Here is a 115,343-nt window from a genome sequence, read left to right as displayed (position 1 = left end):
CAGGCCGGTCCGGACGTATTCGCCGTGCACCGCATCGACGAACAGCTGGCCAAGGCGCTGGACCGCAAGGTCTGGTTGCCCTCGGGAGGCACGCTGGTGATCGACCGGACCGAGGCGATGACGGTGGTCGACGTCAACACCGGCAAGTTCACCGGCTCCGGGGGCAACCTCGAGGAGACGGTGACCAAGAACAACTTGGAGGCCGCCGAGGAGATCGTGCGGCAGCTGCGCCTTCGCGACATCGGCGGCATCATCGTCATCGACTTCATCGACATGGTGCTGGAGTCCAACCGGGACCTGGTGCTGCGCCGACTGACCGAGGCGCTGGGCCGCGACCGAACCCGCCACCAGGTTTCGGAGGTGACCTCGCTGGGGCTGGTGCAGCTGACCCGCAAGCGCTTGGGCACGGGGCTGATCGAGGCGTTCTCGACATCATGTCAGCACTGCGCCGGACGCGGAATCGTGCTGCACGCCGACCCGGTGGACTCCGCTGCGCCGGGGCGAAAGTCCGAATCGGGCGGCAGCAGCACCAGCAGCAGCCGCCGCAGCAAGCGCGCGAAGAAGCCGAAGGTCGACGAACCGCCGGTCACCAAGGTTCCGGTGCATACGCCAGGCGACCACCCGATGTTCAAGGCGATGGCCGCGGCCAGCGATCGTCACGAGGATGAGTCCGACGACGAGCACGAGACCGCGCCCGACACCGATGAGCTGTTGGTGAACCTCGCCGAGCAGGGCACCGAAGGTGTCGACGAGGTCGAGGGCGCCGACGAGGTCGCTCAGGACGACCTGGAGTCAGGCGTGGCCGACGAGGACCTCGCTGAGGCTGAAGACGACGACGCCGACGAAGACGCCGACGATGACGACGAAGACGCCGAAGACGACGCCGACGACGAAGACGCCGACGATGACGACGAAGACGCCGACGAAGTCGATCTCGACGACGATGACGACGAGGACTTCGACGACGACCTCGATGTCATCGATGAGTCGGACGAGTCGGACGAGTCTGATGAGGACGAAGACTCCGAGGATTCCGAGGACTTTGACGAGCCGGAGGTGCCGGTTGTGGTGGTCGAGCGTCCGCGTCGTCGGCGTGCGGCGGCCCGACCTGCCGGACCTCCGATCTAAGGTCGTGCCGGTTTGACCCCTTAGCCGCTGGTCACGTACCCTTGACCAGTTGTCGCCAGGCGGGAATAACCACAGCTCGGCGGACAGAACCCCAGACACCTGCGCAAGTCCCGATGGCGTGCGCGCCCGAGAAGCAGAGGTAGAAACCAACGATGGCGACGTACGCAATCGTCAAAACCGGCGGCAAGCAGTACAAGGTTGCCGTTGGTGACGTGCTCAAGGTTGAGAAGATCGAGTCCGAGCCGGGATCGTCGGTCTCGCTGCCGGTCGCGCTGGTCGTGGACGGTGCCACCGTCACCACCGACGCCGCCAAGCTGGCGAAGGTCGCGGTCACCGGCGAGATCCTGGAGCACACTAAGGGCCCCAAGATCCGCATCCACAAGTTCAAGAACAAGACCGGCTACCACAAGCGGCAGGGTCACCGTCAGCAGCTGACCGTGCTCAAGGTCACCGGAATCAAGTAGCAGCAGGAGGCAGCGAGATGGCACACAAAAAGGGCGCTTCCAGCTCACGTAACGGGCGCGACTCAAACGCCCAGCGACTCGGCGTCAAGCGGTTCGGCGGCCAGGTTGTCAAGGCCGGCGAGATCCTGGTCCGCCAGCGCGGCACTCACTTCCACCCCGGCGTCAACGTCGGGCGCGGCGGCGACGACACCCTGTTCGCCACGGCACCCGGTGCCGTCGAATTCGGCGTGAAGCGTGGCCGCAAGTTGATCAACATCGTGCCTGTCGCCCGCGACTAGTCGCTGGCGTAACTGGGCGCCTTCGGGCGCCGGATAGGTAGTAACGCCATGTCCCGGTTCGTCGACCGCGTTGTCATCCATGTGCGGGCCGGCGACGGGGGCAACGGCTGCGCCTCGATTCACCGGGAGAAGTTCAAGCCGCTCGGTGGTCCCGACGGTGGTAACGGCGGCCGCGGCGGCAGCGTCGTGCTGGTCGTCGACCCCCAGGTGCACACCCTGCTGGACTTTCACTTTCGGCCGCACATCGACGCGGCGTCCGGCAAGCAGGGCCAGGGCAACAACAAGGACGGCGCTTTCGGCGCGGACCTGGAGATCAAAGTTCCCGACGGCACTGTCGTGCTCGACGAGCATGGGCGGTTGCTGGCCGACCTGGTGGGCACGGGTGCCCGCTTCGAGGCAGCCGCCGGCGGGCGAGGCGGGCTGGGCAACGCGGCCCTGGTGTCGCGCGCCCGAAAGGCGCCCGGCTTCGCGTTGCTGGGGGAGAAGGGCGAGTCCCGCGACCTCACGCTGGAACTCAAGACCGTTGCCGACGTCGGGCTGATCGGATTCCCGTCCGCGGGCAAATCCGCTCTGGTGTCGGTGATCTCGGCAGCCAAACCCAAGATCGCCGACTATCCGTTCACCACGCTGGCGCCGAACCTGGGCGTGGTCTCGGCCGGCGAGCACACCTTCACCGCGGCAGATGTGCCCGGCCTCATCCCGGGCGCCTCGGCCGGGCGTGGACTGGGTCTGGACTTTCTGCGGCACATCGAACGCTGCGCGGTGCTGGTTCACATCGTGGACTGTGCGACCGCCGAACCGGGTCGTGACCCGCTCTCCGACATCGAAGCGATCGAAGCCGAACTGGCCGCCTATACCCCCACCATGCAAGGGGATTCGACGCTGGGCGACCTGGTCGACCGGCCGCGGGCCGTGGTGCTCAACAAGATCGACGTGCCCGAGGCGCTGGAGATGGCCGAATTCGTCCGTGACGACATCGCGGCCGAGCGCGGCTGGCCGGTGTTCATGGTCTCGACGGTCAGCCGTGCCGGCTTGCGGCCCTTGACATTCGCGCTCGCCGAGATGGTCTCGGCGTACCGCGCGGCGCAGCCGGAGCCGGTCGCGCGCCGCCCGGTGATCCGGCCCGTGCGTGCGGGCGATACCGGGTTCACCGTGGAATCCGACGGCGAGGGCGGTTTTCTGGTGCGCGGTACCCAGCCCGAGCGCTGGGTGCATCAGACCAACTTCGACAACGACGAGGCGGTTGGCTACCTGGGCGACCGGCTGGCCCGACTCGGGGTCGAGGACGAGCTGCTGAAGCGGGGCGCCAAACCGGGTTGCGCGGTGACCATCGGGGAGATGACCTTCGACTGGGAGCCGGCTACACAGGCCGGGGTGGACATGGGAGCAGCCCGGCCCTTAACAAGAAGGGGCACCGACACCCGGCTGGAGCGCAGCGACCGAGTGGGTGCCGCCGAGCGCAAGGTGGCACGCAAGCAGCGCCGAGAGCATTCGGAGGACGAGTGACCGGCAGTGGTGCGCGCGAAGCGATTCGCACCGCGCGCACCGTCGTGGTCAAGATCGGCACCACCGCACTGACCACCGAGTCCGGCATGTTCGACGCGGCGCGGCTGGCCGGGCTGGCCGAGGCGATCGAGGCCCGAATGAAGGCCGGCTCGGACGTGACGATCGTGTCCTCGGGGGCCATCGCCGCGGGCCTGGAGCCGCTCGGATTGTCCAAGCGGCCAAGCGATCTAGCCACCAAACAAGCCGCCGCCAGTGTGGGCCAGGTGGCGCTGGTCAACGCGTGGAGTGCCGCCTTCGGCCGGTTCGGCCGCACAGTGGGGCAGGTGTTGCTGACCGCCCAGGACGTATCGATGCGGGTATCGCATACCAACGCCGCCCGTACCCTGGACCGGCTGCGCGCGTTACACGCGGTGGCGATCGTCAACGAGAACGACACGGTGGCCACCAGCGAGATCCGGTTCGGCGACAACGACCGGCTCTCGGCGTTGGTGGCGCATCTGGTGGGCGCCGACGCGCTGGTGCTGCTCTCCGACATCGACGGCCTCTACGATTCCGATCCGCGCAAGGGCCCGGCCCGTCTGGTCCCCGAGGTATCCGGACCGGATGACCTCGCCGATGTGGTTGCCAGCGAGGGCAGTCACCTGGGCACCGGCGGCATGGTGTCCAAGCTGTCGTCGGCACTGCTGGCCGCCGATGCGGGAGTGCCGGTGTTGTTGGCCGCCGCCAGTTCGGCCGCATCCGCCCTCTCGGATGCATCGGTAGGCACCGTCTTCGCGCCCCGGGCGCAACGGTTGTCGGCGCGCAAATTCTGGGTGCGCCACGCCGCCGACGCGGCCGGGATGCTGACGCTGGACGCCGGGGCCGTCCAGGCGGTGCTGGCTCGCCGTCGCTCCCTGCTGCCGGCCGGGATCACCGCGGTCTCGGGCAGGTTCTACGGCGGCGATGTGGTCGAACTTTGTGGCCCGGATGGATCGGTGGTGGCCCGCGGCGTGGTCGGCTACGACGCCGCGGAGCTGGACGCCATGATCGGTCATTCCACCGCTGAGCTGGCCCCGGATGCGCGTCGGCCGGTCGTGCACGCCGACGACCTGGTCGCGGTGTAGTCCCTTCCCACCCCGGTCCTTCCCGCGAGTCCTTCCCGCGAGCGTGCGTGTTTGGCCAGCGACACGCCGGTCAGGGGCGTACAACTACGCACGTTCGGTTGTCGATACCAGCGATAGGGGGTTGACAGATGACCACGGTGTTCACCATCGACGGGGCGGGATGGAGTGGGTTTCTGCGGTTCATGTGCCGCGGCGCGGTCACCAAGGGCAAGACCGTCGAAAACGTCAAGTACCCCAACACCTACTTCGACGGACTGCGCTATGTCCCAGCGGTCGCCGCGGTGCAGCGCGGTGCGCAAGCCCTCGACGACATGCTGACCGCCCACTTCAACGCCTCACCCAATGCCGACGACGTACTCGTCTACGCCGTGAGCATGGGGGCGCAGGTCGCCTGCAAGTGGTTGCGCGAGAGGGGGCCGACCTCATCGGTCCCCACCGACAGAGTGTCGTTTCTGCTACTGGCCAACCCCGAACAGCCGTTCCACGGCATCTATCGGGCCGACCCGAAGCTGGTCACGTTCACGAAGCTGCCCGACTACGGCGGCGTCGGCGTACCGGCGGACACCCGGTTCGCGGTGACGGACCTGTGTCGCCAATACGACGGCATGGCCGACTTTCCCAACCTGCCCGCGGCAGACGTCGACTCGCTGGCCGTCAGAAACGCCCTGCTGGGCCTGGTCCTGGTCCACAACAACTACTTTCGGCTCGACATCAACAGTGCCGAGAACGTCCGCGTCCGCCGCGGCAACATCACTTACGTCTTGTCCCCAACCCGAGTTCCGCCGGCCTGTGGCCTGACCGCGCTGTTTCCCAACCGGCTGAAGCGGCGGCGTCAGAAGATCGAGAGCTCCTATGATCGCTCGGCGTGGACCGGCCCTACTTCTCCGTTGGCTTGAGATATAGGGCACCCCAAACGATTTCAGTCAGTGCAGTGGCGAGCTCGGAATCGTAGTCCGCGTCGCGGACCGGCAGGTTCTGCTGGCATACCCGCTCCACCATCCAGGTGAGCGCACTCGCGGTGGCGGCCACGGGCAACTCGCGGCGAATGGAGCCGTCGGCCTGGCCGTCTTCGATGACCTGGGCCACCCGGCCCGAGATTCCGGTCAGCAGATCCCGGTAGGTGGCGCCCACCAGCGGGTCGTAGCCGGCCATCTCACTGAGTGCGATCAGCAGCGGTTGATGCCGTCGATAGTTGGCGATGATCGAGGCCATCGCGGCGCGGACATCGTCGGGATCGCGGCGCTGCGCCACGCCCCACCAACGCTCGGCCCCCGAAGCCAGATCGCCGAACACCTGGCCGGCGAGCCGGCGCAGCAGATGGCCTTTGTCCTCGAAGTAGATGTAGAAGCTGGCGCGTGAGATGCCGGCCTCGGTGGCGAGTCGGTCCACGCTGAGCTCGGTGAAGCTGGCGCCGGCGCTCATCAGCCGCTCGGTGGCGTCCAGGAGGCGGCGTTCGATCTCCTCGCGCCGCTCCTGGCGGCTGGTGGGGGGCTTGCGGGTCACAGAAGCCACGGTGGTCAGCGTAACGGCAAGCCCGACGTCTTGACTAGACACTGTGTCTAGACCTAGTGTCGGCTCGAGCCCGGTGTGACCGGGGCCATACGCCGAGGAGGTCTCGTGACCGCACCATCCGCCGCGCTGCGCAGCTATGACCCGGTCGACCTGTCCTCCCGTGCGTTCTGGTCCGGCACCGCCGCGGAGCGGGAGCGCTCGTTCGCAATGCTGCGCGTCGAGCGTCCGGTGAGCTGGCACCCGCCGGTGCAAGACGCCATGCTCAACGATCCCGACGACCCGGGATATTGGGCAGTCACCCGCCACGCCGACATCGTCGAGGTCAGCCGCACCAACGAGGTGTTCCTATCCGGAAAGGGCGTGCAGTTCGAGAACATCCCCGCGGAGATGCTGGAGACCACGCAGTCCTTCTTGGCCATGGATCCGCCCCGGCATACCAAACTGCGCAAGCTGGCTACCGCGGCGTTCACTCCCCGGCAGATTCGGCGCATCGAGGACTCGATCAAGGCCAGCGCCAAGGCAATCGTCGACGAACTCAAGGCGGCCGGCAGTGGAGCCGACTTTGTCGAGTACTGCTCCAAGGAACTGCCGCTGCGCACGCTGGCCGACATGGTGGGCGTGCCGGATTCCGAGCGCGCACAGGTGGCTCATGCCGCCGATGCGCTGGTGTCGACTAACGACCCGGTGTTCCTCGCCGGGCGCGACCCACTGGCGGTGATGGGCGAGAACATCATGTACCTGCATCAGGTCGCCGGCGCGCTGGCGGCGCAGCGCCGCGACACTCCCGGTGATGACCTGTTCAGCAGCCTGGTCAACGCCGAGGTCGACGGTGACCGGCTCACGGATGCCGAGGTGTCCGCCTACTTCGTGCTGCTCGCGGTGGCGGGCAACGACACCACCCGCCAGACCGCCAGTCATGCCCTGCGAGCGCTCACCGACTTCCCCGACCAGCGCGCTTGGCTATTGGAGGATTTCGACCGCCGCATCGGGACCGCGGTAGAGGAGTTCATTCGCTACGCCACACCGGTGATGACCTTCCGGCGCACCGCCGCGACCGATTACGAACTCGGCGGCCAGACCATTCGCGCCGGCGACAAGGTGGCGATGTTCTACGCATCCGGCAACTGGGATGACACCGTATTCAACGATCCGGACCGCTTGGACCTGAGCCGCGATCCGAATCCGCACCTGGGCTTCGGCGGCGGTGGGCAGCACTACTGCCTGGGAACCCATGTGGCCCGGGCACAGTTGCGCGCCCTCTTCGGTGAGTTACTCCATCGGTTGCCGCGCATCGAGGCCGGCGAACCGGAGTACCTGGCGGGCAGCTTCATTCACGGCATCCGCGCCATGTCTTGCACGTTCTGACGGTGGTGCCGGGCTCTCCCGGCCCCTACAGGCTCGGAGTGATGCCCGCGAGATCTGCCAGCAATTGCGCGAATCCGTCGCCCGATTCCAATGCCGTCCCGCCGGCGTCAACGGCGGGGAATTCGAACAAGGTCAGCGGCGGCAGGCCATAAATGCTCAGCACGTCTTTCACGCCCGCCGAGTCGCTGAGGTAGGTGTTGGTCAATCCGTTCAGCAGGGTGAATGCGTCAGCGAACCCTAGGACGGGATCGTTCAGGGAATAATTCGTGATCACCGGAGCCCCTGCGAGTCCGCCGACCGCGGGAATGATCGGCAACAAGATAAACGCATCTGCAACGGTTCCGACGTGCGGATACGCCGGGCCGTCGAGGGTGGCGGTGACGACGTCATGAAAATCGCTGTACAGGTACGGGACACTGGAAGATGTGTGGTCGACTGTGTACCACAGATCAGTCCCGGGGATGGTCGGAAGTCCCGGCGCCGCGTAGTAGTACGGGAACACCGGCGACACCGGGTCAAGATAGGGCCAGGCATCGTCGATGGCGTCTGCGGATGCGGCCGGGCCGGCGGCAAACGCGGCACCCAGTGCGACTCCCAAGCCGGCTCCGAGAAATCCCCCGCGAAGGATGCTTGTCCGACGACGACGCATCATTAGCCCCCCGGCCAATTAAATACGGCTAATTTTTACGAAAAATACCTCTTATTGAAAATGTTGTCAAGCAGGCTCCGCCGCTTCACGAAGGGATGCCGTCGCGCCTGGACCGAAGTGCCGGCCGGTGGCGTCCTTGCCGATCGCGGTCAGCACGATGACCGCGATCAGCGTCGGCACCAGCGTCACGACCAGGGCGTACGGGTATCCGTGGGCGGCCGCCAAGTGCTCCTGGATCGGAAGGTTGAACGCGGCGAAGAGATTGCCCAGCTGATAGGTCACGCCCGGATAGAAGCCGCGGATCGCATCCGGTGACATCTCGGTCAGGTGGGCCGGGATCACGCCCCAGGCACCCTGCACACAGATCTGAATCAGGAACGAGCCCAGGCACAGCATGCCCGCGGTGTGTGACAACGCGAACAGGGGCACGATCGGCAAACCCATCACCGCGGCCCAGATGATCGCGTAGCGCCGGCCCAGCCGCTGTGACAGCGAACCGAAGATCAGCCCGCCGATGATCCCGCCGATGTTGTAGATCACCGCGATCCACTTGGCCGTGACATGGGACAGGCCCGCGCCGTCGGGAGAGGTCAGAAATGTCGGGTAGATGTCGTGGGTGCCGTGGCTCATCCAGTTGAACGCCGTCATCAGCAGCACCAGGTAGCAGAATCGGCGGATCACCTTGGCGTCGGTGAAGACATCGCGGATCCTGGTGCGGGTCAGCTGCATCCGATCCTGGGTGGCCTGCCAAACTTCGGACTCTGTCACCCGGTAGCGGATCAACAGGCTGACCATGGCCGGCAGTATCGAAAGCCCGAACAGCCAGCGCCAGGACAACCCCAGTAAGTCGTTCACCAGTAGCGAGGCCACGGTGGCGGCCAGGTAGCCGAACAGATAGCCCTCCTGCAGCAGGCCGGAGAAGAACCCGCGCCGCTCGGCTGGAATCTTCTCCATGGCCAGCGCCGCGCCCAACCCCCATTCGCCACCCATCCCGATCCCGTACAGCAGACGCAGAATCACCAGCACGGTGAAGGTGGGGGCGAAAGCGCACAGGAACCCCACCGTCGAGTAGAACACCACGTTCACCATGAGTGGTATTCGTCTGCCGACCCGGTCGGCCCACAGGCCGAACAGCAGCGCCCCGAGCGGGCGCATCACCAGCGTGGCCGTGGTCAGGAACGCGACTTCGGTCTTGGTATGGCCGAAGGTCTTGGCGATGTCGGCATAGACGAACACCACGATGAAGTAGTCGAAGGCATCCATCGACCAGCCCAACACGGCGGCGAGGAACGAGTTGCGCTGGTCGGGCGTGAGCCGCTGCTTTGTCACCGGAGCATCGTGCAGGATTCGCGGCGATTGCGTGCCGCTACTGATGGATTACCGCGACGAAATTTCGCAGGCTAGCTCCGAAGCCAGCAACGCCAGCGTCGGCGAACAACCGCCGTCGATCCTGACGTCGGCCAACTCATCGCCGCGGGTGGGCCCGCGGTTGACGATCCCGACCGGGACACCGCGTGCGGCGGCGTGGCGAACGAACCGGTAGCCGGAGAACACCGTCAGCGACGAACCCGCCACCAGCAACGCCTCTGCGTCATCGACCATCGAATAGGCTTGAGCGACGCGTTCTTTGGGGACGCTTTCGCCGAAATAGACGATGTCGGGCTTGAGGATTCCGCCGCAATGCCGGCAGTCGACGAAGCGGAATGACGCGGTATCGGTGACGACGGCGTCCGCATCGGGCGCCACGGCGATGCCGCCGAGCTTTCCAGCCCGGTCGGTGAACCCCGGGTTGAGCTCCTCCAACTGCTCGGCGAGCGACGCTCGGCTCATCGTCTGCCCGCAGGACAAGCAGATCACCGTCGCGTAGCTACCGTGCAGATCCACCACGCGCCGGCTCCCTGCTTTGGTGTGCAGCAGATCGACGTTCTGGGTGATCACCCCGGTCACCACGCCGGATTCTTCCAACGCGGCCAGTGCCACGTGCCCGAGGTTGGGCGCGGTGGCGGCCATGTGGCGCCAGCCGATGTGGTTGCGAGCCCAGTACCGCTGCCGAAACACCCGGTCGCCGGTGAACTGGGCGATGGTCATCGGGTTGCTCGGTGGGGAGTCCGGGCCGCGATAGTCCGGAATGCCCGAATCGGTAGAGATACCGGCGCCGGTGAGCACCGCGACCCGTCGGCCCGCCAGCAGCGTCAGCAGGTCGCAGACCGTCGGCTCGGTTCCGCCCATCCGGCTAGCGTAGGCACTTCTCGGCCGTCGACTGCTCAGCAGCCATGTTGCGGGACATCATCTCCAGCGCGGCGGCGCCCAGTTCCGGGTCGATGTGGGCGACGGCGTCGATCGGTATCACCACCGGTAGGTGCCGAACGTAGGCGTCCAGCGCGGTGTAGAGGATGCATTGCTCGGTGACCTGCCCGGTCAGGATCAACCGGCGGGTCCCGAGCCGGCCGAGCAGATATTCCAGCGGAGTCGCGTAGAAGGCGCTGTGTCGCACCTTGGTCATCAACCGATCGCCGGCTACCGGGACGATCGGCTGAACCAGCTCGGGTCTGGCACCCTCCAGTGCCGAGGCGACGATCTGGGCGAATCCAGCGGTGAAGTCGCCGTAGTTGTCGTTGACGTAGATCAGGTCGACATCTTCGGCGTCCCGGCTGCGTTCGACCAGGTCGGCGAGTGGTTCGACGATCTGCGCGACGTTGCCGGCCAGTTGTTTCGCGTCGGCGTGGCGGTAGGCGTTGAGCATGTCGACGACGACCACCGCGGTATCGGTCATGCCCTGGTGATACCCGAAAGCTGCACGTTGACACAGTCCAGGCGACAATGGGGGCAATGGAGCATTCTGGGGACTTCTACAACGCTTACCGGCATGGGTTCGCACGGGTTGCCGCCTGCACGCACCGTACGACGCTCGCCGACCCGGACGCCAACGCCGAGTCGGTGCTGCAGCTGGCGCGCGAATGCCACCACGACGGTGTCGTGCTGGCCGTCTTTCCCGAACTCACCCTGTCGGGATACTCCATTGACGACATCGTCCAGCAGGACAGCCTGCTCGGTGCCGTCGAAGCGGCCCTGCTCGACGTGGTCGCGGCGTCGACGGAACTGTTGCCGGTCTTGGTGGTGGGGGCGCCACTGCGCTACGGGCACCGCGTCTACAACACCGCGGTGGTCATCCACCGCGGGCGCATCCTCGGGGTCGCGCCGAAGTCCTACCTGCCCACCTACCGGGAGTTCTACGAGGGCCGCCAGCTGGCTGCCGGCGCCGGCGAACACGGACTCATTCGGCTGGGCGGGGTAGAGATCCCGTTCGGGCCAGACCTGCTGTTCGCCGCGACCGATCTGCCCGGGTTTGTGCTGCACGCCGAGGTGTGCGAGGACATGTTCGTGCCGGTGCCGCCCAGTGCCCAGGCCGCCCTGGCCGGTGCGACGGTGCTGGCGAACCTGTCCGGCAGTCCGATCACCGTGGGACGCGCCGAGGACCGCTGCCTGTTGGCCCGGTCGGCCTCGGCGCGCTGCCTGGCCGCTTACGTCTATGCCGCCGCGGGAGAGGGGGAGTCGACCACCGACCTCGCCTGGGACGGCCAGACCATGATCTGGGAGAACGGCACCCTGCTCGCCGAAAGCGAACGGTTCCCCAACGGCCCCCGCCGATCGGTCGCCGACGTCGACCTCGGGCTGCTGCGCTCGGAGCGCTTGCGCATGGGCACCTTCGACGACAACCGTCGCCACCACCGGGATGCAGTGCAGGCGTTCCGGCGGGTGGAGTTCGCTCTGGACCCCCCGGCCGGGGACATCGGACTGCGGCGGGTGGTCGAACGATTCCCGTTCGTGCCGTCGAATCCGCAGCGACTGCAACAGGACTGCTACGAGGCCTACAACATTCAGGTCTCTGGTCTGGAGCAGCGACTGCGCGCGTTGAACTGTCCCAAGGTGGTCATCGGGGTATCGGGCGGACTGGATTCGACGCACGCCCTGATCGTCGCCGCTCGGGCGATGGACCGGGAGAGCCGACCGCGCAGTGACATTCTGGCGTTCACCATGCCCGGTTTTGCCACCGGTGAGCGCACCAAGGCCAATGCCGCTGCACTGAGCAAGGCGCTGGGGGTGACGTTCGCCGAGATCGACATCCGCGAGACCGCGAAACTGATGCTGTCCGAGCTCGGGCACCCGTTCGCCCGCGGTGAAGCCGTCTACGACGTCACATTCGAGAACGTGCAGGCCGGTCTGCGCACCGACTATCTGTTCCGGATCGCCAACCAGAACGGCGGGATCGTGCTGGGCACCGGTGACCTGTCCGAGCTGGCGCTGGGCTGGTCCACCTACGGGGTGGGCGACCAGATGTCGCACTACAACGTCAACGGTGGCGTGCCCAAAACCCTGATCCAGCACCTGATCCGGTGGGTGATCAACTCCGGGGAGTTCGATTCCGACGTGTGCGCGGTACTGGCCTCAGTGCTCAACACCGAGATCAGCCCGGAACTGGTGCCGGCGGCTGACGGCGAAGAGATTCAGCGCAGCGAGGACAAGGTGGGCCCGTACTCGCTGCAGGACTTCGCGCTGTTTCAGGCGTTGCGGTACGGATTCACCCCCGCCAAGACCGCATTCTTGGCCTGGCACGCCTGGCATGACGTGGAAGCGGGTTCCTGGCCTCCCGGATATCCGGCGGACAAACGGCAGGCCTATTCGCTGGCAGACATCCGGCACTGGCTGAAAGTCTTTGTGCAGCGGTTCTATTCGTTCAGTCAATTCAAGCGTTCAGCGTTGCCGAACGGACCGAAGGTATCCCACGGCGGTTCGCTGTCGCCGCGGGGTGAATGGCGGGCCCCGTCGGACATGTCGGCGCGGATCTGGCTCGACGAGATCGAACGGGAGATTCCGCAAGAGTAGGGAGGGGCACGGAGGATGGCCGAGATTCGAAGGGTTCCGTTGTCACCGGCGTTGCAACGGGCCATTACCCTGCTCAGCGATCCACCGTCGGACCCGCAGGTGAGCCGCGGCTACCTCGATCTGCTCGATGGGGCAGGGCAGGTGGGCGCGCAGCAGAACACCGGTGCCATTCAACGGCTGTGGGCCTCGTCGTTCGGGTCGATGTTCTACGACAATGCCCAAGCGGTGGCCCGCCGACTGCTCGAAGCCTGGCAGCACCCGATCGACTGGCTGAAGATCCCGGCCGGCGCGGTGGCGCTGGATGTCGGCTGCGGGCCGGGCAGCATCACCCCCTCGCTGGCCCAGGGCGTCGGCCCCGACGGATTGGCGTTGGGCATCGATGTCTCAGAACCCATGCTCGCCCGGGCGGCACGGGTGCAGGCCGGTTCCCAGACCGGCTTCCTGCGCGCCGATGCACAACGACTCCCGCTACGCGACCAGACGGTTGACGCGGTGGTCTCGATCGCTGTCTTGCAGCTCATCCCCGATCCGGTGGCGGCGCTGGGCGAGATGGCGCGGGTGCTGAAGTCAGGCGGGCGCATCGCACTGATGGTGCCCACCGCAGGGTCGGCCTCCCGGCTGTGGCGGGTCCTGCCCAAGGCCGGTGCCCGGGTGTTTGACGACGACGAGATCGCCGACACCCTTGAACGTCAAGGTCTGACCAGCCTGCGGGTCAAGAACTACGGCGCCATCCAATGGGTGCGGGCCAAACGGGACTGATCATCTGGCAGGGTGTGAAACATGCCCACCGTCCTGATCGAGGTCCGCCGCCACTACGAGCCGGCCGAGGAAGTCGAGATCATCGATGCCGTCCACGGCGCGCTCGTGACCGCATTCCAGATTCCGGCCAAGGACAAGAACGTGCGGCTGGTCGTCCACGAGCCGCACCGGTTTGCGGTTCCGGCGCAGCTCGCGAAGCCCGAGTACCGCACCCTGGTTTCGATTGACTGCTTCTCGGGCCGGTCACTTGAAGCCAAGCGGCTGCTCTATGCCGGGATTGTCGAAAACCTTGCCGCGCTGGATATTCCCGCTGACCATGTGATGATCACCCTGCACGAGGTGGATCGGGACAACTGGGGTATCCGGGGCGGGCAGGCCGCATCCGACGTCGACCTGGGTTTCAACGTCGGGGTCTGAGTCGAGCTCCGCTGACTGATCGTCCGCCGTTTTTGTAGAACTTGGGCGAAGCAATCAGAAACTTGACCGCTTGTGCGCAGCTACGCGCAAAGCGGTTCGGCTAGCGTTGTCATCGTGTGGGGCACTGAAACAGTGGACTCGACCGACCTCGACATGCTCGACCATGCGACGCAGTCGTTCTCGCTAGTCCTCGGGTCGATCGACACCGAGGACTTTGGCCGGCCAACCGCCTGCGGAGACTGGACGATCAAGGAGATCGCTAGTCATGTCTGCGGCGGGGCGCTGCGCTACGCCCACTACCTGCGCGGCGGTCTGCCGGACGAGATCGCCTGGACCCGAGCAGCCGATCACGTCGGCAACGATCCACGCACCGTTCATGACAAACTATCCGCCGAGCTGCGAACTCTGTTTGCGCAACCTGGGGCTGGTTCGGTCGGTGCACACCACCCGATGCAGACAGTCAGTGGTGCGGTCCTGCTGCGAATGCGGGTTGCGGAACTTGCGGTGCATGCGTGGGACATGGAGAGCACCCTTGATGCCGCATCAACGCTCGACGATGATCTCGCCGCCTACCTTCTCGATCGTGCGATCTCGATTCTGCGGGCACAGCGCGAACACGGATACTTCGCGGACGTCGAACCGGCGAATCCGGATGCTCCAGCCCCGGCCCGGCTGCTCGCTCTGACAGGGAGATCCATGCCCTGACGTCCAAGCTGCGATACCGATGGCGAAAGAGGCGACAGTGAAGATCAGGGACGTTCTCTCCGCGATGGTCGCCACTGCTCTAGCGGTGGTAGGCGCGGGCTGCATGCCACCGGGCCGCAGTGCCGCGGCTAGCAACTTGGAGCGCGAGATCGCCGCGATGCCCGGTGTCGAAAGCGCCACCGCGCGGTATTCGAACGACTTCGAGAACGGTGCCGAACTCAGGCTGGACGTGGTCATGAGCCAGGCCGGCGATGACCAGATCACCGCGGTGGTCACACGGATCAACGATCTGAAGAATGACGACTTCAAGCATCATCGCCAGTACGAGACGTTCTTCGTCGGACGTGGCTTGGCGATCAAGTGCGAAGCTGAACTCACCGCGGGCCAGATTGTTGCCGACGCTCGTGCGCTACGCCGGATTCGCGCCGACGTTCCCCCTGGCTGGATCGAGTGGTCGCGCTACGGAAATCGCTCGAGGCTTGCGATCAGATCGGTCACCGAGACGATGGAGCCGCTGGTCGCGGCATTGGAGGCTCTTGGCAATGACGCGGGGACCACGGTCTACGTCAGGTCGGACAACCCAGCTGCGGCACCCACGTGGGAAGTCGAAGTGCCGACCAGCATGCGGCGCAAGGATTTCGAAGGTCTGCTGACGGGATTGCCGCTAGTCGCATATTACGTTCGCCTCGACCACGAGTCGGTGGTCGGTCTGGACGTATATGTCGCAGAAAAGGACTCGGCCTTCCGCGACCTGTCCGCGGTGATTCACGCCGTGGGCCCGACCGAAGAACACCCGCTGGAGCTGAGGTGGGCCCAGGTCAAAGACACCGACAATCAGCACCGCTTCGTGGGATCGCTCCGGGTGCCCGGGTGCTCGCCGGCAGAGGGGTCCGCCGCTGAGGAGCTCAGCGTGCACGGGCTCAGCCCCGAGGCCGTGCTGTTACAGCGGCAGTTGCGCAAACAGGTCGCCTCTTGCTGATAGTCCTGCATCAACTCGGCATGTCGTTCAATGCCGCCCTGATCGCCTCCGCGCTGGGGGCGCAGTCCCCAGCGCCGGCTACCAGCGTTGCCAGCGCCCCTGCCACACAGGCTCGTAGCAGTGCGTGTTCGACGCCGCCGGCCCATCCGGTCGCCAGCACACCGGCGAAGACGTCGCCCGCGCCCGTGCTGTCCAGGGCCTGCACCACCGGTGCCGGCACGCTAAGGGTGCTACCGGCACCGTGATAGCGGGCACCACCGGCACCAAGGGTGACCACCCGGTGCGGCACCTCGTGATCGAACCGCGCGGCTTCGGATTCGTTGACCACTGCCACGTCTATCAGTTCGATGAGCCCGGCCAGTTCGGACAGGTCGGTGGCGGGCGGCGACACGTTGAGGATCACCGTCGCCCCGCTCGCGTGGGCCAGCCGCGCCGCCGCGGTGGCCACCGGGATCGGAATCTCCAACTGCATCAGCAGCACGTCGCAGTCGGCGATCAGGTCGCGTTGGCCGGAATCCGGCGCCCAGCCGCCGTTGGCGCCCGGTGCCACCACGATGGTGTTCTCCCCGGAGGAGTCCACGGTGATGACCGCCGAACCGCTGGGGCCGGGCACCGTCGTCAGGCCGTCGGTTCCCACACCGTTGCTCTGCAGGTGCCTGCGCAGCCGCAGCCCGGCGTCGTCGTCACCGACCGCGCCGACGAACTGCACGTGCGCCCCCGCCCGTGCCGCGGCCACCGCCTGGTTTGCGCCCTTTCCGCCGGGGTGGGTTCCGCGCGCCGCGGCCAGCACCGTCTCGCCCGGGGCGGGCAAGGTGGCGACGTTGAACACGGTGTCGAGGTTCACGCTGCCCACTACGCACACCCGCGTCGCCATGCGATCCAGCTTCGCATTCACGACCGCGGAATGTCGTGCATCCCCTAGGGTGATGAACCATCCGGTATTCGGGGAAGGGAGCGGCCGGGTGGACTCGGCACCGTCGACAGTGGCCACGGCGAGTGATGAGCGCCGGCGCTGGCGGCTGCTGTCTCGGCTCAGTATTCAGACCAAGCTGATGTTCATTCTGTTGCTCACCAGCGTCGCCTCGGTCGCAGTCGTCGGATTCGTCGAGTTCCAGTATGGCGCACAGGAATTGCAGCATGCGGCCACCAATAAACTGGTGCAGGCACGGGAGGCGCAGCGCCGTGCGGTCACCGGATTGTTTGCCGAGATGACCAACTCCCTGGTCGTTTTCAGCGGGGGAGTGACCGCGGCCACCGCACTCAAGGCATTTACCGCCGGATTCGACGAGCTCGCAACTGCCGCAGTCACGCCCGAACAACAGCGGGCGATAGAGGCCTATTACCAAGACCACTTCACCAAGGCGCTGGGCGAACGGAGCGGCGAGCAGCCGGACATCGCCGCGTTGCTGCCCACGGCGAACGCGCAGCGTTACCTGCAGGCCCGCTACACCGCGGGCATTGTCGCGGAGCCGAAAAAGTCCGGCGACGCCGGGGACGGCAGCGCCTGGTCGGCGGCAAATGCCCAGTTCAACAACATCTTCGCTGAAATCGTCCGGCTCAATGAGTACCTGGATGCGTTGCTTCTGGACACCCGGGGCAACGTGGTCTACTCGGTGAACAAGGGCGTGGACTTGGGCACCAACGTGCTCACCGGTCCCTACCGTGAATCCGGTCTGCGCGACGCCTATCGCAAGGCGTTGGCGGCCAACGCAGTCAATTTTGTCTGGATCACCGATTACCAGCCATACCAACCCAACTTGGACACACCCACCGCCTGGCTGGTGTCTCCGGTCGGCACCAAGGGCACGGTCGAGGGCGTGTTGGCCTTGCCGCTGCCCAGCGCCAAAGTCAATCGGATCATGACCGCCGACCGTGAGTGGGAGGCCGCCGGGCTAAGTCACACCACCGAGACCTATCTGGCAGGTCCGGACCACCTGATGCGCTCCGATTCGCGACTGTTCCTGGAGGATCCGGAGCGGTATCGCCGGGAGGCGGTGGCCGCGGGGACCTCGGAGGCGACAGTGGAACGCGCGCTGCGGCTGGGAACCACCACCTTGGTGCAGCCGGTCGGCGGACCGGGACTGGAGGCCGCGCAGCGTGGCCAGACCGGCACGCTGACCAACGGGTATGCCTATCTGGGAAACCGCGAGCTGGCTGCGTACGCGCCGCTGACCGTACCCAACTCGGACCTACAGTGGTCGATTCTGGCGACCAGGGACTACTCCGACGCCTATGCCGCGGTCACTTCGTTCAGCAAGCGGGTGGTGCTTGCCACCACCGGCGTCATCTTCGCCATCTGCGTGCTGGCCATGCTGCTGGCGCGACTCTTCCTGCAGCCGATCCGCCGCCTGCAGGTCGCAGCCCAGCGCATCAGCGCCGGCGACTACAGCGCCGCGGTGCCGGCCCGGACGGCTGACGAGATCGGCGAACTGACCAAGGCATTCAACGAGATGAGCTACAGCCTTCGCACGAAGGAGGAGCTGCTCGATCAGCAGCGCAAACAGAACGATGAGCTCCTGTTGTCACTGATGCCGGAGTCGGTGGTACGGCGTTACCGCGGGGGCGAGCAGGCCATAGCGGAAGAGCACCACAACGTCAGCGTTGTCTACGCCGAACTGCATGGAATCGACCAGCTGTCCTCCGAGGTCTCCGCAAGCGAATTGGTGACAACCGTTGACGATCTGGTCAGACAGTTCGACGCAGCGGCCGAAGCCGTTGGGGTCGAACGGATTCGCACCATGTACAACGGCTATCTCGCGGGTTGTGGCTTGACCACCCCGAGGCTGGATGGGGTGCACCGTATCGTCGAATTCGCCTGCGAGATGCAGCGCATCGTTGATCGGTTCGACGTCAAAACCGGTTACCGGCTGAGCTTGTGGGCCGGGGTGGACACCGGCGAAGTCGTCAGCGGTCTGGTGGGCCGGTCCGGGGTCACCTATGACCTGTGGGGCTCTGCCGTCAACCTGGCCTATCAGTTGCGCAGAGTCACACCGGAATCCGGCATCTACGTCACCGCCAGGGTGCGCGACATGCTGGACGGCACCGCGGAATTCTCACTGGCCGGCACCCTCACGATGGGTGACGCCGAGGAGCAGGCCTGGCGATTGTCCGAGGCGCCGTGAACATTTTCGGGGCATGGCTGTACTGGGCGGCAGGTGTCGCGATCGGCCTCCCGGTGGGCCTGGTACTGCTCACCGAAGGGCATGTGGCGCTGGCACGCAGAGGCAGCCATCTCGCCCGACCGGTGGCTCTGGCGCGCAATTACCTGTTGCCGCTGGGCGCATTGCTGGTGTTACTGGCGCATGTCGCCGGCGTACCGGGACACGATCCGACGCTGCGGATCATCTACACCGCTTTCGGCTTCGTGGTTCTGGTGGTGCTGCTGTCGGGGCTGAACGTGACCTTTTTCCAGAGCGCGCCGAAAGGCTCCTGGCGCAGCCGGATACCGACCATCTTCGTCGATGTCGCACGATTCCTGCTGATCGGTGTGGGCCTGGCGCTGATCCTGTCCCACGTCTGGGGTGCCAGAATCGGAGGCCTGTTCACCGCGCTGGGTGTCACGTCGGTGGTCATCGGCCTGATGTTGCAGAATTCGGTCGGCCAGATCGTGTCGGGCCTGTTCATGCTGTTCGAGCAGCCATTTCGGATCGGCGACTGGCTTTCCACCCCCACCGCGCGCGGCCGGGTCGTCGAAGTGAACTGGCGGGCGGTGCACATCAGCACCGCCGACGGGCTACAGGTCACGCCGAACTCGGTGCTGGCCGGTACCTCGTTCACCAACATCAGTCGATCCGGCGGTGCCCACCGGGTATCGATCACGACCACATTCGCCGTCATCGATCCGCCGGATCAGGTGTGCGCCTTGTTGTCGCGGGTTGCGACCGCTCTGCCGATGCGAACCACCGGCGAGGCGCCGGATTCGGCGGCGCTCGGTGGTGGCCAGTACCGCACCACGGTTGCGTTGGGCTCACCGGCCGACGACGGTGCGGCGCAGACCACCTTCCTGCGATGGCTTTGGTATGCCGCCCGAAGGGAGGGACTACACCTTGACGAAGCCGAGGACGTGTTCTCGACACCGGAACGGGTGGCTGAGGCACTGCGGTCAGTAGTGGCACCCGCGCTCCGGTTGACCGACGACGACCAGCGCGCTTTGGAGTCATACGCCACGGTGGTCCGCTACGGCAGGGATGAGGCCCTGCAACGGGCCGGCAAGGTGCCGACCGCGATGACATTTCTGACCGAGGGCAGTGTCCGGCTCACCAGTGCGGATCCGGCCTGGTCGGACGCCACGCTGCGGCACGGTGCGTTTCTCGGAGTCACCACGCTGACCCGGCAACCCAGTCTGTTCGACGCGCACGCCCTGGAGGAAGTGACCGCGGTAGTCATCGACCGCGAGAACATCGAAGAACTGGTGATGACCAAGCCGCTGTTGCTGCAAGAGCTGGGCCGCATCATTGATCAGCGGCGTCCCGCGGCATCTTCGTAGCGGGTCGCCGCACGTCAACACAGTGGGGCCGTTTTACCTGATCGGGCGTTCGCCGATACTCTGGCACGATGAGCGTCCCCGTGCTTCCCGACCTGCGCCAAGAGGTCCACGACGCCGCCCGCCGCGCGAGAGTCGCCTCGCGTTCCCTGACGGCGTTGTCCACCGCAGCCAAGAACAGTGCGTTGAACGCCGCAGCCGACGCGCTGCTGGCCCACGCCGACGACATCCTGGCGGCCAACGAGCGCGACGTCGCGAACGCCCGTGACGCCGGGACGCCCGAGGCCATCCTGGACCGGTTGGCGCTGTCGAAGGCCCGGGTCGACGGGATCGCCGCCGGACTGCGGCAGGTCGCCGGCCTACCCGACCCGGTCGGCGAGGTACTGCGCGGCTACACCCTGCCCAACGGACTGTTGCTGCGGCAGCAGCGCGTCCCACTCGGCGTGGTGGGCATGGTCTACGAGGGCCGGCCCAACGTCACTGTGGACGCATTCGGGTTGACGCTGAAGTCCGGCAACGCCGCACTGCTGCGCGGCAGTTCGTCGGCGGCCCACTCCAACCAGGCCCTGGTCGACGTGCTGCGTGGCGCCCTGGGGGGCGAGGACCTGCCCGCCGACGCGGTGCAGCTGCTGTCGTCCGTCGATCGCGCCACCGTCACCCACCTGATCCAGGCCCGCGGACTGGTCGACGTGGTGATCCCGCGCGGCGGGGCCGGGTTGATCGAAGCCGTGGTGCGCGACGCGTTGGTACCCACCATCGAGACCGGCGTCGGCAACTGTCACGTCTACGTCCATGAGGCCGCCGACCTCGACATCGCCGAGCAGGTGCTGCTGAACTCCAAGACCCGTCGGCCCAGCGTCTGCAACGCCGCCGAGACCCTGCTGATCGACAAGTCCATCGCCGCATCCGCAGTGCCTCGGCTGGTGGACGCGTTGACCGCGGCCGGGGTCGCGGTGCATGGCGATGCCGACGACGCCGCTGCCGAGGACCACCTGCGCCGTGAATATCTGGCGATGGACATCGCGCTGTCCGTGGTCGATGGGCTCGAGGACGCGATCGACCACATCAACGAATACGGCACCGGCCACACCGAGGCCATCGTCACCACCAACATGGCGGCTGCCCAGCGATTCAGCGAGCAGGTCGACGCCGCAGCGGTGATGGTCAACGCCTCCACGGCCTTCACCGACGGCGAGCAGTTCGGCTTCGGCGCCGAGATCGGCATCTCCACTCAGAAGCTGCACGCCCGTGGCCCGATGGGGCTGCCGGAGCTGACATCGACCAAATGGATCGTGTGGGGTGACGGCCACACTCGTCCCGTCTAAGGCGCCTCGAAGGAGTTACATCCGCATGGAAAAACCCGCCAGCCCCGCCACCCCGGCCCGCCAGGCGCCGCTGTTCTCCGACATCGACGACGTCGCGCGCCGGCTGGCCGAGACCGGCTACCTGGCAGACACCGCCACCACCACCGCGGTGTTCCTGGCCGACCGGCTCGGCAAACCTCTGCTGGTGGAGGGACCGGCCGGGGTCGGCAAGACCGAACTGGCCCGCGCGGTCGCCGCGGCCACCGGCTCCGGGCTGGTGCGGCTGCAGTGTTATGAGGGTGTCGACGAGGCCCGGGCGCTCTATGAGTGGAATCACGCCAAGCAGATCCTCCGTATTCAGTCCGGCAACACTGCCGGTCAGGGCGAGGACTGGGACGCCACCAAGATGGACGTGTTCTCCGAGGAGTTCCTGCTGACGCGTCCGCTGCTGACCGCGATCCGGCGCACCGATCCGACCGTGTTGCTGATCGACGAGACCGACAAGGCCGACATCGAGATCGAGGGCCTGCTGCTGGAGGTGCTCTCCGACTTCGCGGTCACGGTCCCGGAACTGGGCACGATCACCGCAACGCGGACCCCGTTCACGGTGTTGACCTCCAACGCGACCCGGGAACTGTCCGAAGCGCTCAAACGCCGCTGCCTGTTCCTGCACATCGACTTCCCCGATCCGGACCTGGAACGCCGCATTCTGCTGTCGCGGGTGCCCGAGTTGCCCGAACATCTGGCCGCCGAGTTGGTTCGCATCATCGCGGTGCTGCGCGGTATGCAGCTCAAGAAGCTCCCGTCGGTGGCCGAGACCATCGACTGGGGCCGCACCATTCTGGCCTTGGGTATGGACACCATCGACGACGCCACCGTCGCGGCCACCCTGGGGGTAGTGCTCAAGCACCAATCCGATCAGGTGCGGGCGTCCGGAGAGCTGCGACTGAACTGATGGCCGTCTGATGGTGCGCCGTACCCGCCCGCCGCAACCCCTTGCCCCGCATGGAATTCCGGGGCATCTGGTGGGGTTCGTAGAAGCGCTGCGCGGGCAGGGGATTTCGGTGGGCCCCTCTGAGACAGTCGACGCCGGGCGGGTGCTGACCGTGATCGGGCTCGACGACCGGGAGGTGCTGCGGGAAGGACTGGCCTGCGCGGTGCTGCGCCGCCCCGACCACCGCGACACCTACGACGCCATGTTCGATCTGTGGTTCCCGGCCGCGCTGGGCGGGCGCACGGTCGTGGTCGATGGCGACGAGCAGCCGGCCGAGGATGTGCCGCTGCCGGAGGACGCCGAAGACATGCGGGCCATGCTGCTCGATCTGTTGACCGAGAACCCCGACCTCGCCGACACCGATCCCCGGTTGTCCGCGATGATCGCGGCGATCGTCGGTGCCTTTGGGCAATACCGCTCCAGCCGGGGCCCGTCCTACTCGGCCTACCAGGCGCTCAAAGCGCTGGCGCTCGATGAGTTGGAAGGCAAGCTGCTGGCCGGGCTGCTCGCGCCCTACGGTGACGAACCAAGCCCCTCCCAGGAGCAGATCGCCAAGGCGATGGCCGCGCAGCGGATCGCTGCGCTGCGCAAGCTCGTGGACGCCGAGACCAAGCGGCGCACCGCCGAACAGTTGGGCCGCGAGCATGTGCAGATGTACGGAATCCCGCAGCTGAGCGAGAATGTCGAGTTCCTGCGTGCGTCCGGCGAACAGCTGCGCCAGATGCGCCGGGTGGTGGCGCCGCTGGCCCGCACCCTGGCAACCCGGCTGGCCGCGCGCCGGCGACGTTCCCGTGCCGGCACCATCGACCTGCGCAAGACCCTGCGCAAGTCGATGTCTACCGGCGGGGTGCCGATCGACGTGGTGCTGCGCAAGCCGCGTCCCGCCCGGCCCGAGCTGGTGGTGTTGTGCGATGTCTCCGGGTCGGTCGCCGGGTTCAGTCACTTCACTCTGCTGCTGGTTCATGCACTGCGCCAACAGTTTTCGAGGGTCCGCGTTTTTGCGTTCATCGACACCACCGACGAGGTGACGCATCTGTTCGGGCCGGAGGCCGACCTGGCGGTGGCCATCCAGCGGATCACCCGGGAGTCCGGGGTCTATACCCGCGACGGCCATTCCGATTACGGCAATGCGTTCGTTTCGTTCGCCGAGAACTACCCGAACGTGGTGTCGCCGCGCAGCGCGTTGCTGGTGCTCGGTGACGGTCGTACCAACTACCGAAACCCCGGGGTGGAAGTGCTGTCGCATCTGGTGACCGCCAGCCGGCACGCGCATTGGCTCAACCCCGAGCCCCGGCACCTGTGGGGCAGTGGGGATTCCGCGGTACCGCGCTACGCCGACGTCATCCCGATGCACGAATGCCGCTCGGCCAAGCAGCTGGCCGGGGTCATCGACGCTCTGCTGCCGGTCTAGCCCCACGCCGAGTTCGCGCGCTGCCGGCGTACCCGGACAACGATCAGAGAGGGTGGTTCATGACGACCATCGATTCCAGTGCACCCGTGCTGGTTACCGGCGGCAGCGGCTACATCGCCAGCTGGATCGTGCGCCACCTCCTCGAGGACGGGCACCAAGTCCGGGCCACCGTCCGTGATCCTGACAAGCCCCGCGGCCTGGAACATCTGCACGCGCTTGCCGAGCGGCACCCGGGGCAGCTGAGCCTGCACCGGGCGGACCTGCTCGAACCGGGCAGTTTCACCGAGGCTATGCAGGGCTGCCAACTGGTCATCCACACCGCCTCACCGTTCCTGCTCGGCACCATCCGCGACGCCGACCGGCAACTGGTACGGCCCGCGCTCGAAGGCACGCGCAACGTGTTGTCCGCCGTGGATGCCACCCCTTCGGTGGCCCGGGTGGTGCTGACCAGCAGCGTGGCGGCCATCTACGGCGACAACGCGGATATGCAGGGCAAGGCGTGCTTCACCGAGGCGGATTGGAACACCACCAGCACACCCGAGCACCAGCCCTATCCCTACTCCAAGACGGTCGCCGAGCGGGCGGCCTGGCAGATTCAGCAGGCCCAGCAGCGCTGGGACCTGGTCACCATTCACCCCTCCCTGGTGCTGGGCCCATCGCTGACCACGGCCAGCGCCTCGGGAAGCATGGACACCATGCAGCACTTCATCGACATGTCGATGGCACTGGGTGCTCCCGCGCTGCAGATGGGCTGCGTCGATGTGCGCGACGTGGCCCGCGCGCACATCACGGCCGGCTACACGCCCGGGGCGCAGGGGCGCTACGTGGTGAACTCCGAGGTCGTCAGCATGCTGGAACTCAGCCGAATGTTGCGGCGACACTTCGGCGCCCGACTGTCCTTCCCGACCTGCGAGCTGCCCAAGTTCATGGTCAAGCTGGTGGCGCCGGTGGCGGGGCTGACGCGCCCGTTTGTCGAGCACAATGTCGGCTGGCCACTATGCCTGGACAGTTCGCGTGCGCGTACTGAGCTGGCCATCGATTTCCGGCCGGTTGCCGACTCCGTCGTGGAGCACTTCCAGCAGATGATCGACGACGGCCTGGCCCGGCGCTAGTAGGCCCGGACGCTCAATGCGTCCGCTGGAAGATCATCCAGCGCAACTCCATCGGGCTTTCTTCACGCGTGGTTCGGAACGCGTCTTGCCCGCTGACCCATTCGATGTACCAGCTGGTGGGCGGCCAGGAACCGTCGGGCAGGTTCGCCTTCTCGTAGTCATGGACGGATTCGTCGGAGAGCAGCTGCAAGGGCAGTCCGGCCGTCGCTGCCGCCATTTCATTGCGGGTGTACAGACCCGAGTACACCTGCTGGCAGAATTCCCGAGCCGCGCTGTCGGGTTCGTAGCCGTCGTGCGCCAGGAAGCTGTTGAACACCAGCCGTCCACCGGGAGCCAGGCAGCGGGCGGCCAGCTCAAACAGGCTGCGTAGCTCCTCGGTGGACCGGAAATCGGTCAAGACCTCAGAAAGCACCATCAGCTGATAGTCGTCGCGCAGGTCGTCGGCGTCGGCGAACACGTCCCGCACGATGACGCGCACGTCCAAGGATTCCGCCTCGGCATCGGTCCTGAGCATCTCGGCGAACTTCGGGGTCATCTCGACGACGTCGACCGGATGCCCGCGACGCGCCAGCGCCAGGGCGTTACGCCCGGTGCCCCCACCGATCTCGAGCACCCGATGGGCTGCCGGATTGTCGGCCTCGCAAGCGAGGTGCCAAACCCGTGCGTCGGGTTCGGTGCCGAACAACGGTGGTTTCCGCGTTGCCAGCCAGGCCTCGTATGCCTCCGCGACACTGCTCCACTGGGCGCGGACCGTGTAGTTCAGGCTGGGGCCGATCGGGGCGTTGTAGGAGATGATGATGTTCGAGCGCAGCGAGTGCGAGTAGGCCTCGGCCAGTTGGCCTTCCAGCACTTCTCTGAGGCGGTTGAGTTCGAGGTCGCTGAAGGGCTTGCCCAGGCCCGCGAACACGCTCGCGCACATCGACACGTATTCATCGAGCATGCTCGGCACGGCCGGCAGCCTGATCTCGCCGGTGATCTGCGCCCGAGTGTGAAAGCGCCTGAGCATGGCGTCTTTGGTCGCCTGGGCGCGATCAATTGAACTCAACGGAAAATCTTCCACAGACATCTTCTACACGATTGGCATCCGCTTCGCGGCAGCAACGGGGGGTTGCGCCTGCGATGAGCGTACGCCGAAGCGGAAAGTAGCTCGCCGCGTCCGCCGACCGCGCCGCACCCCAGCGGTGCCACCAGTGCGCTCGTGCCGTCGAGGACCCCAAGTAAGCTGGCCTATCGTGCGAAAACGGCGGCTTGGAGTCATGGGTGGGACGTTCGATCCCATCCATCATGGCCACCTGGTCGCCGCCAGCGAAGTGGCCGATCTATTCGGGCTCGATGAGGTGGTGTTCGTGCCGACGGGGCAACCGTGGCTCAAGGAACGCCGCGTCACCGCCGCAGAGGACCGTTACCTGATGACGGTGATCGCCACCGCGTCGAACCCGCGGTTCTCGGTGAGCCGCGCCGACATCGATCGCGGCGGTCCCACCTACACCAAGGACACCTTGCGTGACCTGCGAGAACAGAACCCCGATGCCGAGCTCTACTTCATCACCGGTGCAGACGCGCTGGCCACGATTCTGTCCTGGCAGGATTGGCCGGAGATGTTCGAGATGGCGCGGTTTGTGGGGGTGAGCCGGCCCGGCTACGAGCTCAACGGCGACCATCTCGCTGATGCGCTCGGCTCCCTGCCTCCGCACGCGTTGACACTGGTCGAGGTGCCGGCGTTGGCGATCTCGTCCACCGATTGCCGCCGGCGCGCGGCAGAATCCCGCCCGATCTGGTACCTGGTACCAGACGGGGTGGTCCAGTACGTGTCAAAGCGCCGCCTCTACCAACCGACCCCCGGAGACCAACAATGACCGCGACACCCGAGGCCGTGCTGATGGCCACCGTGGCGGCCGGCGCCGCCTCGAACAAGCTGGCCGACGACGTCGTCGTCATCGACGTCTCAGCGCAACTGGTCATCACCGACTGCTTCGTCATCGCCTCGGCGTCCAACGAGCGACAGGTCAACGCGATCGTCGACGAGGTCGAGGACAAGATGCGCCTAGCCGGCTACAAGCCGGCGCGCCGCGAGGGCACTCGGGAGGGGCGCTGGACCCTGCTGGATTACGTCGACATCGTCGTGCACATCCAGCACCAGGATGAGCGCGACTTCTATGCGCTGGACCGGCTGTGGAAGGACTGCCCGCTGGTGCCGGTGGACCTCGAGGGCCCAGCCGGTGAGCAGGCGCCCGAGGACGCGTCGTGAGGATCCGCAGGCTGATCCTGCTGCGACACGGACAGACCGAGTTCAACGCCGGCAGCCGGATGCAGGGCCAGTTGGACACGGTTCTGAGCGACCTTGGCCGTGCGCAGGCGGAGGCGGCGGCGGAGGTACTGCGCAAGCGGCACCCACTGCTGATCGTGTCTTCGGACCTGTGGCGGGCTTACGACACGGCCACCGTGCTGGCCGAACACAACGGGTTGCAGGTCCGGGTGGACACCCGGCTGCGGGAAACCCATCTCGGTGACTGGCAGGGACTGACCCACGAAGAGGTCGACGCCGCCGCACCGGGAGCCCGGTTGGCCTGGCGCGACGACGCCCGATGGGCACCCCACGGTGGGGAGAGCCGAATCGACGTGGCCGAGCGCAGCGTTCCGCTGGTGCGCGAGCTGGTGGCCGGGGAACCGGACTGGGGGAGAGCCGATCACGCCGATCAGCCTGTGGTGCTGGTCGCCCATGGCGGCTTGATCGCCGCGCTGACCGCGGCCTTGCTGCGGTTGCCGGTTGAGAACTGGCCGGTGCTGGGCGGGATGGCCAACGCCAGCTGGACCCAGCTCAGCGGATACTCCGACGGTCCAGATGCCGGCTCGGATCCGGGCCAGGACGACTTCGCGGACGTGCGATGGCGTCTCGACGTCTGGAATGCCTCAGCACAGGTGGCCGACTGTGAACTCTAAGTCCTCTGACGGCTGGAAGCCCGCACCGGCCCGTCCCACGCTGCTGGTCTTCGCCGATTCGCTGTCCTACTACGGGCCCACCGGTGGCCTGCCGGCCGACGATCCGCGGATCTGGCCGAACATCGTTGCCAGCCAGCTGGACTGGGATGTCGAACTGATCGGCCGGATCGGCTGGACCAGCCGCGACGTCTGGTGGGCGTCCACCCAGGACCCGAGGGCGTGGGCGGCACTGCCCCGGGCTGGGGCAGTCATCTTCGCCACCAGCGGGATGGACTCATTGCCGTCGGTGTGGCCGACGGCGTTGCGTGAGTTGATTCGCTACGTGCGGCCGACCTGGTTGCGGCGTTGGGTCCGAGACGGCTACGGCTGGCTGCAGCCCCGGTTCTCGCCGGTGGCGCGGGCGGCGCTGCCGCCGCATCTCACCGTGGAGTATCTTGAGATGACCAGGGGTGCAATCGATTTCAACCGTCCTGGCATTCCGATTGTGGCTTCGCTGCCGTCGGTGCACATTGCTGACACGTACGGCCGCGCCCACCAGGGGCGCGAACCCACCGTGCGTGCCATTACGGCCTGGTCGCGGGAACACGATGTTCCCCTGGTGGACCTGAAAGCCGCAGTGGGCGAAGAGGTCATGAGCGGGCGTGCAAATCCCGACGGCATCCATTGGAACTTCGAAGCGCACCGGGCGGTCGCCGACCTGATGCTCAAAGCCCTGAGTGAGGCCGGCGTGCCCGGCCCGTTGGTGTGACCATCCGATGAGCGTTGTCGTCGTGACCGATTCGTCGGCCTGCCTGCCTCTTGAGGCGCGTGACCGTTGGGGAATACGCACGGTGCCGCTGCACATCCTGCTCGACGGAGCCGATCTGCGCGACGGCGTCGACGACGTGCCCGCGGACATCTATGCGCGCGAGCGTGTCACCACCTCCGGGGCTGGTCCGGAGGAACTGGCTGAGGTCTACCGGAATGCGCTTTCCTACAGCGCGGGCTCCGGTGTGGTGGCGGTGCACATCTCCTCGGCGCTGTCCGGGACGTTCGGCACTGCCGAGCGGGTAGCCGGTCAGGTCGGCTCCGGCGTACGGGTGATCGACTCGAAGTCGGCAGCGATGGGCACCGGATTCGCGGCCTTGGCCGCTGCCAGAGCGGCGGCCGGCGGCGCCGACCTGCAGACAGTTGCGGCGGCGGCCGACGCCGCCGTGCAACGCGGTCACGCCTACATGGTGGTGCAGCGGCTGGACAACCTGCGGCGCAGCGGCCGGATCGGCAGCGCGGCGGCCTGGCTGGGCACCGCCCTGTCCCTGAAACCGCTGTTGGCGGTCGAGGACGGAAAGCTCGTTCTGGCGCAGCGCATCCGCACCGTCAGCAAGGCTGTCGCGTCGATGATCGACCGGGTCTGTGATGTGGTGGGAGACCGCTCTGCGGCGCTGGCGGTGCATCACGTCGCCAATCCGCAGGGGGCCCAAGACGTGGCCGGTGCGCTGGCGGAGCGGTTGCCGATCTGCGAGCCCGCTGTCATCACCAGCCTGTGCCCGACGTTGGCCCTGCATGTCGGGGCCGGTGCCGTCGCGGTGTGTGTCGACGTCGACCCGGGTGGGGTCTGAACGCGCCGACCCCCGGGTTGCTCACTGCGCGGGCGCTGCGAACCTGTCTGTGTCGGTGGACTCTTCACGCGGGGTGTGCGCGGCGATCCCGCGAATGTTCTTGTTGGGGCCCCACGGCCGGACCACCTGCGGCCACCAGAACCACTTGCCCAGCAACGTCGCGATCGACGGCATGAAGAACGCCCGGACCACAAAGGTGTCCAGCAGCAACCCGATCGCCACCGTGGTGCCATACATCCCGATGGCCTTGAGGTCACTGAAGAACATGATGCCCATGGTGGCGGCGAACACCATTCCGGCCGAGGTCACCACGCCGCCGCTGCCGGCCATCGCCCGGATATAGCCGGTCTTGAGCCCGGCGTGTATCTCCTCTTCGAAACGGGAGACCAGCAACAGGTTGTAGTCCGAGCCGACCGCCAGCAACACGATGACCGCCAGTACCAGTGTCACCCAATAGATGTGCTGGCCGAAGATGTGCTGCCAGATCAACACTGAGATGCCGAACGACGCGGCGATCGAACTGGATGCGGTGCCGAGGATGACCGCGGCGGCCACCAGGCTGCGGGTGATCATCATCATGATCAAGAAGATCAACGTCAGCGACGCCACGACCGCGATCATCAGGTCGTACTTCGCGCCGTTCTGCATGTCTTCGTAGAGCGCAGCCATGCCGCCGATGTAGACCTTGGCATCTGACAAGGACGACTGCTTCAGGGCTTCCTGCGCAGCGATCCGCTCCGGCTCAACCCGCTTGATACCCTCCGCGGTCGCCGGATAGGTCTGGTGGGTGACGAAGAATCGCGCCGATTTGCCGTCCGGCGACATGAACAGTCGAAGGCCGGTTTGAAAGTCCTTGTTGTCGAATGCTTCTGCGGGCAGATAGAAGAAATCGTCGTTCTTGGAGTCGTCGAAACTCTGACCCATCATGATCTGGGTGTTGCTCAAGTCCTCCATCTGATCGATGAACGCCGAGAACGTCGAGTGCACGGTCAGCACCAGCCCGCGCATGATTCGCATGGTGTCGACTACCGCGGGCAGCAGTTCGACCGCCTGCGGCAGCAGGTGCGCCGTCTTGGTGATGTCGTTGGACAGGTAGTGCAGTTGCTCTGCGAGCTGGTCGATCCCGTCGGTGGCGTCGAAGGTGTTACGCAGCGCGTTACACATCGGGATGTCGAAGCAGTGCGGCTCCCAGTAGAAGTAGCTGCGCAGCGGACGGAACTGGTCGTCGAATTCGGCGATGTGGTCGCGGATCCGGTCGGAGACGTCCACGGTGCGCTGGGTGACCTCGGCTGTGTCGTCGAATGTTCGGTCGACCTCCTGGAGGTATCCATACATCTGGATCAGCAGCTCGATGTCCTTGTCGAGTTGCTGGGAGATGGTGTCGATGTCCTTGATCCGGTCCTTGAGCGTCTTCATGTTTTGGATCATCAGCTGGTTGGAGACGCTGAGTTGGAACGGTATCGAGCTGTGCTGCAGCGGAATTCCCAGCGGGCGGGTGATGTCCTGGATCATCCCGATGCCGACCACGCGCATGATGTTCTTGGCGACCCGGTCCAGCACCAGCATGTCGGCGGGATTGCGCATGTCGTGGTCGGATTCGACCATGGTGATGTCCGGCGCCATTCGGGCCGCCGAGAAGTGCTTCTCCGCGGCGGCATAGGCCACGTTGACCGGGGTGTCGGCAGGCAGGTACTTGCGGTCGTCGTAACCCGGTCTGAATCCCGGCAGGGCGACCAGGCCGATCATGATGATCGCCAGGCTGGCCACCGCGATAGGTCCGGGCCAGCGCACCACCGAGACACCGGCCTGGCGCCAGAACCCGCCCCGCGTGGCCTTTTTGGGCTCGAGCAGGCCGAAGCTGGTGGCCACCACCAGCATGGCCGGTCCCAGGGTCAGCGCGGCGCCGACCACCACGAGCATGCCCACCGAGACCGGAATGCCCATGGTGTGGAAGTAGGGCAGCCTGGTGAAGTACAGCATCGCCGACGCCCCGGCGATGGTCAGTCCCGAACCCAGCACCACCGGGGTGACACTGCGCACAGTGGTGTAGTAGGCGTCGACCCGGTCCTCGCCGGCAAGCCGGGCTTCCCGATACCGGCCGATGAGAAAGATGCCGTAGTCGGTGCCGGCGGCGATCGCGAGCATCACCATGATGTTGACCGCGAACGTCGTCAGACCCATGACGTTGTTGAAGCCGAGGACGGCGACCACGCCGCGGGCGCAGATCAGCTCGAGCAGGGTCAGGAACAGCTGGGTCAACATCGCCGACACCGACCTGAAGACGATCAGCAGCATGATCGCGATCGCGGCGATGGTGAACAGGGTGATCTTGACCAGACTGGAATCGCCGATCTCGCGCAGGTCCGCTGTCAGGGCAGCAGGTCCGGCGACGTAAGCCTGGACCCCGGGCGGCGCGGGAGTGTCGTCGATGGCCTGGCGGACCGCGACGACCGAGTCATTGGCCTCGGTCATGCCCTGGTTGCCCACCAGGTTCAGCATGATGTAGGCGGCCTTGGCGTCAGAGCTCTGAACGCCTGCCGCGGTCAGTCGGTCACGCCAGAAGTCCTGGGCATGCTCGACATGGTCTTTGTCGGCGACCAGCTTCGCGACGATCTCGTCGTAGTAGTGGTGGGCGGCCTCGCCCAGTTCCTCCTCGCCGACCACCACCATCATCACGGTGCTGTTGGACTTGTACTCCTGAAAGTTCTCGCCGACCAGCTTGCTGGCGATCATCGACGGCGCATCGACCGGTGCCAGTGGCGCGGAATGTTCCTCGGAGATGACTTCCAGTTGGGGGACAAGGACATTCACCAGCACGGTGAGCACGATCCAGGCAATGATGATCGGCACCGCGAAAATGCGCAGCATGTGCGCGAAGAAGGGCCGCTTGACGTGCGGATCCTGGTGGCGGTCCAGCTGCTCTTTGATCCGCCTGATCATCCGGATTTCACCAGGCAGAAGGTCTGGGCGTTGAGGCCGGTGGCACGGCGTTCGTCGAGCAGCCGGTCGTCGATCTTGATTCGGCAGCCGATCTCACCGGTGTTGCCCTGCACGATCATGTTGGCCATGACGGCGGGTAGCACCGTGACCACGGTGTAGGTCCAGGGCAGCGGCACGCCTACCAGCTGATGGACGTTGGCCTCGGCGTCCCAGTAGTTGATGTCGGCGGTGGTGCCGGGTGGCCCAAAGGCTTCGTAGGCGACGGATTTCGGGTTGAACTGAACGATTTCGATGCCGGTACCAGCGTGAGGATTGAGGTCTTCGGAGGCGAACACCTTGTGCAGTCGACTGACGATCACACTCGAGATCGCGATGACCACGATGAAGACCAGCGGAATCCAATGCCGCTTGAGTATGCCGGCGACCGAGACTTTCCCCATCTCACCGCCTTCCGCCTACCGATAGTGCGGTTGAACGTCGGCGCTGGACGGTCTGCTCTCCGGCTTCGTCGGAAGCATCGATGATTCCGCGAATCGCGCCCTTCGGCAGCATAACCCTTCGCTTAGCTAAGGACCGCAAACGGTGCAATTCTGGCCGCGGCCCCGCGAACGGGCGGCGGTCGCGGCGCCTGACTTCAGCGCCGGCGCCCCGACTTCAGTAGCATGGCCGCTGATGCGCGCTCTGGGAAATGTCATCCGCTTCGGTGCGGTGGTCATCGTGGCAACGCTGGCGCTGGCCGGATGCAGCGGTAAGGGCACGTCCGGCACGTCGTCGCAGGATTCGGCGGCCCCCGAGGCGTCTTGGACTCGCCCCGACGCGCCGCCAGACCCACAGACACTGCTTCGCGCCGGTGCCCTCGCGACCTCGCAGGTACCCGACAGTGTGCTGATCTTCATCGAGAGCCAGACCAGCGACGCCGGTACCTGGAAGGCCGGCGTGGTCACGGCCGACGGCACCGAACATCAGGTCAAAATCGATTCCGACGGGGTGTCTGTCCTGGTCGGCCCCACCGTGACCGAGGACAGTGACGCCGACAAGGCCAAGCGGCGCGCCAATGTCGACGGCACCCATCTGGACTACCGCAGTGCCGTGGAACGTGTACTGCGGGCAGTGCCCAACAGTTCGATCACCGAGCTGAGCCTGCTCGACATGAACGGCACCGTCGTCTGGGAAGCCGACGTGTGGGACGACCAGCTGACCGAACGCGACGTCACCGTCGATGCGGCGTCGGGAGCCGTCACCGCCAACCGGCAGGTTTGATTCGGCGGTCCAGCTTCGCCTCTCCTGCGTCGAGCCTCGCTAACCGCCGGTCCGGCCCGTGATCGGCGGCAGATCGGCCAGCGTGACGATGCCCGGTTCGGCCGCGACCACCGATGGCACCGCGTTGGTCACCGGCATCGCCGTGTAGATCGAGCCCAGACCGTTGAAGTTCGGCTCGTTCCAGTCCTTGGGCGGCAGGCAGTTGATGACGGTGCGCATGTTGGGCAGTCCGAACACCTGGATGACGTGGCCGTGTGCCACCGGCTTAGGTGGGGTGACCTGGTTGCCCATGATCCAGTTGAAACCAACGCTGACCACGTTGCGCGTCCCCACCCAGCCGCGGTGATAGCCGAAGACACTGCCCACCGTGCCGGCCGGGATCTTCATGAAGCCCAGGTCGCTGTCCCCGGTCGCGGCGGTGAACTGCACGTCGAAGGTGATGCGGTCCAATTGTGCGCCGATCGCGTCGGCCATCATCGCCGCGGACTCGGCGAAAACCTCGCTCTCGAGGCGGACGCTTTCAGCCAGCCCGGGGGTGTCGGGGTCCTGGGCGAATCCCATCGCCGCCATGGTGGCCGCCGACTCGTACGTCGAGCAGTCCACTGACTCGGTGATCCGGATCTCGTCGACGCGCTCGCAGGCCCCGGACAGCACCATGCCGACCATGTTGGTCAGCCCGGGGTGCGCGCCGCTACCGAACATGGTGGAGTTCCCGGCCCGGCAGGCGTCCTCGATGCGCTTGCGGTCTTGCACGCTCTGCTTGCCCCCGGTGATCCAGGCCGCGGTTGAGCACACGTTCACCCCGGCCTCGAGCAGTGCGACCAACTCATCGATGCTGGGCCACAGCGGGTTGTAACAGCACGCATCTGGCTTCAGCGCGATCAGCGCGTCGATGTCATTGGTTGCGGTGATCCCGGTCGGTTCCGCCCAACCGGCCAACTCGGCGGCGTCCAACCCGACCTTGTCCTTGCCGTGGGCGTAGACCCCGACGAGCTCCATGTCGGGACGGCCGATGATGGCGTGCAGCGAGCGCTGACCGATGTTTCCGGTGGTCCATTGGATGACGCGAAGCGGGCGGTCGAAAGTGGGCATCATGCTCCTCGGTGACGGGTGTACCCAACATTATTGGGGTGCGGTCCAAGAGCGTTTGTGGCAGCCTCGGACGACGTGACCGGCACCGTATCCCAAACCCTGACCCTGCGTACCGCTACCGATGACGATTGGTCGGCGATGTCCGTGCTGGCCGCCGTGGGCTTCGGAGAGGACTGGGACGCCGAGTCGATGGTCGCCTGGCGGACCCTGACGACCCCCGACAGCTCCATCGTGGTCTGCGACGGCGATGAGGTGGTCGGCATGTCGGGCTACCTGGATCTGGAGCTGACGGTGCCCGGCGGGGCAGTGTTGCCGACGGCCGGGGTCAGCTTCGTCGTGGTGGCCCCGACCCATCGGCGCCGGGGTGTGCTCCGGATGATGTACACCGAATTGCACCGGCGCATTGCCGATTCGGGCTATCCGATCGCGGCGTTGACCGCCAGCGAGGGCGGCATCTACGGGCGGTTCGGCTACGGCCCGGCGACGGTGGACCACGAGCTGACCATCGACCGGCGGTTCGCCCAGTTGCACGCCGACGCACCCGACCCCGGTGGGGTGCGGCTGGTCAAAGCGGGTGGGTGCCGTGACGAATTCGCCGCGGTCTACGAGCGGTGGCGCCAGCGTGTCCCGGGCGGTTTGGCGCGCCCCCGGCCGCTCTGGGATGACCTGCTCGCCGACCGGGAGAACACTCGTGACGGCGGCACCGAATGGTTTGGGCTGCTGCATCCTGACGGTTATGTGCTCTACCGGGTGCACGGTGAGCATCCAAAGTCGGTGCGGGTCGGCGAGTTCCGCGCCGTCACCCCGGCCGCGCACGCCGCATTGTGGCGGGCGCTGCTCGGGCTGGACTTGATGGGCAAGATCGTCATCGAGACCGACCCAGACGACCCGATGCCGTATCTGCTGACCGATACCCGGCTGGCCACCACCACCGGGAGCTCGGACGCGCTGTGGCTGCGGATGATGGACATCCCCGCGGTGCTCAAGGCTCGCCGCTACTCCTTGGCGGTGCCCGAGCTATCCGTCGTGGTGGCGGTGCGCGACGGATTCCGCGGCGACGGTGGACGATTCGCCTTGACCATCCGTGAGGGAGTGGCCGACTGCGTCCCGACCGAGGCCGAAGCCGATGTGGAGCTGGACCTCGACGTCCTGGGCAGCCTGTATCTGGGTGCGCACCGGGCGTCGGCGCTTGCCGCAGCGGGCAGACTGCGCTGTGGCGATGACGCCCTGGTTCGCCGACTGGACGCGGCGTTCGTCAGCGACGCCGGCGCCCAGATCGGCTACCACTTCTAGGGGCTACAGTTTGGCCAGGTCGTAGTCGCCCAGGTTGTCGATCAGCACGTGCAGCTGATCCTGCGACGAACCCAGGGTGTGGTCGATGGCGGTGAGCCGGGCGGCCAGGTGGCCGACCGGATACTCCCAAGTCACCCCGATCCCGCCGTGCAACTGGATGGCTTCCTGCGCGATGTGGCGCCCGGAGCGGCCGACCTGCAGCTTGGCGCGCGCCGCGATCACCGGGTCGTAGTTGTCGTCGGCGAGCGACATCGCCGCGTACATGCTCATGCTGCGGGCCAACTCCAGCGACACGTACATGTCGGCGGCACGCTGGGTCAGGGTCTGGAAGGTGTTGAGCGTGACCCCGAACTGCTTGCGTGTCTTGAGGTAGTCGGTGGTCAGCCGCAAAGCCTCTTCCATCGCGCCGACGGCCTCGGCGCACAGGGCCGAAGAAGCGCGGATGACGGCGCGCTCGATGGCGGCCGAGGCGTCGGTTGCCTCACCCAGTGCGGTAGCCGGCGTGTCGGCGAAGTCGATCTGGGCGCCGCGCTGGCCGTCGAAGGTCCGGTAGGGCGCCCGCGTCACACCGTCAGCGCTTGCGTCGACCAGGAACAGCCCGGTCCCGCCGTCCGGCAACGCGGCGCTGACCACCAGCGTGTCGGCGCGATCGCCGGTCAGCACCGGGTTCTTACGTCCGCTCAGCCGCCACGAATCGCCTTGCGGCACAGCCGTGGTGGCCACCTTGCCTGCGGTTCCCCGCATGCCCGGCTCGGTGTGGGCGAACGCCAGGATCTGCTCGCCCTCGGCGACAGAGTCGAGCAGCGCGCGCTGCTCGGTGGTGCCGCGCTCGGCGATCAGGGCGCCCGGCCCGAGTGCTCCGTGTATGACGGGCTCCGGCGCCACCCGCCGGCCGACCTCGGTGAGCACCACCATGATCTCCAGCGGGCCGGATTCCTGCGGGTCGAAACCCAGACCGAGAATCCCGATGTCCGCCAGTTGTTTCCACACCTCGGGGTTGAAACCGGGGTCGGTCTCGATGACCTTGTTGCGGGTCTCGGTGTCATAGCCCGACAACATCGAACGGGTGGTGTCGCGCAGCAGAACCTGCTCGTCGCTGAGTTGGAAGTCCATAGCTGTCATGCCTCCTAAAGGCCGAGAATGGTCGACGCGATGATGGTGCGCTGTACCTCGTTGCTGCCGCCGTAGATCGAGGTCTTGCGGTAGTTCAGATACGTCGGCGCCGCGTCCTGCGCCCAGGTGGGCGTTGCGATGCCGTCGCCTGCCTCGAAGGGCAGGGCATCGGGACCGGCTAGCTCAACGAACAGCTCGGTGGCGGCCTGCTGCAGCTGGCTGCCCTGCAGCTTGAGCACCGATGACGCCGGGTTCGGCTTGCCGTCGGCGGAGTCGCTCGACACTCGCATCTGGGTGAGCTCCAGTGCCAGCAGATCGTTTTCGAGTTCGGCGACCCGCGCCGCGAACAGCGGATCGTCGAGGGCCCCCAACGCCTTGGCGCGCTGCTTGAGTTCGGCGACACGCACCTTGGTGCGGGTCACCCCGGCGATGCCGGTCCGCTCGTTGCCCAGCAGGAACTTCGCATAGGTCCAACCGTGGTTCTCCTCACCGACCAACTGATCGGCGGGCACCCGTACGTCGGAGAAGAACACCTCGTTGACCTCGTAGCCACCATCGATCAGCTTGATCGGCCGCATGGTGACACCCGGTGTGTCGACCCGGAACAGCAGGAAAGAGATACCAGCCTGCTTCTTGGGTGCCTGCGGGTCGGTGCGCACCAGGCAGAAGATCCAGTCCGCGTACTGGCCGAGCGTGGTCCAGGTCTTCTGCCCGTTGACGATGTAGCTGTCGCCGTCACGCACCGCCGTGGTGCGCAGGCTTGCCAGGTCGGAGCCGGCTTCAGGCTCGGAAAAACCTTGGCACCACCAGATGTCCAGGTTGGCGGTGGCGGGCAGGAAGCGCTCCTTGATCGCCTGGGAGCCGAATTCCGCGATCACCGGGCCGACCATCTTGGCGTTGAAGGTCAGCGGTTCGGGCACCGAGGCGAGCTGCATCTCGTCGTGCCAGATCTGGTGCTGGGTCAGCGTCCAGTCCTTGCCGCCCCACTCGACCGGCCAGTTGGGTACCGCCAGGCCATTGGCGTTGAGGATCCGCTGGGTGGTGACGATGTCGTCGGGAAAGTCCGAATGGCCCAACCGGCTGCGTTCGCGAATGTCAGCGGGGATCTCGGTGGTGAAGAAGGTCCGCATCTCGTCGCGGAATGCGGCCTCCTCCGCGCTCAGTGCCAGTCTCACGTCGACCTCCCGGTTGGTTGGGTGAACTCACGGTTGGTATGCACCCTAATCGCCACTTCCGCGGCCGTTCGGGGGAGGGCTTACCGTGCGCTTTTGTAGGCTGGACCTCATGAGACGGTGGGTCGTCGCGCTCGGTGTTCTGGTCTTGTCTCTCGTGTCGTGTTCGGCGGAACCAGCGGAGCAGGCCACGCCGGACTCGTCGCCTGGGGCCCGGCAAACGCCGGCCCCGCGACCGGCCGCGCACATCGGCCAGACGCTGGACCTGATGCGCATCGGCGGGCAGAAGATCGCCGTGACGTTGACAGAGGTCATCGCCCCGGCGACGGTCCCGAACGGCTGGGGCGCGGCCGGCAAGACCTACCTGGCCACCAAGGTGCGGATCGAGAACGCCGGAACTACGACCATCGTCGGCAACAGCAACAGCGACGTGACTGTGGTGGGTTCCGATGATCAGAGCTACCGGGCCGACTTCGCCACCGTGACCGAATGCAAGGACTTCGCCTACGGCTGGTTTCTGATCCCGGCCGGCTCGTCGAACACCGGTTGCGTGGTCTTCGCGCTGCCCACCGGGGTCACGGCGTCAAAGGTGCGCTACGCGCCGTCGTCGGGCATCTCGCAAGACGTCGGGGAGTGGCTGAACCCGTAGCGGCGTCGCGGCAGGTTGCGCACAGTCCCGGGTTGATCCACAGATCGGCTGGGATCGTGCGGTGAGCGAACCGGTCTGACGGTGCCGGCACCTACCGTCGGGCGCATGGCATCAGAACTGCCCGGCGAGCGGCTGCAGCGTCGACTCGGCCTGCTGCCGGAATCCGACCATGGTGAGCACACCTGCGAAGCCGACGACGAGGCTGACCCGAATTCGTTGCTGCCGCGGTGGTTGCCTGACGGCGCCGCCGACGCGGGCTGGCTTGCCAAAGTACGGGCCGACCCGGGCCGAGCCGGTGCTATTGCCTTGGCGGTGATCGCCGCGGTCGCGGTGCTCATCACTGTGTTCACCGTGCTGCGTGATCAGCCTGCGCCGGTGCTCAGCGCCAAACTGCCACCGGTGGAGATGGTTTCGACTGCCAGCCCGCGCACCGACGAATCGGCCGCCAGTGGCGCGGCGCCGCCCGCCGAGCAGGTTGTGGTCAGTGTGGTCGGCCTGGTGCACAAGCCGGGTTTGGCGACGTTGTCGCCTGGCTCCCGCATCGCAGATGCGCTGACCGCCGCCGGCGGTGCGCTCGACGGTGCCGATACGGTCGGCCTGAACCTGGCCAGGATTTTGGTGGACGGCGAACAGATCGTGGTCGGTCTGGCGCCGCCGGCCGGGCTGCCGGTACTGGGCAGTTCGGTCGGGGCCGCCTCGCAGGTTCCGGAAGCTCCCCGCACCAGCACCGCGCCGACCGGTCCTGAGCCCAAATCCGGCGAGTCGGTCAACCTCAACACCGCGACGGTCGAGCAGCTCGACGCCCTGCCCGGGGTGGGTCCGGTGACGGCGGCCGCCATCGTGGCCTGGCGCGACGCCCATGGCAAGTTCACCCGCGTCGATCAGCTCGGCGACGTCGACGGGATCGGCCCGGCGCGCCTGGAGAAGCTGCGTGCCCTGGTTCGTGTCTGAGCGTGACACCGCCCGCGGCCGTACCGACACCAGCGGCTCGGCTCGACGTTCGGCTGGTGCCTGCGGCGGTGGTGGGCTGGCTGGTCACGGCGGCGGGCATCCAGTGGCAGATCGGGGGCGTGCTGGCCGTGCTGTGTGCCCTGCTGGGCGTGACGGCCGGCGTGCTGTGCGGCTATGCCGGGCGGCTCCGGCGGCCCGGCTGGCGGCTCGTGGGTGCGGCGGTTGCCGCGGCATCGATGGCGGGCGCGGGCTTCGGATGGGCTGTCGCGCTGCGTACCGCCTCCGTCGAGCACCACCCGATCACCGCGGTGTTCGGCACGGCAGCGGCGGTGACGGTCACCCCGAGCGAGAGTCCGCTGCCGGCCGGCGCACGGCGGGTGATGTTCCGGGCCACCCTGCAGCGCGTCGATAACGTGGCCGCGTCCGGCCGGGTGCTGGTATTCGCCTCCGGCGTCGACTTCGGCGAGGTGATGGTCGGTCAGCCGACGGCGTTCCGCGCCAAGATCGCCCGCCCGGCCCGGCGGGACCTGTCGGTGGCGGTGCTCACGGCCACCGGCGCTGCGGTGCGCGGCCAGCCCGGGCCGGTCGCGCGAGTAGCGCATCGGGTCCGGGCCCGGTTCGCGGCCGCCGCCGCGCGAGTGCTGCCCGACGAACAGGCTCGGATGTTGCCCGCGTTGGTGCTCGGTGACACGTCGGCGATAACCGTCCCCACCGGTCGGGACTTTCGGGCCGCCGGCCTGACCCACCTGATGGCCGTCTCCGGTGCCAACGTGACGATCGTCTGCGGCGCGGTGTTGTTCTCGGCGAGGCTGGTCGGTCCACGGACGGCGGCCGTGCTGGCCGCGGGGGCATTGGTGGCGTTCGTGATCGTCGTGCAGCCCACGGCCAGTGTGCTGCGGGCGGCGGTGATGGGGGCCATCGCGCTGTTGGGCGTGCTTTCGGCGCGCAGTCGCCAGGCCGTGCCGAGCCTGGCCGCCAGTGTGCTGGTGCTGCTGGCGTTGGCCCCACACCTGGCGGTCGATGTCGGGTTCGCCCTGTCGGTGGTGGCCACCGCGGCGTTGGTGCTCGTCGCGCCGGTGTGGACGGCCCGGCTGGTGGCGCGCGGCTGGCCTCGATCGCTGGCCGCCGCGGTCTGTGTGGCGTGGGCCGCCAACCTGGTCACCGCGCCGTTGATCGCCGGCATCTCCGGGCGGCTCAGTCTGGTCAGTACCGCGGCCAACCTGGCGGTGGCGGCGCTGGTCGCGCCGATCACCGTGTTGGGCAGCGCCGCGGCGGTGTTGTGCGGGTGGTGGCCGGCAGGCGCCTATCTATTGATCCGTTTCACCGGACCGGAGTTGTGGTGGGTGTGCCGTATCGCGCACTGGGCCGGCGCAATGCCCGCCGCCACCGTGCCGGTGCCGGGGGGAGTGGCCGGGGTCGCCGGGGTCGGCGCCGCTGCCGTCCTGATGGTGGTGTGCTGGCGATGGCGGTGGTGCCGGCGGGCGTTGGCCGTGTTGGCACTGTGCCTGTTGACGTGGTCGGCCACGCAGGTGTTGACCGCCTGGGCGGGTGTCGGCGCAGCGTGACACGATTGGCGGGTGAGCCAATCGGTTTCGCCGCTGCATCTGATCCTCGGGGATGAGGAACTGTTGGTCGAGCGGGCCGTTGCCCAGGTGTTGGCCGGGGTGCGGGCCCAGGCCGGCAGCACCGACATCCCGGTGGACCGGTTGCGAGCCGGTGAGGTGGCGGCGGGTGAACTCGCGGAGCTGTTGAGCCCGTCGCTGTTCGCCGACGAACGGGTGGTGGTGCTCGAGGCAGCCGCCGAAGCCGGTAAGGACGCCGTGACGCTGATCGAAGCGACGGCCGCCGACATTCCGCTGGGCACCGTGCTGGTGGTGGTGCACTCCGGTGCGGGGCGGGCCAAGGCGCTGGCGGGCAAGCTGCGGGAACTCGGCGCCGAGGTGCACGCCTGCGCCCGGATCACCAAGGCCTCCGAGCGGACCGACTTTGTTCGCGCTGAGTTCCGCGGGCTCAAAGTCCGCGTCGACGACGACACTGTGACGGCGTTGCTCGACGCGGTGGGCTCCGATATCCGCGAACTGGCCTCGGCGTGTTCGCAGCTGGTCGCCGATACCGGCGGGCATGTTGACGCCATCGCAGTGCGCCGCTACCACAGCGGCAAAGCCGAGGTGAAAGGATTCGACGTCGCCGATCGGGCGGTCGTCGGCGACGTCGCCGGTGCCACCGAGGCGCTCCGCTGGGCGATGATTCGTGGCGAACCGCATGTGGTGCTGGCCGATGCCCTGGCAGAGGCGATTCACACCATCGCCCGGGTGCGGTCCAAGTCCGGTGATCCCTACCGGCTGGCCGGTGAATTGGGTATGCCGCCCTGGCGGGTGCAGAAGGCGCAGAAGCAGGCCCGGTTCTGGTCGCCGGGGACGATGGCGGCCGCGGTGCGGCTAGTGGCCGCCCTCAACGCCGACGTCAAAGGCGCCGCTGCCGACGCCGACTACGCGCTGGAGGCCGCGGTCCGTGGGGTCGCCGAGCTGGCCGACCGCTGACCCAGACAACACGAAGGCCCCTGTTCCAATGTGGAATCAGGGGCCGCCGCTTGCGGACAATCCGCTAGGTCAGAGCTGGTTGAGCGCCTTCGCCAGGGCCGACTTCTTGTTGGCAGCCTGGTTCTTGTGGATGACGCCCTTGGTAGCGGCCTTGTCCAGCTTGCGGCTGGTCGAGACCAGCAGCTCGCCGGCCTTGTCCTTGTCGCCGGCTGCGGCGGCCTCGCGGAAGGCGCGGATCGCGGTGCGCACCGCCGACTTCACCGACTGGTTGCGCAGCCGGGCTTGCTCGTTGGTCCGGTTGCGCTTCACCTGCGACTTGATGTTGGCCACGGAGTAATTCCTTCGCAAAAGCTTGAGTTGGGTTTGCCTCCCGAGGCGGGAGCAACAGCTGTTCAGGGTACCAGCTGGTTCGGCAACTCCCCAACTCGACTCAGCTGCGGGCGGTCACCTCGACTCGATGCAGGTCGTCGCCGAGTTCGATCGGCCCGTCGAACTCCGCGGCAGCCAACGCCCGCCACTGCTCCTCCTGTCCGGGCGCGATAGCGGGCACATAGTGGGTCAGCACCAGGGTGCCCACGCCGGCCCGTCGGGCGGTCGCAGCCGCCTGGGGCACCGAGGAGTGGTAGTCGCAGATGTCGCGGATGCGCTGCTGGGGCAGCAACTCGATCAGGTCGCTGCGGATGACGGTGTGCACCAGCGCATCGGCTCCGGCCGCCAGCTCGTCGAGGCTGTCGCAGGGCACGGTGTCGCCGGCCATCACCACCGAGGCGGTCCCGTTGTCATCGGAGTGCTCGATCCGGAAACCGATGGTCGGCGTCACCGGCCGATGGTCGGTGGGTGCCACGGTGATCTGCACCTGGTCGCGATCCCAGACCAGGCCCGAGGTGTGTTCCTGCACGTCGACAGGGGGCGGGGCGGTCAGATCGTCGTGATGGGCAATGCGGTAGCCGATGTCGTGACCGAAAGCTCGCAGGGTCGCCTCCACCACCTCCGCGGTGCCCGGTGGCCCGATGATCGGCAGCGGCGGGGTGTCGGGGGTGAAAGTGGTGACCCATCGGGTGATCAGCAGATCCCCCAGATCGGCGATGTGGTCGCTGTGCAGGTGGGTGAGCAGAAGTGCCGACAGGGTGTTGGCCGAGCCGCCCGCCGCTGCCAGGCGCTGCAGCACCCCCCGTCCGCAGTCGACCAGTAGTTGCTGGCCCCCGGCTCGGACCAGGGTCGACGGTCCGGCGCGGTTCGGGTCGGGGATCGGGCTTCCGGTGCCCAGCAGAGTGATCTCGATCGTCATGCGTCACATATGCCACAGATTTCGGCTGCGCGCTATGCGATCGACGGAGTTTCGTTATCGCCACCCCGGTCCGGCCGAAATGGCCTAGCCTGGTGTGAAGCAGATCACTGCGGCGGGAGGCTTCAATGCGGATCGCGGATGTATTGCGGAACAAGGGTGCGGCGGTGGTGACGATCCATCCGGATGCCACGGTCATGGAGTTGCTGGCTGGCTTGGCCGAGCACAATATCGGCGCCATGGTGGTGATCGGACGTGAGGGTTTGGAGGGGGTGGCCTCCGAGCGCGACGTGGTCCGCCAGTTGCACGTCCACGGCGCCAGTCTGCTGGCCCGGCCGGTGTCGGCCATCATGACCCGACTGGTGGCGACCTGCGCCAAGGCCGACTCCGCCGACGACGTCAGCATGTTGATGACCGAGCACCGCGCGCGTCACATACCGGTGCTCGAAAACGGCCGATTGGCAGGGATCGTCAGCATCGGCGACATCGTCAAGTCCCGGATGGAAGAGCTGCAGGCCGAACACGAGCAACTGCGCGACTACATCGCCCAGGGTTAACTCAACTCCACGAGTATTCGGTGCGCAGTCGGGCGGCCACCACCTCGAACACCGAACGCTCCAGGATGGCGCCTTCGCGCCGGATCGATTCCTCGGGCACGTCGAGCACCCGGTCGAGGCGCACCCAGCTGACCCGGTGAGCGTCATCCCAGCTGCCCGCACCGATGCCGACCCAGTTCGCGTCCTCGGCATGCCGTTGCCTGCTGGACAGCATCAGGCCCAGCAGCACGTTGCGGTCGCGGCCGACGACCAGCACCGGTCGGTCCTTACCGCGGTCCGGCTCGTCCTCATAGGCCACCCAGGTCCAGACGATCTCGCCCGGGTCGGCGCGACCGTTGAGATCGGGGGAGTAGACCAGCCGGCGTGCGCGGTGCGCGGTGGGAACACTGCTGTCGGTCACCGGGCGGCCGGAGGCGATTTCGGTAGCCGGCTCCGATGTCGCGCCGCTGAGCATCTCCAGACCGATTTTGATGCCCTGCTCGATACCGCGCTGGATGCGCTGCTGTACCTGCGGTGCCTGCTCGAGTTGGCGGATGAACCGTGGCGCCTCGTTGAACACCAGGTTTTCCGCGAATCGCTGCACCGACTCCCATGGGGTCTTCCGCGGGGAAGCCATGCTCGCAGCATAGGCGAAACCCGTTTCGGGCACTGCTCTCCGCGCTTCCGTGGCGGCGCCGCGACGACACCGATTCCTTGACGTGAACGTAAACAAAGTGCACAGGAATCTGTACGAAAACTGAAGTGCCACTTGTGTTGTCCGTAGAGATGCATCGGCTTACGGTACGGGAATATTCATTAACAGGGGGCTTCATTTCAACGGGGCGGGCGCCGGCGTCAGCTAGGCGGAAGATTTCTAGCGGTGAGTGGAAGTCGCCGAAAAACTGCAGTCTGGGGGTTTTAGCTTTTCCTCCGGGGGTGCTTGAAATGGGGCAAGCCACCGTCCGGAACGACATCTACGACATGGCGTTCGCCGGAAACTGATGTCTTGGTTGAGTCCGGTGTGTGTTCGCCCGGGCTCGTCTGCGCACCGACGGGCTGTCAGGAGGTATATGGATTTGGGCACCTATCTCGCAAGGTTCCAATCGAACCAAGACTAGTGAAACTGACAGAGCCCCTGCGGATTTCAGAGGCGGTGCTGGGGGGCTCCTGGGCGGACTACCGCCAAAAGAAGGACATTCGCGAAAGGCATTGAACATGAGCATGCGCAAATTCGTCGTCATTGGTGGCTTCGCTGCCGGCGCTGCGTTCGTATTGGCGCCGTTGGCATCTGCCGACACCGATCCCTTGGCGCCCATCGTAAGCAGCGAGATCGGGTCGATGAACTTCCTCTTCGGCACCGACACGTTGCTGGCGGGTGTGCCATCGACGGACGTCACCACGGGCCCGCAGGGCTTTGACATCATCAAGCCGGCGGACGTATCGACGGTTCAGGACGATGGCTCGACCCTGTTCGACCACCTGGTCTACGGACTGAACCCGACCATGGCGGGACTGGCTTCCGATCCCGGCGCGTACAGCGTCTTCAATGGCGCGATGGTCCCGCTCGACGACAGCATCAACTCGCTGTTGTACGCGCTGATGAACAACGGCGATGTGCTCGACTGGAGCAGCGGCGACCTGTTCGGCGGCGACAGCGCGATGGACATCGCCAGCAACGCCGACACCGGCTGGGCAGAGGCCGCTAACTACCTCAGCTTCGCTTGGGGTGACTTGATGGGCTACTTCGGCATCTTCGACTCCTGATCGCAGCCCGAAGCGAAACCCCCGGAGGGATCCTCTCCGGGGGTTTCGTCTTGCCGTGGATGCCGTCGGTTCGGGCGTTCACTTGGGGGTGTCCAGGGCATCGGATGCTGTGCATGGGCGGGCGGCGAAGTGATCCTGAGCACATGTTGACCTGCGCAAACACCGGGACGCCTGGGAGAATTTGGGGGAAGAGCTCGAAGAAACCAAGACGAAAGTGAACATTAACTTGTATTGATCACAGGTCCTTGTTAGATTTTATCCGGCTTACAGCAACGGTGCTGGGGGGAGCTTCCGGCGGGGGTTGGGGAAACCGGCCGCCGGGCAGCAATAGTGAAGGGCATTTGGGGGGAATGGACATGCGGAAAATCGGCGTGCTCGGCAGCTTCGTCGCTGGTACGGCACTTGCGTTGGCGCCGCTGGCGGCTGCCGACACCGACTCGACCGGCTTCGACTTCAGCGCTGTGCTGGCGGGCGAGATCCAGTCGATGAACTTCCTCTTCGAGTCGCAGGCCACCATGGCCGGCGTCGGGGACAAGGTTATCGACGCCTCCGAGGCCAACCCGTTCCTGACCATCGACAAAGACGACGTGAACGCCGCCTTCGGCACGCTGCTCTACGGCGTGAACTGGGAGAACGAGATCTCCTCCGACCCGGGCGCCTACAGCCTGCTCAACGGCGCGTTGACGCAGTTCATCGACGGCAACAACGTGCTGTTGTTCGCGATCCTCAACGGCGGCGACCAGATCGACTTCGAAAACGCCGCCGACTACCTGTTCGGGACCGACGCCGCGATCGCCGCCGGTTTGGCCGGCGAAAGTGCCTGGGAAGATGCCGCGCTCTTCTTCCAGGCGGGCATGGCCGACATCGGCGGTTACTTCGCAATTGACCTGTAATTGGCGATCGGAAGCGCAAACCCCCGGAGATGGGTCTCCGGGGGTTTCGTTTTGAAGCCACCGTCTCGCTACCCTGACTAGGCAGTAGGCACCACCGCCCCCCGTTCACCAGGAGATTCCCATCAGTAGTTTCGCCGACCAGACCTTCACCGCGCCGGCGCAGATACGGAACTTCTGCATCATCGCCCACATCGACCACGGCAAATCCACCTTGGCCGACCGAATGCTGCAGCTCACCGGCGTCGTCGACGACCGATCGATGCGGGCCCAGTACCTGGACCGGATGGATATCGAGCGTGAACGCGGCATCACCATCAAGGCGCAGAACGTTCGGCTGCCCTGGACGGTCAAGGAACCGCGTAACGGTGCTGCGGCCGGCGACTACGTGCTGCACCTGATCGACACGCCCGGACACGTCGACTTCACCTACGAGGTGTCGCGTGCGCTGGAGGCCTGCGAGGGCGCCATCCTGCTGGTCGACGCCGCACAGGGCATCGAGGCGCAGACCCTGGCCAACCTGTACCTGGCGCTGGACCGTGATCTGACCATCATTCCGGTGCTCAACAAGATCGACCTGCCCGCTGCCGACCCCGAGCGCTACGCCGCCGAACTGGCCCACATCATCGGGTGCGAGCCCGAAGACGTGCTGAAGGTGTCGGGCAAGACAGGCGAAGGCGTGGCCGAACTGCTCGACGAAGTGGTCAAGCAGGTTCCGGCACCCACCGGCGACGCCGACGCGCCCGCACGGGCGATGATCTTCGACTCGGTCTACGACATCTACCGCGGAGTGGTCACCTACGTCCGCGTCGTCGACGGCAAGATCACTCCCCGCGAGAAGATCGCCATGATGTCCACCGGCGCCACCCACGAGCTGCTGGAAGTCGGCATCGTCTCCCCGGAACCCAAGGCCACCAAGGGGCTTGGCGTCGGCGAGGTGGGTTACCTGATCACCGGCGTGAAGGACGTGCGCCAATCCAAGGTGGGTGACACCGTCACCTCCGCACGCAATGGCGCCACGGAGGCGCTGACCGGATACCGCGAGCCCAAGCCGATGGTTTATTCCGGGCTGTACCCGGTTGACGGGTCGGACTATCCGAACCTGCGCGAGGCACTGGACAAGCTGCAGCTCAACGACGCTGCCCTGACCTACGAGCCGGAAACGTCGGTGGCGCTGGGCTTCGGCTTCCGGTGCGGATTCCTGGGCTTGCTGCACATGGAGATCACCCGAGAGCGGCTGGAACGCGAGTTCAACCTCGACCTGATCTCCACGGCACCCAACGTCGTCTACCGGGTGATCAAAGAGGGCAAGGGCGGCGAGTCCGACGAGATCGTGGTGACCAACCCGTCGGACTGGCCGGAAGGCAAGATCCGCACCGTCTACGAGCCGGTCGTCAAGACCACCGTGATCGCGCCGAGTGAGTTCGTGGGCACCATCATGGAGCTCTGCCAGTCTCGGCGTGGGGAGCTCGGCGGCATGGACTACCTCTCCGAGGAGCGGGTCGAACTGCGCTACACGTTGCCGTTGGGCGAGATCATCTTCGACTTCTTCGATTCGCTGAAGTCGCGTACCCGGGGCTATGCCAGTCTGGACTACGAGGAGGCCGGCGAGCAGGAGGCCGAATTGGTCAAGGTCGACATCCTGCTGCAGGGCGAGGCGGTGGACGCGTTCAGCGCGATCGTCCACAAGGACTCGGCTTCGGCCTACGGCAACAAGATGACCACCAAGCTCAAGGAGCTGATACCGCGCCAGCAGTTCGAAGTGCCGGTACAGGCCGCGATTGGCTCGAGAATCATTGCCCGAGAAAACATCCGGGCTATCCGCAAGGACGTGCTGTCCAAGTGCTACGGCGGTGACATCACCCGTAAGCGCAAGCTGCTGGAGAAGCAGAAAGAGGGCAAGAAGCGGATGAAGACCATTGGCCGGGTCGACGTGCCGCAGGAGGCATTCGTCGCGGCACTGTCCACCGACAGCGGGGGCGGCGCCGGAGACAAGGCCAAGAAGTAGTGGCCGTCCGGGCAGGCACAATCGCGGCGGGCGCGGTGGCGGTCGTGCTGCTGTCCAGCGGGTGCACCACGGTGGTCGCCGGGACCGTCCGGCCCGCAGCGGGATTGGCGCCCACCCCGGTGAGTGGGATGGCGGTCCGGCAGGTGTTGCTCGACGATTCCGAGCTGTCGAAGCTGACCGGCCAGCCCTTCCGCAGTGACCCCTCCCTGCCGCCGCGGTTCGGCGGTCTCGATGAACTGCCCGACGCGTGGGAGTCCGCGGCGCCGGAAGACTGCGTCGGCGCAGCGGTGGGCGGTCAGCGCAGCGTGTACAGCTCCGCCCAGGTACGCGACGTCGCCCATGAGTTCTGGGACAGCTCGAGCGATGGCGACTCGCCGCTGACCGGGGTGGGTGAGGCGGTGATCGCACTGGACAATGCCGCAGACGCCGGCGCGCTCTTCGAGAAGTTCGCCCAGCAGTGGGGCAGCTGCGACGGCGTGGTGGTGACCCGCGACAGTGGGGGTGACAGCGAGGCCAGCGGCGAGATCACCGAGGTCTCCAACCAGGATGCGGTGCTGGTGGCCACTGTGCGCACCACGGTGGACGGCGAAGCGGGACTGCGGGTCTCGCGGGCGCTCGCGGCGCGGGTGAACTGTGTCGTCGATGTCGACGTGTTCTGGTTCGTCGATGAGGAGGACCACTCCGGTGCTCCGCCGGCCGGCGACACCACAGCCGCCGACCTGGCTCGTGCGATGCTGGACAAGGTCCGCAACCTCAGCGGCTGACCGCCCGGGCCGAGCGCTACATCGGCGCGTTCGCGGGCTGGAAGCCCCCGGTGGAGTCGGCCTCCTCCTCGGCGCGGATCACGTGGACGACCGCGTTGATCAGCGCCAGGTGCGTGAACGCCTGCGGGAAGTTGCCCAGGTGCCGGCCGGTGCGGGGCTCGATCTCCTCGGCGTAGAGGTGCAGCGGGCTGGCGAACGACAGCAGCCGCTCACACAGATGCTTGGCCCGGCTGACCTCGCCGATCTCCACCAATGCCGAGACCAGCCAGAACGAGCAGATGGTGAAGGTGCCCTCGGCGCCGGACAGCCCGTCGTCGGTCTCCTCGGTGCGATAGCGCAGCACCAGGCCGTCCTCGGTGAGCTCTTCGGCGATCGCCATGACGGTGGCGCGGACCCGCGGGTCGTCGGCCGGCAGGAATCGGGTGAGCACCACCAGCAGCAACGATGCGTCCAGCGCCGGGTTGCCGTAGGTCTGGGTCAGCACGCCGCGGGAATCGACCCCGTTGGCCAGCACGTCCGCCTTGATCTCCTCGGCGATCGCGCGCCACTGCTTGGCGTAGGAGACCGCGCCCTGTAGCTCGGCCAGCTTCGATCCGCGGTCGAGCGCCACCCAGCACATCACCTTCGATGAGGTGAAGTGCTGCGGTTCGCCGCGCACTTCCCAGATGCCCCGGTCGGGTTCGCGCCAGTGTTTGATCGCCTCTTCCACCTGGCGTTTCAGTACCGGCCACAGGGTTTCCGGGATTTGCTCGCGGGATTTGGCGTGCAGGTAGACCGAATCGAGCATGGTGCCCCAGATGTCGTGCTGCTGCTGGTTGTAGGCACCATTGCCGATCCGTACCGGACGGGCGTTGTCGTAGCCGGACAGGTGGTCCAGCTCCTGCTCGACCAGTTCGTGCTCCCCGCCGACGCCGTACATCACCTGCAACGGGTGTTGCTGCCCGTTGTTGACGCCGGACACGTCGGCGATGAACGAGAAGAAGTCGTCGGCCTCGCGGTCCAGCCCCAGCGTGTACAGGCCCCACAGGGTGAACGCCGAGTCACGTACCCAGCTGTATCGGTAGTCCCAATTCCGTTCGCCCTGAGGTGTTTCCGGCAGCGACGTGGTGGGCGCGGCCAATAGGGCTCCGGTCGGTGAATAGGTCAGGCCCTTCAGCGTCAGCGCGCTGCGCTGCAGATAGGAGCGCCACGGATGGTCGGGGAAGTTTCCGATGTTGATCCATTGCCGCCAGCACTCGGTGGTGTTCCACATCTTGTCGGCGGCTTCGGCATAGCTTTGCGGCGCAGGGTGTTTCGACCAGCTCAAGGCCACGAAGACGTCATCGCCCTCGGTCAGTCGGGTGCGGGCCCGGGCCTCGCGGCCCTCCAGCCCCAACCGCAGGTTCGTGGTCAATCGCAGCGTCGGGTGGGCGTCCGGGTTCTGCCGGGCCCGCGCGATCGCCTCGCCATAGGCGTTGGCCGAGTATTCCCAGGTGGCGCTGGTGCGGTGATAGTCGAAGGCCGGCTCGCAGCTCATGGTCAGCTCGACGGTGCCACTGACGCAACGCACCGTGCGCAGCAGGATGTGTTCGGCGTCCCAGTCGGTGGGTGTGCGCCGGTGGGTCTGGGACCGAGCTTCGATGTCGTGCCATTTACCCATCACCAGCGCGTCCCGCACGATCAGCCAGCCGGTGTGGGTCTGCCAGGTGGTTTCCATGATCGGACTGCCGGGCAGGTAGCGCCGTGCCGCGGGCACCGAGACCCCGTACGGCCCGAGCCGAAAGTGTCCGGCGCTGCGGTCCAGGATGGCGCCGAAGACGCTGGGGGAATCGGGGCGCGGCAGGCACATCCACTCCACCGATCCTGCCGCCGAGATCAGGCAGGTGTTCTCGCAGTCCGACAGGAATGCGTAGTCGGCGATCGGCGGAAACGGGTTGCGGACCTGACTCGGTGTCGCCGCATAGGGCACCGGGGCGGTCGCTGACAGAGGAGGCGTCGGAGCGGCGGTGTAGCCACCGACGGGGGCGATGATCTCCGGGGCGGTCTTGGCGGGTGCATCGCCCGGCGGGGTGTGCAGATCCATTCCGCCATCATCTCTGGCCTCATGCCGCGCGTCTACCCGGATCGGCCGATCGTGGCTTCGACTGCGGCCCGCCAAGATAACAGCGGTGACCGGCTTCGCCGTGCTGCGCCGCGTTTGCGATCGTCGCGCTGGGACGATGGCGGCGACCCGCTTCGCCCGGCTCCGCCGCGCTTGCGATCGCCGCTACAGTAGGCAGGGTGGTGGGCTTCCTGAGCTGGTGGGACGGTGTTGAGCTGTGGCTGTCCGGCCTCGGCTTCGTGGTGCAGACCGCGGTGGTGATGCCCGTGGTGTTGTTGCTGGCCTACGGTCTGGCCTCAGTACTGGACGCGGCTTTAGGGGAGGGAATCCGGGTGCAGGAGCGTGTGCGGCACGGTCGCGACGGTGGGGCCCGCTGATGCCGCGTTCGCAGGTCACGTTGGTGCTGGTCGGCCTGATTGTGCTGGTGATCGTCAGTTGGCTGCTGACGCGCTGAGCCCTTCGGACGCGCTGAACCGGGCCGGGCGCTGCCCGCACCGCGCTCTGTTATGCTTCCCCGCATGTTCGCAGCGACCGGTGACCGGCGGCGCCAGTTTTTGGCGTTCCCGAAGCTCGCCGTGATCACTTCCGCTGTGGCCGACCTGCACTGTTGTCGCTGATACCGCACCCGTCGGCGTACCGGTGTCGTCCTTGTTGACGCACGATCTTTAGAAATCGAACGCCTTTCGCGATCCGACGGACAAGCATTCTTGCCGACGTCTATACGGATTCGCCCGGAAAGGTCATCAATGCCCAACACCATCGCGCGCAACATCGCGCTGGCACTGGCCGCCGCCATGGCAGTCACCACGCTCGCAGGATGCGGCGGCGGACCCAGCGATGTCGTTGGAGGCGGTGAGCGCTCCGACGCGCACACCACCCTGACGCTGGTGGCCTACGCGGTTCCCGAACCCGGTTGGAGCAAGGTGATCCCGGCCTTCTACAACACCGAGGAGGGCGCCGATGTCCAGATCGTCACTTCCTATGGCGCATCGGGCGACCAGTCCCGCGGGGTCGCCAGCGGCAAACCCGCCGACATCGTGAACTTTTCGGTAGAACCCGACGTCACCCGCCTGGTCAAGGCGGGCAAGGTCGCAGAGGACTGGAACGCCGATGTCACCAGGGGAATCCCGTTCGGTTCGGTGGTGACCTTGGTGGTCCGGCAGGGCAATCCCAAGCACATCACCGGCTGGGACGACCTGTTGCGGCCCGGGGTCGAGGTGATCAGCCCCAGCCCGCTGAGCTCTGGCTCGGCCAAGTGGAATCTGCTGGCCCCGTACGCCGTCAAGAGCGAGGGTGGCAAGAATCCGCAGGCCGGCCTGGACTTCATCGAGAAGCTCGTCAGTGACCATTTCAAGCTGCGCCCGGGCTCCGGTCGCGAGGCCACCGACGTGTTCCTGCAGGGCAGTGGCGACGTGCTGATCAGCTATGAGAACGAGGCGATCGCAGTCGAGCGCAAGGGAAAGCCGGTGGAGCACGTCAACCCGTCGCAGACCTTCAAGATCGAAAACCCGTTGGCGGTGGTGACCTCCAGTCGGCACCTTGACACCGTCACCGCGTTCAAGAACTTCCAGTACACGGCGGCGGCGCAACGCCTCTGGGCCGAAGCCGGCTTCCGCCCGGCCGACCCGAGCATCGCCGACGAATTCCGCCACGCGTTCCCGGATCCCGACAAGCTGTGGACGATCGCCGACCTCGGCGGGTGGGACGTCGTCGACAGCTCCCTCTTCGACAAGTCGAACGGCGCCATCACCAAGATCTATACCCGGGTCACCGGATGAGCGCGACAGTGGTCGCCGAGGCGACTCGGCCCGGCGAGGGCGGCACTCATTCGAGATTCCGCCGCGAAGGGGTGTCGCTGCGCGTCGGTGCTGCCACGGTGTGGCTGTCGCTGATTGTGCTGGCGCCGCTGGCCGCGATCGCCTGGCAGGCCGGCGGCGGCGGATGGCGTGCGTTCCAGTTGGCGGTCAGCTCGCACGCCGCACTGCAGTCGTTTCGGGTGACGCTGACGATCGCGGCCGGCGTCACCGTGCTCAACCTGGTTTTCGGCCTGTTGATCGCGTGGGTCCTGGTGCGCGACGACTTCATCGGCAAGCGCTTCATCGATGTGATCATCGACCTGCCGTTCGCGCTGCCCACCATCGTCGCGAGCCTGGTGATGCTGGCGCTCTACGGTCCCGCCAGCCCGGTGCACGTGCATCTGCAGCACACCGCCTGGGGCGTCGGTCTGGCGCTGGCGTTCGTCACGCTGCCCTTCGTGGTGCGGTCCGTGCAGCCCGTGCTGCTGGAGATCGACCGGGAGGTCGAGGAAGCTGCCGCGTCGTTGGGCGCCTCCGGGCTGACCATCTTCCGCGTGGTGGTGCTGCCGGCCCTGACCCCGGCGCTGTTGACGGGGGCGGGGCTGGCGTTCTCCCGAGCGATCGGTGAGTTCGGTTCGGTGGTGTTGATCGGTGGCGCGGTGCCCGGCAAGACCGAGGTGTCCTCGCAGTGGATCCGCACGCTGATCGAGAACGACGATCGCACCGGCGCGGCGGCGATCTCGTTGGTGCTGCTCGCGATTTCTTTCCTGGTGCTGCTCGCGTTGCGGGTGCTGGGGTCGCGAGTGAGCAAGCGGCAGGAGAGGTCCTGACATGACGTCGTCACGCAAGATCCGCTATCTGTTCCGCTTCCTGGCGGTGGCCTACATCGGGCTGCTGCTGATCGTCCCGGTGTCGCTGATTCTGTGGCGCAGCTTCGAACCCGGCTTGGGACAGTTCTACGACTACATCTCCACGCCGGCGGCCATCTCGGCGCTGCAACTGTCGGTGCTGGTGGTGGCGATCGTGGTTCCGCTGAACGTCATCTTCGGTATTCCGACAGCATTAGTACTGGCGCGCAATAAGTTCCGAGGCAAGGGCGTGCTCCAGGCGGTCATCGACCTGCCGTTCGCGGTCTCGCCGGTGATTGTCGGTGTGGCGCTGGTCGTGCTGTGGGGATCTGCGGGATTGCTGGGCTTCGTTGAGAACGACTGGGGCCTCAAGATCATCTTCGGCCTTCCCGGCATCGTGCTGGCCAGCATCTTCGTCACGCTGCCGTTCGTGATCCGAGAAGTCGAACCGGTGCTGCATGAACTGGGCACCGATATGGAGGAAGCGTCGGCCACGCTGGGTTCGAGCTGGTGGCAGACGTTCTGGCGGATCACGCTGCCCTCGATCCGCTGGGGGCTGACCTACGGGATCGTGCTGACGGTGGCGCGCACCCTCGGCGAGTACGGTGCGGTGCTGATCGTGTCGTCGAACCTGCCCGGTAAGTCGCAGACCCTGACATTGCTGGTGTCCGACCGTTACAACCGCGGCGCCGAATACGGCGCCTACGCCTTGTCCACGCTGCTGATGACAGTGTCGGTGTTGGTTTTGATCGTCCAGGTGGTGCTCGACGTGCGGGCCGGAAAGGGAAACAAATGAGCAACGCAATCACGGTGCGCGGGGCGAACAAGCGCTACGGCGACTTCGTCGCATTGGACAACGTCGACTTCGCGGTCCCGTCCGGCTCGCTCACGGCGCTGCTCGGCCCCAGCGGCTCGGGCAAGTCGACCCTGTTGCGGGCCATCGCCGGCCTGGATCACCCGGACAGCGGAACAGTCACCATCAATGGAGTCGATGTCACCGGTGTGCCGCCGCAGCGGCGCGGGATCGGATTCGTCTTCCAGCACTACGCGGCGTTCAAGCACATGACGGTGCGCGACAACGTGGCGTTCGGGCTCAAGATCCGCAAGCGGCCCAAGTCTGAAATCAAAGAAAAGGTCGACAACCTGCTGGAAGTGGTGGGGCTCAGCGGTTTTCAGACCCGCTACCCCAACCAGCTGTCCGGTGGCCAGCGCCAGCGGATGGCCCTGGCACGGGCGCTGGCGGTGGACCCGCAGGTGCTGCTGCTCGACGAACCGTTCGGGGCACTGGATGCCAAGGTTCGCGAAGACCTGCGGGCCTGGCTGCGCCGGCTGCACGACGAGGTGCACGTCACCACGGTGCTGGTCACACACGATCAGGCCGAGGCGCTGGACGTCGCGGACCGCATCGCCGTGCTGAATCAGGGGCGTATCGAGCAGCTCGGCACCCCGACCGAGGTTTACGACGCTCCGGCGAACGCGTTCGTCATGTCGTTCTTGGGCGCGGTGTCCTCGCTCAACGGAGCGTTGGTTCGTCCGCACGACATCCGGGTCGGTCGCACCCCCGACATGGCGGTGTCCGCGGCAGCGGTCGACGGCACCAACGGGGTCGGGGTGCTGCGCGCCGTCGTCGACCGGGTGGTGGCTCTGGGCTTCGAGGTGCGGGTCGAGCTCACCAACGCCGCCACGCAGGTGCCGTTCACCGCGCAGATCACCCGCGGGGACGCCGAAGCGCTCGCGCTGGCCGAGGGGGACACCGTCTACGTGCGGGCCACCCGGGTGCCGCCGTTGACCGATGTGGCGGCAGACGCACCGGTGTCGGCCTAACAGCTCGGTAGGCCTTCCCCGCGCCGGACCGCGCGGGGAAGGCCTAGTAGACGTCCCGCAGATAGCGGTGAGTCTTGATGAGCTGGTTGACATACGCGTGCGCCGCAGCGGTGTCCATGTTGCCGGCGGTGGCCACGATGGCATGCAGCGCGGCGTCGACGTCCTTGGCCATGCGTTCGGCATCGCCGCACACGTAGAGCAGCGCGCCCTCCTCCAACCAGCTGAAGAGCTCGGTCGAGTTCTCCCACATGCGTTGCTGGACATACCGGTTCGGTGCGTCGGCGGCGCCGTCGCGGGAGAACGCAAGGTCGAGCCTGGACAGCACCCCTGACCGGAGATGGTCCTCGAACTCGGCTTGGTAGAGGAAGTCGCCGGCCCGGCGCCGATTCCCGAAGAACAGCCACGAACGTCCCTTCGCCCCGACGGCGCGGCGTTCTTGCAGGAATGCTCGAAACGGCGCCACTCCGGTCCCAGGCCCGATCATGATGACCGGGACATCGGGCCCGGGCAGTCGGAACGAATGAGTGGGCCGCAGATGTATTCGCACCGTTTCGGCGCGATCGGCCAGAAACGTGGTGGCCACGCCGCCATAGTGGCGGTCCGCGAGGGCATAACGGACGGTCGCGACGGTCAGGTGCACGTGGTCGGGGCTGACCAGCGGGCTAGACGCGATCGAGTAGTCGCGGTACTGAAGCGGGCGCAAGGTGTCGATCACCTCGTCCGCAGTCAGCGTACCCAGTCTGATCAGGTCGAGAACGTCCCGGCCGTAGAGCCAAGAGTCCTGTGTCGCAGCGGCATTCTCGCCGAGGGCGGCCGCGGCATGCTCATCGCGGCTGCGTGCCGCCGCCAGCTCCCGCAGTGCCCGCGACGGCGTCCGTATCTCGAGGTGGTGTGTGAGCAGCGTTCCGAGCGGTTCGTCGTGGCCGGGAACCGTGTGTTCGGGCCCCAGGCCGAACTCGGCCAGGATGGCGTCGACCAGGGCGGGATCGTTCACTGGGTGCACGGCCAGGGAATCGCCTGCGGCATAAGCGATGCCAGAGCCGCTGAGGTCCAGTTCGAAGTGGCGGACCTCCTTGTCGGATCCAGGCGCCGTGAGCAGCCGGTTGACCACGACGCGGGCTTCGAAGGGGTGATCCCGGTCGGGGTTGGCCGGTGCGGTCTCCTCGGGCGGTTGTGCTGCGCGGCCGGACACGACGGCGCCGGCAGTGGCCGTGGTGTGCTCTGCTGCCAGGAGCTTGACGACGTCCGTCGTCCACGCCGCGGCCGGCTTGGCGTAGGAGCCGTCGATCTCGACCCGTTCGGCCAACCGGGTGGCGCCCAACTGTTCCAGACGTGCATCGAGCAGTCGACCAGCGTTGCAGAACAGGTCGTAGCCGGTGTCACCGAGGGCGAGCACCGCGAAACTCAGGTGTTCCAGACGGTCGGCGGCTTCGGCGCTCAGTGCCTCCCAGAACAGCGTGGCGTTGTCGGGAAACTCGCCGTCGCCCCAGGTCGAGGTGACGACGATGAGGTGGGTGGCCGACTGCAGGTCGGCGATGTCCACTTGGTTGAGTTCAACGGCCTCCGCGCTGAGACCGGTGGTCTCTTCGAAGGCCTCGGCGAACGACATGGCGGCGTCCTCGGCGTTGCCCATGTCGCTGCCGTAGCCGACGAGCATCGAGAAGTCGGGGCGGGAGCTCACAGTTGTGGCCCGCCCGAACTCGACACAGTGCTGGTGGGGACCCGACGGGAAGCTGTCCTCGGTTGAAGTGCTGACATGGCGGGCCCCCGTACTGGCAGGCCGAAGCCGACCATCGCGTCCAGGATGGCCTGGCTACGCCGGAAGCTGATGGCCTCGTCCTGCTCGGTGTGGCGTGGCAACTGGGCGGCCGCCACCACCACAGTCGAACCCAGGAGTTGCCACATCGATGAGATCGAGATCGCCCCCTCGCACACCGAGTGGAGCCAGACGAACAGCGGCGCCAGGGTCCGGTGGCAGCGGTGTGCCGCCCAGGTGGTCAGGGCCGACTCGCTCGGCAGCACCACGACCGCTTCGGCCTGGCAGCGCTCGCCCTTCTGCTGGATCCAGGGATCGTCGGGCAGCACCCGCACGGTCGGATCGACAACGGCCACCCAGTCGATGTCGTTGTCCCGGTCGAAGTGCACCCACAGGTTCTCCAGGCCCGCGTCCCACGCGCGTCCCTCGAGAAGGACCAGTGGAAGGAGCCGACCCAGCACTTCGTGGATCAAGCGCGCAGCCAACACGTTTCCGGCCGCGCGGCGATCGGTCATGGCGGCGGTCTCGTCGAAGCGGACCCGCAGGCGGTCGATGGTGAAAACCGAATCCAACGGGAACCATCGGCGTTTGTTGACGTCGGCGAGAACCGCGACACCGTAGGTTCGCGGGCAATGCGGATGGATCTGGCGAAGCCTGGTACATGATTCGTGCAGCGCGAACCGCCGACGGATTACCATTCTCGCGATAAGGGGATCCTCGCCCGTGGACGTCACCCAAGCTCCTTACGTAGGTTAGGCTAACCATACTAAGGGCGAAGGGTGGCGATGAGTGCTGTGACGGGTTTCACTGCGGAACGGTTGTTGGTAGTCCGCCGTGCGTCAGGCGGCAGCCTGGGCGGTCAGGACGCCTTCGACGCGGTCCAGCACGGTCGCTGCCACCAGGCGATGCGCGCCGAGCGGCTCGGCCATCGGGATCCCAGCCTGCGCGGCGTAGGTGGCCAACCGGTCGGTGATCCTGCCGTGGGCCAGGAACCACGGGGCGATCATCAGCTTCGTCGCGCCGCGGGCTCGCAAGCGTTCCGCGGCTTCGGGTACCGATGGCTGGGGTCCGTCAGTGGCGAAGGCGACTTCTACTCCGGCCCAACGTGTTCCGCGATACAGCGGGGCTGCGATCGTAGCGGTCTGAGCGTTGGCCGCCGCGTGCGAGGAGCCCACCGCGACCACCACCACACCCAGCTCAGGGTCGAACCGAGAGGCACCGGCGCTCGACAGGCGTTCACCGAGAACCTGCACCAGACGGCTGTCCTCACCCAGCGTCGGAGCCACTCGTACGCCGACGCCGGACTCCGCGATCATCGCCGGAATATCGACGCGGGCGTGGTACGCGCTGGCCAACAGCAGTGGGACGACGACGGTGTCGTCGCCTGCACTGCCGGTGGTCTCGCGCAGCACGTCGCGCAGGTTCGGGGTGCTGTGTTCACAGAACGCCACGCGTACGGCGTATTCGGGCGCCAGCCGGCGCAGATGGCCGGCGATCGCACAGGTGTTGGCAGCCGAGCGCGGATCCCGGCTGCCGTGTGCGGTCAGCACCAGCGTGGTGGTCACGAGGCGTGAAGCCCGCATTCGGTCTTGGTCAGACCCGCCCAGCGCCCGCTGCGCGGGTCGGCACCCTCCGCCGGCTTGATGGTGCACGGTGCGCAGCCGATCGACGGGTAGCCCTCATCGATCAGCGGGTTGACCAGCACGTTGTTCGCGACGATGTAGGCGTCGAACTCCTCGTCGGACCAGGCGGCGATGGGGTTGATCTTCACCAGACCGAACTGCTCGTCGAAACTGACCAGCGGCGCGTTGGCACGCGTCGGCGCTTCCACCCGGCGCAACCCGGTGACCCACGCCGAGTAGTCGCGCAGCGTGCGGGACAGCGGCTCGACCTTGCGCAGCCGGCAGCACAGCGCCGGATTGGACCCGAACAGGTCTTTGCCGTGGGCCGCGTCCTGCTCGGCCACGGTCTGCTGTGGGGTGACGTTGACCAACGCGATGTCGTACATCGCCTCCACCGCGTCGCGGGTGCCGATGGTCTCGGCGAAGTGGTAGCCGGTGTCGAGGAACAGCACCGGAACGCCCGCGCGGACCTTGGCCGCCAGATCCACCAGCACCGCGTCGGCCATGTTGGAGGCCACCACGTAGTTGCAGGAGGAGGCGGGTCCTCCTGAAGCGTCGAGCCCGTTCACCCCGCCGAAGTTCGCATCCGTCCACTCCAGCAGCTCGGTGGCGCTGGCGCCGTCGAGCTCGGCCGCGCCCTTGGCGGCCAGCTCACGCAACTCCGCTTCGCTGTGGGGTCTCATCGCAGATCGTCTTCTTCGGCACGCACCGCCCACTGGGCGAAACGCTCACCGGCGCTGCGCTGCTTGATGAAGTTGCGCACCACTCGCTCGATGTAGTCGCCGAGCTCGTCGCTGTAGACCTTGTGCTGGCGCAGCTTGCGGCCGAACCCACTGTCGGCGCCCAGGCTGCCGCCGAGGTGCACCTGGAATCCGGGGACCGAATTGCCGTTGCCGTCGTCGATCATCTGGCCCTTGAATCCGATGTCGGCCACCTGGATCCGGGCACACGAGTTCGGGCACCCGTTGATGTTGACCGTGACCGGCACGTCCAGCACCGCGTTGAGGTCATCGAGGCGTTGCTCGAGCTCCGGAACCAGGCTCTGGGCCCGCACCCGGGTCTCGACGAACGACAGCTTGCAGAACTCCAGTCCGGTGCAGGCCATCAGGTTGCGCCGCCACGGCGACGGGTTGGACGGCAGGCCGAGCGCATCCAGTTCGGCCACCAGCCCGTCGACCTTGTCGTCGGGAACGTCGAGGATGACCAGCTTCTGGTACGGCGTGAACCGGGCCCGGTCCGAACCGACCTGCTCCATCAGTTCAGCGACCTTGAGCAGCGTGGCGCCGTTCACCCGGCCGGAGATCGGGGCCACCCCGATCGCGTTGCGGCCGTTGCGGGTCTTCTGCACCCCGACGTGGTCGACGGTCGCGGTGTGCTGCTCCGGTGCCGGCCCGTCGATCAGCGGGCGCTTGAGGTACTCGGTTTCGAGAACTTGGCGGAACTTTTCGACGCCCCAGTCCTTGACCAGGAACTTCAGCCGGGCCTTGGAACGCAGCCGGCGGTAGCCGTAGTCGCGGAACAGGCTTGTGACGGCCTCCCAGACGTCGGGCACCTCGTCCAGCGGCACCCACGCGCCGAGCCGCTGGGCCAGCATCGGGTTGGTGGACAGGCCGCCGCCGACCCACAGGTCCAAGCCGGGGCCGTGCTCGGGGTGGTTGACGCCGATGAAGGAGATGTCGTTGATCTCGTGGGCGACGTCCGGCAGACCGGAGACCGCGGTCTTGAACTTGCGCGGCAGGTTGGCGAATTCCGGGTTGCCGATGTACCGGCGGACGATCTCGTCGAGGGCGGGGGACGGGTCGAGGACCTCGTCGAGCGATTCCCCGGCCAGCGGGGACCCGAGCAGACCACGCGGGCAGTCACCGCAGGCCTCGATGGTCTGCAGCCCGACCGCATCCAGTCGGTCCCAGATCTCGGGGACCTTCTCGATCTCGATCCAGTGGTATTGCAGGTTGTTGCGGTCGGAGATGTCGGCGGTGCCGCGGGCGTAGTCGACCGAGATCTCGCCAAGGGTCCGCATCGCGGCGGCAGACAGTGCCTTGCCGTCGCAGCGCACCCGCATCATGAAGTACTTGGCCTCCAGCAGGTCGGCGTTCTCGTCGCCGGTGAAGGTGCCGTCGTAGCCCTGCTCGCGCTGGGTGTAGAGGCCCATCCAGCGGAAGCGCCCGCGCAGGTCGTCCTTGGTGATGGAGTCGAACCCCTGCTTGGAGTACACATCGACGATCCGGGCCTGCACGTTCAGCGCCGGGTCTTCCTGCTTGAACTGCTCGTTGGGGTTGACCGGTTCGGTCTCGCCGAGCGCCCACTGGGCCTCGCTGCGCTTGGCCCTGCTCGGGGGAGCAGTCGGAGTGGCGGTCATGGATTCTCCTTCAAAGAGGAGCCGGCGGGATTGAGCGCGGTGCACCGGCAACTGTCTCCGGCGGCGCAGATCCGGCGGCCAGCTGGAAAATACAGGTGGGCGGTTCTACGACATCAAGGCAGACAGCGACAGCTGCAAACACGCTTGAAATCGATATGCCGCCGAGCCACCAAGGCAACCCCGGACGAGGTGCAGTAGGCGGCGGTCACAACGGCGATTATGCCATGGATGCCGAAAATCTTCCTTACCGGCGCAAAGTTGTGATCAGCGTGAGCAAAACTCATCTGGGGCTCGACGCTGCGGCGGTCGGGCCGGGGGAGCGGATCGGAACGGCTCGGGGCTATGCGCCTCGGTACCGGGCCACCGCAGACGGACAGCCGATCGGAAGGCGGGTGGGACAGGTGAGTGTCGACTTCGGATGGGAACCGGTGTGGGAACCACTGCCGGTGGCCGAGCCGCCACCGCGCACGAGCGGCCGTGCCCAGCTGCGCCGCTGGCTGGCAGTGGCGACGTTGACGGCCACGGTCGGTTGCGGCGGATGGCTGGCGGTCCAGCATTACCAAACCCACCTCGCCGGTGAGCAGGCTCTTGCGGCCGCCGAGGCATATGTGTTGCGGCTGAGCAACATCGACGCCGACAACATCGATCGTAATTTTGCCGACATCACCGACGGATCGACCGGCGAGTTCCGGACCATGCACACCCGTTCCAGCGTGACGCTGCGTCAGCAACTGATCGACAGCAAGGCGACGGCGCGCGGGAACGTCGCCGAGGCGGTGCTGAAGTCCGCCGACCGGAATCACGCCGTGGTGGTGCTTCTGGTCGACCAGGCTGTGCGTAACGCCGACAACCCCGAACCCGTGCTCGATCACAGCCGGATCCGAATGACCATGGACAAGGTCGACGGTCGCTGGCTGGCCAGCAAGGTGGAGTTGGTATGAGGAAGTTCACAGCGCTTACGGCGGGTGTGCTGCTGGTCGGCGCCGCCGAATTGTCCGGCTCGGCCAGCGCCGACCCGATCGACTGGGAAGCGATCGCCCGCTGCGAATCCGGCGGGAACTGGACAGCCGATACCGGCGACGGTGGCTACGGCGGGTTGCAGATCAGCGTCGCGGATTGGGGCGACAACGGCGGCGTGGGACTGCCCTCGCAGGCGTCGGCACAACAGCAGATCGCCGTCGCCAAGCGCATCATGGCCAACCGCGGCCCTGGGGCATGGGCGGGATGCGTGTCGCGTGGCGACGCCGCCGGTACTGCGCCGGTCGGGTCACTGACCCACTACGTGTCCACGCTGGACGCGGACACGCCGGTGACCGGCGGGCCATCGGACTGAGGGGTTGACGCCACGGCGCCGCCCGCGGCGCCGTGGGATGATCGGGCCCCATGACATCCACCCCGACTGCGGTAGCGCTGCCCGACGTGGCGCCGGCCCGGCGCGGCCACGACGGCCCGTTCGGCGTGTATGTGCACGTGCCGTTCTGTTTCACCCGGTGCGGCTACTGCGACTTCAACACCTACACCCCGGCGGAACTCGGCGGCGCGAACCCCGACGCCTGGGTGGCTGCGCTGGGGAAGGAACTGGAACTGGCGGCGGCCCGGCTGGGCGGCCAGCCGGCCGACACGGTTTTCGTCGGGGGCGGCACACCGTCGCTGCTGGGCGGGGCGCGGCTGGCGCGCGTGCTCGACCATGTTCGCGAGCACTTCAGACTGGCCGACGACGCCGAGGTCACCACCGAGGCGAACCCGGAGTCGACGTCGCCGGAGTTCTTTGAATCGATCCGCGCCGCGGGGTACACCCGGGTCTCGCTGGGCATGCAGTCGGTGTCGCCGCGCGTGCTGGCCACCCTGGACCGGATCCATTCGCCGGGCCGGCCCGTGGCGGCCGCCCGCGAGGCGCGGGCCGCGGGCTTCGAGCACCTCAATATCGACCTGATCTACGGCACCCCCGGCGAGACCGATGACGATCTGCTGCGGTCGGTGGACGCCGCGCTGGAGGCGGGAGTGGATCACGTCTCGGCCTACAGCCTGATCGTGGAGGACGGCACCGCACTGGCCCGTCGGGTCCGGCGCGGGGAACTACCCGCTCCCGAGGGTGATGTGGCGGCACACCGCTACGAGCTGGTCGACAGCCGGCTGCGAGCGGCCGGGATGGACTGGTACGAGGTGTCCAACTGGAGCCGGCCCGGCGCAGCCTGTCGGCACAACGTGGGCTACTGGGCCGGCGGCCGATGGTGGGGCGCCGGACCGGGCGCGCACAGCTACGACGGCGCCCTGCGCTGGTGGAACGTCAAGCACCCGAACACGTACGCGCAACTGTTGGGGGACAACGCCCTGCCGGTGGCCGGCTTCGAAGAACTCTCCGTCGCCGACCGGCACACCGAGGACGTGATGTTGCGACTGCGGATGCGCGACGGGCTGGCGCTGGCGGTTCTGGATGCCGAGGAGCGCGAGCGCGCCGCAACCGCGATAGCCGACGGACTGCTGTACCTCGACGGTGAGCGGCTGGTGCTGACCGATCACGGCCGGCTGTTGGCCGACGCGGTGGTGCGTTCGCTGCTGGGCTAGCGGCGATCGCGAGCGCGGCGGGTCGCCGCCAATTGGTTCAGCGGCGGGTTAGCCGCTGAACCAGCCGCGGCCGCCGTCCCAGCTGCCGCAGATGCCGTTGAAGCAGCCGTGGCCGAAACCACCCTGGCCGGGGACAAAGCCGCCGCAGCCCTGCCAACCGGCGTCATGGCCACAGCCGCCGCCTCCGCCGTTGCCGTCCGGGCCGCCGGAACCGTGCGGTTGGGCGACCGCGGTCTGGCCGGGCGTGCCCGCCGAGCCGGTCATCAGCATCACGCCTGTCGGGGCTGCGGCGATTGCCGCGGCGGCTGTCGCTACGAACATCGATCCCACGAGTTTGCGAATACTTAGCATGACTCCATAGTCCGCACGGATGTCGGCGTTGCCAACCTTTGTGTGAGGACTGATACCGAATCGTGAACGCCTGTTACGCGTCACTGCAATCTCGTCGCAGCGGCCGGCGCCACTCATCCGCTGGCCGGTCCGGCAACTAAGGCGGAAACCGCAGATACGGTTTGAGTGGTACTTCGACATGTCGGCGTTGTGCACCGGAAATGCGTTGCCAACATATTCACAGCAATCTTACCTTGGCGTTGCAAGGTCCGCCTCGCGGTGCGCGGAATGGTGGCTGCAGGAGCACTAATCACAATGGTAAACAATGGTTTTTGGGTAGCTGCGACGCGTAGCGCCGGTCCGGCTGGCATCGAGCTAGGAGCGTAGGCAGCAATATCGTAATCCGTTACTTGTAGGAAATCGTACATGCGGATACGCTCCCGGTTGTAGCTCCGCAAACGAGGCCCAACACATGGCGTAGCCGGGGGCAGATGGAGGACCGACGGGATGGCAGTTCAACGGGCGCGAGGCGCCGCGGACCGGGCGCACGGAGCCGGCGGGCGAGTGCTGGAGATTCTCGGTCGACAGGAGTGGATGGACCGGCCCAGCTACCGGCTGGAGAACGTATTGAGCTTCGCATTCAATGCCTTCGGCGGGGCCCGGACCCGGGTGACCAACTTCTTGAACGGTGTGTGGCTGGGTCACCCGGTACATCCGCCGTTGGCATCGCTGACCACCGGTGCCATCGGAACAACCGTTGCCCTGGATGCGCTGAGTCTGCTGCCGAGCAAGTCCGCGACAGAAGTGCTTGACGCGTCGCGATTCGCCCAGCGCGCCCTGGGGCTGGGGATTGCGGCCAACTTCGCTTCCGCGGCCACCGGGGTGACCGACTGGCAGCACACCCACGACAAGGATCGGCGTATCGGGCTGGTGCACGGCGTGCTGAATCTCGTCGCCACGGGTCTGTACATCCAGTCCTGGCGGGACCGGCGCCGCGGCCGGCAACTGCGCGGCATCGTGACCAGTGCGGTCGGCTATGGCATCACCTCCGCCAGCGGATTCCTGGGCGGTGCGCTGGTGTTCGGCTCCGGAATCGGCATCGATCAGTCCGGTGATCGGCTGCGCATCGACAACTGGACACCGGTGCTTCCGGAGGCGGAGCTCCCGGCCGGCAAGAAGCCCAAGCGCATCGACGTCGACGGCGTCGCGGTGGTGCTGTGCCGCAACGGCGACAGCGTCTCGGCGTTCGCCGGACTGTGCCCGCACCTGGCCGCGCCGATGGAAGACGGCTGGGTGGACCGCGGCAGGATCGTGTGCCCGTGGCACGGCTCGCAGTTCGACGTGGAAACCGGTGCGGTGCTGCGCGGACCGTCTGCCGCGCCGCTGCCCTGCTACCAGGCGCGGGTGCGTGACGGGATGGTTGAGCTGCGCGACGGCGCGGTGACACCCCTTGGTGAGGGCCGGGTCAAATATCTCGCCCCGCAGACCCTGGAGTGCCCCGAAATCGCTGAACAGAAGGAGATCGCACAATGAGTGACGCCTACACCGTCTTGCGGGACCATCACAACGTGCTGCGCGGGTTGGGCGGCCGGTTGAAAGCCGCTCCCGTCGGCTCGGCCGAGCGGCAGCAGACCCTCGATACCTTGCTGCGCGAGTTCACCATCCATATGAAGATCGAGGACGACATCTACTATCCGGCGCTGGCGGCCGCGAGCAAGCTGATCGCGATCGCACACGCCGAGCATCGACAGATCTACGACCAGCTCGCGGTGGCATTGCGGACGCCGAGCAGCTCACCGCGGTATGTGGACGAGTGGAATTCCTTCCTCACCGTCCTGGAGGCGCACGCCGACGAAGAGGAGCGCGACCTGGTGCCTCCGCCGGCGCCGGTCGACCTGACCGACGCGGAGCTGGAGGACCTGGGCAATCGGATGGCCGCGGAGATGGAGCGGCAGCGCAATTCCAAGTTCGAGCAGCTGCACGTGAAAGCGCGAGCGAGACTGCTGGCCCTGCTGCCCGGCTGAGGTTGCGCGCGCGTTCGCGGGGCGAGGCGCACGTCACTTAGTAGGTTAGGCTACATTTACTAATTGTGTCCGAGGTCGGTGTCGAAACAGTCTCCGAAGCTGCGTCGTCGGTGCCGTTGCCGCCGGGCGTCGAACCGGCCGATCTGGCTGCCGCGCTGGCCGCGGAACTGCCTGAACATGACGGTCAGGAGTACCTGCTCTACGAGCGTGGTGGAAGTTGGACGCTGGCCGCCGGCGTGCGTGCCGCCGTCGAGCTGGACAGCGACGAGTTGCGCACAGTCCGCGACGGGGTGGTGCGTCGCGAACACTGGCGGGGCCGACCGGCTGCAGTCCTCGGTGAGGCAGTGGACCGGTTGTTGCTCGAGGCCGCTGAGGTATTCGGCTGGGTGGCTTTCGAATTCGGGAGCTACCGCTTCGGACTGCAGGACCGGTTGGCGCCGGGAACCGCACTGGCGCGGGTGTTCTGGCCGCAGACCCGCATCGTCGTCACCGCCGAGAAAGTCGAGCTCTTCGGGCACAGTGACCGGGCGGTCGGGGTGCTGGAGCGCCTGTTGGCCGACGGAGTCCCCGCGCTGGCGGAGCCGTCGCCGATCGTGGTCGACGCGGACGGCGCCGGCTATCGCGATCGGGTGGCGACCGCGGTCGAGGAGATCCGTGCCGGCGGCTACCGCAAGGTGATCCTGTCGCGCTGCGTCGACGTGCCGTTCGCGCTGGACTTCCCGTCGACCTACCGGCTGGGCCGGCGGCACAACACCCCGGCTCGGTCATTCTTGTTGCGGTTGGGCGGGATTAGGGCGCTCGGGTACAGCCCGGAGCTGGTGGCCGAGGTGCGCGGCGACGGCGTGGTGGTCACCGAGCCGCTGGCCGGGACGCGTGCACGCACCGGTGATCCCGCGATCGACGCGGCGGTCCGAGCCGAGCTGGAATCCGATGCCAAGGAGATCGTGGAGCACGCGATCTCGGTTCGCACCTCGGTGGACGAGATCACCGAGATCGCCGAGCCCGGCACCACCGTCGTCGCCGATTTCATGACCGTCCGAGAGCGGGGGAGTGTCCAGCATCTGGGGTCGACGGTGCGCGGCCGGCTGGATCCCGCCCGGGATCGGATGGATGCCCTCGAGGCGCTGTTCCCCGCGGTCACGGCGTCGGGAATTCCCAAATCGGCCGGCATCGACGCCATCCTGCGGCTCGACGAGTGCCCGCGAGGGCTGTACTCCGGTGCGGTGGTGATGTTCTCGGCGGACGGCGGCCTCGATGCCGCGTTGACGCTGCGGGCGGCCTACGAAGGCGGCGGGCGCTGCTGGCTGCGGGCCGGAGCGGGTGTCATCGCCGAGTCACGGCCCGAGCGGGAATTCGAGGAGACCTGCGAGAAGCTGGCCACCCTGGCGCCGTATCTGATCGCCGAGCGCTGAATCCGCCGCCCCACTCCCGGAGTGAGATACCCTATAGGGTATAACAGGCGGCTCGGGGAGAGGACCTCACGTGCTTGATGACGAAGACAGCGTCAAGTCGGTATTGAACCGGTTGCGCCGTGCGCACGGCCAGCTCGCCGGGGTGATCGCGATGATCGAAGGCGGCCGCGACTGCAAGGACGTGGTCACCCAGCTTGCCGCGGTCTCGCGGGCGCTGGACCGAGCTGGCTTCAAGATCGTCGCCAGTGGACTTCGCGAATGCCTGTCCGGTGAATCCGCCAACGGTAAGGCGCCGCTCACCGAGGACGAGCTCGAGAAGCTGTTCCTCGCCCTGGCCTAGCGGCATCGTACGCGGCGTGGGTCACTGCAGCAGCGACTCGGTGAGCAGGCCGCTGACCATCGACTCGATGGTCGATTCGATCGACGAGGCCAGGGTGGCGGTCACTGATGCGACGGCCTGGGTGCGGAACCGCACCAGCATGCCGATCAGTTCGGCGATCTCGGTGTCGGCCGGCAGGGGCGCACCGGGCTGGATCCGGGTCAGGACGTGCTCGGCGCCGGCTCGCACCAACATCTGGCTGATCGCGTCGATGTGCGGCAATGACTGCTCGTAGAGGTCGATGAGCTTGTCGATGGCAATGCCGTAGCCGCGGACCTCGTTGAACGCATCGATCAGCTTGGGCCTGGTTATGGTGGCCACGGCGTCGGCCTCGTTGAGGCGGACCACCCCGAGCGCCACCAGTCGCCGCATCGCCGGCGGGTCGCCGATTCGCCGCTCGGCCTCCGCGCGCGGCATGGTCTCGGGCCGTTCGGTGGTCCAGCTACCGGCGATCGCGCTTTCCAATCCCAGGATGTCGCCGAGGTCCTTGCCCTGCTCCCAGGCGCCGATCATCTCTTTGACGTGCGCGATGGTGTAGCCGCGGTCGAGCATCGAGGTGATCAGCCGCAGCCGGGTCAGGTGAGTGTCGTTGTACAACGCGATCCGCCCGACCCGTCGCGGCGGCGGCAGCAGATCCCGGTCCCGGTACACCCGTACGTTGCGGGTGGTGGTGCCGCCCAATCGGGCCAGGTCGTCGATCCGGTATTCGCGCGATGCCGTGTTGCCGCCCGGATGGCGCACCACGATCTCGAAGAGCTGGGTCACCGCGGCCTCGATCACCTCGCGGGACTCGCGCCGCACTCGGCGGGGGACCCGCCGCAGATTGGCCAGCACCCCGGCGATGGAGTCGGGCTTGGCGGGACGATCCGGTCCGGTCATGCCACCGCGTGGTAGTCGGAGAGGCGGAAACTGCGCATCTGCCGAAGATACTGCGTTGCGAACCCCGGGTACATCGACGCGTTGAAACCGTCCTCGGTCAGATACCAGCTGCGACATCCCGACATCCAGGTCGTCTTACCCAGTCGCCGCTGAATCTGCTCGTTATGGCGCCGTTGTACATCGTCACGCACGTCCAGGTAGCGCAGGCGCCGCCCGCGGATCGCACCGATGGCACGCACCACATAGTCGATCTGGCCTTCGACGTAGACCAGCAGGGAGTTGTGGCCCGGCCCGGAGTTGGGGCCGGTCATGAAGAACAGGTTCGGGTAGCCGTGGGCCTGAATGCTCTTGAAGGCCTGGCCGCCGCCGCTCCAGTCCGCGGCCAGTGAGCGGCCGCCCAGCCCGGTGACCGGAAACGGCGGGCCGGTCAGGTGCACGTCGTAGCCGGTCGCGAACACAATGGCGTCCAGGTGGTGCTCCACGCCGTCGCTGGTGCGGATGCCCGACGGGCTGAGCGTGGCGATCGGCCAGGCGATCAGCTTGCAATTGTCACGCTGCAGCGCCGGGTAGTAGTCGCTGGAGATCAGCATGCGCTTGCAGCCGGGGGTGAAGTCCGGGGTGAGTTGGCGACGCAACCAGGGATCTTTGACCGTTGCGCGTAGGTGGGCTTTGCCCAGTTGGGCCACCAGGCCGGTGAGCGGAGTGTTCCACACCAGTGCGGTGGCGCTAGCCTCGTGCCCCCAGAACAGCGCCTGGCGGGCAAGCTGCTGGGCGGCAGGGACTTTGGCGAACAGATCCTGGACCGCGGCCGGCATGGCCATGTCCAGGCGGGGGATCACCCAGCCCGGAGTGCGCTGAAAGACCTTGACGAATCCAGCTTGTTCGACCAGCTCCGGGATGATCTGCACCGCACTGGCGCCGGTGCCGATGACCGCAACCCGCTTGCCGGTGAAGTCGTAGTCGTGATCCCAGCGTGCGCTGTGGATCTTGTGGCCGGTGTAGCTCTTCAGACCGCGCAGGGCCGGGAGGCTGGAATCCGGCAGCGGCCCGGATGCCAGCACCACGGTGCGGGCCCGAAACTTCGTGCGCCCGGCCGACACCGTCCACACGCCGTCGCCCTCATCGAAAGTCAGTCCGGTGACCTCGGTGCCGAACCGGATGTGGCGGCGCAGGTCGAACCGGTCGACCATGTCCTCGATGTGCGCACAGATCTCACTGGCCGAGGGGTAGGCCCTCGACCACGCGGGGTTGGTGACGAACGAGAAGGAATACAGCAGCGACGGAATATCGCACGCCGCACCGGGATAGCGGGTGTCGCGCCAGGTGCCGCCGACCCGGTCGCTGCGCTCCAGGATGACGATCTCGTCGGGTCCGGCGAGGCCGGCCTCCGCCAGCTTGATCGCCGCGCCGATCCCGGTGAACCCGGCGCCCACGATCAGCGTCTGGTAGATGTGCGCGCGCGCCATGTCAGGCCGCCGGTTCGTGGGTGAGCTCTTTGAACCAGCTCGGGATGGGCTTGAGCAGTCGTTTGGGGTACAAGCCGGAGAGCCACACCGCCGGGTTGGCCAGCAGGTGATAGGGGCTGTCCGGGTTGGCCATCCAGCCCGAGTAGCGCTTGATCACCTGGTAGGCCGGCACCCGCCGGGTGTGTTCGCCTCGTTCGCCGAACTGCGTAAAACGCATCAGCGCCGCGTAGAGCCGCTGGGGATCCAGTCCCATGCCGATGACCTCGTTGCGAATCCGGTTGAGCAGCGGGACCGAGATCAGCGCGCCGACGATCAGTGAGGGGGAGGCTACGGTGCCGACGAACTCGATGGCCAGCCTGCGGGCGTCGGCGTGGCCGATCAGCTCCAGCACCTCGAAATCAACGGCGATGTGCCGGGATTCGTCGTTGTTGATCTTCTCGAACACCTGATGACAGACCGGGTCATCGACCTCGTCGAGCAGAAACTTGAGCAGGGCGCCGTCAAGTGCCACTTCCAGCATCGGGATCACCGTGCCCAGCACCGACAGCGGCAGGTCGTCGGAGTAGTCGTCGAGCCATTGCATCGCCAACCGGATATTCACATTGGGCTCGGGCATCTCGCCGTCTTCGAGCATGCCCCAGCGCTTCATCAGCGCCAGTTCGGCGTTGGCGTGGCGTTGCTCCTCGGCATGAAAGTAGCGGTAGATCTCGGCCAGCGTTGCGGTGGGCGCCTTGCGTGCCATGGCCGCAAAGCCGCGGGCGCCGATGTTCTCGATCCAGCACAGGTCGGCCATGAACTTCTTGAGCTTCGGCGCCATCTCGGGACGGATCAGCTCGGCTCCCGGTGCGTCCCAGTCGATATCGGCCAGCGCCCATTGCCGATCCTTGATCTTGGTGAGCATGACGTCCATGTCGAGAGCCATCGTGATCTCCTTTAGTCGGACCTACCTGGGAATGCCGCACTGGCACGGAATGCCAGTCCGATGGTTCGGGTGAATGTCTCCGGTGCGAAACGTTTGATGTTCCAACCGATCTTGGCGTCCAGTTGCGGCATGCAGTACAGCCCGCCGCGGTCGTGGGTGTCCAGGCAGTCGCGGGCAACGCGCCCAGCGGAGAGCCCGGTCCAGCGCATCAGCAGGTTCGCCGCCTCGCTGGATTGGGCGGTGATCCGGCCGGATTCGACGATGTTGGTCTTGACGAACGTCGGGCACAGCACGGTGACACCGATGCCGGTACCGGACAGCTCGGCCGCCAAGGTCTCCGACAGCGAGAGCACGCCCGCCTTGCTGACGTTGTAGGCCGCCATTTCCGGGGCGGCGCCGAACGATGCGGCGGAGGCGACGTTGATGATGCCGCGAGGCTGATCGGGTACTGCCTCCCGAAGGATCGGGGTGAAGACGTGGCAGCCGTGGATGGGGCCCCACAGGTTGATGCCCAGCGTCCAGTTCCAGTCATCCATCGGCATCTCGCCGATCGGTTGCCCGCCGGCTCCGACGCCGGCGTTGTTGATCACCAGGGTGGGGGCGTGGCCGAACCAGGACTGTGCGGCCTCGGCTAGCGCGGTGACCTCGTCGAGCCGCGAGACGTCGCAGTGCACGGTGGTGGCGCGGCCGCCCGCGCCGGTGATGGCCGCGGCGGTGCCCTGGGCGGCGTCATCGTCGATATCGCTGCAGACCACGGCGCTGCCGCGGCGGGCGAGTTCGATGGCGAAGGCGGCTCCGATGCCGCTTCCGGCGCCGGTCACGACGGCGGAGGCCCCGTGGCTGCGTTTGGGCGATCGGCCAAGGATCATGTGACTGAGTCAACAGTCAATGGTGCCATTAGTCAATGGCAATGTTTAGAGCCGGGCTCGGGCGCGTGGCGGCCCGAACCCGGCTCTGCTGCCGCGCGAGCGCTGGGATCGCCAGCGCTCGCGCGAGACAGGTGGTGCGGTACTGCTAGTTGAACAGGCTGTCGAGCCAGCCGAAGTCGAGCAGGCTGGCAGCGGCAGCCGCGTCGCCCGGGTCGACGTCCACCTCGGGCACCGGGATGGTCGAGGTCAACGCGTCGGCGAACTTGCCCGGCAGGAAGTCGAGGAAGTACGACAAGGTGCCGTTCTCGGTAAGCAGGCCCCACCACTGGCCGGTGTCTTCGCCGGTCTCGGAGTCCCAGGTGATGTAACCGTTGAGCAGTGCGTCGAACGGGTCCTGCAACGTGTGCTCCACACCGTCCGGCACGCCGGTCAGGTTCTCCGACAGCGCGAACGCGAAACCGGTAAGCGGTTCGATGAAGTACTTGGCGGTGGTCTTCCAGAAGTTGAAGTCGCCGAAGATTTCCTGCACGGCCGCCCAAACATTGGTCAGGTCCGCGCCGATGCCCATCACGCCGGGTACGAACTCGCCGGTGCCACGCACAGTGTGGTCGAAGAGCGGCTGGAAGATCCCGTTCAAGTTGTACAGCATGTCGTTGTTGAGCAGGTTCCAGGCGTTGAGGAAGTCGCCCTGCTGGAGGAACTCAGCGACCTGCGGGAGCAGGGTCTCCAGGCCGATGACCCGGCCTCCGCCGGACCACATGACCTCGAGGCCATCCAGCACGCCGTTGAAGCTGTTGCTGGTGGTCTCGCCGTAGTAGCTGCCCAGCTCACCGAGGGCCGTGAAGACCGGGTTCGGGCCCGTGAGCAGGTCCATGATGTGGTCGAGGTTTTCGCCAGTGGTGGCGGTGAGCTCGACCGCGGTCTGCTGGGCGGCCGCGCTGATCATCGGGACGATCGGGTTGACGGCGATCACGCCGGCGCCGGCCAGGGCGACGCCCGCGGCCAGCAGGCCCGTGGCGCGCGCGTTAGATACGGTGCCGCGGTCGGTCGAACCGGCGGCCAGGGCGAGCTGCATTGCTTCTCCTTATCGTGACCTCATCTGATGTGAGGTTCCTGTCTATGTAGAACGCAGGGCAACGTTAACCATAAGAGCAAACATCAGGCAAGCCTTGCCTTACCCTAAGTGTCGGGAGTCACAAGATAGGGCAAGCTAACCTTAGTTCGCGGTTTGGTGTAGCGTCCCTGGGCATGAGCGCTTCATCCCCCGATGCCATCAACGCCGCGCTGCGCGAGATCTTGCGAGACGACCTGCAGGTCGATCTCAACCGCGTGACTCCGGAGTCGCGGCTGGTGGATGACGTCGGACTCGACTCGGTGGCCTTCGCCATCGGCATGGTCGCCATTGAGGATCGTCTGGGTGTCGCGCTGTCTGAGGAAGACCTGTTGAACTGTGACACGGTCGGGGACCTTGAGGCCGCCATTCGGGCGAAAGCCCCTGCCGACGCGTGAGCGTGCTGGCCGGCGCCCTGACCCGGGCGATGACCGGGTCGGAACACGATCTGGTGGTCTTTGACTCCGACGCCGGAGCATGGGATCGCCACCCGTGGCAGCAGGTGCACGCTCGGGCCGAAAGCGTGGCCGCCCGGATCCTTGACGGCGACGACGACGGGGCTGTCGGGCTGGTCGGTGAGCCGACCGCAGACCTGATCGCGGCGATTCAGGGCGCCTGGTTGGCCGGCCGCAGCATCTCGATCTTGCCCGGACCGGTCCGCGGTGCCGATCCCCAGCAATGGGCACAGGCGACACTGGATCGCTTCCACGGCATTGGGGTCCGCACCGTGCTGAGCCACGGATCGGTATTGGAGTTGCTGCGCTCCGAGGCGATCGGTCGCAGCCTGGCGGTGGCGGACGTTGCCGCCGCCGCCGGCACAGATCGCTCGGTCAACCCGGTCACCTCGGGCGCCGATGTGCCCGCGGTATTGCAGGGCACCGCTGGGTCCACCGGTAGCCCGCGCACCGCCCAGCTGTCGCCGGCCGCGGTGCTGGCGAACGTTTCCGGATTGAGCACGCACGTCGGCGTGGATCCGGCGAACGACGTCGGCTGCAGCTGGCTGCCGCTCTATCACGACATGGGGCTGACCTTCCTGCTCAGCGCCGCGCTGACCGGCTCGGAACAGTGGTTGGCGCCCACCGCGGCGTTCGCCGCCTCGCCGTTCCGGTGGCTCAGCTGGCTGCATGACAGCCGGGCCACCATGACCGCCGCACCCAACTTCGCCTACAGCGTGATCGGCAAATACGCCCGACGAGTCCCCGAAGTGGACCTGGGCCGGCTGCGGGTCGCCATCAACGGGGGCGAACCGGTCGACTGCACGGGGTTGGAGCGTTTCGTCACCGAACTCGGCAAGTTCGGCCTCGCCCCCGGTGCTCTCATGCCGTCGTACGGTTTGGCCGAAGCCACCTGCGCAGTGACCGCGCCACGGCCAGGCGCCGGCCTGCAGTATGACGAACTCATCGGCGCGGCGGGCGAAGACGATCAGGCCGTACGCAGACATGCGGTGCTCGGTGAGCCGATTCCGGGGATGCAGGTCCGCATCAGTCCGGTGGCCGAGCGCCACGACGAGCTGCCGCAACGCGAAGTCGGCGAGATCGAGATCCGCGGAACCTCGATGATGTCGGGCTACTTCGGCCAGCCGGCGCTGGGACCGGACGCCTGGTTCGCCACCGGCGACCTCGGCTACTTCACCGACGCCGGCCTGGTGGTCTGTGGCCGGGCCAAGGAGATCATCTCGATCGCCGGGCGCAACGTGTTTCCCACCGAGATCGAGCGGGTCGCCGCCGAGGTGCGAGGTGTCCGCGAGGGCGCGGTGGTCGCGGTCGGCACCGACGGACTCCGCCCGGGACTGGTGATCGCCGCTGAGTTCCGTGGCCGTGACGAGGCCGGCGCGCGTGCCGACCTGATCTCCCGGGTGGCCTCGCAGTGCGGGGTGGTGCCCTCAGATGTGGTGTTCCTGGCGCCGGGATCGCTGCCCCGGACGTCGTCGGGGAAGCTGCGGCGACTCGAGGTCAAACGCAACATGGAGGTTTTGAAGTGACTCAGGTGATTGCGGAGTCGGGTATCGACGCCTACCGCGGTTTGCTCAACGAGGTGTTCGACCAGCAGGTCGTGGATTGGACGGCCGAAGCCGAGGACAGCGGGCGCTTTCCCCGCAAGCTGATCGAACACCTGGGCCGGGCGGGAGTCTTCACCCAGAAGTGGGCGGGGGCGCAGCCCACCGATGTCGCCAAACTGCTGGAGCTGGCCTACGCGCTGGGACGGCTCGGGTCTGCCGGCATCGGAGTCGGTGTGAGCCTGCAGGATTCGTCGATCTCGATTCTGCACCGCTTCGGCCGTTCCGAGTACCTGAAGGACATCTGCCAGCGGGCCATCCGCGGCGAAGCGGTGCTGTGTATCGGCGCGTCGGAGGAGTCCGGGGGATCGGATCTCCAGCGCGTGCAGACCGAAGCCCGTTCCGTGCGTGACGGTTTCGAGGTGCGCGGCCGCAAGAAATTCGTGTCGCTGTCGCCCATCTCCGACCACATCCTGGTGCTGGCGCGCAGCATGGACCACGACGAGAACAGCCGGCACGGCAACGTCATGATGATCGCGGTGCCGACCGATCAGGTGCAGGTGCACGAGCCGTTCAGCAAGGTCGGGGCGGGCCCGCTGGACACCGCCCCGGTCGACATCGACACCTGGGTGCCCGCCGACGCCCTGATCGCCCGTCCGGGTACCGGGCTGGCTGCCATCTCTTGGGGCTTGGCGCATGAGCGCATGTCGATTGCCGGGCAGGTCGCCTCGTCGAGTCAGAAGGTCCTCGGTATCACCCACGCCCGGATGATGCACCGCACCCAATTCGGTGCCACCCTGTTCGAGCATCAGGCGCTGCGGCTCCGGATGGCAGACCTGCAGGCGCGCGTCGACCTGCTTCGCCACGGGCTCAACGGATTTGCCGCCGGGGGCAAGCTCGACTTGCGGACCTCCGCGGCGATGAAGGTTACCGCGGCGCGCCTGGGCGAAGAGGTGATCGCCGAGTGCATGCACATCTTCGGCGGGACCGGCTATCTGGTCGACGAGACCCCGCTCGGGCGCTGGTGGCGCGACATGAAGCTGGCCCGCATCGGCGGTGGTACCGACGAGGTGCTCTGGGAGCTGGTGGCAGCCGGGATGCGTCCCGACTACGACGGTTACGCCGAGCTGTTCGACAGCGGGTCGTCGTCGGGGTAGCGCAAGACCGCGTAAAGCGCCATCTTGCGATAACCCATGTCGTGTTCGCCCAGGAAGACGCCGCCGACGTATTCGGCCAGCCGGCGCATCGCCGTGTTGCGGTACTCGGGTTCGAACATCATCCGCCGGCACTGCGGCTCGAGGTCGAAGACATAGCGCATGATGCGCGGCAAAAGGATTGCCGCGAACCCACGATTGACCACCGTGGTATCGGCGACGGCGGCGTGAATGCCCAGATCATGCGGGTCGGCCGCATAGTACTTAGCGATGGAATCCTTTGCCGCCCGGTAGATCTCGATATAGCCGCCGTCTTGTCCGTTTCGGCTGACGATCAACGGCCGCGAATAGCTGCCGGTGACCTGGGCGGACAGATAGGCGCGCCAGCGCTCCGACGGCCAGGCGGACTCCCAGGTCTGCGCGAGATGCGGCCGGTTCATCCACTCGGAGATCATCTCGGCGTCGGCGTCCGGGTCAGCAACCCGGATCTCATACGGCTCGGCCAGCACCGGAATCGGGGGTGGCGGGACGCGGCGGACCTCGTCGGATAGGTCTGTCAGCTCGCGGTGCAGGATGGTTGCGGCGTCAGTCATAACGAGCAGTGAGCCTACCCGAGCATCTATTCGAGTAAGTGAGGGTAGGGTAACCTAGGTTCGGCTTGGCGGCGGGGCGCCGAGATCGGCTCCGCGGGGTGGGCCACCGTTGGCGAAAGGACCGTGATGGCGCGCGGGTTGCAGGGTGCGATTCTGCGGGGCTTCGGTGCCCGCGACCACACCGTGACGGTGCTCGAGACCAGCCGGATCGCCCCACATTGCATCCGGGTCTGGATGCATTCGCCGACCCTGTTCACCGACGCGGCCGTTGAACCCAGTGCCTGGCTGCGGTTCTGGTTCCCGGACCCGGACGGATCGGACACCGAGTTCCAGCGCGCCTACACGATCGCCGAGGGCGACGCCGAGACCGGACGATTCGCGGTCGACATGGTGCTGCACGAACCGGCCGGGCCGGCCACCCGCTGGGCCCGCACCGTGGAGCCCGGGGCCACGATCGCGGCGATGTCGCTGATGGGCTCGTCGCGCTTCGAGGTGCCCGATGCCGACTCGCAACCCGCCGGCTACCTACTCATGGGGGACTCGGCGTCGATACCGGGAATCAACGGAATCATCGGTACCGTCGCGCCCGACGTTCCGATCGAGCTCTACCTCGAACAGCACGACGACGACGATCTGCTGATCCCGCTGCGGGAGCACCCCCGGCTGCGGGTGCACTGGGTGCCGCGCCGTGACGCGAGCTCGCTGGCCGCGGCGATCGAGGCCCGGGACTGGTCGGACTGGTATGCCTGGGCCACCCCGGAAGCCGCGACTCTCAAGGTGCTGCGGACCCGGCTGCGCGACGAGTTCGGTTTCCCCAAATCCGAGATTCACGCGCAGGCCTACTGGACCGCCGGACGTGCCATGGGCACCCAGCGCGGGCCGGAAGACACCGCTAAGCCCGCGTCGACTCCGCCGGCATCAGACACAGGTGCGAGTGAGGTGCCCGGTTCATGCGGCGGTCCCAGCTTCGCCTCTCCTTCGCCGAGACTCGCTGAACCGCCGGGTGAGCGCACCGTCAACGCGAAGGGGGCGTGGCGCGCCCAGGCCGCGGGCCGGCTGCTCGGCGCGCTGAAGGTGCCGCTGATCATCTCCGGTGTCCTGCAGGCCCTGATCACACTGCTGCAGTTGGCCCCGTTCGTGCTGCTGGTGGAGCTGGCCCGACTGTTGGTCGCCGGCGCCCACGAGTCACCGCTGTGGACGGTCGGAATTGCCGCGCTCTCGCTGCTGGGCCTGGGCACCTTGCTGGGGGCGGGGCTGACGCTGTGGCTGCACGTCGTCGACGCCCGCTTCGCCAGCGCGCTGCGGACTCGGCTGCTGAGCAAGCTGTCACGGGTGCCGCTGGGCTGGTTCACCGCCCGCGGATCCGGCTCGATCAAGCAATTGGTCGCCGACGACACCCTGTCCCTGCACTATCTGGTCACCCACGCCATCCCCGATGCCGTCGCCGCCGTGGTAGCACCGGTCGCGGTGCTGGTCTACCTGTTCGTGGTGGACTGGCGGGTGGCGCTGGTGCTGTTCGTACCGGTGCTGGTCTACATGGTGCTGATGTCGGTGATGATGACCCAGTCCGGCCCCAAGATCAGTCAGGCGCAACGCTGGGCCGAGCGGATGAACGGCGAAGCCGGCACCTACCTGGAGGGTCAGCCGGTGATCCGGGTGTTCGGCGGGGCTGCCGCCTCCACGTTCCGTCGCCGCCTCGATGAGTACATCAACTTTCTCGTGGACTGGCAGCGGCCTTTCATCGGCAAGAAGACGCTGATGGATCTGGTCACCCGCCCGTCGACCTTCCTGTGGCTGATCATGCTGACCGGAACCCCGCTGATCATCTCCGGCCGAATGAACCCGGTGAACCTGCTGCCGTTCGTGTTGCTGGGCACCACCTTCGGCGCCCGCCTGCTGGGCATCGGCCTGGGGGTCGGCGGTATACGCGGCGGCATGCTGGCGGCCCGGCGGCTACAGATCGCCTTGGACGAGCCCGAACTCGCCGTCGAGCAGCGTGATTCAGCACCGGTAGACGCGGCTGGGACCGTGCGCTTCGAGACGGTCACTTTCGGCTATCGTCCCGGTGTCCCGGTGATCCGCGACGTGTCGTTGACACTGCGGCCGGGCACGGTGACCGCACTGGTCGGCCCGTCGGGCTCGGGCAAGTCGACGCTGGCCGCGCTGCTGGCTCGGTTCCACGACGTCGAGTCCGGATCGATATCGGTTGACGGACAAGATATCCGGTCGTTGACCGCCGACGAGCTGTATCGCCGGGTGGGATTCGTCCTGCAGGAGACGCAGCTGGTGCACGGCACTGTGCGTGACAACATCGCACTGGCGGTCCCGGACGCCACCGACGAGCAGGTGCAGGCCGCGGCACGCGAAGCCCAGATCCATGATCGGATCCTGCGGTTGCCCGACGGCTACGACACCGTGCTGGGTGCCGCCGCGGCGCTCTCCGGCGGGGAGCGGCAGCGGCTCACCATCGCCCGCGCCATCCTCGCCGACACGCCCGTCCTCATCCTGGACGAGGCCACCGCGTTCGCCGATCCCGAATCGGAATACCTGGTGCAGCAGGCGCTGAACAGATTGACCCAGGATCGCACCGTGTTGGTGATCGCCCACCGGCTGCACACGATCACCGGTGCCGATCAGATCGTCGTGCTCGACCACGGCAGCATCGTCGAACAGGGCAGCCACGACGAGCTGCTGGCCGCGCAGGGACGCTACCTGCAACTGTGGGAGACCGGCCACGCCGCGGTCACCGTCGGTGCGGAGGCGGGCCGATGATCCGGACCCTGATCCAACTGATCCCGCACGACCGTCGCGGCCGGATGTTCGGCTACGCCGCGCTGACGCTGCTGTCGGTGGCGGTGCGGGCGGCGGGCACCGTGCTGCTGGTTCCGCTGGTGAGCGCACTGTTCTCCGAGACCCCGAGCCGGGCGGTGCTCTGGCTGGGTTGGCTGACCGTGGCGACCGTCGCGGGTTGGCTGATCGACTTCGCCTGCGCCCGAATCGGATTCGACCTGGGCTTCGCCGTCCTCGATCACACCCAACATGACGTGGCCGACCGGCTACCCGGTGTGCGGTTGGGCTGGCTCACCGCCGAGAACACCGCGGACGCGCGACAGGCGATCGCTGCCACCGGCCCCGAACTGGTGAGCCTGGTGGTCAATCTGCTGACCCCGTTGATCAGCGCGATTCTGTTGCCGCCAGCGATCGCACTGGCCTTGCTCGGGGTGTCCTGGCAACTGGGGCTGGCCGCCCTGGGCGGGGTGCCGCTGCTACTGGGGGCGCTGTGGGCGTCCAACCGGCTCAGCGCCCGCGCGGACGCCGCGGCCGGCGACGCCAACACGGCCTTGACCGAGCGGATCATCGAGTTCGCCCGCACCCAGCAGGCGCTGCGCGCGGCGCGGCGCGTCGAACCCGAGCGCAGCACCGTCGGGCAGGCGCTCAGCGCCCAGCATGGCGCGGCGATGCGGCTGCTGCTCATGCAGATTCCGGGGCAACTGCTGTTCAGTCTGGCCAGCCAGGGCGCGCTGATCCTGCTGGCCGGCAGCACCACCGCGCTGACCGTGACCGGCACGCTGAGCGTTCCCGAGTCCATCGCGTTGATCGTGGTGGCGGCCCGCTACCTGGAACCGTTCACCGTCATCAGCGAGCTGGCGCCGGCGCTGGAGTCGACGCGGGCCTCCCTCGAGCGGATCCGCGCCGTGCTCACCGCGCCGGAGGTGACGGTCGGCCCCGGCCAGGCACCCGAGGGTGCCGCCGCGCCAAGCATCGAGTTCGACGACGTCACGTTCGGCTACGACTCGGCGGGCCCACCGGTGCTCGACCGAGTCAGCTTCACCCTGCAGGCCGGCACCACCACGGCAATCGTCGGGCCCTCCGGTTCGGGCAAGAGCACCATCTTGTCCCTGATCGCCGGACTGCATGAGCCCACCGGCGGCCGGGTGTTGCTCGACGGGGCGGACGCCACCGGGCTCGACGCCCCGTCACGGCGGGCCGCCACCAGCGTGGTGTTCCAGCATCCCTACCTACTCGACGGCACGATCCGCGACAACGTCCTGGTCGGAGACCCCGACGCCGATCAGGAGGCTTTCGGACGGGCCACCGAACTGGCCCGCGTCGACGAGCTGGTCGCCCGCCTGCCGGACGGCAGTGACACCAGGGTCGGAGAGGCCGGCGCGGCGCTGTCCGGCGGTGAGCGCCAACGGGTCAGCATCGCCCGGGCACTGCTCAAACCCGCACCGGTGCTGCTGGTCGATGAGGCGACCAGCGCGCTGGACACCGAGAACGAGGCGGCGATCGTCGCCGCGCTGAGCTCGGAGCTGCGCCCGCGCACGCGGGTGATCGTCGCGCACCGGCTGGCCAGTATCTCCCAGGCCGACCGAGTGCTGTTCATCGACGACGGCCGAGTCATTGAGGACGGCACGATCGACGAATTGCGTGCAGCCGGTGGACGTTTTGATGAGTTCTGGCGACAGCAGAACGATGCCGCCGGGTGGCAGATCCACGCCGGCTAGCGACTCGCCATCGATTTTGCGGTGGTCGCAAGCGCGGCGGAGCCGGGCGCAACGGGCCACCGCCATCGATTTAGTGCGATCATCGGAGCGTGAACGCCGACGATGACCCCGAGGCCCGGATACGGGAATTGGAGCGTCCGCTGTCGGGCTTCGCCCGCCCCGTGGAACTGACCGCCCCGACGGGTGCCGTCGACGGGCAGGCGCCGTCGCGGTCAGGAAACGGCCGTGGTCTCGCCATCGTCGTCAGTGTGATCGCCGCGGCAGTGGTGATCGCCGGCGCAGTCGCAGTGTTCCTGGTCTCCCATGACGTGACCAGCTCCGAGCCTAGGCGGCCCACCACGCCCAGCGGTTTCACCCCGATACCGTTGCCCTCCGAACCGCCGCCCGTTCCGGCGCCACCGGTCGCAGCGTCGCCTGCTGTCCCGGCTCCCGACAGCAGTGTCACCCTCATCATCGCTGGGGCTGGGGAGAACAAGACCCTGGCCTGCGACGGCCGCTACGTGTCGGTGAGCGGGGTCAGCAACACGGTGGAACTCACCGGCCAGTGCGCCGGTCTGACGGTCTCGGGCATCGGCAATGTCATCACCGTCGACTCCACGCCCAAGGTCACGGCATCGGGTCTGAACAACCGGATCACCTATCGCTCCGGGAACCCCGAGGTGAGCACCTCGGGGTTCGACAACGTCGTCGAACGTGGGTAGGCCCGCGAATTCGGTTCAGCCGAGCTGGCGGACCAACGCCTTCTTGTCGATTTTTCCGACCGCCGTAGTAGGTAGGGCCGGTAGCGTCGCCAGCTGATCGATCCGGACGTGGGTGGCGACCCCACATTCGTCGAGATGTCGGTTCAGCTCGGCCAGCGTCAACTGTGCACCGTTGAACACCACTGCAGCGCAAACCTTTTCGCCCAAGTATTGATCCGAAAGGCCGACCGCGGCAGCCGATCTAACCGCCGGATGCGCCAGCAGGTGCGTCTCCAACTCGTCGGCAGCGATGTTCTCGCCGCCGCGGACGATGACGTCCTTGATCCGCCCGGTCACCTCCAGGTAGCCGTTGGCCAGGCGACGGACCCGGTCCCCGCTGCGGTAGAAGCCATCCGGGCTGAAGGATCGCTCATTGGCCTCGGGAGCGTTGTAGTAGCCGTTGATGGTGTAGGGCCCGCGCACCATCAGCTCACCCTCGGATGCCTCTGCGCCGTCCTCGTCGACCACCCGCAACTCGTCGTCGGCGCACAACGGCCGGCCCTGCGTGGTGTCGAGCAACTCGGCTGCGTCGCCGGGCCGGGTATAGCAGAGCAACCCTTCGGCCATGCCGAACACCTGCTGCAGGCCCGGCGTCAGCACCTCCCGAATCCGGTGGGCGTCGCCCGCGGCCAGCTTGGCGCCGCCGACCTGCAGCAACCGCAGCGTCGTCGGCTTCTGCGGCTCCCAATCGCAGGCCTGCGCCCACAACGCGGCCAACGCCGGCACCAACGCGGTGACGGTCACCCGGTGACGGGCGATGGTGGCGAACGCCGCCTCCGGGCTGGGGTCGGCGCCGAAGACGGTGGCCGCCCCCACGGACATGGCGCCCAGCAGCCCCGGGCAGGCCAGCGGAAAATTGTGGGCTGCCGGCAACGCCGCCAGGTAGACGTCGTCAGCGGTCAGCTCACACAGCTGCGCGCTGGCGGTGGCGTTGTAGATGTAGTCGTTGTGGGTGCGGGGGATCAGCTTGGGCATCCCGGTGGTCCCACCGGAGACCAGCAGCAGTGCCGGCGCGCCTGGGTCCGGGGTGAATCGCGGCGCGGGGGAGTCGTCGGAGGCCTCATCGATGATGAGTCGCCTCAATCCCAGTTCGGCGGCCATCGCCGGATAGTCGAATCCCGCAGTGGTGTCAGGGATCACGATCCCGACCGCGTCGCTGACCGCCGCCAGATGCCCGATCTCGGCAGCACGGTGCCCGGGCAGGCACAGCACCGGAATGGCGCCCACCCGCAGCACCCCGAACAGCGTGACCGCGAACGCGCAACTGTTGGGCAACTGCAGCAACACCCGGTCACCGGCACTGACACCCAGCCGGTGCAGACCCGCCGCCGCGCGTTCGGCGCCGGCATCCAACTGCGCATACGACAGCGTCGCGCCGCCATCGATCACCGCCGGACGCTCGGGCCAGCGTGCGGCGGCGTCGTCGAGCAGCGATGCCAACGGCCGTCCGCTCCAGTAGCCGGCCGCGCGGTAGGCGGCCGCCCGCTCGTCGGGAAACGGTACGAACCCGCGCATATGTACTCCCTGGCTTACCGAAGACCGAACCTGGATAGAGTAGCTTCGAGAAATTAGGGCAGCCTAACGAAGGGTGGAGTGGCGCCGTGGGGCCGGACGAGATACGCGCGCAGGTCGCTGACCTGCTCGGCGCCGACGCCAGCGCCGTCGATCCCGAGGCCGACCTGGTCGGACAGGGCCTGGACTCGATCCGGATGATGAGCCTGGCCGGTCGCTGGCGCAAACAGGGCATTGACGTCGACTTCGCTGCGCTGGCCGCCGACCCGCGCATCGCCGCGTGGCAGGACCTACTGGGCGACCGGGGCGAACCCACACAGGTCGCCGCGCCGACGGACGACCCGAGCGATGCCTGCGCACCGTTTGCGCTGGCTCCCATGCAGCACGCCATGTGGGTGGGACGCGACGACGACGTCGCGCTCGGCGGGGTGGCCGGGCACCTCTATGTGGAGTTTGATGGGTCCGGCATTGATGCGGATCGGCTGGCCGCCGCCGCGGCCGCGCTGGCCGCCCGCCACCCAATGCTGCGGGTGCAATTCTCACCCGACGGCACCCAGCACATCCGGCCCGATGCCGAACTGCCCGTCGTGGTGCAGGACCTGCGTGGCTTGGATGCCGCCGAGGTGGCCCAGCGGCTGGACGCCACCCGGGTGGCGAAATCGCATCAGCAACTCGACGACGCGGTCTTCGAGCTCACGGTGTCGTTGCTGCCGGACGGGACCGCGCGTCTGCACGTCGACCTGGACATGCAGGCCGCCGACGCGATGAGCTACCGCACTCTGATGGCGGATCTGGCCACCGCCTACCGCGGGGAGTCGCTGCCGGAGTTGGGCTATACCTACCGGCAGTACCGTCACGCCACCGCCCACCGACAACCCGACGAGGACCACCGCCTGTGGTGGGCGCAGCGCATCCCCGAACTGCCCGACCCGCCCAAGCTGCCCCCGCCCGCGGGCGCCCCCGCTGACCCGCGGCGCAGCACCCGGCGGTGGCACCGGCTGGACCCGGACACCCGCGACGCGCTGTTCGCTGCGGCCCGTGCCCACGGCGTCACGCCGGCCATGACCTTGGCCGCTTCGTTCTCCCACACCCTGGCCAGTTGGTCGGACGGCCCACGCTTCCTGCTCAATGTGCCGCTGTTCGGCCGGGAACCGTTGCACGACGACGTGGATCGGCTGGTCGGTGATTTCACCTCGTCACTGCTGCTGGATGTGGATTTGAGCCAAGCCAGCACCGGCGCGCAGCGCGCACACGCGGTGCAGGACGCCATGCGCGCCGCCGCCGCACACGCCGACTATCCCGGCTTGGCGGTGCTGCGTGACCTGAGCCGCCACCGCGGCACACAGGTGCTGGCGCCGGTGGTGTTCACCAGCGCGCTGGGACTCGGGGAACTGTTCGCCGATGGGGTCACCGGCGCGTTCGGCACCCCGGTCTGGATCATCTCCCAGGGCCCGCAAGTGCTGCTGGATGCCCAGGTCACCGAGTTCGACGGCGGGATCCTGGTGAACTGGGACGTCCGCGAGGACATGTTCGCACCGGGCGTGATCGACGCCATGTTCGCCCACCACATCGCCGACCTGATCCGGCTGGCCGGCGGCGATGGCTGGGCAGAACCCGCGCCGGCAGCGTTGCCCGCCGACCAGGCCCAAGTGCGGGAGTCGGTGAACGCGGGCACCGCCGCACCCAGCGGGGAAACGCTGCAGGACGGGTTCTTTCGTCAAGCAGAACGCGATCCCGAGGCGGTCGCGCTGCTGCACGGGGCGGGGGAGCTGAGCTACGGCCGGCTACGCGATCAGGCGTTGGCGGTGGCCGCCGCGCTGCAGGAGCGCGGCGTGCGACCCGGTGACACCGTGGCCCTGCTGGGACCCAAGGGCGCCGAGCAGATTCCGGCGCTGCTGGGCATCCTGGCCGCCGGCGCGGTGTATCTGCCGATTGCCGCCGATCAGCCGCCCGAGCGCAGAGAGCGGATCCTGGCCTTGGGCGGTGCCGCGCTGGCGCTGGTGACCGGGGAAGCGGTGCCGGCGTTGAAGATTCCGGTGCTGGCGGTGTCCGATGCCCTGCAGCACCCCGGCGTGGTAGACCCGGTTCGCACCGATCCGGCCGAGCTGGCCTACGTGGTGTTCACCTCCGGCTCCACCGGCGAGCCCAAGGGCGTCGAGGTCACTCATGATGCCGCCATGAACACCATCGAAACCCTCAGCACCCGTTTTGGATTCGCGCCGAGCGACCGCAGCCTGGCGCTGCTGACCCTGGACGCCGACATGTCGGTGCTCGACGTCTTCGCCATGCTGCGGGCCGGTGCGGCCATCGTGATGGTCGACGAAGCCGACCGGCGCAGCCCCGAAGTGTGGGCGCAGCTGGTGGCACGCCACCGGGTCAGCGTGCTCAACCTGATGCCGGGCGCCCTGGAGATGTTGGCCGCCACCGGCGGCGAACTGTCGTCGGTGCGCGCGGTATTGACCGGAGGCGACTGGGTTCGCCCGGAACTGGCGCGACACTTCGCCGCGGTGGCACCCGGGGTGCGGTTCGCCGGGCTGGGCGGGGCCACCGAAACCGCCATCCATGCCACGCTGTGTGAGGTCGAGGGGGAACCGCCGGCGCACTGGGCCGCGGTGCCCTACGGCACCCCGCTGCCCAACATCGCCTGCCGGGTGGTGGGCGCCGACGGAGCCGACCGCCCCGACTGGGTGGCCGGCGAACTGTGGGTCGCTGGGCGCGGCATCGCCTCGGGCTACCGCGGCCGGCCAGACCTGACCGCCGAGAAGTTCGTCGAGTACGACGGCCGAACCTGGTATCGCACCGGCGATCTGGTCCGCTATCTGCCCGACGGCACACTGGAATTCGTCGGCCGCGCCGATCACCGGGTCAAAATCAGCGGCTATCGCATCGAACTCGGGGAGGTCGAATCCGCACTGCGTCGGCTGCCCGGGGTCGCCGAGGCGGTGGTGGTGGCTCTGACCGAGCCCGGTGGACGTGAGGTGTTGGCGGCCGCCGTGCGCACCGGTGATCCCGCGGTGAGCGTCGCCGGATTGCAGGCCGCGCTGGCCGAATCGCTGCCCGAGCACATGATTCCCCGTCAGCTGCAACTAGTTTCGGCGGTTCCCTACACCGTTTCGGGAAAGATCGACCGGCGGGCGGTGACGGCCGAGCTGGCCGCGGCAATGGCGGCCGGCGACGGCTACCGCGAGCCATCCGGTCCGCTGCAGCGTGCCCTGGCCGCGATCGTCGCCGAGGTGCTTGGTGCCGCCCGAGTCGGAGCTGACGACGACTTCTTCGCCCTGGGCGGCGATTCGGTGCTGGCCACCGCCGCGGTGTCACGCATCCGCACCTGGCTGGACGCCCCCCGCGCGGTGGTGGCCGACATCTTCGTCACCCGAACCGTCGCGGGGCTGGCTTCTCGGTTGGCTGCGGCTGAGACTGATCCCGGTCGGTTGGATGCGGTCGCCGAGATCTACCTGGAAGTGGCGCAGCTCGATGCTGCCGATCTGCTGGCGGCAATCGGCGAGGAGTGAGCCAGGGGAGTCGCCGATTCAGCCGGCGACCTCCAAAGCCCACCTTTCGCCGAGGCCGGCGATGGGTGCGCCGGACGGTTTTCGGAAAGGCGACTTCCCGCTGTTGCTTTCGCACGCCGTCGACGGTCTGCCGGCAGTCCGTTGCGACAGGCTTACCGGCGTTGTACAGTCGAACGCGATATACCCATACCCCCTTAGGGTATAAACGGCAGCCGAAAGGAGTCGAAATGGGGATCGTCCACAGGCTCGGCCGTATTGTGCGCGAGCGCCGACGTGCCATCGCGGCCACCATGGCCTTCGTCGGTGTCACGGCGGGAGTCTTTTTCGTCGGAGCCTGGGCTGGAGCCTCCGGGGCGGTTACGCTAAGTCCGGTAACGGCCGCCGCGTTGCATGCTCCGAATGCGCCTTCGCCCAACGGGTCCGAGCACGACGGCGGTAGCTCGCACAAGTCGGGTCCGGGAATGTCTCACCACAAGATGTCTCCGGAGATGTCGAAGGACAAGCAGATGCCGGACAAAAAATGCTGCGACAAATAGCAATTCACGCCGAGCAATCGGTCTGGGGTTCGATGGGCTGCTGCGCATGACAGCGCAGACCGGCCGCGAGCGGCACGACGAGCACGATCACTGCGGCGCCGGCGTCGAGCCTTCGGGCGTGCCGGAGGCGTCGGAATACACCTGCCCGATGCACCCGGAGATTCGCCAGCCGGGCCCGGGGTCATGCCCGATCTGCGGCATGGCGCTGGAACCGGTCCTGGTCACCGCTGACGCAGGTCCCAACCACGAACTTGCCGACATGACCCGCCGCTTCTGGGTGGGCCTCGCGTTGGCACTGCCAGTGGTCGTGCTGGCCATGGGCGGCCACCTGTTCGGCTGGGTGCCGGACGTCATCTCTTCGTCGGTATCGGCCTGGATCCAGTTGGCGCTGGCCACTCCCGTGGTGTTGTGGGCAGGATTGCCGTTCTTTGTCCGCGGCTGGGATTCGGTGCGCACCGGCCACTTGAACATGTTCACCCTCATCGCGATGGGCACCGGCGTGGCCTGGGTGTACAGCGTGGTCGCCACGGTCGCGCCCGGTGTCTTCCCCGACTCGTTCCGGACTATGGGCGCCGTCGACGTCTACTTCGAGGCGGCAGCCGTCATCACCGTCTTGGTGTTACTCGGCCAAGTGCTGGAACTGCGGGCGCGCGAGCAGACCTCCGGCGCCATCAGGGCCCTGCTCAATCTGGCACCCAAGACTGCCCGGCGAATCCGTTCGGATGGTGCCGACGAGGAGATCAGCCTCGACGACGTGCAGCTCGGCGATCAGCTGCGGGTGCGGCCCGGCGAGCGGGTGCCGGTCGACGGCACGGTCGAGGACGGCAGATCCACGATCGACGAGTCGGTAGTGACCGGCGAATCGATGCCGGTCACCAAAACCGCCGGCGACACTGTCATCGGCGGCACCATCAACCAGTCCGGCGGGCTGGTCATGCGCGCGGAAAAGATCGGCCGGGACACCATGCTGGCGCGGATAGTGGCCATGGTCGCGCAGGCGCAGCGCTCTCGAGCGCCGATCCAGCGGATCGCCGACCGAGTCGCCGGAGTATTCGTACCCGCGGTGATCGTCGTCGCGGTGATCGCGTTCATCGTATGGGGACTGTTCGGTCCCGACCCCAAGCTGGCGCACGCCCTGATCGTCGCGGTCACGGTGTTGATCATCGCGTGTCCCTGTGCGCTGGGGCTGGCCACGCCGATGTCGATCATGGTCGGAGTGGGCCGCGGAGCCAGGCTGGGCGTGTTGATCAAGAACGCTGAGGCGCTGGAACGCATGGAGAAGGTCGACACCCTGGTCGTCGACAAGACCGGCACGTTGACCGAAGGACATCCCGCGGTGACGGACATCGTCGCTGCGTCCGGTTTCGATCCCGCCGAGATCCTTCGACTGGCCGCAGGTGTCGAGCGGGCCTCCGAGCACCCGCTGGCGCAAGCCATCGTCGCGGCGGCGGCGGACCGCGGCCTGGTCGTTCCCGCCGTCGACGGCTTCGACGCACCGGCCGGTCGCGGCGTGATCGGCGTCGTCGAGGGCCGCCGTGTCGTGGCGGGCAACGCCGAGTTCCTCATCTCGCAGCGGATCGACGTCAGCTCGTTGGAGGCCGACGCCAACCGGCTGCGGTCGGATGGCGCCACGGCCATCTATCTGGGCGTCGACGGCCGGGCGGCCGGCATCTTCGCCATCGCCGACCCGGTCAAGCCGACGACTCCGGCGGCGCTGGCCGCGTTACGCCGTGCAGGTATCGACATCGTCATGCTGACCGGCGACAACCGGGTGACCGCCGAGGCCGTCGGACGTCGCCTGTGGATCGACCGGATTGAGGCCGATGTGCTGCCCGATCAGAAGAGCGATGTCGTCACCAGGCTGCGCACCGACGGGCGGGTGGTGGCGATGGCCGGGGACGGCGTCAACGACGCTCCGGCGCTGGCTGCCGCCGACGTCGGGCTGGCCATGGGCGGCGGCACCGATGTGGCCATGGAAAGCGCTGGAGTCACCTTGCTCAATGGCGAACTCACCGGCATTGTGCGCGCCCGCGAACTCTCCCGGATGACCGTGGCCAACATCCGGCAGAACCTCTTCTTTGCGTTCGCCTATAACGCCGTCGGCATTCCGATCGCCGCCGGAATCCTCTACCCGGCGTTCGGGCTGCTGCTGTCACCGCTGATCGCCGCGGCCGCCATGTCCCTGTCGTCGATCAGCGTGATCGGCAATGCGCTGCGATTGCGCACCCAGCGTCTGACCGAAGATAGCTGAAAAACGCAGGTAAACGCTGGGATAGGGGCTGGTGGAGCGTGGTCGGTGTGTGCCAGCATCGGTGATATGAAAGCGCGCCGATCGCTCTTGTTGCTCAGTGTTCCGGTGGTGGCGGCGTTGGCTGCGCTGCCCGGCGCCCCGGTCGTCCCCTCCGCCTCGGCTGCCGGCTGTCCCGACATTGAGGTGACCTTTGCCCGGGGAACCGCCGAACCGCCCGGTGTCGGCGGAGTCGGCCAGAAGTTCATCGATGCACTGCGCTCGCAGGTCGGGGGGCGCTCGGTCGGCGTATACGCGGTCAATTACCCGGCAGGCGAGGACTGGTCGCCCTCGGCGTCCGCCGGTGCCGGCGATGCGAACGCCCACGTTCAATCCATGGTTGCAACCTGTCCGAAGACCAAGCTGGTGCTCGGCGGCTATTCGCAAGGCGCGATGGTCATCGATCTGATCACCATTGCGCGGGCATCGGTGGCGGGCTTCACCGCCGCGACGCTGTCCGAGGAGGAAGCTGCGCACGTGGCCGCGGTCGCGGTGTTCGGCAATCCCACCGACCGGTACCTGGGCGGGCCGATCAGCGAGATCAGCCCCTGGTACGGGGCCAAGGCGATCGACCTGTGTGCCGACGGCGATCCCATCTGCACTCCGGGAGCCCTGGCGCTGCCCTCACATGACGAGATGTTCTCCGCTCCGCACCTGTCCTATGCACAGTCGCCGATGCCCGCTCAGGCCGCGGGCTTCGTGGCGAGCCATCTCTGACCCAGGGCTTTACCCGACTACCTCCGAGGCCCAGTACTCACGCAGGCTGGCGATCTGATCGCCGGCGAATTCCAGGATGGCGACTTCCCGCATCCGTTTTCGCACGTTCTGGACGCGGTCGACGAAGGTCGCCTCCCACTCGGCGACCACTGTGCTGCCGTCGGTGGCGGTGTAGAGGTTGAGCAATCGGGCGTCGATATCGGCCTGTCCCTCGACGACCTTGCGCTGCCAGTAGTCGCGGATCCCGGCTCGGTTGCGGATGGGTTCGCCCAGCACCCGCTCGTGGTAGGTGGCGTCGTCGGTGAAGATCGTGACGATGAGCTCGGGGTCCTGTTGGGTCCAGGCCCGCAGGTAGGTATCGATCGTGGTGCGGACATCCATCAGGGGAGTGTGGCCCACGGCGCGGCCCCGCCCTCACCGAACGTGCATTCAGCGCGAGGAAACGGGCCAAAAAACGCGCTCAGTGCACGCTCGGTGCAGCGGAGGGTCCAGGACCGGCCGAGAGGCGCCCGGATTTCCGGCAGGCCTCCTATAGGGGTAACCTAACGCAGGGAAATTAGGGCAGCCTTTACTAATACTTGCGAGGGGATCGGATGGCCGTCGACGACACCTCGGCCGTCGCGCAGTTCCCCTCCTGGATCGGGCGCTTTCCCGGTCCCGGCGCTCCCACTTTGGTCTTCCCGCACGCCGGCGGAACCGCGGTCAACTACCGACCCCTGGCGCTGGCCCTGGCCGCCGGTGCCGACACCTACGTCATGCAATATCCGCAGCGTGCCGACCGTTTCCGCGAACCGGCCGCCGAAACCCTGCCGGAACTGGCCCGCAGCCTGTTCGACGCCGCGCCCTGGCACCAGCTCGGGCCGCTGCGCCTGTTCGGGCACAGCATGGGATCGCTGGTCGCGTTCGAATTCGCCCGGCTCGCCGAAGAGCGCGGCATCGAGATCCAGCGGCTGTGGGCTTCGGCCGCGCCCGCGCCCGGCCTGGTGGCCGGCCTGCGTAAGGTGCCCACCGGTGACGCCGACCTGCGCGCCGAACTCGCCCAACTGGGCGGCACCGACCCGCGCATTCTGGCCGACGAGGAATTCCTCACCCTGCTGTTGACCCCGGTGCGCTCGGACTACCTGGCGTTCAACCGCTACCAGTGCGCACCCGAGGCGACCATCAGCGCCGACATCATGGTGCTCGGTGGCCGCTCCGACGACCGGGTCGGAGCCGACCTGCTGGAGCGCTGGGCCGACCACACCACCGGCGCCTGCGCGATGTCGCTCTACGACGGCGGGCACTTCTACCACTACGAGCACATCGAGACCTTGGCGAAGCGGATCATCGCCGATGAATGATCGGCGCGAGGACCCGGTCGTCATCACCGGCCTCGGCGTCGAGGCTCCCGGCGGGATCGACACGGCCGAACAGTACTGGTCGCTGCTGGCCGACGGCCGTGAGGCGCTGAGCGCCATCCCCGAGGACCGGGACTGGGCGGTGCGTGAACTCATCGAGGGATCGCACCGCGATGGCTTCAAGCCGATCTGCAACGCGGGCGGATTCCTCTCCGGCGCCGCCGAATTCGACCCCGGATTCTTCGGTATCGCGCCACGCGAGGCCGTCGCTATGGACCCGCAGCAGCGGGTGGCGCTGCGGGTGGCCTGGCGCGCCCTGGAAGATGCCGGCATCAATCCCGACGAGCTCACCGGCCACGACGTCGGCGTGTACCTGGGCGCGTCGGTCACCGGCTACGGCCCGGACATGGCGCAGTTCAGCGCGCACAGCGGTCATCTGCTGCCGGGCACCGCACTGTCGGTGATCTCCGGCCGGATCGCCTACACCCTGGGGCTGGCCGGCCCGGCGATCACCGTCGACACCTCCTGTTCGTCGGCGCTGTCCGCGTTGCACCTTGCGGTGCGGGCGATTCAGACCGGTGACACCGACATGGCGCTAGCCGGCGGGGTGTGCGTGATGGGTTCGCCCGGCTTCTTCGTCGAGTTCTCCAAGCAGCACGCGCTCTCCGATGACGGCCATTGCCGGCCGTACAGTGCCGCCGCCACCGGAACGGTGTGGGCCGAGGGTGCCGGAATCTTTGTGCTGCAACGAAAATCGGCCGCGCTGCGCGACCGCCGCCACATCTACGGCGAGATCCTGGCCAGCCGGCTCAACCAGGACGGCCACACCACCGGCCTGCTCACGCCCAGTGAGGCGGCCCAGCAGCGACTGTTCCGCCACGCCCTGGCCGACGCCGGCGTGCGCCCCAGCCAGGTCGGGATGATCGAGGGCCACGGAACCGGAACCCGGGTCGGGGATCCCGTGGAACTGCGTTCACTGATCAGCGTTTACGGCACCGACACGACGGCCGATACGGGCCCGCGGCTCGGTTCGGTCAAATCCAACATCGGACATACCCAGGCCGCGGCCGGGGCACTCGGGTTGACCAAGGTGCTCCTGGCCGCCGAGCACCAGGCGATCCCGGCCACCCTGCACGTCCGCGACGGCTGGCACGACGGCATCGACTGGGATGGGCACCCAATCACGCTGGCCGAGACCATCACCGCCTGGCCGGCGAGCGACGGCCGCCGGATCGGTTCGGTGTCGGCGTTCGGGATGAGCGGCACCAACGCGCACCTGATCGTCGGGGTGGACGAGGTCGCGCCGTGCTGAACAGCCACCCGACCACTCTGCCCGACGGCCGGATCCCCGTGCTGATCTCGGCACACGCCCGCGACCTGGTGGCTGCCGAGGCCGGGGCGCTGGCGCGTTACCTGCACACGCATTCCGCCGGGGTCGAGGCGGTCGCCCAGACGCTGCGGGCCACCCGGTCGGTGCGCCGCTATCGCGCGGTGATCCGGGCCCGCGATACCGCCGAGCTCGTCGCCGGCCTGGATGCCGTCTACCGCGGCGTCGAGCACCCCCTGGTGGCCCGGTCGCACCAACCCGAGGCCGCTCGCACCGCTTTCGTGTTCCCGGGCCAGGGGAACCAGTGGCCCGGCATGGGAGCCGAGCTGCTCGGCCTCGCGGCTTACCGCGCCGAGGCGGACCGCTGCCATGACGCCTTCTTGCGTGCCGGGCACGCTTCGCCGCTGAGCTACCTGCGCGGCACCGATGACGCCGACCCGGTGGTGGTGCAGGCCGCCCAGTTCACCCACGCCGCGGCACTGGCCGCCACCTGGCGGCACTTCGGCGTGCTGCCCGACATCACCGTCGGGCACAGCCTGGGGGAGCTGGCCGCCGCCTACACCGCCGGCGTGGTGGATTTGGATGCCGCCGTGGCGGTGGTCGCCGCACGGGCACAGCTGACCGACCTGCTGGCCGCCGACGCACCGGTCCGGTTCGGCATGGCGATGATCGCCCTGAACGCCGACGCCGCCGCCGACATGATCGCCGCCACCCCCGGGTGGCTGGAGCTGTCGGTGGTCAACGGCCCCGAATCGGTGGTCGTCTCCGGCGAATTACCGGCGATACAGCACATTCTGGAGTGCGCCGGCCGGCGCGGAGTCTTTGCCCGCGAACTGCCGGTGCGCTATCCGGCGCACACCAGCGCCCTGGAGCCGCTGCGAGACCAGTTGACCGGGAAGCTTCCAGACGCTCAATTCCACAGCGCCCCGGTGGAATTCATCGGATCGGTGTACGGCGGTCCGATCCCGCTCGCGGCAACGTTCCGCCAGTACTGGTTCGACAATCTGCGCCGGCAGGTGCGGTTCGACCTGGCCGCCGCAGCCGCGGTGGCGCGCGGGGTAACGACGTTCATCGAGATGTCGGCGCATCCGACCCTGCTGGTGGCGCTCGCGGACTCGGTCGGGCCCGCCCAAGTGCTGGGCAGCACCGAGCGTGACCAGCCGTCCGGCGAGGCGCTGGCAACCAACATCGCAGCCGCGGCGATCGCCGACCCCGGCTACCGCTGGCGCGACTTTGCGCCGGATGCTCCTGCGCTGCTGCGGCATTTCCCGCACGCACCGATGCACACCAACCGGCTGTGGGCAGGCACGGAAACGTCCGCGCCCCGCCACCGCATGCCGGTGGTCATGACCGAACGCTGGCTGCCGTTGACCGAGCCGGGGCGGCGGCCCACGCGGGTGGCCGTCATCGACTATTCCGGGCAATCGCCTGGTCTGACCGCGCAACTCACGGCGGCGCTGGATGCCGAAGTGGTGGACCAGGCCGACGCCGAGTTCCTGCTTCTGGTCGCTCCGCTCGCCGACTCGGTCGATATCACCGCCGCAGCAACCGAGTTCGCCGAGAGCGCGGTCGGTCAAACCGCCGTTCTGCCCGGACAGAACTGCCGCCGGGTATGGCTGGTGACCCGCGGCGCCGAGTATCTCGATGGTGATCCGGCACCGAGCCCAGGTGCCGCGGCGTTGGCTGCGCTGCACCGCAGCGCCGGATTCGACTACCCGGACCACACATTCGCGCACCTCGATCTGCCGGTGCAGCCCACTGCCGCGGACCTGCGTGCCGTGGGTGCCGCACTCTGGCTGACCGACACCGAGGTGGCAGTACGTGCCGGACGCTTGGCGACCCGCCGATTGGTCGAGTCTGTCGAGTCCAAGGCCGCGGCAACGGTGCCCACGGTCCCGGAGAACGTGGTGATCAGCGGCGGTACCGGTGCCATCGGAATGGCCTACGCGACGTTCTGCGCCGACCACGGCGCCCGCGACATCGTCCTACTCAGCCGCAGCGGGGCCAGCGATGCCATTGCCGCGCAGTTGGATGCGCTGCGTGCGCGTACCGGGGCGCGTATCACCGCGATCCGCTGCGACATAACCGACGACACTGCGATAGCGGCGGTCATCGCGCAGTACCGGCCCGTTCCGGCCGGCCTGCTGGTGCATACGGCGTCGGCAGAAGCTGTGGCCGCATCGCAGATTACGGCCGAGGCGGTGCGGGACGCGTTTGGCGCCAAGGTGATCGGACTGGACAACCTGGCACGGCACTGGCCGCTGGACGCCGACGCACGCGTGCTGGTCTGCTCCTCGGTACTGGCGCTGTGGGGCGGCTCGGGACACGGGCTCTACGCGGCGGCCAACCGGATGGTCGACACGTTGGTGGGACGGCTGCGAGCCCAGGGCCTGGGCGCCACCTCCATCCGCTGGGGACTGTGGCGCAGCGTGGCTGTGGTCAGCGGCGAGGAGAAGGACCGGATCGCCCGAACGGGCCTCACCCCGATGGCCCCGGAGGCCGCGATCACCGCCGGACTTCTTGCCGCGCCGGGCGACCCGGCGATCCTGGCCGCCGATTTCGATCGACTGGCGGTGTTCTTCGACAGCCAGGGCGTTCCCTCGCCGTTCGAGGCATCGCTGACCGCCGCAACGGTGGAGGGGCAGGCCGATCGCCCGATCGGTGAGGTGGTGGCGGACGAACTGGTGACGGTGCTCGGCTTGGAAGGCCCCGACGACATCGACATGCACCGGGCCTTGGTCGATCTCGGCCTGGATTCACTGCTTGCGCTGGACCTGCGCAAGCGCTTGGGGCGGGCCACCGGCCTGCGTGTGGCGCTCGGTCCACTGCTGGCCGGAATGACTGGAGCCCAGCTGACGGCGACGCTGCGTGACGACGCAGCGCCGGCCGCGGCTACGGAAAGGACTGTGTTCACCCATGACTGACGCCGTCGACCAGGCGACCGACGCCAACGAGCTGCGGCTGGAACTGTTGCGCCGTCGACTCGCCGAACGCGGGCTGGCTGCCACGTCGGCATCGGAGCCGGATTCCGGGCCGACCAACGGGTCTGGGCCGCTGACCATGAGTGACGGACAGCGCCGGATGTGGTTCGTGCAGGCGCTTGACCCGGACGGCGCGCTGGCCAACATTTCGGTTTCCTACCGGCTGAACGGCCCGCTGGACGGCGCCCGGCTGCAGGCCGCGCTGGCCGCTGTTGCCGCGCGCCACCCGGTGCTGCGCACCGTCTATTCCGTCGACGACGCGGGCGAACCCCACCCGGTGATCGCCGAGGTCACGCCGGGCTTTGCCACCCACGACCTGTCCGACCTTGCCGAACAGGCCCGGGCGCTGCGGCTGGAAGTACTGGCTCAGCGAGAATTCGGCACCCCGTTCCGGCTGGACACCGATGCACCGCTGCGGCTCACCCTGATCCGGGTTGCACCAGACGAACACATTCTGCTGCTGGTAGCCCACCACATCGCCTGGGATGACGACTCCTGGGCGGTCTTCTTCGCCGACCTCACGGCCGCCTATGCCGACCCGGAACAGTTCGCCACCCGCCCGCCCGTACCGCATCCGGTCGCACCGGCAGGCTCCGGCCACGAAGCGGAGCTGAAGTACTGGCGCACTCTGCTGGCGGACCCGCCGGATCCCCTGGAGCTGCCCGGCCCACATGGCTCGGCGATACCCAGCACGCTGCGCGCCGGATTGTGCACCCGCACCCTGCCCGCCGGGTTGATGTCTGACATCGCCGATCTGGCGCGCAGCAACGGCGCTACGCCCTACATGGTGATCGCCGCGGCGCTGTCCGCTCTGATCCAGCGCTATACCGCCACCGACGACTTCCTCATCGCCTCACCGGTGCTCAATCGCACTGCTGGCACCGAAGGGGCCATCGGCTACTTCGGCAACACCGTGGTGCTGCGTGCCCGGGTCGTCGCCGCGGACCGCTTCAGCGAACTGCTGGCTCGGACCCGAGACGCCGCACTGGGGGCATTCGGCCACCAGGGCATCAACCTCGACCGGGTGGTGCGCGAACTCAACCCGGATCGCCGGCACGGGGGAGTGGAACGACTCACCCGGCTCAGTTTCGGTTTCCGCTCGACACAGGGCGGCGGATTCCAGCCGGATGGAATCACCTGCACCCGGGCCGATTACCGCGGCAAGGTCGCCCAGCTGCCGCTGGGGATCATGGTGGAGGCCGACGCTGACGGCGCTTTGATCGAGGCCGAATACCTGCACGACGTGCTCGACGAGGGATTGGTCGAGCAGTTGCTGCGCCACCTGGTGCAGCTGCTGTCCGCCGCCGTGGCACAGCCCCAGACGACCGTCGGCGAGCTGGACATCCTCGGCGACGACGATCGGGCCTGGCTGGACGCGATTTCCCGCGGACCCGACTTCGTCCCGCCTCCACAGGCGCCGGCCACCCTGGGCTCGCTGGTGGCCGACCGGGCCGCGGCCACCCCGAACGCCATCGCCGTCGTCGACGACCATGGCAAGTACAGCTACGCCGAGATCAACGCGCGCGCCAATCGAATCGCACACCACCTGATCGCGGCCGGCATCGGCACCGAGGACAAGGTCGCGGTGCTGTTCGGCCGCTCGACGGATCTGGTGGTCACCGCCTTGGGTATCGCCAAAGCCGGCGCCGCCTACGTTCCTGTCGACCCCGAATACCCGACGGACCGTATCGAATTCATCCTCGGTGACGCCCGTCCGTCGATCGTGCTGCGTGAACCGCTGACAGCGGACGAGCTGGCCGGCCGGCCCGACACCGACCCGACCGACGCCGAGCGGGTGCGTCCGCTGCGGCCTGAGAATCTGGCCTACCTCATCTACACCTCGGGTTCGACCGGGTTGCCCAAGGGTGTCGAGGTCTCCCACGCCCCGATCACCGAGTACCTGGTCTGGTTCGGCGGCGAGTACGGCATCGACGACACCGACGTTCTGCTGCAGGTCGCCTCGCCGAGCTTTGACGTGTCGATAGGCGAACTGTTCGGCACCCTGGGAAACGGTGCCCGGCTGGTGATTCCACGCCCGGACGGTCTTCGCGACATCGGCTACCTGACCGACCTGCTGCAGCGCGAAGGCGTCACCGCCATGCACTTCGTGCCGTCCCTGCTGGGCCTGTTCCTGTCGCTGCCCGGCGTGAATCAGTGGCGCACCCTGCGCCGCATCCCGATCGGTGGAGAACCGTTGCCGGGCGAACTCGCAGACAAGTTCCACGCCACCTTCGATGCCCTGCTGCATAACTTCTACGGCCCCACCGAGACCGTGGTGAACTCTTCCCGATTCAAGGTGGAAGGACCCCAGGGCAACCGGATCGCGCCGATCGGCAGCCCGAACATCAACACCACCATGTGGCTGCTCGACGACGCCTTGGCGCCGGTGCCGGTCGGAGTGATCGGCGAGATCTACATCGGCGGAACACATGTGGCTCGCGGCTACTTCGACCGTCCCGGACTGACCGCCGAGCGGTTCGTCGCCGACCCGTGGACGCCCGGCCAGCGGCTGTACCGTACCGGGGATCTGGCCCGCCGCAATGCTGCCGGCGACCTGGAATTCATCGGCCGCGCCGACGACCAGGTCAAGGTCCGTGGTTTCCGGATCGAACTAGGCGAGGTGGCCTCGGCCATCTCGGTGGATCCGAGTGTCGGCCAGTGCGTGGTGGTGGTCTCGGACCTTCCCGGGTTGGGCCGCAGCCTGGTCGCCTATCTGACCCCCGCCGGCCCTGGCGCCGGGGAAGATACCGTCGAGATTCCGCGGATCCGGGCCCGGGTGGCCGCGGCGTTGCCGGAGTACATGGCGCCGTCGGCCTACGTGGTGGTCGACGACATCCCGATCACCGCGCACGGCAAGATCGACCGCGCTGCGTTGCCCGACCCGCAGCCGATCGAGAGCACGCCCTACCGGGAGCCGCAGACCGACACCGAACACGTGGTGGCGCAACTGTTTGCCCAACTGCTCTCCCGTGACAAGGTGGGTGCCGACGACTCGTTCTTCGACCTTGGCGGTCACTCGCTGCTGGCCACCAAGCTGGTTGCGGCGATCCGGGCCCGTTGCGAGGTGGAGATCGGCATCCGGGAGATCTTCGAGGCCAGCACGGTGGCCCGACTGGCCGCCGCGATCGATCGGGCCCCGGCTGCGCAACCCGACGGGGCCGGGCGACCGCCGCTGGTCGCCGTGCCGCGCTCCGGGAATCTCCCGGTCTCGGCGTCCCAGCTGCGAACCTGGTTCGCCTACCGACTGGACCCGAATGCCACCGGCGACAACATTCCGCTGTCGGCCCGGCTCACCGGGCCCTGCGACACCGCCGCGCTAACCGCCGCGATCGGTGACATGGTGGCCCGCCACGACAGTCTGCGCACCACGTTCCGCGAGATCGACGGTCTGCCGCATCAGGTGATCAATGCGCCCGCGGCAGTACCGGTGACCGAACTGCAGTGTCCCGAAACCGATCCGGGTGCCGTCACCGCGTGGACGCGAGCCCGGCTCGACGAGCAGCGCGCTATCGCATTCGACCTGGAACGGGATTGGCCGATCCGGGCGGCACTGCTGCACCTGCCCGGCGACGAACGGGTGCTTTCCCTGGTGGTGCACCACATCGCCGCCGACCACTGGTCGGTCGAGGTGCTCTTCACCGACCTGCTGATCGCCTACCGATCCCGTGCCGCCGGTTCCGCGCCGGCATGGGAGCCGCCGGCGTTGCAGTACGCGGACTTCGCGCATTGGCAGGGCGAACTGCTGCGTGACGAGTCCGGGTTGATCGAGGCGCAACGCCGCTATTGGATCGAGCAGCTGGCCGATCTGGCCGACGACACCGGACCGCGGCCGGACTTTCCCCGCCCCGCCACCGCGAACGGCTCCGGTGACTCGGTCGCATTCAGCGTCCCCCCGCAGGTGCGGGCCGGGCTGGCGGCGCTGGCCCGCGAGACCGGCGCCACCGAGTTCATGGTGGTGCAGTCCGCGGTCGCGGTGCTGATGCATCTGGCAGGCAGCGGCGACGACATCCCGCTCGGCGTACCGATCGCCGGACGCACCGACAACGCACTGGACAACCTGGTCGGGTTCTTCGTCAACATCGTGGTGCTGCGAAACCGGTTGTCCGGCAACCCGACACTGCGCGACGTGGTAACCCGGTCGCGGGAAGCCGCACTGGGCGCCTACGCCCACGCCGACCTGCCGTTCGACCGGCTGGTGGAGGCGCTCAACCCGGTCCGGACGCTGTCGCGCAACCCGCTGTTCCAGGTGGTGGTCCACGTCCGCGAGGCCGCCGACGTCACCCACGTCATCGACACGGGACCCGACGGCGACCTGGTCTTCCGCACGGTGATGCCCACCTTCGACATCGCCCATGCCGACTTGTCGGTGAACCTGTTCACCACCAAGGGGGCCGACGGGGAAGGCTATGACGGACATCTGATCTACCGCACCGACCTCTACGAGCGCGCCACCGTGGCGCGACTGGCCGACTGGCTGGGCCGGGTGCTGGCGACCATGGCAGGCGATCCGGGACGGGCGCTGCGCGACATCAGCCTGGTCGACGAGGAGCAACGCGAGCGCATCCTGCAGCGGTGGAGCCGCGGTGCCGAGATTCCCGCGGGCGATCCGCAAACCATCGCCGACGTGCTGGCGCCCAGCCGCAGCTTCGACAGCGTCGCCGTGCGATGCGCCGGAGCCGAGCTCACCTATCCGCAGCTGCATTCCCGCTCCGACCGGCTTGCCGAGCTGTTGATCGCCGCCGGCGTGGAACCCGGAACCCTGGTGGGTCTGTCGGTGCGCCGCGACCTGGATCTGCCGGTGGCGCTGGTCGGCATCATGAAGGCCGGCGCCGGCTACTTCCCGCTGGACCCGAGCTATCCGAGCCAGCGACTCGAGTTCATGATCGACGACGTCGCGCCGAAAGTGATACTGGTCAGCGCTGCCACCCGGGATGCGATTCCGGCACGGGACGGTGTCACGCTGCTGTGCCTGGACGACGCCGATGTGCAGGAGGAGCTGACCAGAGACGTTGCCGGGGTGAATCTTCCGGTGCCGCACCCCGATGACCCGATGTATCTGGTGTTCACCTCCGGATCCACCGGCATGCCCAAGGGCGTGCTCGGTACCCACCGGTCGATGAGCGCACGCCTGAACTGGCAGATCGCCCACTACCCGGTCAGCGGTGACGACATCCGCCTGGCCCAGTCGTCGATGACGTTCCTGGAAGGCGGCATGGAGATGCTGGCCGGCCTGGCCGCCGGAGCGACGCTGATTCTGGCCGACGACGATGAGTTCCGTAATCCCGAAGCACTGGCACGGCTGATCGTGGACGAGCGGGTGGCTCAGGTGACCGCGGTGGCGAGCCTGATCTCGGTGCTGGTCGACTCTGCACCCGAGGCCGTGCGCGGGCTGCGAAGGCTGGTGTGCAGCGGTGAACCCGTCTCGGCGGACCTGCTGGCCCGGCTGGGCGGGGCGCTGGATCCGAACGCTCAACTGCTCAACAACTTCGGTGCCACCGAAACCTCCGGTGCGGTGGTGCGCGGTGAACTGGAGCCGCCCACACCGAAACTGGGCCGGCCCACGCCCGGGTCTCAGGCCTACCTGCTCGACGACGCACTGCAGCCGGTGCCACCCGGGGTGGTCGGCGAGGTCTACTACGCGGGCCCGCAGATCGTCCGCGGCTACTGGAAGCGGCCGGGACTGACCTCGACCCGCTTCGTCGCCAACCCGTTCTCCAAGACCGCGGGCGACCGGCTCTACCGCAGTGGTGACCGGGCCCGTTGGACCGTCGACGGAGTACTCGAATTTGTTGGCCGCACCGACCACCAGGTCAAGGTGCGTGGCTTCCGGGTGGAGCTGGCCGAAGTGGAGGCCGCGTTGCGCGGCGCACCGGGAGTGGCGACGGCCGCCGCCCGTACCTGGGACCAGCGCGGTGTCACCACGCTGGCCGGCTACCTGGTACCTGCGACCCCGGTCACCGACGCGGCGGAGTTCATCGCGTCGGTGCGTGCGGCCGTGGCCGCAACGCTGCCCGGCTACATGGTCCCGTCATCGCTGACGGTGCTCGAGGCCATGCCGTTGACGGACTCCGGGAAGCTGAACCGGCCCGCGCTGCCGCAGCCGGCGGTGGCCACGCGCGGCGCTTCGGACCCACCGGTCACCGCCACCGAACAGACCCTGGTCGGAATCTGCGCCGAGCTCTTGGGTGTCGCGGCAATCGGGCGCAGCGACGGCTTCTTCGAGCTCGGCGGCGACAGCATCCTGTCGGTGCAGCTGGCCGCGCGGGCGCGCGCGGCGGGGCTGGACGTCGACCCGCGGATGATCTTCGAGCACCCCACGTTCGCCGAACTGGCCGCCGCCGTCGACGCTGCGGCCGCGGCCGGTGGCACCCCAGCAGCCGCCGACACGGCGTTTGAGCCGATGAGCGTCTCGGGTCTGAGCAGTGACGCACTGGCCGATCTGACTGCGGCATGGGGTGATTCGCCGTGACCGAGACTGCATCTGCGCACAGCACTGCGGCTCCTGCGGCGATCGAGGATGTGCTGGCGCTCTCCCCTTTGCAGCAGGGATTGTTCTCGCTGGCCAAGCTCGCCACCGATGACGGGGGCGGGGTGGACGGTGTCGACGTCTACACCGTGCAGTTCGTCATCGATATCGAGGGCGCCGTCGACCCCGGGCTGTTGCGACGCAGTGCCGAGGCGATGCTGGTCCGCCACGCAAACCTGCGGGCGTCATTCTGGGACGTCGACCTGCCGCACCCGGTGCAGATCATCCCGGCGACAGCAGCTCTTCCGTGGCGTGAGATCCATTCTGCGCCAACTGAATTCGATGAGATCGCGCGTATCGAGCGCACCACGAACTTCGATTTGGCCCGCGGACCGTTGCTGCGTTTCGTGCTGGCCCAGTCCGCCCCCGAGCGGTACCGGCTGATCCTCACCGTGCACCACCTACTGCTCGACGGATGGTCGATGGCGGTGTTCTTCGACGAAATGGTGGCGATCTATCGCGCCGGCGGCGTCGACCCGCTGCCGCCGCCGCGCCCCTACCGCGACTACATCGGCTGGCTGACAAGCCAAGACACTGCCGCCGCGACCCAGCGGTGGCGCGACTACCTGGCCCCGCTCAGCGCCCCGACCATGCTGGCCGGTGGTGAGCGAGCCACGGTGGGCAGCGCCGTCCCGCAGACCCACGAGGTAGCGCTGGACAGCGACGCCACCGCGCGCCTGACCGAGTGGGCCCGTCGGCATGGGCTGACGCTGAACACCGTGCTGCAGTTCGCCTGGGCGGTACTGCTCGGCCGCCTCACCGACCGGACCGACATGGCGTTCGGCGCGGTGGTGTCGGGTCGCCCACAACAGCTCACCGGCGTCGAAACCATGGTCGGCCTGTTCATCAACACCGTCCCGGTGGCCGCGTCGACACCGCCGCGCGCCGAGGTGGTCGCCACCTGCCAAGCGCTGCAACGCGACACCGCGGCCATGCGCGACCTGGGCTACCTGAGCCTGTCGACGGTGCAGCGGGCCAGCGGCAACGCGGTGTTCGACACCCTGCTGGTCTTCGAGAATGCGCCCATCGGCTCGGCGTCGGCGGGGGTCACCACCCCCGATGGGGTGCGCTTCATCCCGGTCACGGTCGAAAGTCTGACGCACTATCCGCTGACCCTGGTCAGCTATCCACCCCGCGACGGTCGGCTTACCGTGCTGCTCGAAGCGATCCCAGATGCGCTGGGGGAGTTATCGGTTCCCGATCTTGGGCAGCGGCTGCTGCAGGTGCTGCGCCAGCTGGCCGACCCGGCGCGGCCCCGCATCGCCGATTTGGACGTGCTGTTGCCCGTCGAGCGGGCCCGCATCGCCGATCCGGCGGTGGACGTGAACCCGCCCACCTCGGTGCCCGCTCTGTTCACCGCGGCCGCCGCAGCGCACCCGGACAGTCCGGCGCTTACCGGCGAGGATCGCAGCCTGACCTACGCCGAGCTGGCGGCCGAAGCCGCCGGTTTGGCGCGGGCGCTGGCCGGGCGGGGGATCGGTCCCGAAGACCGGGTCGCGATAGCACTGCCCCGCTCGCTGGATTCGGTCATCGCGATCCTGGCGGTGCTGCAGGCCGGGGCGGCCTACGTTCCCGTCGACATCAGCCTGCCCGAGGCGCGCATCGAATCGATTCTGCGCCAATCTGGTCCGAAGCTGACGCTGACCGTCGAACTGCTGGCCGAGTTGCGTTCCGAAGACGCTGTGCACATCGCGACTCCGACCGCGATCCACCCCGACTCGGCCGCCTACGTGATCTTCACCTCGGGATCCACCGGAGAACCCAAGGGCGTCGTCGGCACGCACCGTGCGCTGGCGTCGTACTTTGCCGACCACCAGCAACGCATGTACGCGCCCGCCGTGGCCCGCCTGGGCCGGGCGCTGCGCGTCGCGCACGCCTGGTCGCTGAGTTTCGACGCGAGCTGGCAGCCGCTGGTCGGCCTGCTGGGTGGTCAGTGCGTGCACCTGTTCTCCGCCGACGAGATGCGTGATGCCGAGGCGATCATCGACGGTATCCGCCGGCACCGGCTGGACATGATCGACACCTCACCGTCGATGTTCACCCAGCTGTTCGACGCCGGCCTGCTTGATGCCGGCTCGGACCACCGCCTCACCGTGCTGGCGCTGGGTGGGGAGGCGATCGCCCCGCACACCTGGGCACGACTGCGTGCGGCGCCCTCGACGGCGGTCCACAACTGCTACGGACCCACCGAGACCACGGTGGAAGCCGTCGTCGCCGACGTCGCCGACACCGATGTTCCGGTGATCGGAGAAGCGGTGCGGGGCATGAGCGCTCACGTACTGGACTCCGTGTTGCGCGAAGTGCCTGACGGGGTGGCCGGCGAGCTGTACTTGGCTGGCGCCCAGGTCACCCGTGGCTATCTGGGTCGCGCCGGGGCGACCGCGGCTCGCTACGTCGCCGACCCGTTTCGCACCGGCGGCCGGATGTATCGCACCGGGGACCTGGTCCGGCGCCGGACCGATGGCCGCCTGGTCTACCTCGGCCGGGCCGACGACCAGGTCAAGGTGCGCGGCTATCGGGTCGAGATCGCCGAGGTCGAGGCGGCCCTGATCGCGGCGGCCGGGGTGACCGCCGCCGCGGTACTGCCCGTGCAGGGGCCGGCCGGAACCCAACTGGCCGGCTTTGTCACCGGCGCGCAGGTGGACACCACCCGGGTTCGCGCCGAGATCGGCGCCCGGCTGCCGTCCTACCTGATACCTGCCCGGATCACCGCGGTGGAATCGATGCCGTTGACCGCCAACGGAAAACTGGACACCGAGAAGTTGGCGGCGCTGCTGGCGCAGTCCGGTCCGCTCGGCGGCGGGGTAGAGCCGGACACCGACACCGAACGGATCCTGGTGGAACTGCTGGCCGAGGTGTTCGCCGGCCCAGAGGGCCCACAGAATGCCGAGGGTTCAGCCCCGGGGGTCGAGAACGATCTGCGTGAGCTGGGTTTGGACAGCATCGTCGCGCTGTCGATGGTGCGGGCGGCCCGCCGGCGCGGCCTGCCGTTGCGTCCGCGGACCATCTTGAGCTGCAACACGATTCGGGACGTGGCCGCGGCCTTGGACCGCGAAGTGGCCGAAGCCGACGAGGCGGCGCAGCGCGACGGTGCGCAGGCGGCCGACGGGCCGATTCCGCTGCTGCCGGCCGGCCGCTGGCTCTACCAATACGGCAGCCCACGCCGATTGGGGCAGGTCGAAGCGATCCGGCTGCCCGACGACACCGACGGCGAGCAGCTGCGGGCTGCCCTGGCCGCGATCGTCGCCGCGCATCCGCTGCTGCACACCCGACTCGACCCGGCCGAGCTGACGCTGTACCCGACCGAGCCCGTCGACGTCCTGACCGAGGTCGCGGTCAGTACGGCCGACCTTTCGGTGGTCACCGAGCACGGCACCCGACTGTTGGAGAGCCTGGATCCGGCGAACGGAGTCATGCTGCAGGCGGTGTGGCTGCGCGAGCCCGACGGCGCGGGAGTGCTGATGCTGTGCGGGCACGTACTGGCACTGGACCCGGTGTCGTGGCAGGTGATCCTCGGTGAACTGCACGCCGCGCTGGCCGGGGCGGATCCGCTGCCGGAGCGCAGCGGCTACCGGCGCTGGGCGAGCGCACTGCACGAGCGTGCGCAGAGCCTGGACACGGTGGACTTCTGGGCCGCCCAGCTGGCCGGCGACGACCCGGATCTGGGTGCTCGGCGAGTCGACCCGGAACGCGATCGCGCCGGCGATCTCACGGTGTCGGTGACCGTCGCCGACCGGGTGCTGACCGCTGCGCTGTTGGCCTTGCCGGTTCCGATGCATGACCTGCTGGTTGCGGCGACCGCGCGGATGGTCACTGCCTGGCGGGCCCGCCGCGGGCAGGCCGGCGCGACGCCGCTGCTGGCCTTGGAGACCCACGGGCGTGCCGAGGAGGTTGTGACAGGTGTCGATACCGCCGACATCGCCGGACTGTTGTCGGCGATCTATCCGCTGCGGGTGGCCCAGGCAGACCCGGCCGGGGTGGCGCGCGCACTGGCGGACATCCCGGGCGGCGGAATCGACTACGGGCTGCTGGCCTATCTGCGTGCCGACACCGCCGACCTGCTGGCGGCTCAGCCGGGGCCCCAGCTGTTGCTGAACTACCTGGGCCGGGTCGATCGGGCCGGGGGCGGGCCGGCGGTGGCTCCAGACCTGATCGCCGGGCTGCCGTCGGTGCCCGAACCCGGCCAGGCGGTACGCCACGAGCTGAGCGTCTTCGCCGCGGTGGCCGACCTCGGGGCGGGGCAGGCGCTGATGACCCAATGGCGCACGTTGCCCGATATCCTCGGCGACGCCGAGATCACGGCATTGCAAGAGCTGTTCACCGACAGCCTGGGCGAGCTGGTGGAGGAACTGCGATGAGCACACTTGCGGTGGTGGGCGCCGGGGCCAAGGCCGTCGCGGTGGCCGCTAAGGCCGCCGCGCTGCGCGAGATGGGCGTCGCCGCCCCGGACGTGGTCGCCGTCGAACGCACCGAGGTCGCCGCCAACTGGCGCGCCGCCGGAGGCTGGACCGACGGTGCGCATCGGCTGGGCACCAGCCCGGAGAAGGACGTCGGCTTCCCGTACCGCTCGGCGCTGGTGGCCGGCCGCAACGCCGAACTCGACGAGCGAATGACCCGCTACGGCTGGCAGTCCTATCTGATCGCCACCGGCCAGTTCGCTGAGTGGGTGGACCGGGGCCGGCCGGCCCCCACCCACTTGCGGTGGAGCCAGTACCTGCGCTGGGTGGCCGATGCGGTGCGGCTCAACGTGATCCCCGGTGAGGTGGAGCGGCTGGGGGTGAACGGCGCCGGTTGGGTGCTGCACACCCGCGAAACCCAGGTCGCCGCAGACGCGGTGATGATCACCGGTCCGGGCCAGGCCGAGAAGTCGATCCTGCCTGGCAATCCGCTGGTGCTCTCCATCGCGCAGTTCTGGCACCGGGCTGCGGCCGACCGGATCAGCGCCGAGCGCGTCGCCGTCATCGGGGGCGGCGAGACCGCCGCATCGATGCTCAATGAGCTGTTCCGGCACCGGGTTTCGACGATCACCGTGATCTCCCCGCAGGTGACGCTGTTCACCCGAGGGGAGGGATTCTTCGAGAACGCGCTGTTCTCCGATCCCACCGACTGGACAGCGCTGACCCTGGCCGAGCGGCGAGATGCGTTGGCCCGCACCGACCGCGGGGTGTTCTCGGCCCGGGTGCAGGATGCTCTGCTGGCCGACGATCGGATCCGTCACCTGCGGGGAAGGGTGGCGCATGCGGTGGCCCGGGACGGCCGAATCCGGCTGACACTGAGCACCAACCGCGGCGGTGAGAACTTCGAGACCGTGCACGGTTTCGACCTGGTCATCGACGGCTCCGGCGCGGACCCACTGTGGTTCGTGTCGCTGTTCGGCCAGGACACCTTGGACCTGCTTGAGCTGGGCCTGGGCGGCCCGCTTTCCGGCGACCGGTTGGCCGAGGCGATCGGGCACGATCTGGCCGTCACTCACGTCACCCCGAAGCTTTTCCTGCCCAACCTTGCCGGGCTCACCCAGGGGCCTGGCTTTCCCAACCTGAGCTGTTTGGGACTGCTGTCCGACCGGGTGCTGGGCGCCCACCTTTCTGCTGCGCCACCGATACCGAGGAGATCCGATGAGCACCAATCCCTTTGACGACGAAAGCGGCAGCTTCTACGTGCTGGTCAATGACGAGGAGCAGTACAGCCTGTGGCCGACGTTCGCCAATGTTCCCGCCGGGTGGCGAGTGGTCTACGGAGGTGAACAGGGCGCCGACCGCGCGGCCTGTGTGGAGTACGTCGAGCAGCACTGGAACGATCTGCGGCCCAAGAGTCTTCGTGATGCCATGGCGGCCGAACGGGGGTAGCCTTGCTCCGGAAACCGTCATTCGGAGGGGGAACCGTGACTGGAAGACTTCTACTGATCGGCGCTTCGGCGCTGGCTGTGATCGGGGTGTCCGGGTTGTTCGGCGGAGGTGTGGCTTCCGCTGAGCCGGCCGCACCGCAGGACTCCGTGGCCGGTGCGCCCATCCCGCTGGAGCCCGCGCCGCCAGTACCGGCCCCCGCCCCGGCGCCGTCCGGCGTGCCGCTGCCCACGACCGGTGAGGTGTCGGGCATGCTGACCAGGCTCAGCGACGCCGGCATCGGCTACAAGGAGAAGGCCGATCTGGTCGAGAACGGCATCACGCAGCACGAGGGGCACGGCCTCGACAGCGAGCTGCGCAGGGCCTACCGCGACGGAGAACTGCCCTACAACTTCGACGTGATCAATGTGGTGCAGACCGGCGAGGGCCAGGGGCTGGCCAACGTCACCGTCTCGGGCCCCAAGATGCCTGCGCCGCAGACCGTCCCGCTGCAGCTCGTCGACCAGGGTCGTTGGGTGCTTTCGCACGACTCGGCCACCCAGCTGATGCAGATCATGGCGGCCCACTAGCCCGCAGAACGGGTCGGTCAGCGGTTGAGGCGGCCGAACATGCCCTTTTGGGCCTTGTAGAGCCGGGGGAATTCGGCGAAGAGCCGGTCGTACACCTCGTGATTGGCGGCTACCGGCTCGAATACGCCGTCGAGCGGGATCAGATCGCGTAGCTCGTCGCGGTGCACGTAGCCCATTCCGATCCCAGCGAACAGCGCCGCGCCCCGCAACTGCGCATTCAGCGGATCGGCCACCCGCTCGCAGGTACGGCCGGTGACGTCGGCGATGATCTGGCACCACAGGTCCGAGCGCGCACCGCCGCCCACGATCCGGATCGGTCCGCCGTTGGGGGTGAACCGATTCACGCACTCGAGCAGCCAGCGGCTGTTGTAGGCGACCCCCTCGAGCACCGCGCGCACCAGATCGGCGCGGGTGGTGGCCAGTGACAGGTTGTGGAACCCGCCGCGGGCACGGCGGTCGTCAACGGGGGAGTGCTCGCCTTTGAGCCAAGGCGTGAAGATCACCCCGTTCGAGCCGGCCGGTGCGCCCGCCGCCAGCGCGGTCAGCGCGTCGTAGTCCAGATCGTCGAACATGGTGTCGCGCAACCATTGCAGTGCGCGGCCGGCGGTGTCCTGGTTGTTGACCAGCAGATAGGACGTCGGGTCGAGGCCCGCGACGGTGGCCAGCTGGTGGAACGCATCGGTCTTCTTGAACGCCACCGGACAGCTGATCCACGACGTGGTGGAAATGGTCAGATGCAGCTCACCTTGGCGCACCGCACCGGAACCCACTGCAGCAGCGTGCAGGTCTGGGGTGCCGGTGACCACCTGGGCCGCAGGCGATATGCCGAGTTCGGCGGCGACCGACGGAGCCACCGGGCCGATGATGGAGCCGGTCGGCACCAGCGGGGGCAGTTTCGCCCGGTCGACACCGGCTAGGCGCACCAGCACATCGTCGTAGTCGAGCACGTCCAGATTGCGGTTGTTGGTGAGCCAGCTGCCCATCATCGAGGCCCGCGATGCCGCCGCTCGTCCGGTGAAACGCATGCCGAGGTAGTCGACCGGCTCCAGCAGCCAGCGGGTGGCCGCGAAGACCGCAGGGTCGCCGTGCTGCAGGTGCAGCATGTGCCCGACCGGGTCGTCGCCGCTGGGCGAGGGGATGCCGCCGTTGCGACGGAGCCAGCTGAGCAGGACCCGTGGTCGGTAGCCGGCTACCCGACCGCCGAATACCTTGCGGCTGTACGGCGCACCGCGGGTGTCCATCCACATCACGCACGGACCCACCGGACGTCCCTCGGCGTCGACCGGGATGGTGCTGGCCCACTGCCCGGTGATCGACACCCCGGCTACCCGCTCACCGCGTATCCCGCTCTCGGCCAGCCCGCGTTTGGTGGCGTCGCGGATGATCTCCCACCACAGGCCCGCGTCTTGGGTGGCGGCACCGCCCGGGCCGTATTCGGTCGAGACGGCAGTGAGGTCCGACCACAGCACGGCGCCGTCCAACGACACGAAACCGACTTTAGGGCCGCCAGTGCCAAGGTCAACGGCCAGAACGACGCGGTCCGAACTGGTCATACGGGCGGCAGCGACTGCTGGGTGTCGAGGATGTGTTCCATGAACCCTTCGATGAAATGAGCCGCCTCATCGGTCATCCCGCCGGGGACACCGCCATAGACCGCAGCGCTGACCGGCGCCTCGCCCGCAGCGGTCTTCTTCTTGGCGTACTCGACCGCGTCGTCGAGGTCGGCGGCGAATGCCTCCGCCACGCCGGGCTGGGTCTGGGGCCGGGTGACGGCCATGTGGATGGAGTTGGGGTACTGCTGGCCGTTGAAGCGCCAGCCCTTGGGCTTCATCGCGTCAGCGACGTGGTAGATGTCGAATTCGTCGGAGCGGAAGCTGAAGCAGAACGTTGGTGAGCCCAGGATCATCAGCTCGGGGTGGCTGCGCACGGCATCCTGCATGGCCGATGCCGTCTCGAGGATCGCCTTGGCGTAGGCCCGGTAGCCTTCCCTGCCCAGCTGCACCATCGACGCCCACGCGGCGGCGATCAGCCCACCCGAGCGGGAGCCCTCGATTCCCGGCGAGTGGTATTTGCCGCCGGACCACTCCGGCAGGTAGAAGTATTGCGCGTTGCGGTAGGCCTTGTCGCGAAACAGCAGGGTGGAGGCGCCCTTCAACGAGTAGCCGTACTTGTGGTTGTCCGCGGAGATACTGGTGACCCCGGGAACCCGGAAATCGAACAGCGGGACGTCATAGCCCAGCTCCTGGGCGAAGGGCAGGACGAACCCGCCCAGACAGCCATCGACGTGCAGGCCCACTCCGTGCTGCAGGGCGAGCTGCCCCAGTTCAGGAATCGGGTCGACGGTGCCGTAGCCGTAGTTGCAGGCCGAGCCCATGATCGCGATGGTGTTCTCGTCGATGTTGTTGGCCACCCAGTCGACGTCCACCTGGGTGGTCTGCGGATCGATGGGCGCCCTGCGCATCTCGATGCCGAACAGATGGCAGCCCTTGTCGAAGGCCGGGTGACCGGTTTCGGGCTTGATGAAATTCGGCCGGGTGATGCCCCGGTGCTTGGCGGCGTGCTCGCGGTAGGCCAGCAGTGCGTGGATGATGCTGCCGGTGCCGCCGGTGGTGACCATGCCGACCGGTTCGGTGTCGGTGATGGCCTCGGCGTGCATCAGATCCAGTGCCATCGCGATGATTTCGCCCTCGAACTTGGTCGCCGACGGGCATATGTCGCGCTGCAGCACGTTCACATGGGCGAACAGTCCGAACGCCTCATCGAGAAAGCGGTAGTGCTCGTGGTCACCGCAGTACATGGTCCCGGACACCTTGCCGGTTTCCCAGGTGGGGTCCTCAGCCTGCGCCATCTCACGCAACTCCGCGAGCACTTCGTCACGCGGCCGGCCCTGTTCGGGCAGCGTGCGGTTGACGGTGAAGCGGTCCGTGTAGGGAAAGTCGGACATGGTGAGAGCAGATCCTCCATCTTGAGGACCCCCGGGTCACAAACCCCGAGGGATCATCGTCTTGTTGTTCGCACGCGCAATAGCAGAGCTAACCACGGGTGGCCGACGCGGCGTCACATCACGTGCCGCCCGCCCCCGTCGGTATCACGCCGACCGTCCCACCGCGGGCCCGCAGTGAATTGCCTGAATTCATGATCTCCTGCGTGTCCGAATGCCGGCTGCGGATGGGTAGCAAGAATTGCCATGATATTTGTTCAATGGCCGTGGGCCGATAATCTCAAATCGCGTGCGAGAATTCCAACACCAAAAACGGCAACATTGACATGATTTTGTTGTTAATCGGGTGTTGGTTGGGGAATGCGCGATGCTAGGCCACGCCCAGGCTGTCCAGCACCGCTGAGTGCAGCAGGGCGTTGGTAGCCACCGCGCTGCCGCCGTGCGGGCCGGCGGTGCCGCTGAGGTCGGTGAACGTGCCACCCGCCTCACGGACCAGGATGTCCAGGGCCGCCATATCCCACAGTGACAACGAGGGCTCGACAACGATGTCGACCGCGCCCTCGGCGAGCAGGCAATGGGCCCAGAAATCGCCGTAACTGCGCGTTCGCCACACGGTGTCGGTCAGATCCAGGAAGCGCTGACGCAGTCCGAGGTGCGCCCACTGCTTGAGTCCGGCGAACGACAGGCTCGCCGAGCCCAGGTCTGCCACCGCGGAGACCGATAGTCGCCTCGGCGCCGCCCCGCCGACCGCGGCAAATGCGCCCAGGCCATCGCCGGCCCACCACCGCCTGCCCAGCGCGGGGGCGCTGATCGCACCGACGCGCGGCACGCCGTCGTCGAGCAGGGCGATCAACGTGGCCCACACCGGCACCCCGCGCACGAAGTTCTTGGTGCCGTCGATCGGATCGATGACCCACTGGCGGCCGCTGAAGATCGCACTGCCGCCGAACTCCTCGCCCAGCACGTCGTCGTCGGGCCGATCGCGTGCCAGGACGTCACGCAGCGCGACCTCCACCGCGCGGTCGGCGTCGGTGACCGGAGTGAGGTCCGGCTTTGTGTCGATCCGCAGGTCCAGTGCGCCGAACCGGTCCATCGTCATGGCGTCGGCCACGTCCGCCAGGCTCAGCGCCAGGGTCAGATCGTCATTGATGGATTCCGCTGCAATTCCCACAAACGGGGGACAGTACCACCGAGTTGAGGTTTTCCGTGTTCGCCGGCGAAATGACCGAATTAGGGAATCGCGTCGCCGGTATGGAAAAATGGGGGGCGCGAGTTGTTTTTCTTCGCCCGCGACTCAAATCGGCATAACGGCAATTCCTTGCCGCACCTGGGTGCCGCCGTCGATGCGATCAGGGAATCCCGGCTGAGGGGAAGGGGCCTGCGATGACCACGTACACGCAGACGCTGGCCGGCACCACCTACCGGTTCGACGGGCTGATTGACCTCCTGGCCAAGGCCACCCCGCGCCGGTCCGGCGACGAACTGGCCGGCTGCGCCGCCGCCAGCGACGCCGAACGAGCCGCGGCGCAATGGGCGCTGGCCGACGTCGAGCTGGACACTTTCCTGCATGACCTGGTGTTGCCCTACGAGACCGACGAGGTCACCCGGCTGATCATCGATCGCCACGACCGCGAGAGCTACCGGGCGGTGTCCCATCTGACCGTCGGTGGTCTGCGGGACTGGCTGCTGGAGGTGGCGGCGACGCCGACAGCGGCCGACACCCTGCGTCGAGTCGGGCCCGGGCTGACTCCCGAAATGGTGGCCGCGGTCAGCAAACTTATGCGGAACCAGGACCTGATCGCGGTGGCGCGATCGGTACGGGTCACCAGCGCGTTTCGCACCACGCTGGGATTGCCGGGCCGCCTGGCCACCCGGCTGCAGCCCAACCATCCGACCGACGATCCCCGGGGTGTCGCCGCGGCCACGCTCGATGGGTTGCTGCACGGATGCGGCGATGCGGTGATCGGCATCAACCCGGCCACCGACTCGCCGCAGGCCACCGCCGACCTGCTCTACCTGCTCGACGACATCCGGCTGCGCTACCAGATCCCGACGCAGTCCTGCGTGCTCTCGCACGTGACCACGACCATTGAGCTGATCGAGCGGGGCGTCCCGGTGGATCTGGTGTTCCAGTCGATCGCCGGCACCGAGGGCGCCAACCGCAGCTTCGGTGT

98 protein-coding genes and 1 pseudogene (2 of these 99 cut by a window edge) are annotated in these 115,343 nt (G+C 67.5%); 65 read left to right on the top strand and 34 right to left on the bottom strand.

Annotation, left to right across the window (positions count from 1 at the left end; genetic code table 11):
* The 6 genes from ACJH5R_RS11905 to ACJH5R_RS11880 all read left to right on the top strand — a co-directional run.
* Positions 1–1,128 carry the 3' portion of an Rne/Rng family ribonuclease gene (locus ACJH5R_RS11905; protein WP_406781998.1) on the top strand. 1,731 nt of this gene lie to the left of the window's left edge, so 1,128 of the gene's 2,859 nt are visible here — the last part of the coding sequence; the start codon falls outside the window, past its left edge; its stop codon occupies positions 1,126–1,128.
* Positions 1,129–1,280: 152 nt separating this feature from the next.
* Positions 1,281–1,592 carry a 50S ribosomal protein L21 gene (gene rplU, locus ACJH5R_RS11900; protein WP_024440773.1) on the top strand — a complete coding sequence of 104 codons (312 nt, stop codon included), beginning with the start codon at positions 1,281–1,283 and terminating at the stop codon, positions 1,590–1,592.
* Between the two features lie 17 nt (positions 1,593–1,609).
* Complete coding sequence (rpmA, locus tag ACJH5R_RS11895) at positions 1,610–1,870, top strand: 50S ribosomal protein L27 (RefSeq protein WP_024440772.1); 261 nt, start codon at positions 1,610–1,612, stop codon at positions 1,868–1,870.
* Between the two features lie 48 nt (positions 1,871–1,918).
* Positions 1,919–3,376: a GTPase ObgE gene (obgE, locus tag ACJH5R_RS11890; protein WP_406781997.1), complete on the top strand. Its 1,458-nt coding sequence runs from the start codon at positions 1,919–1,921 to the stop codon at positions 3,374–3,376.
* Positions 3,373–4,479 (top strand): glutamate 5-kinase, encoded by a 1,107-nt coding sequence (gene proB / locus ACJH5R_RS11885; protein ID WP_406781996.1) that lies wholly within the window; start codon positions 3,373–3,375, stop codon positions 4,477–4,479. The genes obgE and proB overlap by 4 nt, the downstream gene beginning before the upstream one ends.
* Before the next feature lie 128 nt (positions 4,480–4,607).
* Positions 4,608–5,375 carry a PE-PPE domain-containing protein gene (locus tag ACJH5R_RS11880; RefSeq protein WP_406781995.1) on the top strand — a complete coding sequence of 256 codons (768 nt, stop codon included), beginning with the start codon at positions 4,608–4,610 and terminating at the stop codon, positions 5,373–5,375.
* Here the strand turns inward: ACJH5R_RS11880 and ACJH5R_RS11875 are convergent.
* A complete protein-coding gene (locus tag ACJH5R_RS11875) occupies positions 5,356–5,991 on the bottom strand; it encodes a TetR/AcrR family transcriptional regulator (RefSeq protein ID WP_406781994.1) in 636 nt (211 codons plus the stop codon). The two genes, ACJH5R_RS11880 and ACJH5R_RS11875, sit on opposite strands and share 20 nt — an antisense overlap.
* Positions 5,992–6,096: 105 nt before the next feature.
* Here ACJH5R_RS11875 and ACJH5R_RS11870 point away from each other — a divergent pair, with 105 nt between their 5' ends.
* A complete protein-coding gene (locus ACJH5R_RS11870; RefSeq protein WP_406781993.1) occupies positions 6,097–7,356 on the top strand; it encodes a cytochrome P450 in 1,260 nt (419 codons plus the stop codon).
* A 25-nt stretch (positions 7,357–7,381) separates the two neighbouring features.
* Here the strand turns inward: ACJH5R_RS11870 and ACJH5R_RS11865 are convergent, their stop codons facing one another.
* From ACJH5R_RS11865 to ACJH5R_RS11850, 4 genes are all read right to left on the bottom strand, one after another.
* Complete coding sequence (locus ACJH5R_RS11865) at positions 7,382–7,867, bottom strand: hypothetical protein (protein ID WP_406758516.1); 486 nt, start codon at positions 7,865–7,867, stop codon at positions 7,382–7,384.
* A 204-nt stretch (positions 7,868–8,071) separates the two neighbouring features.
* A complete protein-coding gene (locus tag ACJH5R_RS11860) occupies positions 8,072–9,334 on the bottom strand; it encodes an MFS transporter (RefSeq protein WP_406758517.1) in 1,263 nt (420 codons plus the stop codon).
* A 48-nt stretch (positions 9,335–9,382) separates the two neighbouring features.
* Positions 9,383–10,234: an NAD-dependent protein deacetylase gene (locus ACJH5R_RS11855; protein ID WP_406758518.1), complete on the bottom strand. Its 852-nt coding sequence runs from the start codon at positions 10,232–10,234 to the stop codon at positions 9,383–9,385.
* A 4-nt stretch (positions 10,235–10,238) separates the two neighbouring features.
* Positions 10,239–10,778, bottom strand: a complete 540-nt coding sequence (locus tag ACJH5R_RS11850; RefSeq protein ID WP_406758519.1) for a cysteine hydrolase family protein — start codon at positions 10,776–10,778, stop codon at positions 10,239–10,241.
* Between the two features lie 56 nt (positions 10,779–10,834).
* Here ACJH5R_RS11850 and ACJH5R_RS11845 point away from each other — a divergent pair, with 56 nt between their 5' ends.
* From ACJH5R_RS11845 to ACJH5R_RS11825, 5 genes are all read left to right on the top strand, one after another.
* Entirely contained in the window at positions 10,835–12,889 is a 2,055-nt protein-coding gene (locus ACJH5R_RS11845; protein ID WP_406781992.1) for an NAD(+) synthase, read from the top strand.
* Between the two features lie 15 nt (positions 12,890–12,904).
* Positions 12,905–13,648 (top strand): class I SAM-dependent methyltransferase, encoded by a 744-nt coding sequence (locus tag ACJH5R_RS11840; protein WP_406781991.1) that lies wholly within the window; start codon positions 12,905–12,907, stop codon positions 13,646–13,648.
* 21 nt (positions 13,649–13,669) lie between these two features.
* Positions 13,670–14,065: a tautomerase family protein gene (locus tag ACJH5R_RS11835; RefSeq protein ID WP_406781990.1), complete on the top strand. Its 396-nt coding sequence runs from the start codon at positions 13,670–13,672 to the stop codon at positions 14,063–14,065.
* A gap of 114 nt (positions 14,066–14,179) precedes the next feature.
* The gene (locus tag ACJH5R_RS11830) at positions 14,180–14,770 is read left to right on the top strand and encodes a TIGR03086 family metal-binding protein (RefSeq protein ID WP_406781989.1); all 591 of its coding nucleotides are present in this window, start codon (positions 14,180–14,182) and stop codon (positions 14,768–14,770) included.
* Between the two features lie 37 nt (positions 14,771–14,807).
* The gene (locus ACJH5R_RS11825; protein WP_406781988.1) at positions 14,808–15,749 is read left to right on the top strand and encodes a hypothetical protein; all 942 of its coding nucleotides are present in this window, start codon (positions 14,808–14,810) and stop codon (positions 15,747–15,749) included.
* Between the two features lie 10 nt (positions 15,750–15,759).
* On the opposite strand, the gene ACJH5R_RS11820 is transcribed toward ACJH5R_RS11825, so the two are convergent.
* The gene (locus ACJH5R_RS11820; RefSeq protein ID WP_406781987.1) at positions 15,760–16,623 is read right to left on the bottom strand and encodes a ribokinase; all 864 of its coding nucleotides are present in this window, start codon (positions 16,621–16,623) and stop codon (positions 15,760–15,762) included.
* Between the two features lie 52 nt (positions 16,624–16,675).
* Between ACJH5R_RS11820 and ACJH5R_RS11815 the strand changes: the two genes are divergently transcribed.
* The 6 genes from ACJH5R_RS11815 (at position 16,676) to ACJH5R_RS11790 (ending at position 25,053) form a co-directional block, all read left to right on the top strand.
* Complete coding sequence (locus ACJH5R_RS11815; RefSeq protein ID WP_406781986.1) at positions 16,676–18,871, top strand: adenylate/guanylate cyclase domain-containing protein; 2,196 nt, start codon at positions 16,676–16,678, stop codon at positions 18,869–18,871.
* The gene (locus tag ACJH5R_RS11810; RefSeq protein ID WP_406781985.1) at positions 18,868–20,235 is read left to right on the top strand and encodes a mechanosensitive ion channel domain-containing protein; all 1,368 of its coding nucleotides are present in this window, start codon (positions 18,868–18,870) and stop codon (positions 20,233–20,235) included. Before ACJH5R_RS11815 ends, ACJH5R_RS11810 begins: the two co-directional genes overlap by 4 nt.
* 68 nt (positions 20,236–20,303) lie before the next feature.
* A complete protein-coding gene (locus ACJH5R_RS11805) occupies positions 20,304–21,557 on the top strand; it encodes a glutamate-5-semialdehyde dehydrogenase (protein ID WP_406781984.1) in 1,254 nt (417 codons plus the stop codon).
* Positions 21,558–21,582: 25 nt separating this feature from the next.
* Entirely contained in the window at positions 21,583–22,491 is a 909-nt protein-coding gene (locus tag ACJH5R_RS11800; RefSeq protein WP_406758526.1) for an AAA family ATPase, read from the top strand.
* Between the two features lie 7 nt (positions 22,492–22,498).
* Positions 22,499–23,941, top strand: a complete 1,443-nt coding sequence (locus ACJH5R_RS11795; protein ID WP_406758635.1) for a vWA domain-containing protein — start codon at positions 22,499–22,501, stop codon at positions 23,939–23,941.
* Between the two features lie 59 nt (positions 23,942–24,000).
* Entirely contained in the window at positions 24,001–25,053 is a 1,053-nt protein-coding gene (locus ACJH5R_RS11790; RefSeq protein ID WP_406758527.1) for an NAD-dependent epimerase/dehydratase family protein, read from the top strand.
* Positions 25,054–25,066: 13 nt separating this feature from the next.
* Here ACJH5R_RS11790 and ACJH5R_RS11785 read toward each other — a convergent pair whose 3' ends face one another.
* On the bottom strand, positions 25,067–26,119 hold the full coding sequence (locus tag ACJH5R_RS11785; protein WP_406781983.1) for a class I SAM-dependent methyltransferase: 1,053 nt from the start codon (positions 26,117–26,119) through the stop codon (positions 25,067–25,069).
* A 166-nt stretch (positions 26,120–26,285) separates the two neighbouring features.
* On the opposite strand from ACJH5R_RS11785, the gene nadD reads away from it, so the two are divergent.
* The 5 genes from nadD to ACJH5R_RS11760 are packed head-to-tail and all read left to right on the top strand — an operon-like array spanning position 26,286 to position 29,591.
* Positions 26,286–26,909 carry a nicotinate-nucleotide adenylyltransferase gene (gene nadD / locus ACJH5R_RS11780; protein ID WP_406758529.1) on the top strand — a complete coding sequence of 208 codons (624 nt, stop codon included), beginning with the start codon at positions 26,286–26,288 and terminating at the stop codon, positions 26,907–26,909.
* A complete protein-coding gene (gene rsfS / locus ACJH5R_RS11775; protein ID WP_406758530.1) occupies positions 26,906–27,301 on the top strand; it encodes a ribosome silencing factor in 396 nt (131 codons plus the stop codon). Before nadD ends, rsfS begins: the two co-directional genes overlap by 4 nt.
* Positions 27,298–27,993, top strand: coding sequence for a glucosyl-3-phosphoglycerate phosphatase (gene gpgP / locus ACJH5R_RS11770; RefSeq protein WP_406758531.1), 696 nt, complete (start codon positions 27,298–27,300; stop codon positions 27,991–27,993). The genes rsfS and gpgP overlap by 4 nt, the downstream gene beginning before the upstream one ends.
* Entirely contained in the window at positions 27,959–28,741 is a 783-nt protein-coding gene (gene octT, locus ACJH5R_RS11765) for a diglucosylglycerate octanoyltransferase (protein WP_406758532.1), read from the top strand. The genes gpgP and octT overlap by 35 nt, the downstream gene beginning before the upstream one ends.
* Before the next feature lie 7 nt (positions 28,742–28,748).
* The gene (locus ACJH5R_RS11760) at positions 28,749–29,591 is read left to right on the top strand and encodes a DegV family protein (protein ID WP_406758533.1); all 843 of its coding nucleotides are present in this window, start codon (positions 28,749–28,751) and stop codon (positions 29,589–29,591) included.
* A gap of 21 nt (positions 29,592–29,612) precedes the next feature.
* Here ACJH5R_RS11760 and ACJH5R_RS11755 read toward each other — a convergent pair whose 3' ends face one another.
* The gene (locus ACJH5R_RS11755; RefSeq protein WP_406758534.1) at positions 29,613–32,531 is read right to left on the bottom strand and encodes an RND family transporter; all 2,919 of its coding nucleotides are present in this window, start codon (positions 32,529–32,531) and stop codon (positions 29,613–29,615) included.
* Complete coding sequence (locus tag ACJH5R_RS11750; RefSeq protein ID WP_406758535.1) at positions 32,528–32,971, bottom strand: MmpS family transport accessory protein; 444 nt, start codon at positions 32,969–32,971, stop codon at positions 32,528–32,530. The genes ACJH5R_RS11755 and ACJH5R_RS11750 overlap by 4 nt, the downstream gene beginning before the upstream one ends.
* Positions 32,972–33,203: 232 nt before the next feature.
* Between ACJH5R_RS11750 and ACJH5R_RS11745 the strand changes: the two genes are divergently transcribed.
* The gene (locus ACJH5R_RS11745; RefSeq protein WP_406758536.1) at positions 33,204–33,791 is read left to right on the top strand and encodes a PepSY domain-containing protein; all 588 of its coding nucleotides are present in this window, start codon (positions 33,204–33,206) and stop codon (positions 33,789–33,791) included.
* 39 nt (positions 33,792–33,830) lie between these two features.
* On the opposite strand, the gene ACJH5R_RS11740 is transcribed toward ACJH5R_RS11745, so the two are convergent.
* Positions 33,831–34,883, bottom strand: a complete 1,053-nt coding sequence (locus tag ACJH5R_RS11740) for a dihydrodipicolinate reductase (RefSeq protein ID WP_406781982.1) — start codon at positions 34,881–34,883, stop codon at positions 33,831–33,833.
* Positions 34,884–34,958: 75 nt separating this feature from the next.
* Between ACJH5R_RS11740 and ACJH5R_RS11735 the strand changes: the two genes are divergently transcribed.
* Positions 34,959–36,176, top strand: coding sequence for an enhanced intracellular survival protein Eis (locus ACJH5R_RS11735; RefSeq protein ID WP_406781981.1), 1,218 nt, complete (start codon positions 34,959–34,961; stop codon positions 36,174–36,176).
* A gap of 3 nt (positions 36,177–36,179) precedes the next feature.
* Here the strand turns inward: ACJH5R_RS11735 and ACJH5R_RS11730 are convergent, their stop codons facing one another.
* Entirely contained in the window at positions 36,180–37,289 is a 1,110-nt protein-coding gene (locus ACJH5R_RS11730; protein ID WP_406782027.1) for an acyl-CoA dehydrogenase family protein, read from the bottom strand.
* Positions 37,290–37,303: 14 nt separating this feature from the next.
* Positions 37,304–38,464 carry an acyl-CoA dehydrogenase family protein gene (locus tag ACJH5R_RS11725; protein ID WP_406781980.1) on the bottom strand — a complete coding sequence of 387 codons (1,161 nt, stop codon included), beginning with the start codon at positions 38,462–38,464 and terminating at the stop codon, positions 37,304–37,306.
* A gap of 109 nt (positions 38,465–38,573) precedes the next feature.
* On the opposite strand from ACJH5R_RS11725, the gene ACJH5R_RS11720 reads away from it, so the two are divergent.
* The 4 genes from ACJH5R_RS11720 (at position 38,574) to holA (ending at position 42,601) form a co-directional block, all read left to right on the top strand.
* Entirely contained in the window at positions 38,574–39,110 is a 537-nt protein-coding gene (locus tag ACJH5R_RS11720; RefSeq protein ID WP_406758540.1) for a DUF4352 domain-containing protein, read from the top strand.
* Positions 39,111–39,215: 105 nt separating this feature from the next.
* Positions 39,216–40,061 carry a ComEA family DNA-binding protein gene (locus tag ACJH5R_RS11715; RefSeq protein WP_406781979.1) on the top strand — a complete coding sequence of 282 codons (846 nt, stop codon included), beginning with the start codon at positions 39,216–39,218 and terminating at the stop codon, positions 40,059–40,061.
* Positions 40,062–40,063: 2 nt separating this feature from the next.
* Complete coding sequence (locus ACJH5R_RS11710; RefSeq protein ID WP_406781978.1) at positions 40,064–41,626, top strand: ComEC/Rec2 family competence protein; 1,563 nt, start codon at positions 40,064–40,066, stop codon at positions 41,624–41,626.
* A gap of 12 nt (positions 41,627–41,638) precedes the next feature.
* The gene (gene holA / locus ACJH5R_RS11705) at positions 41,639–42,601 is read left to right on the top strand and encodes a DNA polymerase III subunit delta (protein WP_406758543.1); all 963 of its coding nucleotides are present in this window, start codon (positions 41,639–41,641) and stop codon (positions 42,599–42,601) included.
* 69 nt (positions 42,602–42,670) lie between these two features.
* On the opposite strand, the gene rpsT is transcribed toward holA, so the two are convergent.
* Both rpsT and ACJH5R_RS11695 read right to left on the bottom strand, forming a co-directional pair.
* Complete coding sequence (gene rpsT, locus ACJH5R_RS11700; protein ID WP_046286530.1) at positions 42,671–42,931, bottom strand: 30S ribosomal protein S20; 261 nt, start codon at positions 42,929–42,931, stop codon at positions 42,671–42,673.
* Between the two features lie 100 nt (positions 42,932–43,031).
* The gene (locus ACJH5R_RS11695) at positions 43,032–43,889 is read right to left on the bottom strand and encodes a ribonuclease Z (protein WP_406758545.1); all 858 of its coding nucleotides are present in this window, start codon (positions 43,887–43,889) and stop codon (positions 43,032–43,034) included.
* Between the two features lie 125 nt (positions 43,890–44,014).
* On the opposite strand from ACJH5R_RS11695, the gene ACJH5R_RS11690 reads away from it, so the two are divergent.
* Positions 44,015–44,443 carry a CBS domain-containing protein gene (locus tag ACJH5R_RS11690; protein WP_406758546.1) on the top strand — a complete coding sequence of 143 codons (429 nt, stop codon included), beginning with the start codon at positions 44,015–44,017 and terminating at the stop codon, positions 44,441–44,443.
* A 1-nt stretch (position 44,444) separates the two neighbouring features.
* Here the strand turns inward: ACJH5R_RS11690 and ACJH5R_RS11685 are convergent, their stop codons facing one another.
* Positions 44,445–45,059: a type II toxin-antitoxin system PemK/MazF family toxin gene (locus ACJH5R_RS11685; protein WP_406758547.1), complete on the bottom strand. Its 615-nt coding sequence runs from the start codon at positions 45,057–45,059 to the stop codon at positions 44,445–44,447.
* Positions 45,060–45,637: 578 nt separating this feature from the next.
* Here ACJH5R_RS11685 and ACJH5R_RS11680 point away from each other — a divergent pair.
* From ACJH5R_RS11680 to ACJH5R_RS11665, 4 genes are all read left to right on the top strand, one after another.
* Entirely contained in the window at positions 45,638–46,186 is a 549-nt protein-coding gene (locus ACJH5R_RS11680) for a hypothetical protein (RefSeq protein ID WP_406758548.1), read from the top strand.
* A gap of 356 nt (positions 46,187–46,542) precedes the next feature.
* Positions 46,543–47,079 (top strand): hypothetical protein, encoded by a 537-nt coding sequence (locus ACJH5R_RS11675; protein ID WP_406758549.1) that lies wholly within the window; start codon positions 46,543–46,545, stop codon positions 47,077–47,079.
* Between the two features lie 115 nt (positions 47,080–47,194).
* Positions 47,195–49,084 (top strand): translation elongation factor 4, encoded by a 1,890-nt coding sequence (lepA, locus tag ACJH5R_RS11670; protein WP_406758637.1) that lies wholly within the window; start codon positions 47,195–47,197, stop codon positions 49,082–49,084.
* On the top strand, positions 49,084–49,848 hold the full coding sequence (locus tag ACJH5R_RS11665) for a sensor domain-containing protein (protein ID WP_406758550.1): 765 nt from the start codon (positions 49,084–49,086) through the stop codon (positions 49,846–49,848). The genes lepA and ACJH5R_RS11665 overlap by 1 nt, the downstream gene beginning before the upstream one ends.
* 16 nt (positions 49,849–49,864) lie before the next feature.
* Here ACJH5R_RS11665 and ACJH5R_RS11660 read toward each other — a convergent pair.
* A pseudogene (locus tag ACJH5R_RS11660) lies at positions 49,865–51,769 on the bottom strand (glycoside hydrolase family 15 protein); the annotation flags it as partial.
* Positions 51,770–52,107: 338 nt separating this feature from the next.
* Here ACJH5R_RS11660 and ACJH5R_RS11655 point away from each other — a divergent pair.
* The 5 genes from ACJH5R_RS11655 (at position 52,108) to ACJH5R_RS11635 (ending at position 56,396) form a co-directional block, all read left to right on the top strand.
* Complete coding sequence (locus ACJH5R_RS11655) at positions 52,108–52,305, top strand: hypothetical protein (RefSeq protein WP_047320021.1); 198 nt, start codon at positions 52,108–52,110, stop codon at positions 52,303–52,305.
* A gap of 417 nt (positions 52,306–52,722) precedes the next feature.
* Positions 52,723–53,706: an extracellular solute-binding protein gene (locus ACJH5R_RS11650; RefSeq protein WP_406758638.1), complete on the top strand. Its 984-nt coding sequence runs from the start codon at positions 52,723–52,725 to the stop codon at positions 53,704–53,706.
* Complete coding sequence (gene cysT / locus ACJH5R_RS11645; protein ID WP_406758551.1) at positions 53,703–54,554, top strand: sulfate ABC transporter permease subunit CysT; 852 nt, start codon at positions 53,703–53,705, stop codon at positions 54,552–54,554. The genes ACJH5R_RS11650 and cysT overlap by 4 nt, the downstream gene beginning before the upstream one ends.
* A 1-nt stretch (position 54,555) precedes the next feature.
* Positions 54,556–55,368 carry a sulfate ABC transporter permease subunit CysW gene (gene cysW / locus ACJH5R_RS11640; protein ID WP_406758552.1) on the top strand — a complete coding sequence of 271 codons (813 nt, stop codon included), beginning with the start codon at positions 54,556–54,558 and terminating at the stop codon, positions 55,366–55,368.
* Positions 55,365–56,396, top strand: coding sequence for a sulfate/molybdate ABC transporter ATP-binding protein (locus tag ACJH5R_RS11635; protein ID WP_406758553.1), 1,032 nt, complete (start codon positions 55,365–55,367; stop codon positions 56,394–56,396). The genes cysW and ACJH5R_RS11635 overlap by 4 nt, the downstream gene beginning before the upstream one ends.
* Positions 56,397–56,439: 43 nt before the next feature.
* Here the strand turns inward: ACJH5R_RS11635 and ACJH5R_RS11630 are convergent, their stop codons facing one another.
* The 6 genes from ACJH5R_RS11630 to ACJH5R_RS11605 form a co-directional block, all read right to left on the bottom strand.
* Positions 56,440–58,077 (bottom strand): sulfite reductase flavoprotein subunit alpha, encoded by a 1,638-nt coding sequence (locus ACJH5R_RS11630; protein WP_406758554.1) that lies wholly within the window; start codon positions 58,075–58,077, stop codon positions 56,440–56,442.
* Positions 58,074–58,886, bottom strand: a complete 813-nt coding sequence (locus ACJH5R_RS11625; RefSeq protein WP_406758555.1) for an iron reductase — start codon at positions 58,884–58,886, stop codon at positions 58,074–58,076. Before ACJH5R_RS11625 ends, ACJH5R_RS11630 begins: the two co-directional genes overlap by 4 nt.
* A gap of 105 nt (positions 58,887–58,991) precedes the next feature.
* Positions 58,992–59,735: a sirohydrochlorin chelatase gene (locus ACJH5R_RS11620; protein WP_406758556.1), complete on the bottom strand. Its 744-nt coding sequence runs from the start codon at positions 59,733–59,735 to the stop codon at positions 58,992–58,994.
* Positions 59,714–60,457 carry a phosphoadenylyl-sulfate reductase gene (locus ACJH5R_RS11615; protein ID WP_406758557.1) on the bottom strand — a complete coding sequence of 248 codons (744 nt, stop codon included), beginning with the start codon at positions 60,455–60,457 and terminating at the stop codon, positions 59,714–59,716. The genes ACJH5R_RS11620 and ACJH5R_RS11615 overlap by 22 nt, the downstream gene beginning before the upstream one ends.
* A complete protein-coding gene (locus ACJH5R_RS11610; RefSeq protein ID WP_406758558.1) occupies positions 60,454–62,133 on the bottom strand; it encodes a nitrite/sulfite reductase in 1,680 nt (559 codons plus the stop codon). Before ACJH5R_RS11610 ends, ACJH5R_RS11615 begins: the two co-directional genes overlap by 4 nt.
* A 113-nt stretch (positions 62,134–62,246) precedes the next feature.
* Complete coding sequence (locus tag ACJH5R_RS11605; RefSeq protein WP_406758559.1) at positions 62,247–62,417, bottom strand: Ms4527A family Cys-rich leader peptide; 171 nt, start codon at positions 62,415–62,417, stop codon at positions 62,247–62,249.
* On the opposite strand from ACJH5R_RS11605, the gene ACJH5R_RS11600 reads away from it, so the two are divergent.
* From ACJH5R_RS11600 to hemW, 3 genes are read left to right on the top strand one after another with little or no spacing between them, the layout of a single operon-like run.
* Positions 62,403–63,074: a hypothetical protein gene (locus ACJH5R_RS11600; protein ID WP_406758560.1), complete on the top strand. Its 672-nt coding sequence runs from the start codon at positions 62,403–62,405 to the stop codon at positions 63,072–63,074. The two genes, ACJH5R_RS11605 and ACJH5R_RS11600, sit on opposite strands and share 15 nt — an antisense overlap.
* Positions 63,071–63,466, top strand: a complete 396-nt coding sequence (locus tag ACJH5R_RS11595; RefSeq protein ID WP_406781977.1) for a transglycosylase family protein — start codon at positions 63,071–63,073, stop codon at positions 63,464–63,466. The genes ACJH5R_RS11600 and ACJH5R_RS11595 overlap by 4 nt, the downstream gene beginning before the upstream one ends.
* A gap of 50 nt (positions 63,467–63,516) precedes the next feature.
* Complete coding sequence (gene hemW, locus ACJH5R_RS11590; RefSeq protein ID WP_406781976.1) at positions 63,517–64,698, top strand: radical SAM family heme chaperone HemW; 1,182 nt, start codon at positions 63,517–63,519, stop codon at positions 64,696–64,698.
* Positions 64,699–64,746: 48 nt separating this feature from the next.
* Here the strand turns inward: hemW and ACJH5R_RS11585 are convergent, their stop codons facing one another.
* A complete protein-coding gene (locus ACJH5R_RS11585; RefSeq protein WP_406758563.1) occupies positions 64,747–65,019 on the bottom strand; it encodes a hypothetical protein in 273 nt (90 codons plus the stop codon).
* A gap of 516 nt (positions 65,020–65,535) precedes the next feature.
* Here ACJH5R_RS11585 and ACJH5R_RS11580 point away from each other — a divergent pair.
* The 4 genes from ACJH5R_RS11580 (at position 65,536) to ACJH5R_RS11565 (ending at position 68,804) form a co-directional block, all read left to right on the top strand.
* The gene (locus ACJH5R_RS11580; protein WP_406781975.1) at positions 65,536–66,561 is read left to right on the top strand and encodes a Rieske 2Fe-2S domain-containing protein; all 1,026 of its coding nucleotides are present in this window, start codon (positions 65,536–65,538) and stop codon (positions 66,559–66,561) included.
* The gene (locus ACJH5R_RS11575) at positions 66,558–67,052 is read left to right on the top strand and encodes a hemerythrin domain-containing protein (protein WP_406781974.1); all 495 of its coding nucleotides are present in this window, start codon (positions 66,558–66,560) and stop codon (positions 67,050–67,052) included. Before ACJH5R_RS11580 ends, ACJH5R_RS11575 begins: the two co-directional genes overlap by 4 nt.
* Positions 67,053–67,117: 65 nt before the next feature.
* Positions 67,118–68,464, top strand: a complete 1,347-nt coding sequence (locus ACJH5R_RS11570) for a salicylate synthase (protein ID WP_406781973.1) — start codon at positions 67,118–67,120, stop codon at positions 68,462–68,464.
* Between the two features lie 70 nt (positions 68,465–68,534).
* On the top strand, positions 68,535–68,804 hold the full coding sequence (locus tag ACJH5R_RS11565; protein ID WP_406758567.1) for a metal-sensitive transcriptional regulator: 270 nt from the start codon (positions 68,535–68,537) through the stop codon (positions 68,802–68,804).
* A 21-nt stretch (positions 68,805–68,825) separates the two neighbouring features.
* On the opposite strand, the gene ACJH5R_RS11560 is transcribed toward ACJH5R_RS11565, so the two are convergent.
* From ACJH5R_RS11560 to ACJH5R_RS11540, 5 genes are all read right to left on the bottom strand, one after another.
* Positions 68,826–69,722: a MerR family transcriptional regulator gene (locus tag ACJH5R_RS11560; protein WP_406758568.1), complete on the bottom strand. Its 897-nt coding sequence runs from the start codon at positions 69,720–69,722 to the stop codon at positions 68,826–68,828.
* Positions 69,719–71,188: a flavin-containing monooxygenase gene (locus ACJH5R_RS11555; RefSeq protein WP_406758569.1), complete on the bottom strand. Its 1,470-nt coding sequence runs from the start codon at positions 71,186–71,188 to the stop codon at positions 69,719–69,721. Before ACJH5R_RS11555 ends, ACJH5R_RS11560 begins: the two co-directional genes overlap by 4 nt.
* 1 nt (position 71,189) lies before the next feature.
* Complete coding sequence (locus ACJH5R_RS11550; RefSeq protein WP_406758570.1) at positions 71,190–72,110, bottom strand: ferritin-like domain-containing protein; 921 nt, start codon at positions 72,108–72,110, stop codon at positions 71,190–71,192.
* Between the two features lie 11 nt (positions 72,111–72,121).
* Complete coding sequence (locus ACJH5R_RS11545) at positions 72,122–72,979, bottom strand: SDR family NAD(P)-dependent oxidoreductase (protein ID WP_406758571.1); 858 nt, start codon at positions 72,977–72,979, stop codon at positions 72,122–72,124.
* Between the two features lie 145 nt (positions 72,980–73,124).
* Positions 73,125–74,054: a hypothetical protein gene (locus ACJH5R_RS11540; protein WP_406758572.1), complete on the bottom strand. Its 930-nt coding sequence runs from the start codon at positions 74,052–74,054 to the stop codon at positions 73,125–73,127.
* A gap of 125 nt (positions 74,055–74,179) precedes the next feature.
* On the opposite strand from ACJH5R_RS11540, the gene ACJH5R_RS11535 reads away from it, so the two are divergent.
* The 3 genes from ACJH5R_RS11535 to mbtN are packed head-to-tail and all read left to right on the top strand — an operon-like array spanning position 74,180 to position 77,243.
* The gene (locus ACJH5R_RS11535; protein WP_406758639.1) at positions 74,180–74,488 is read left to right on the top strand and encodes an acyl carrier protein; all 309 of its coding nucleotides are present in this window, start codon (positions 74,180–74,182) and stop codon (positions 74,486–74,488) included.
* A complete protein-coding gene (gene mbtM, locus ACJH5R_RS11530) occupies positions 74,485–76,071 on the top strand; it encodes a long-chain-fatty acid--ACP ligase MbtM (protein WP_406781972.1) in 1,587 nt (528 codons plus the stop codon). The genes ACJH5R_RS11535 and mbtM overlap by 4 nt, the downstream gene beginning before the upstream one ends.
* Positions 76,072–76,076: 5 nt before the next feature.
* Entirely contained in the window at positions 76,077–77,243 is a 1,167-nt protein-coding gene (mbtN, locus tag ACJH5R_RS11525) for a mycobactin biosynthesis acyl-ACP dehydrogenase MbtN (protein WP_406758640.1), read from the top strand.
* On the opposite strand, the gene ACJH5R_RS11520 is transcribed toward mbtN, so the two are convergent.
* Positions 77,204–77,833 carry a GNAT family N-acetyltransferase gene (locus ACJH5R_RS11520; protein WP_406758574.1) on the bottom strand — a complete coding sequence of 210 codons (630 nt, stop codon included), beginning with the start codon at positions 77,831–77,833 and terminating at the stop codon, positions 77,204–77,206. The two genes, mbtN and ACJH5R_RS11520, sit on opposite strands and share 40 nt — an antisense overlap.
* A gap of 126 nt (positions 77,834–77,959) precedes the next feature.
* On the opposite strand from ACJH5R_RS11520, the gene ACJH5R_RS11515 reads away from it, so the two are divergent.
* From ACJH5R_RS11515 to ACJH5R_RS11505, 3 genes are all read left to right on the top strand, one after another.
* Positions 77,960–80,605, top strand: coding sequence for an ABC transporter ATP-binding protein/permease (locus tag ACJH5R_RS11515; protein WP_406781971.1), 2,646 nt, complete (start codon positions 77,960–77,962; stop codon positions 80,603–80,605).
* Positions 80,602–82,341, top strand: a complete 1,740-nt coding sequence (locus tag ACJH5R_RS11510) for an ABC transporter ATP-binding protein (RefSeq protein ID WP_406781970.1) — start codon at positions 80,602–80,604, stop codon at positions 82,339–82,341. The genes ACJH5R_RS11515 and ACJH5R_RS11510 overlap by 4 nt, the downstream gene beginning before the upstream one ends.
* Before the next feature lie 89 nt (positions 82,342–82,430).
* The gene (locus ACJH5R_RS11505) at positions 82,431–83,042 is read left to right on the top strand and encodes a DUF3060 domain-containing protein (RefSeq protein ID WP_406781969.1); all 612 of its coding nucleotides are present in this window, start codon (positions 82,431–82,433) and stop codon (positions 83,040–83,042) included.
* Between the two features lie 15 nt (positions 83,043–83,057).
* Here the strand turns inward: ACJH5R_RS11505 and ACJH5R_RS11500 are convergent, their stop codons facing one another.
* The gene (locus ACJH5R_RS11500) at positions 83,058–84,596 is read right to left on the bottom strand and encodes a (2,3-dihydroxybenzoyl)adenylate synthase (protein ID WP_406781968.1); all 1,539 of its coding nucleotides are present in this window, start codon (positions 84,594–84,596) and stop codon (positions 83,058–83,060) included.
* An 86-nt stretch (positions 84,597–84,682) separates the two neighbouring features.
* Here ACJH5R_RS11500 and ACJH5R_RS11495 point away from each other — a divergent pair, with 86 nt between their 5' ends.
* The 4 genes from ACJH5R_RS11495 to ACJH5R_RS11480 all read left to right on the top strand — a co-directional run bounded on the left by ACJH5R_RS11495 (position 84,683) and on the right by ACJH5R_RS11480 (position 91,645).
* Entirely contained in the window at positions 84,683–88,105 is a 3,423-nt protein-coding gene (locus ACJH5R_RS11495; protein WP_406781967.1) for an amino acid adenylation domain-containing protein, read from the top strand.
* Positions 88,106–88,332: 227 nt separating this feature from the next.
* Positions 88,333–88,641, top strand: coding sequence for a hypothetical protein (locus ACJH5R_RS11490; protein ID WP_406758580.1), 309 nt, complete (start codon positions 88,333–88,335; stop codon positions 88,639–88,641).
* 46 nt (positions 88,642–88,687) lie between these two features.
* Positions 88,688–90,892, top strand: a complete 2,205-nt coding sequence (locus tag ACJH5R_RS11485; RefSeq protein WP_406781966.1) for a copper-transporting P-type ATPase — start codon at positions 88,688–88,690, stop codon at positions 90,890–90,892.
* 66 nt (positions 90,893–90,958) lie between these two features.
* Positions 90,959–91,645, top strand: coding sequence for a cutinase family protein (locus ACJH5R_RS11480; protein WP_406781965.1), 687 nt, complete (start codon positions 90,959–90,961; stop codon positions 91,643–91,645).
* A 9-nt stretch (positions 91,646–91,654) separates the two neighbouring features.
* On the opposite strand, the gene ACJH5R_RS11475 is transcribed toward ACJH5R_RS11480, so the two are convergent.
* The gene (locus tag ACJH5R_RS11475) at positions 91,655–92,026 is read right to left on the bottom strand and encodes a nuclear transport factor 2 family protein (protein WP_406758582.1); all 372 of its coding nucleotides are present in this window, start codon (positions 92,024–92,026) and stop codon (positions 91,655–91,657) included.
* A 212-nt stretch (positions 92,027–92,238) separates the two neighbouring features.
* Here ACJH5R_RS11475 and ACJH5R_RS11470 point away from each other — a divergent pair, with 212 nt between their 5' ends.
* From ACJH5R_RS11470 to ACJH5R_RS11435, 8 genes are read left to right on the top strand one after another with little or no spacing between them, the layout of a single operon-like run.
* Positions 92,239–92,985 (top strand): thioesterase II family protein, encoded by a 747-nt coding sequence (locus ACJH5R_RS11470; RefSeq protein WP_406758583.1) that lies wholly within the window; start codon positions 92,239–92,241, stop codon positions 92,983–92,985.
* Positions 92,978–94,294, top strand: coding sequence for a polyketide synthase (locus ACJH5R_RS11465; protein WP_406781964.1), 1,317 nt, complete (start codon positions 92,978–92,980; stop codon positions 94,292–94,294). The genes ACJH5R_RS11470 and ACJH5R_RS11465 overlap by 8 nt, the downstream gene beginning before the upstream one ends.
* Positions 94,288–97,233, top strand: coding sequence for an SDR family NAD(P)-dependent oxidoreductase (locus tag ACJH5R_RS11460; protein WP_406781963.1), 2,946 nt, complete (start codon positions 94,288–94,290; stop codon positions 97,231–97,233). The genes ACJH5R_RS11465 and ACJH5R_RS11460 overlap by 7 nt, the downstream gene beginning before the upstream one ends.
* Positions 97,226–103,759 (top strand): amino acid adenylation domain-containing protein, encoded by a 6,534-nt coding sequence (locus ACJH5R_RS11455; RefSeq protein ID WP_406781962.1) that lies wholly within the window; start codon positions 97,226–97,228, stop codon positions 103,757–103,759. The genes ACJH5R_RS11460 and ACJH5R_RS11455 overlap by 8 nt, the downstream gene beginning before the upstream one ends.
* Positions 103,756–108,174: an amino acid adenylation domain-containing protein gene (locus ACJH5R_RS11450; RefSeq protein WP_406781961.1), complete on the top strand. Its 4,419-nt coding sequence runs from the start codon at positions 103,756–103,758 to the stop codon at positions 108,172–108,174. Before ACJH5R_RS11455 ends, ACJH5R_RS11450 begins: the two co-directional genes overlap by 4 nt.
* Positions 108,171–109,451 carry an NADPH-dependent L-lysine N(6)-monooxygenase MbtG gene (gene mbtG / locus ACJH5R_RS11445; RefSeq protein ID WP_406758588.1) on the top strand — a complete coding sequence of 427 codons (1,281 nt, stop codon included), beginning with the start codon at positions 108,171–108,173 and terminating at the stop codon, positions 109,449–109,451. Before ACJH5R_RS11450 ends, mbtG begins: the two co-directional genes overlap by 4 nt.
* Positions 109,432–109,662: an MbtH family protein gene (locus ACJH5R_RS11440; protein ID WP_406758589.1), complete on the top strand. Its 231-nt coding sequence runs from the start codon at positions 109,432–109,434 to the stop codon at positions 109,660–109,662. Before mbtG ends, ACJH5R_RS11440 begins: the two co-directional genes overlap by 20 nt.
* A 35-nt stretch (positions 109,663–109,697) precedes the next feature.
* Entirely contained in the window at positions 109,698–110,228 is a 531-nt protein-coding gene (locus ACJH5R_RS11435; RefSeq protein WP_406758590.1) for a hypothetical protein, read from the top strand.
* Between the two features lie 17 nt (positions 110,229–110,245).
* On the opposite strand, the gene ACJH5R_RS11430 is transcribed toward ACJH5R_RS11435, so the two are convergent.
* The 3 genes from ACJH5R_RS11430 to hisN form a co-directional block, all read right to left on the bottom strand.
* Complete coding sequence (locus ACJH5R_RS11430) at positions 110,246–111,781, bottom strand: FGGY-family carbohydrate kinase (protein ID WP_406758591.1); 1,536 nt, start codon at positions 111,779–111,781, stop codon at positions 110,246–110,248.
* Positions 111,778–113,172 (bottom strand): pyridoxal phosphate-dependent decarboxylase family protein, encoded by a 1,395-nt coding sequence (locus ACJH5R_RS11425; RefSeq protein WP_406758592.1) that lies wholly within the window; start codon positions 113,170–113,172, stop codon positions 111,778–111,780. The genes ACJH5R_RS11430 and ACJH5R_RS11425 overlap by 4 nt, the downstream gene beginning before the upstream one ends.
* Positions 113,173–113,539: 367 nt before the next feature.
* Complete coding sequence (hisN, locus tag ACJH5R_RS11420; protein WP_406758642.1) at positions 113,540–114,334, bottom strand: histidinol-phosphatase; 795 nt, start codon at positions 114,332–114,334, stop codon at positions 113,540–113,542.
* A gap of 218 nt (positions 114,335–114,552) precedes the next feature.
* On the opposite strand from hisN, the gene ACJH5R_RS11415 reads away from it, so the two are divergent.
* Positions 114,553–115,343, top strand: partial view of an ethanolamine ammonia-lyase subunit EutB gene (locus ACJH5R_RS11415; RefSeq protein ID WP_406781960.1) — the 5' portion only. Its footprint extends 622 nt past the window's final position; the window shows 791 of its 1,413 coding nt (coding positions 1–791); the start codon lies at positions 114,553–114,555; the stop codon falls past the right edge of the window.

This window comes from Mycobacterium sp. SMC-19, assembly GCF_045310815.1.
GTDB lineage: Bacteria > Actinomycetota > Actinomycetes > Mycobacteriales > Mycobacteriaceae > Mycobacterium.
Note: the sequence above shows the minus strand (reverse complement) of the source record. Positions and strands in the feature narration are given on the sequence as shown.

What these genes read in the sequence shown, in the direction of transcription:
- ACJH5R_RS11785 (WP_406781983.1), bottom strand. Translation starts at nt 26,119, where the DNA reads ATGTCTGTGGAAGATTTTCCGTTGAGTTCAATTGATCGCGCCCAGGCG.
- ACJH5R_RS11835 (WP_406781990.1), top strand. Translation starts at nt 13,670, where the DNA reads ATGCCCACCGTCCTGATCGAGGTCCGCCGCCACTACGAGCCGGCCGAG.
- ACJH5R_RS11425 (WP_406758592.1), bottom strand. Translation starts at nt 113,172, where the DNA reads ATGTCCGACTTTCCCTACACGGACCGCTTCACCGTCAACCGCACGCTG.
- ACJH5R_RS11540 (WP_406758572.1), bottom strand. Translation starts at nt 74,054, where the DNA reads ATGCAGCTCGCCCTGGCCGCCGGTTCGACCGACCGCGGCACCGTATCT.
- ACJH5R_RS11555 (WP_406758569.1), bottom strand. Translation starts at nt 71,188, where the DNA reads ATGGCGCGCGCGCACATCTACCAGACGCTGATCGTGGGCGCCGGGTTC.
- ACJH5R_RS11720 (WP_406758540.1), top strand. Translation starts at nt 38,574, where the DNA reads ATGAGACGGTGGGTCGTCGCGCTCGGTGTTCTGGTCTTGTCTCTCGTG.
- ACJH5R_RS11850 (WP_406758519.1), bottom strand. Translation starts at nt 10,778, where the DNA reads ATGACCGATACCGCGGTGGTCGTCGTCGACATGCTCAACGCCTACCGC.
- ACJH5R_RS11595 (WP_406781977.1), top strand. Translation starts at nt 63,071, where the DNA reads ATGAGGAAGTTCACAGCGCTTACGGCGGGTGTGCTGCTGGTCGGCGCC.
- cysW (WP_406758552.1), top strand. Translation starts at nt 54,556, where the DNA reads ATGACGTCGTCACGCAAGATCCGCTATCTGTTCCGCTTCCTGGCGGTG.
- ACJH5R_RS11750 (WP_406758535.1), bottom strand. Translation starts at nt 32,971, where the DNA reads ATGGGGAAAGTCTCGGTCGCCGGCATACTCAAGCGGCATTGGATTCCG.
- ACJH5R_RS11685 (WP_406758547.1), bottom strand. Translation starts at nt 45,059, where the DNA reads ATGGCTTCCCCGCGGAAGACCCCATGGGAGTCGGTGCAGCGATTCGCG.
- ACJH5R_RS11455 (WP_406781962.1), top strand. Translation starts at nt 97,226, where the DNA reads ATGACTGACGCCGTCGACCAGGCGACCGACGCCAACGAGCTGCGGCTG.
- ACJH5R_RS11465 (WP_406781964.1), top strand. Translation starts at nt 92,978, where the DNA reads ATGAATGATCGGCGCGAGGACCCGGTCGTCATCACCGGCCTCGGCGTC.
- ACJH5R_RS11840 (WP_406781991.1), top strand. Translation starts at nt 12,905, where the DNA reads ATGGCCGAGATTCGAAGGGTTCCGTTGTCACCGGCGTTGCAACGGGCC.
- ACJH5R_RS11580 (WP_406781975.1), top strand. Translation starts at nt 65,536, where the DNA reads ATGGCAGTTCAACGGGCGCGAGGCGCCGCGGACCGGGCGCACGGAGCC.
- ACJH5R_RS11480 (WP_406781965.1), top strand. Translation starts at nt 90,959, where the DNA reads ATGAAAGCGCGCCGATCGCTCTTGTTGCTCAGTGTTCCGGTGGTGGCG.
- ACJH5R_RS11815 (WP_406781986.1), top strand. Translation starts at nt 16,676, where the DNA reads ATGAACCATCCGGTATTCGGGGAAGGGAGCGGCCGGGTGGACTCGGCA.
- ACJH5R_RS11485 (WP_406781966.1), top strand. Translation starts at nt 88,688, where the DNA reads ATGACAGCGCAGACCGGCCGCGAGCGGCACGACGAGCACGATCACTGC.
- ACJH5R_RS11510 (WP_406781970.1), top strand. Translation starts at nt 80,602, where the DNA reads ATGATCCGGACCCTGATCCAACTGATCCCGCACGACCGTCGCGGCCGG.
- ACJH5R_RS11800 (WP_406758526.1), top strand. Translation starts at nt 21,583, where the DNA reads ATGGAAAAACCCGCCAGCCCCGCCACCCCGGCCCGCCAGGCGCCGCTG.
- ACJH5R_RS11730 (WP_406782027.1), bottom strand. Translation starts at nt 37,289, where the DNA reads ATGGACTTCCAACTCAGCGACGAGCAGGTTCTGCTGCGCGACACCACC.
- rplU (WP_024440773.1), top strand. Translation starts at nt 1,281, where the DNA reads ATGGCGACGTACGCAATCGTCAAAACCGGCGGCAAGCAGTACAAGGTT.
- ACJH5R_RS11855 (WP_406758518.1), bottom strand. Translation starts at nt 10,234, where the DNA reads ATGGGCGGAACCGAGCCGACGGTCTGCGACCTGCTGACGCTGCTGGCG.
- ACJH5R_RS11690 (WP_406758546.1), top strand. Translation starts at nt 44,015, where the DNA reads ATGCGGATCGCGGATGTATTGCGGAACAAGGGTGCGGCGGTGGTGACG.
- ACJH5R_RS11620 (WP_406758556.1), bottom strand. Translation starts at nt 59,735, where the DNA reads ATGCGGGCTTCACGCCTCGTGACCACCACGCTGGTGCTGACCGCACAC.
- ACJH5R_RS11470 (WP_406758583.1), top strand. Translation starts at nt 92,239, where the DNA reads ATGGCCGTCGACGACACCTCGGCCGTCGCGCAGTTCCCCTCCTGGATC.
- ACJH5R_RS11820 (WP_406781987.1), bottom strand. Translation starts at nt 16,623, where the DNA reads ATGGCGACGCGGGTGTGCGTAGTGGGCAGCGTGAACCTCGACACCGTG.
- cysT (WP_406758551.1), top strand. Translation starts at nt 53,703, where the DNA reads ATGAGCGCGACAGTGGTCGCCGAGGCGACTCGGCCCGGCGAGGGCGGC.
- ACJH5R_RS11715 (WP_406781979.1), top strand. Translation starts at nt 39,216, where the DNA reads ATGGCATCAGAACTGCCCGGCGAGCGGCTGCAGCGTCGACTCGGCCTG.
- ACJH5R_RS11575 (WP_406781974.1), top strand. Translation starts at nt 66,558, where the DNA reads ATGAGTGACGCCTACACCGTCTTGCGGGACCATCACAACGTGCTGCGC.
- hemW (WP_406781976.1), top strand. Translation starts at nt 63,517, where the DNA reads ATGACATCCACCCCGACTGCGGTAGCGCTGCCCGACGTGGCGCCGGCC.
- ACJH5R_RS11520 (WP_406758574.1), bottom strand. Translation starts at nt 77,833, where the DNA reads ATGACTGACGCCGCAACCATCCTGCACCGCGAGCTGACAGACCTATCC.
- obgE (WP_406781997.1), top strand. Translation starts at nt 1,919, where the DNA reads ATGTCCCGGTTCGTCGACCGCGTTGTCATCCATGTGCGGGCCGGCGAC.
- ACJH5R_RS11695 (WP_406758545.1), bottom strand. Translation starts at nt 43,889, where the DNA reads ATGACGATCGAGATCACTCTGCTGGGCACCGGAAGCCCGATCCCCGAC.
- rpmA (WP_024440772.1), top strand. Translation starts at nt 1,610, where the DNA reads ATGGCACACAAAAAGGGCGCTTCCAGCTCACGTAACGGGCGCGACTCA.
- ACJH5R_RS11880 (WP_406781995.1), top strand. Translation starts at nt 4,608, where the DNA reads ATGACCACGGTGTTCACCATCGACGGGGCGGGATGGAGTGGGTTTCTG.
- ACJH5R_RS11805 (WP_406781984.1), top strand. Translation starts at nt 20,304, where the DNA reads ATGAGCGTCCCCGTGCTTCCCGACCTGCGCCAAGAGGTCCACGACGCC.
- ACJH5R_RS11745 (WP_406758536.1), top strand. Translation starts at nt 33,204, where the DNA reads ATGCGCGCTCTGGGAAATGTCATCCGCTTCGGTGCGGTGGTCATCGTG.
- ACJH5R_RS11755 (WP_406758534.1), bottom strand. Translation starts at nt 32,531, where the DNA reads ATGATCAGGCGGATCAAAGAGCAGCTGGACCGCCACCAGGATCCGCAC.
- ACJH5R_RS11490 (WP_406758580.1), top strand. Translation starts at nt 88,333, where the DNA reads ATGGGGATCGTCCACAGGCTCGGCCGTATTGTGCGCGAGCGCCGACGT.
- ACJH5R_RS11680 (WP_406758548.1), top strand. Translation starts at nt 45,638, where the DNA reads ATGAGCATGCGCAAATTCGTCGTCATTGGTGGCTTCGCTGCCGGCGCT.
- ACJH5R_RS11430 (WP_406758591.1), bottom strand. Translation starts at nt 111,781, where the DNA reads ATGACCAGTTCGGACCGCGTCGTTCTGGCCGTTGACCTTGGCACTGGC.
- ACJH5R_RS11545 (WP_406758571.1), bottom strand. Translation starts at nt 72,979, where the DNA reads ATGATCCTTGGCCGATCGCCCAAACGCAGCCACGGGGCCTCCGCCGTC.
- ACJH5R_RS11845 (WP_406781992.1), top strand. Translation starts at nt 10,835, where the DNA reads ATGGAGCATTCTGGGGACTTCTACAACGCTTACCGGCATGGGTTCGCA.
- mbtG (WP_406758588.1), top strand. Translation starts at nt 108,171, where the DNA reads ATGAGCACACTTGCGGTGGTGGGCGCCGGGGCCAAGGCCGTCGCGGTG.
- ACJH5R_RS11440 (WP_406758589.1), top strand. Translation starts at nt 109,432, where the DNA reads ATGAGCACCAATCCCTTTGACGACGAAAGCGGCAGCTTCTACGTGCTG.
- ACJH5R_RS11635 (WP_406758553.1), top strand. Translation starts at nt 55,365, where the DNA reads ATGAGCAACGCAATCACGGTGCGCGGGGCGAACAAGCGCTACGGCGAC.
- octT (WP_406758532.1), top strand. Translation starts at nt 27,959, where the DNA reads ATGCCTCAGCACAGGTGGCCGACTGTGAACTCTAAGTCCTCTGACGGC.
- ACJH5R_RS11760 (WP_406758533.1), top strand. Translation starts at nt 28,749, where the DNA reads ATGAGCGTTGTCGTCGTGACCGATTCGTCGGCCTGCCTGCCTCTTGAG.
- ACJH5R_RS11585 (WP_406758563.1), bottom strand. Translation starts at nt 65,019, where the DNA reads ATGTTCGTAGCGACAGCCGCCGCGGCAATCGCCGCAGCCCCGACAGGC.
- ACJH5R_RS11605 (WP_406758559.1), bottom strand. Translation starts at nt 62,417, where the DNA reads ATGAGTTTTGCTCACGCTGATCACAACTTTGCGCCGGTAAGGAAGATT.
- ACJH5R_RS11550 (WP_406758570.1), bottom strand. Translation starts at nt 72,110, where the DNA reads ATGGCTCTCGACATGGACGTCATGCTCACCAAGATCAAGGATCGGCAA.
- ACJH5R_RS11515 (WP_406781971.1), top strand. Translation starts at nt 77,960, where the DNA reads ATGGCGCGCGGGTTGCAGGGTGCGATTCTGCGGGGCTTCGGTGCCCGC.
- ACJH5R_RS11500 (WP_406781968.1), bottom strand. Translation starts at nt 84,596, where the DNA reads ATGCGCGGGTTCGTACCGTTTCCCGACGAGCGGGCGGCCGCCTACCGC.
- rsfS (WP_406758530.1), top strand. Translation starts at nt 26,906, where the DNA reads ATGACCGCGACACCCGAGGCCGTGCTGATGGCCACCGTGGCGGCCGGC.
- ACJH5R_RS11650 (WP_406758638.1), top strand. Translation starts at nt 52,723, where the DNA reads ATGGCAGTCACCACGCTCGCAGGATGCGGCGGCGGACCCAGCGATGTC.
- ACJH5R_RS11615 (WP_406758557.1), bottom strand. Translation starts at nt 60,457, where the DNA reads ATGAGACCCCACAGCGAAGCGGAGTTGCGTGAGCTGGCCGCCAAGGGC.
- ACJH5R_RS11740 (WP_406781982.1), bottom strand. Translation starts at nt 34,883, where the DNA reads ATGCCCACTTTCGACCGCCCGCTTCGCGTCATCCAATGGACCACCGGA.
- ACJH5R_RS11560 (WP_406758568.1), bottom strand. Translation starts at nt 69,722, where the DNA reads ATGACCGGACCGGATCGTCCCGCCAAGCCCGACTCCATCGCCGGGGTG.
- ACJH5R_RS11610 (WP_406758558.1), bottom strand. Translation starts at nt 62,133, where the DNA reads ATGACCGCCACTCCGACTGCTCCCCCGAGCAGGGCCAAGCGCAGCGAG.
- ACJH5R_RS11790 (WP_406758527.1), top strand. Translation starts at nt 24,001, where the DNA reads ATGACGACCATCGATTCCAGTGCACCCGTGCTGGTTACCGGCGGCAGC.
- ACJH5R_RS11675 (WP_406758549.1), top strand. Translation starts at nt 46,543, where the DNA reads ATGCGGAAAATCGGCGTGCTCGGCAGCTTCGTCGCTGGTACGGCACTT.
- ACJH5R_RS11475 (WP_406758582.1), bottom strand. Translation starts at nt 92,026, where the DNA reads ATGGATGTCCGCACCACGATCGATACCTACCTGCGGGCCTGGACCCAA.